Origin of the sequence: Enterobacter cloacae complex sp. 2024EL-00214, assembly GCF_043945575.1 — a bacterium.
GTDB lineage: Bacteria > Pseudomonadota > Gammaproteobacteria > Enterobacterales > Enterobacteriaceae > Enterobacter > Enterobacter cloacae_P.
This window is the reverse complement of the sequence record NZ_JBIMRC010000024.1, coordinates 1-87,834: the sequence shown is the minus strand read 5'-3', so window position 1 is coordinate 87,834 and position 87,834 is coordinate 1. Positions and strand designations below refer to the sequence as shown.

At 52.4% G+C, this 87,834-nt stretch carries 89 protein-coding genes, 2 tRNA genes and 1 other RNA gene; 34 read left to right on the top strand and 58 right to left on the bottom strand.

The features are described 5' to 3' along the window. The first annotated feature begins 1,012 nt into the window (after window positions 1–1,012). The gene (locus tag ACHHZ6_RS21490) at window positions 1,013–2,245 is read left to right on the top strand and encodes a tyrosine-type recombinase/integrase (RefSeq protein ID WP_395122988.1); all 1,233 of its coding nucleotides are present in this window, start codon (window positions 1,013–1,015) and stop codon (window positions 2,243–2,245) included. 191 nt (window positions 2,246–2,436) lie between these two features. Further along, a complete protein-coding gene (locus ACHHZ6_RS21485) occupies window positions 2,437–2,679 on the top strand; it encodes a hypothetical protein (RefSeq protein ID WP_395122987.1) in 243 nt (80 codons plus the stop codon). 18 nt (window positions 2,680–2,697) lie between these two features. Here the strand turns inward: ACHHZ6_RS21485 and ACHHZ6_RS21480 are convergent, their stop codons facing one another. From ACHHZ6_RS21480 to ACHHZ6_RS21425, 12 genes are all read right to left on the bottom strand, one after another. After that, window positions 2,698–3,180 (bottom strand): hypothetical protein, encoded by a 483-nt coding sequence (locus ACHHZ6_RS21480; protein ID WP_061707812.1) that lies wholly within the window; start codon window positions 3,178–3,180, stop codon window positions 2,698–2,700. Between the two features lie 105 nt (window positions 3,181–3,285). Next, entirely contained in the window at window positions 3,286–5,133 is a 1,848-nt protein-coding gene (locus ACHHZ6_RS21475) for a hypothetical protein (RefSeq protein ID WP_395122986.1), read from the bottom strand. Next, the gene (locus tag ACHHZ6_RS21470) at window positions 5,133–5,378 is read right to left on the bottom strand and encodes a hypothetical protein (RefSeq protein WP_395122985.1); all 246 of its coding nucleotides are present in this window, start codon (window positions 5,376–5,378) and stop codon (window positions 5,133–5,135) included. Before ACHHZ6_RS21470 ends, ACHHZ6_RS21475 begins: the two co-directional genes overlap by 1 nt. Before the next feature lie 85 nt (window positions 5,379–5,463). Further along, entirely contained in the window at window positions 5,464–6,501 is a 1,038-nt protein-coding gene (locus ACHHZ6_RS21465; RefSeq protein WP_395122984.1) for a major capsid protein E, read from the bottom strand. A 21-nt stretch (window positions 6,502–6,522) separates the two neighbouring features. After that, window positions 6,523–6,900, bottom strand: a complete 378-nt coding sequence (locus ACHHZ6_RS21460) for a hypothetical protein (RefSeq protein WP_143345492.1) — start codon at window positions 6,898–6,900, stop codon at window positions 6,523–6,525. Between the two features lie 3 nt (window positions 6,901–6,903). Further along, complete coding sequence (locus ACHHZ6_RS21455; protein ID WP_143345494.1) at window positions 6,904–7,146, bottom strand: hypothetical protein; 243 nt, start codon at window positions 7,144–7,146, stop codon at window positions 6,904–6,906. A 707-nt stretch (window positions 7,147–7,853) separates the two neighbouring features. Further along, a complete protein-coding gene (locus tag ACHHZ6_RS21450) occupies window positions 7,854–8,192 on the bottom strand; it encodes a hypothetical protein (RefSeq protein WP_395122983.1) in 339 nt (112 codons plus the stop codon). Continuing rightward, entirely contained in the window at window positions 8,185–8,571 is a 387-nt protein-coding gene (locus ACHHZ6_RS21445) for a hypothetical protein (RefSeq protein WP_395122982.1), read from the bottom strand. The genes ACHHZ6_RS21450 and ACHHZ6_RS21445 overlap by 8 nt, the downstream gene beginning before the upstream one ends. Window positions 8,572–8,679: 108 nt before the next feature. Continuing rightward, the gene (locus ACHHZ6_RS21440) at window positions 8,680–8,961 is read right to left on the bottom strand and encodes a hypothetical protein (RefSeq protein WP_395122981.1); all 282 of its coding nucleotides are present in this window, start codon (window positions 8,959–8,961) and stop codon (window positions 8,680–8,682) included. Between the two features lie 12 nt (window positions 8,962–8,973). Next, complete coding sequence (locus tag ACHHZ6_RS21435) at window positions 8,974–9,741, bottom strand: hypothetical protein (protein WP_335257657.1); 768 nt, start codon at window positions 9,739–9,741, stop codon at window positions 8,974–8,976. 101 nt (window positions 9,742–9,842) lie between these two features. Next, the gene (locus tag ACHHZ6_RS21430) at window positions 9,843–10,010 is read right to left on the bottom strand and encodes a hypothetical protein (RefSeq protein ID WP_335257656.1); all 168 of its coding nucleotides are present in this window, start codon (window positions 10,008–10,010) and stop codon (window positions 9,843–9,845) included. Between the two features lie 18 nt (window positions 10,011–10,028). Next, window positions 10,029–10,214, bottom strand: a complete 186-nt coding sequence (locus tag ACHHZ6_RS21425) for a hypothetical protein (RefSeq protein WP_025203984.1) — start codon at window positions 10,212–10,214, stop codon at window positions 10,029–10,031. 1,842 nt (window positions 10,215–12,056) lie between these two features. Between ACHHZ6_RS21425 and ACHHZ6_RS21420 the strand changes: the two genes are divergently transcribed. Further along, window positions 12,057–12,671 (top strand): tyrosine-type recombinase/integrase, encoded by a 615-nt coding sequence (locus ACHHZ6_RS21420; protein ID WP_395122980.1) that lies wholly within the window; start codon window positions 12,057–12,059, stop codon window positions 12,669–12,671. Between the two features lie 27 nt (window positions 12,672–12,698). On the opposite strand, the gene ACHHZ6_RS21415 is transcribed toward ACHHZ6_RS21420, so the two are convergent. The 4 genes from ACHHZ6_RS21415 to actS all read right to left on the bottom strand — a co-directional run bounded on the left by ACHHZ6_RS21415 (window position 12,699) and on the right by actS (window position 15,412). Beyond that, entirely contained in the window at window positions 12,699–13,124 is a 426-nt protein-coding gene (locus tag ACHHZ6_RS21415) for a hypothetical protein (protein WP_395122979.1), read from the bottom strand. Between the two features lie 124 nt (window positions 13,125–13,248). After that, window positions 13,249–13,974 carry an HNH endonuclease gene (locus ACHHZ6_RS21410; protein WP_395122978.1) on the bottom strand — a complete coding sequence of 242 codons (726 nt, stop codon included), beginning with the start codon at window positions 13,972–13,974 and terminating at the stop codon, window positions 13,249–13,251. 534 nt (window positions 13,975–14,508) lie between these two features. Next, a tRNA-Gly gene (locus ACHHZ6_RS21405) sits at window positions 14,509–14,582 on the bottom strand. 80 nt (window positions 14,583–14,662) lie between these two features. After that, complete coding sequence (gene actS / locus ACHHZ6_RS21400) at window positions 14,663–15,412, bottom strand: amidase activator ActS (protein ID WP_196390446.1); 750 nt, start codon at window positions 15,410–15,412, stop codon at window positions 14,663–14,665. A gap of 184 nt (window positions 15,413–15,596) precedes the next feature. Between actS and idi the strand changes: the two genes are divergently transcribed. Next, on the top strand, window positions 15,597–16,139 hold the full coding sequence (idi, locus tag ACHHZ6_RS21395) for an isopentenyl-diphosphate Delta-isomerase (protein ID WP_182272548.1): 543 nt from the start codon (window positions 15,597–15,599) through the stop codon (window positions 16,137–16,139). A 38-nt stretch (window positions 16,140–16,177) separates the two neighbouring features. Here the strand turns inward: idi and lysS are convergent, their stop codons facing one another. The 5 genes from lysS to xerD form a co-directional block, all read right to left on the bottom strand. Next, complete coding sequence (gene lysS, locus ACHHZ6_RS21390; protein ID WP_182272549.1) at window positions 16,178–17,695, bottom strand: lysine--tRNA ligase; 1,518 nt, start codon at window positions 17,693–17,695, stop codon at window positions 16,178–16,180. 9 nt (window positions 17,696–17,704) lie between these two features. Continuing rightward, window positions 17,705–18,803, bottom strand: a protein-coding gene (prfB, locus tag ACHHZ6_RS21385; RefSeq protein ID WP_182272550.1) for a peptide chain release factor 2 whose coding sequence is annotated in 2 segments (ribosomal slippage) — window positions 17,705–18,727 and window positions 18,729–18,803 — 1,098 coding nt in all. Because the reading frame shifts where the segments join, the coding sequence is not laid out codon by codon here. A gap of 89 nt (window positions 18,804–18,892) precedes the next feature. Continuing rightward, window positions 18,893–20,626, bottom strand: coding sequence for a single-stranded-DNA-specific exonuclease RecJ (recJ, locus tag ACHHZ6_RS21380; protein WP_182272551.1), 1,734 nt, complete (start codon window positions 20,624–20,626; stop codon window positions 18,893–18,895). A 5-nt stretch (window positions 20,627–20,631) separates the two neighbouring features. Further along, entirely contained in the window at window positions 20,632–21,345 is a 714-nt protein-coding gene (gene dsbC, locus ACHHZ6_RS21375) for a bifunctional protein-disulfide isomerase/oxidoreductase DsbC (protein WP_182272552.1), read from the bottom strand. A 28-nt stretch (window positions 21,346–21,373) separates the two neighbouring features. Further along, the gene (xerD, locus tag ACHHZ6_RS21370; protein ID WP_182272553.1) at window positions 21,374–22,270 is read right to left on the bottom strand and encodes a site-specific tyrosine recombinase XerD; all 897 of its coding nucleotides are present in this window, start codon (window positions 22,268–22,270) and stop codon (window positions 21,374–21,376) included. A gap of 101 nt (window positions 22,271–22,371) precedes the next feature. Here xerD and fldB point away from each other — a divergent pair, with 101 nt between their 5' ends. Continuing rightward, complete coding sequence (fldB, locus tag ACHHZ6_RS21365; RefSeq protein ID WP_182918906.1) at window positions 22,372–22,893, top strand: flavodoxin FldB; 522 nt, start codon at window positions 22,372–22,374, stop codon at window positions 22,891–22,893. A 7-nt stretch (window positions 22,894–22,900) separates the two neighbouring features. Here the strand turns inward: fldB and ACHHZ6_RS21360 are convergent, their stop codons facing one another. Next, entirely contained in the window at window positions 22,901–23,311 is a 411-nt protein-coding gene (locus ACHHZ6_RS21360; protein WP_182272555.1) for a protein YgfX, read from the bottom strand. Then, window positions 23,292–23,558 carry an FAD assembly factor SdhE gene (gene sdhE / locus ACHHZ6_RS21355; protein ID WP_182272556.1) on the bottom strand — a complete coding sequence of 89 codons (267 nt, stop codon included), beginning with the start codon at window positions 23,556–23,558 and terminating at the stop codon, window positions 23,292–23,294. The genes ACHHZ6_RS21360 and sdhE overlap by 20 nt, the downstream gene beginning before the upstream one ends. A 295-nt stretch (window positions 23,559–23,853) precedes the next feature. Here sdhE and ygfZ point away from each other — a divergent pair, with 295 nt between their 5' ends. After that, entirely contained in the window at window positions 23,854–24,834 is a 981-nt protein-coding gene (gene ygfZ / locus ACHHZ6_RS21350; RefSeq protein ID WP_182272557.1) for a tRNA-modifying protein YgfZ, read from the top strand. 107 nt (window positions 24,835–24,941) lie between these two features. On the opposite strand, the gene ACHHZ6_RS21345 is transcribed toward ygfZ, so the two are convergent. Beyond that, complete coding sequence (locus ACHHZ6_RS21345) at window positions 24,942–25,601, bottom strand: hemolysin III family protein (RefSeq protein ID WP_182272558.1); 660 nt, start codon at window positions 25,599–25,601, stop codon at window positions 24,942–24,944. A gap of 165 nt (window positions 25,602–25,766) precedes the next feature. Beyond that, on the bottom strand, window positions 25,767–26,078 hold the full coding sequence (gene yqfB, locus ACHHZ6_RS21340; protein ID WP_182272559.1) for a N(4)-acetylcytidine aminohydrolase: 312 nt from the start codon (window positions 26,076–26,078) through the stop codon (window positions 25,767–25,769). A 51-nt stretch (window positions 26,079–26,129) separates the two neighbouring features. Between yqfB and ACHHZ6_RS21335 the strand changes: the two genes are divergently transcribed. Then, window positions 26,130–26,861 (top strand): MurR/RpiR family transcriptional regulator, encoded by a 732-nt coding sequence (locus ACHHZ6_RS21335; protein ID WP_182274570.1) that lies wholly within the window; start codon window positions 26,130–26,132, stop codon window positions 26,859–26,861. A gap of 116 nt (window positions 26,862–26,977) precedes the next feature. After that, window positions 26,978–28,411 carry a 6-phospho-beta-glucosidase gene (locus ACHHZ6_RS21330; RefSeq protein WP_182272560.1) on the top strand — a complete coding sequence of 478 codons (1,434 nt, stop codon included), beginning with the start codon at window positions 26,978–26,980 and terminating at the stop codon, window positions 28,409–28,411. Between the two features lie 34 nt (window positions 28,412–28,445). Here the strand turns inward: ACHHZ6_RS21330 and ACHHZ6_RS21325 are convergent, their stop codons facing one another. The 8 genes from ACHHZ6_RS21325 to ACHHZ6_RS21290 form a co-directional block, all read right to left on the bottom strand. Next, window positions 28,446–29,189, bottom strand: coding sequence for an SDR family oxidoreductase (locus tag ACHHZ6_RS21325; RefSeq protein ID WP_182918907.1), 744 nt, complete (start codon window positions 29,187–29,189; stop codon window positions 28,446–28,448). Between the two features lie 69 nt (window positions 29,190–29,258). Beyond that, entirely contained in the window at window positions 29,259–32,132 is a 2,874-nt protein-coding gene (gene gcvP / locus ACHHZ6_RS21320) for an aminomethyl-transferring glycine dehydrogenase (RefSeq protein ID WP_395122977.1), read from the bottom strand. 126 nt (window positions 32,133–32,258) lie between these two features. Further along, a complete protein-coding gene (gcvH, locus tag ACHHZ6_RS21315; protein WP_182272563.1) occupies window positions 32,259–32,648 on the bottom strand; it encodes a glycine cleavage system protein GcvH in 390 nt (129 codons plus the stop codon). Between the two features lie 23 nt (window positions 32,649–32,671). Then, window positions 32,672–33,766 carry a glycine cleavage system aminomethyltransferase GcvT gene (gene gcvT / locus ACHHZ6_RS21310; protein ID WP_182272564.1) on the bottom strand — a complete coding sequence of 365 codons (1,095 nt, stop codon included), beginning with the start codon at window positions 33,764–33,766 and terminating at the stop codon, window positions 32,672–32,674. Between the two features lie 436 nt (window positions 33,767–34,202). Further along, on the bottom strand, window positions 34,203–35,405 hold the full coding sequence (gene ubiI / locus ACHHZ6_RS21305) for an FAD-dependent 2-octaprenylphenol hydroxylase (protein ID WP_196390452.1): 1,203 nt from the start codon (window positions 35,403–35,405) through the stop codon (window positions 34,203–34,205). 12 nt (window positions 35,406–35,417) lie between these two features. Then, window positions 35,418–36,596, bottom strand: coding sequence for a 2-octaprenyl-6-methoxyphenyl hydroxylase (gene ubiH / locus ACHHZ6_RS21300; RefSeq protein ID WP_182918910.1), 1,179 nt, complete (start codon window positions 36,594–36,596; stop codon window positions 35,418–35,420). Continuing rightward, window positions 36,593–37,906, bottom strand: coding sequence for a Xaa-Pro aminopeptidase (pepP, locus tag ACHHZ6_RS21295; protein ID WP_182920064.1), 1,314 nt, complete (start codon window positions 37,904–37,906; stop codon window positions 36,593–36,595). The genes ubiH and pepP overlap by 4 nt, the downstream gene beginning before the upstream one ends. A gap of 31 nt (window positions 37,907–37,937) precedes the next feature. Next, window positions 37,938–38,516: a YecA family protein gene (locus ACHHZ6_RS21290; RefSeq protein WP_028016963.1), complete on the bottom strand. Its 579-nt coding sequence runs from the start codon at window positions 38,514–38,516 to the stop codon at window positions 37,938–37,940. Between the two features lie 168 nt (window positions 38,517–38,684). Here ACHHZ6_RS21290 and zapA point away from each other — a divergent pair, with 168 nt between their 5' ends. The 3 genes from zapA (at window position 38,685) to ACHHZ6_RS21275 (ending at window position 39,863) form a co-directional block, all read left to right on the top strand. Next, window positions 38,685–39,014 (top strand): cell division protein ZapA, encoded by a 330-nt coding sequence (gene zapA / locus ACHHZ6_RS21285; protein ID WP_006811891.1) that lies wholly within the window; start codon window positions 38,685–38,687, stop codon window positions 39,012–39,014. Window positions 39,015–39,055: 41 nt separating this feature from the next. Beyond that, window positions 39,056–39,239: non-coding RNA, 6S RNA (gene ssrS, locus ACHHZ6_RS21280), on the top strand. A gap of 24 nt (window positions 39,240–39,263) precedes the next feature. Next, on the top strand, window positions 39,264–39,863 hold the full coding sequence (locus ACHHZ6_RS21275; RefSeq protein WP_182918911.1) for a 5-formyltetrahydrofolate cyclo-ligase: 600 nt from the start codon (window positions 39,264–39,266) through the stop codon (window positions 39,861–39,863). Between the two features lie 82 nt (window positions 39,864–39,945). Here the strand turns inward: ACHHZ6_RS21275 and serA are convergent, their stop codons facing one another. Next, on the bottom strand, window positions 39,946–41,178 hold the full coding sequence (serA, locus tag ACHHZ6_RS21270) for a phosphoglycerate dehydrogenase (RefSeq protein WP_182272568.1): 1,233 nt from the start codon (window positions 41,176–41,178) through the stop codon (window positions 39,946–39,948). A gap of 265 nt (window positions 41,179–41,443) precedes the next feature. Next, entirely contained in the window at window positions 41,444–42,103 is a 660-nt protein-coding gene (rpiA, locus tag ACHHZ6_RS21265) for a ribose-5-phosphate isomerase RpiA (RefSeq protein WP_047347933.1), read from the bottom strand. 126 nt (window positions 42,104–42,229) lie between these two features. Here rpiA and argP point away from each other — a divergent pair, with 126 nt between their 5' ends. Further along, entirely contained in the window at window positions 42,230–43,123 is an 894-nt protein-coding gene (gene argP, locus ACHHZ6_RS21260) for a DNA-binding transcriptional regulator ArgP (protein ID WP_008499727.1), read from the top strand. Window positions 43,124–43,165: 42 nt separating this feature from the next. Here the strand turns inward: argP and ACHHZ6_RS21255 are convergent, their stop codons facing one another. The 7 genes from ACHHZ6_RS21255 to tkt form a co-directional block, all read right to left on the bottom strand. Further along, window positions 43,166–43,897 (bottom strand): oxidative stress defense protein, encoded by a 732-nt coding sequence (locus ACHHZ6_RS21255; protein WP_182272570.1) that lies wholly within the window; start codon window positions 43,895–43,897, stop codon window positions 43,166–43,168. 92 nt (window positions 43,898–43,989) lie between these two features. Further along, window positions 43,990–44,625 (bottom strand): arginine exporter ArgO, encoded by a 636-nt coding sequence (gene argO / locus ACHHZ6_RS21250; RefSeq protein WP_395122976.1) that lies wholly within the window; start codon window positions 44,623–44,625, stop codon window positions 43,990–43,992. A 146-nt stretch (window positions 44,626–44,771) separates the two neighbouring features. Continuing rightward, the gene (gene mscS / locus ACHHZ6_RS21245) at window positions 44,772–45,626 is read right to left on the bottom strand and encodes a small-conductance mechanosensitive channel MscS (protein ID WP_196390453.1); all 855 of its coding nucleotides are present in this window, start codon (window positions 45,624–45,626) and stop codon (window positions 44,772–44,774) included. A gap of 186 nt (window positions 45,627–45,812) precedes the next feature. Next, complete coding sequence (gene fbaA / locus ACHHZ6_RS21240; RefSeq protein WP_182272573.1) at window positions 45,813–46,892, bottom strand: class II fructose-bisphosphate aldolase; 1,080 nt, start codon at window positions 46,890–46,892, stop codon at window positions 45,813–45,815. A gap of 92 nt (window positions 46,893–46,984) precedes the next feature. After that, window positions 46,985–48,148 carry a phosphoglycerate kinase gene (gene pgk / locus ACHHZ6_RS21235; protein ID WP_134348805.1) on the bottom strand — a complete coding sequence of 388 codons (1,164 nt, stop codon included), beginning with the start codon at window positions 48,146–48,148 and terminating at the stop codon, window positions 46,985–46,987. Window positions 48,149–48,197: 49 nt separating this feature from the next. Beyond that, window positions 48,198–49,217, bottom strand: a complete 1,020-nt coding sequence (gene epd, locus ACHHZ6_RS21230; protein WP_395122975.1) for an erythrose-4-phosphate dehydrogenase — start codon at window positions 49,215–49,217, stop codon at window positions 48,198–48,200. 387 nt (window positions 49,218–49,604) lie between these two features. Further along, entirely contained in the window at window positions 49,605–51,596 is a 1,992-nt protein-coding gene (tkt, locus tag ACHHZ6_RS21225; protein ID WP_182272575.1) for a transketolase, read from the bottom strand. Between the two features lie 272 nt (window positions 51,597–51,868). On the opposite strand from tkt, the gene ACHHZ6_RS21220 reads away from it, so the two are divergent. Next, window positions 51,869–52,627, top strand: coding sequence for a M48 family metallopeptidase (locus ACHHZ6_RS21220; protein WP_182918916.1), 759 nt, complete (start codon window positions 51,869–51,871; stop codon window positions 52,625–52,627). Window positions 52,628–52,703: 76 nt separating this feature from the next. Here ACHHZ6_RS21220 and speB read toward each other — a convergent pair whose 3' ends face one another. The 3 genes from speB to yqgB all read right to left on the bottom strand — a co-directional run bounded on the left by speB (window position 52,704) and on the right by yqgB (window position 55,953). After that, complete coding sequence (gene speB, locus ACHHZ6_RS21215; protein WP_104950152.1) at window positions 52,704–53,624, bottom strand: agmatinase; 921 nt, start codon at window positions 53,622–53,624, stop codon at window positions 52,704–52,706. 212 nt (window positions 53,625–53,836) lie between these two features. Further along, the gene (speA, locus tag ACHHZ6_RS21210; protein ID WP_182272577.1) at window positions 53,837–55,813 is read right to left on the bottom strand and encodes a biosynthetic arginine decarboxylase; all 1,977 of its coding nucleotides are present in this window, start codon (window positions 55,811–55,813) and stop codon (window positions 53,837–53,839) included. 8 nt (window positions 55,814–55,821) lie between these two features. Continuing rightward, entirely contained in the window at window positions 55,822–55,953 is a 132-nt protein-coding gene (gene yqgB / locus ACHHZ6_RS21205) for an acid stress response protein YqgB (protein WP_182272578.1), read from the bottom strand. A gap of 662 nt (window positions 55,954–56,615) precedes the next feature. Here yqgB and metK point away from each other — a divergent pair. From metK to ruvX, 8 genes are all read left to right on the top strand, one after another. Beyond that, window positions 56,616–57,770 (top strand): methionine adenosyltransferase, encoded by a 1,155-nt coding sequence (metK, locus tag ACHHZ6_RS21200; protein ID WP_182272580.1) that lies wholly within the window; start codon window positions 56,616–56,618, stop codon window positions 57,768–57,770. Window positions 57,771–58,205: 435 nt separating this feature from the next. Beyond that, the gene (galP, locus tag ACHHZ6_RS21195; protein ID WP_182272581.1) at window positions 58,206–59,603 is read left to right on the top strand and encodes a galactose/proton symporter; all 1,398 of its coding nucleotides are present in this window, start codon (window positions 58,206–58,208) and stop codon (window positions 59,601–59,603) included. Window positions 59,604–59,661: 58 nt separating this feature from the next. Beyond that, complete coding sequence (locus ACHHZ6_RS21190; protein ID WP_182272582.1) at window positions 59,662–60,159, top strand: SprT family zinc-dependent metalloprotease; 498 nt, start codon at window positions 59,662–59,664, stop codon at window positions 60,157–60,159. Window positions 60,160–60,253: 94 nt separating this feature from the next. Further along, window positions 60,254–60,961 (top strand): deoxyribonuclease I, encoded by a 708-nt coding sequence (endA, locus tag ACHHZ6_RS21185; RefSeq protein ID WP_182918920.1) that lies wholly within the window; start codon window positions 60,254–60,256, stop codon window positions 60,959–60,961. A gap of 52 nt (window positions 60,962–61,013) precedes the next feature. Then, a complete protein-coding gene (rsmE, locus tag ACHHZ6_RS21180) occupies window positions 61,014–61,745 on the top strand; it encodes a 16S rRNA (uracil(1498)-N(3))-methyltransferase (protein WP_182272584.1) in 732 nt (243 codons plus the stop codon). A 31-nt stretch (window positions 61,746–61,776) separates the two neighbouring features. Continuing rightward, window positions 61,777–62,724, top strand: a complete 948-nt coding sequence (gene gshB, locus ACHHZ6_RS21175) for a glutathione synthase (protein ID WP_182272585.1) — start codon at window positions 61,777–61,779, stop codon at window positions 62,722–62,724. Between the two features lie 82 nt (window positions 62,725–62,806). Continuing rightward, entirely contained in the window at window positions 62,807–63,367 is a 561-nt protein-coding gene (locus ACHHZ6_RS21170; protein WP_182272586.1) for a YqgE/AlgH family protein, read from the top strand. Next, window positions 63,367–63,783, top strand: coding sequence for a Holliday junction resolvase RuvX (gene ruvX, locus ACHHZ6_RS21165; protein ID WP_182272587.1), 417 nt, complete (start codon window positions 63,367–63,369; stop codon window positions 63,781–63,783). The genes ACHHZ6_RS21170 and ruvX overlap by 1 nt, the downstream gene beginning before the upstream one ends. 55 nt (window positions 63,784–63,838) lie before the next feature. Here ruvX and ACHHZ6_RS21160 read toward each other — a convergent pair whose 3' ends face one another. Then, complete coding sequence (locus tag ACHHZ6_RS21160; protein ID WP_182918922.1) at window positions 63,839–64,822, bottom strand: type IV pilus twitching motility protein PilT; 984 nt, start codon at window positions 64,820–64,822, stop codon at window positions 63,839–63,841. A 17-nt stretch (window positions 64,823–64,839) separates the two neighbouring features. Between ACHHZ6_RS21160 and ACHHZ6_RS21155 the strand changes: the two genes are divergently transcribed. The 6 genes from ACHHZ6_RS21155 to ACHHZ6_RS21130 all read left to right on the top strand — a co-directional run bounded on the left by ACHHZ6_RS21155 (window position 64,840) and on the right by ACHHZ6_RS21130 (window position 68,557). After that, on the top strand, window positions 64,840–65,541 hold the full coding sequence (locus ACHHZ6_RS21155; RefSeq protein ID WP_395122974.1) for a YggS family pyridoxal phosphate-dependent enzyme: 702 nt from the start codon (window positions 64,840–64,842) through the stop codon (window positions 65,539–65,541). Window positions 65,542–65,562: 21 nt separating this feature from the next. Further along, window positions 65,563–66,129 (top strand): YggT family protein, encoded by a 567-nt coding sequence (locus tag ACHHZ6_RS21150; RefSeq protein ID WP_395122973.1) that lies wholly within the window; start codon window positions 65,563–65,565, stop codon window positions 66,127–66,129. Further along, window positions 66,126–66,422 carry a DUF167 family protein YggU gene (gene yggU / locus ACHHZ6_RS21145; RefSeq protein ID WP_014885193.1) on the top strand — a complete coding sequence of 99 codons (297 nt, stop codon included), beginning with the start codon at window positions 66,126–66,128 and terminating at the stop codon, window positions 66,420–66,422. The genes ACHHZ6_RS21150 and yggU overlap by 4 nt, the downstream gene beginning before the upstream one ends. A gap of 4 nt (window positions 66,423–66,426) precedes the next feature. Beyond that, the gene (locus tag ACHHZ6_RS21140) at window positions 66,427–67,020 is read left to right on the top strand and encodes an XTP/dITP diphosphatase (protein ID WP_182272590.1); all 594 of its coding nucleotides are present in this window, start codon (window positions 66,427–66,429) and stop codon (window positions 67,018–67,020) included. Beyond that, entirely contained in the window at window positions 67,013–68,155 is a 1,143-nt protein-coding gene (gene hemW / locus ACHHZ6_RS21135) for a radical SAM family heme chaperone HemW (RefSeq protein WP_182272591.1), read from the top strand. The genes ACHHZ6_RS21140 and hemW overlap by 8 nt, the downstream gene beginning before the upstream one ends. Before the next feature lie 63 nt (window positions 68,156–68,218). After that, a complete protein-coding gene (locus ACHHZ6_RS21130; RefSeq protein WP_395122972.1) occupies window positions 68,219–68,557 on the top strand; it encodes an endonuclease domain-containing protein in 339 nt (112 codons plus the stop codon). Between the two features lie 68 nt (window positions 68,558–68,625). Here the strand turns inward: ACHHZ6_RS21130 and ACHHZ6_RS21125 are convergent, their stop codons facing one another. From ACHHZ6_RS21125 to trmB, 3 genes are read right to left on the bottom strand one after another with little or no spacing between them, the layout of a single operon-like run. Further along, entirely contained in the window at window positions 68,626–69,345 is a 720-nt protein-coding gene (locus ACHHZ6_RS21125) for a DUF2884 domain-containing protein (RefSeq protein WP_182918924.1), read from the bottom strand. Between the two features lie 53 nt (window positions 69,346–69,398). Further along, the gene (locus ACHHZ6_RS21120; RefSeq protein WP_182272594.1) at window positions 69,399–69,725 is read right to left on the bottom strand and encodes a YggL family protein; all 327 of its coding nucleotides are present in this window, start codon (window positions 69,723–69,725) and stop codon (window positions 69,399–69,401) included. After that, on the bottom strand, window positions 69,725–70,444 hold the full coding sequence (trmB, locus tag ACHHZ6_RS21115) for a tRNA (guanosine(46)-N7)-methyltransferase TrmB (RefSeq protein WP_182272595.1): 720 nt from the start codon (window positions 70,442–70,444) through the stop codon (window positions 69,725–69,727). The genes ACHHZ6_RS21120 and trmB overlap by 1 nt, the downstream gene beginning before the upstream one ends. 138 nt (window positions 70,445–70,582) lie before the next feature. Here trmB and mutY point away from each other — a divergent pair, with 138 nt between their 5' ends. From mutY to ACHHZ6_RS21095, 4 genes are all read left to right on the top strand, one after another. Beyond that, window positions 70,583–71,641 carry an A/G-specific adenine glycosylase gene (gene mutY / locus ACHHZ6_RS21110; protein ID WP_196390458.1) on the top strand — a complete coding sequence of 353 codons (1,059 nt, stop codon included), beginning with the start codon at window positions 70,583–70,585 and terminating at the stop codon, window positions 71,639–71,641. 26 nt (window positions 71,642–71,667) lie between these two features. Further along, window positions 71,668–71,940, top strand: coding sequence for an oxidative damage protection protein (locus tag ACHHZ6_RS21105; protein ID WP_182918927.1), 273 nt, complete (start codon window positions 71,668–71,670; stop codon window positions 71,938–71,940). 56 nt (window positions 71,941–71,996) lie between these two features. Continuing rightward, window positions 71,997–73,073 carry a membrane-bound lytic murein transglycosylase MltC gene (mltC, locus tag ACHHZ6_RS21100; protein WP_182274572.1) on the top strand — a complete coding sequence of 359 codons (1,077 nt, stop codon included), beginning with the start codon at window positions 71,997–71,999 and terminating at the stop codon, window positions 73,071–73,073. A gap of 667 nt (window positions 73,074–73,740) precedes the next feature. Further along, window positions 73,741–74,997, top strand: a complete 1,257-nt coding sequence (locus tag ACHHZ6_RS21095) for a nucleoside permease (RefSeq protein WP_182272598.1) — start codon at window positions 73,741–73,743, stop codon at window positions 74,995–74,997. 75 nt (window positions 74,998–75,072) lie between these two features. On the opposite strand, the gene citG is transcribed toward ACHHZ6_RS21095, so the two are convergent. Genes citG through ACHHZ6_RS21055 form a run of 8 tightly spaced genes read right to left on the bottom strand, consistent with a single transcriptional unit; the run spans window position 75,073 to window position 82,396 of the window. Continuing rightward, window positions 75,073–75,888 (bottom strand): triphosphoribosyl-dephospho-CoA synthase CitG, encoded by an 816-nt coding sequence (gene citG / locus ACHHZ6_RS21090; protein ID WP_182272599.1) that lies wholly within the window; start codon window positions 75,886–75,888, stop codon window positions 75,073–75,075. Next, a complete protein-coding gene (gene citX / locus ACHHZ6_RS21085; RefSeq protein WP_196390459.1) occupies window positions 75,866–76,405 on the bottom strand; it encodes a citrate lyase holo-[acyl-carrier protein] synthase in 540 nt (179 codons plus the stop codon). Before citX ends, citG begins: the two co-directional genes overlap by 23 nt. Window positions 76,406–76,407: 2 nt before the next feature. Continuing rightward, window positions 76,408–77,925, bottom strand: coding sequence for a citrate lyase subunit alpha (citF, locus tag ACHHZ6_RS21080; protein WP_182272601.1), 1,518 nt, complete (start codon window positions 77,923–77,925; stop codon window positions 76,408–76,410). 10 nt (window positions 77,926–77,935) lie between these two features. Then, window positions 77,936–78,811 (bottom strand): citrate (pro-3S)-lyase subunit beta, encoded by an 876-nt coding sequence (gene citE, locus ACHHZ6_RS21075; RefSeq protein WP_182272602.1) that lies wholly within the window; start codon window positions 78,809–78,811, stop codon window positions 77,936–77,938. Next, window positions 78,808–79,101, bottom strand: a complete 294-nt coding sequence (gene citD, locus ACHHZ6_RS21070) for a citrate lyase acyl carrier protein (protein ID WP_182272603.1) — start codon at window positions 79,099–79,101, stop codon at window positions 78,808–78,810. Before citD ends, citE begins: the two co-directional genes overlap by 4 nt. 16 nt (window positions 79,102–79,117) lie before the next feature. After that, window positions 79,118–80,140 carry a [citrate (pro-3S)-lyase] ligase gene (gene citC, locus ACHHZ6_RS21065; protein ID WP_395122971.1) on the bottom strand — a complete coding sequence of 341 codons (1,023 nt, stop codon included), beginning with the start codon at window positions 80,138–80,140 and terminating at the stop codon, window positions 79,118–79,120. A 13-nt stretch (window positions 80,141–80,153) separates the two neighbouring features. After that, entirely contained in the window at window positions 80,154–81,017 is an 864-nt protein-coding gene (locus tag ACHHZ6_RS21060; RefSeq protein ID WP_182272605.1) for a fumarylacetoacetate hydrolase family protein, read from the bottom strand. 17 nt (window positions 81,018–81,034) lie between these two features. Next, window positions 81,035–82,396: a 2-hydroxycarboxylate transporter family protein gene (locus ACHHZ6_RS21055; protein WP_015571852.1), complete on the bottom strand. Its 1,362-nt coding sequence runs from the start codon at window positions 82,394–82,396 to the stop codon at window positions 81,035–81,037. A gap of 336 nt (window positions 82,397–82,732) precedes the next feature. Here ACHHZ6_RS21055 and ACHHZ6_RS21050 point away from each other — a divergent pair, with 336 nt between their 5' ends. Both ACHHZ6_RS21050 and ACHHZ6_RS21045 read left to right on the top strand, forming a co-directional pair. Beyond that, on the top strand, window positions 82,733–84,370 hold the full coding sequence (locus tag ACHHZ6_RS21050) for an ATP-binding protein (protein WP_395122970.1): 1,638 nt from the start codon (window positions 82,733–82,735) through the stop codon (window positions 84,368–84,370). After that, entirely contained in the window at window positions 84,360–85,052 is a 693-nt protein-coding gene (locus tag ACHHZ6_RS21045) for a response regulator (RefSeq protein ID WP_182272607.1), read from the top strand. The genes ACHHZ6_RS21050 and ACHHZ6_RS21045 overlap by 11 nt, the downstream gene beginning before the upstream one ends. 54 nt (window positions 85,053–85,106) lie before the next feature. Here the strand turns inward: ACHHZ6_RS21045 and ACHHZ6_RS21040 are convergent, their stop codons facing one another. After that, window positions 85,107–87,242 (bottom strand): ornithine decarboxylase, encoded by a 2,136-nt coding sequence (locus tag ACHHZ6_RS21040; protein ID WP_182272608.1) that lies wholly within the window; start codon window positions 87,240–87,242, stop codon window positions 85,107–85,109. A 470-nt stretch (window positions 87,243–87,712) separates the two neighbouring features. Here ACHHZ6_RS21040 and ACHHZ6_RS21035 point away from each other — a divergent pair. Beyond that, window positions 87,713–87,788, top strand: a tRNA-Phe gene (locus ACHHZ6_RS21035). The last annotated feature ends 46 nt before the right edge of the window (window positions 87,789–87,834 follow it).

The following is an 87,834-nucleotide window of genomic DNA, read 5'->3' as shown; positions in this document are numbered from 1 at the left end:
GGTCTGACGGCGCTTAGTGCTGAATTCACTATCGGCGAAGGTGAGTTGATGGCTCATGATGTCCCTCTGGGATGCGCTCCGGATGAATATGATGATCTCATATCAGGAACTTGTTCGCACCTTCCTTTGAAAAGGTCTACCTTTGCCGAGTAGTTCATACTACCTATAACAATAATACCTAATTGATCAGAGCGGTCACTGAAACTTTCGTAGATTATGCTATCCAAGTCCTTTTCCAATGTATTGAAATACATCACAATCTGACCAATCAAGGGGAAGGCCGCCTCTAGATATGCCTCCTCCAAATCCCCATTTAACTCTTCTATGTCGTGCATTAAGAATTGCTCAAAGGGCTTTCGCTTAATTTTCATACACTCATTCCATAGTCGCTTTTGTCTGATAACACCATCTTTCAAGCAATAATACCCATTTAGCGCCGTGTTGGGCATACCAACATTCAGCGCCGAAGGCGTATCATCATTTTCTTGTCAGTTAACCGATCTCTTATCGAGTACCGATCATTTATGGCTCGGTGAACACCACGGCAGAGCCAGCCCCTTTCCCGGACTGGTTAGGCTTCCCAACATTCGCTCGTTTATCCGTGGCGTGTCATCACGACAGGCTGTTACGGGACACCGCGCTAAGTGTGGAACGGTTAAAGTTTCAGGAATGGTTTACAGCCCTAGTGAAAGGCTTTGTTTTCTTGTTGGACTATCGCGGTAAGACACTGGAACGACCGCCAGCGTTTTGATAAGCTTCCTGATCACTACTCACCAAATCGCGGTAGTTACCAAGGTAGAACGTCAAGAGGGTTCTCGACAGCGCTTACAGAGCGCCTCCCTCTAAGCACCGGAAACGTAACGATTTTTTAGCTGATTTTGAGCGTAAAAAATCGCTGGAGCGGGCGAAGGGAATCGAACAAAAATCCATTCCACTTCTGTAACCTACTGACAGATAACGATATTGCGATCAGCATAGGTAACTGATTACGTGATAATAGAGGATCATTATCGTGTCAATCAAGGGCCAGGCTTACCTTTACAAGCGAAAAGATGGAATCTGGATGTTTCAGATCTTCGTCCCGAAGTACCTCAGATTTTTATATCCGTGCCGGATGTGGCGCAAAACCACTTCAACTCGCGATCTCAATGAGGCTCGACGGTTTAGAAACCACCTCTTATTAGAATGGGAAGAGCTTAAGCGGAAGTACAATCCGAGCAACCCCGATCAGTGGTTGCAGCAGTCAATAGCCGCCTTGCATACCGAAGGGAAGAAGAACAAGAGCCGCCCTCAACCTGTAACGCGATCCTGTTCGATTCCCACTCTGTGCCTATTACGGGACGAATACGCCGAAAGCTATAAAGACCGCCGCTCTTATTCAACGTTAAGCAAATCAGCGCGAGCCGTTGAGCTATTCCTTGAAAGTGCCAAACAACCGGACATTGCCTTAGAAAGGATAGGTCGCCGCCTGGTGACTGAGTTCCTCGATACGCAAAAGGAGAAAGGAGCCGCCGATCAATCTCGTCAAAACTGGCTAACGTGTTTAGGGAGTCTCTACGAGTTTGCAAAGCGCCGCTACGATGGCATACCAGACCGCAACCCATTTCACGGTCATAACCTCGAAGCACGGCGCACGATAGAGAGTTATCAACCGTTTGAGCCTGACCAGATGCAAATGCTACTTGATGCAGCAGAGCCGGAGATCAGGAACATCATAATCATGGGGCTGTTTTCAGGATGCCGCCTTGATGAACTGGCAAGCCTCAAGAAATCCGAGATCCAGACGGTGGAATGTGTACGCTGTTTCTACATTTCGAAATCAAAGACTAAGGCGGGGGTACGGTACGTCCCTATTCATTCCCGGCTATCTGCGATTGTCGATGAATACCTGAACCACAGTTACGGCGAATACCTGTTCCCACAAGCTAACAAGATTAACAGGAAAGATGGTAAGAAAGGGCCGTACTACTCTCAAAACTTCACCAGGTTGCGTGACAAGATTTTGCCTACCGCTACAGATCGTCAATGCTTCCACAGCTTGCGCGGGATGTTCATCACATGCTTAGACCGTGCCGGAGTGCAGGAAACAAGAATAGGCAGTATCACCGGACACACTGAACAGAAAGCCAAAACGGAAGCGTTCCGCACCTATTCCCAAGGAGCAAGCATGGAAGAGTTAGCAGCGTATGTGGAGATGGTGGATTATGAACAAATAACGATCAATAAAACCAGTTTTATCACCTGAAACAATGTGAATACAGCTCATCATGCAGCATAAAACACCGCACGTTTTGTGATCTGTGAATTTATCCAGTAAAGTGATTATTCATCATTGCAAAGCGAAGCGGTGAGGATTATCTTTAACACTATATGTGGTGGTTTAAAATCAACACAAACACCACATATAACCATCACAACCATCAAAGGGCTGATAGCATGGCAAAGAATCCTAAGCAAACATCAAGTAAAATCGCTTCTGTTGCTGGTCAAACCTTAAACGATCCAAACGCCTCGAAACTACAAAAGCGCCTGGCAGCATCTGCGCTTGCTCAACGTGTCGCCTCCAGCCATACCAGCCAAACAATGGAAACGGTTGCAGCTAAGGCTCTCGATAACCCGCGCTCAAGCGAAAAAACCAAACAGCTTGCAGCAACGGTGTTAGCTCAGTCAACAAAATAAACTACGAAAAAAGGGGCCTTAGGCCCCTTTATTTTCATAGTCATCTTCATCAGGAGAGCTAATAAGATGTATTGCTTTCCAACAAAGAAATATAGTGGCTATTCGTGCAGCTTCACCAACTCCCTGCTTACATGCGACCGCAAATGCCTGATTTTGAATATCGGCCCAATCAAACTTGAATGCATTCAAATCAGAAAATGAAACTTTGTAGTCATGCTTATGAGCATAGTTATTTCTAACTTTGTTTATCGCCTTAAAAGCTGAATAATAATGCTCATCAATCAACCCCATCGATAAGGCAAGATCTACCTTTAAATCAAATGACCGATTTCCTTTAAAAAAGGCTTTAGGTTCAACAAGGTTTCTGGATATAAGGGTTTCAAGCACTTTTTCAATAAATATATGACCTTTAAGAATCGGTGAAAGCTCTTCCTCATCAAACACAAGGCGTTCCATCGCGTGGTGATCAAGCTCACGATAAGATAAGTCGTCAAAGTTCATTTTTTCCCTTATGCATTTGGTTCAAATACATTATTTTACCATAGCAACGTTTAGATTATTTACATTGAAATGGAAATAATAAAGGAGTTTTACACACACTTTATTTTAGCCACCTGTTGATGACTGTCCACTACTCATTTGTAGCGTTAAGCTCTGCATAAAGCTTGCCTGACTTGCTTTAGCCTGGAAATCAACATAATCAGCAAGGCGTGAGGTGTCACTTTGGATAGTTAGAGGTACGGTAGGCTCAACTGTTAGATTGAATATTGGACTCAGATTGTAAGCTGGCACATTGGCACTATTGAGCGACAATGCACTATTGCGTAATGCCTCACCATTCAGGCCGTAACCACTTGCCGCTGTTCCTGCTTGCTGATCACCTATGCCTAACCACGATTTAATAGCCGGAGCCACAGAACGAGTATCAAAACCAGTCTTATCCTGAATCCAATCCGCTGTAGCATTCGCAGAGCCACCCACAGCACCATCATAAAGATTTTGAACAGCAGGTTGCTTAGTATCGCTAAACCATTCAGGGTGTTCCTGGCGGAGAGCACTATTAAGATCAGACACTACACCGGAGATTTCAGAAACAAATCCTGTCATCTGAGATGCCAGATTACCTAATCCTTCACCTAATAGCCCTGCACTCTGATTGATTGCCTGTGTATTTTTCACCAGCTCATCGCCACTATCAGCGAAGCCTTTCATAAAGCCTGTAAACATGCTGTTATCAACGCCATTAATGAGATTACCCATCGCTACACTCAGATCACCATATGCAAGAGTTTGCCTTATTTGCTCATCGTTAAGAGTTTGACCACTTTCGACAAGTTTCTTAAGAGTGCTTGTAAACTGTTCGCCGTTATTCATGAACATATCGGTGTAGTGCATCAGGTCATCACCTAAACTCTCGATCAGATTACCGATCTGCGCCTGGCTCATCCCTCTACGCTGCCCCTCGTTAACAGTAGACTGAATAAAATCAATAGGGTTATCCTGGTATTTGCTAATGTCAGCTTTATTCCATCCAAACTGATTCATAATAGTGTTAACACCACCATCACCACCTCTCCATTTACCACTTTTAGGATCTAAGGATGCGTTTGTAACAGTATTAGCTAAACGTTCACGCACATCCTTCATATTGTCTGTGGCCTTATCCACGTTAGCAGAGTCAACACCGTTTTGTTGCCCCCATGCCACCATAGCTTTGATTGCATTCGGATTGGTTCTAACACGTTCACTCATTCTCACCAGTTCGAGGTTTTCATTACCTTTATCAATAATGCGTTGACCAACACCCATCGAACCAGCGGCTAATACTGCACTCCCTAACATACCTCCTATCATTGGAGAATGGGTTGCTTTAGGAGATTTGAGCTTCTCCGCTGTCGCTGCATACTGTGTACGCTGTGCCTGTGTCACCTTCGCTTGTTGTGCGGCTTCTCTGCGTAATAGGGTTACACGCTCACGAATAGAGGCGTTCATTCGCTGGCTTGTGATGTTACCTTGAGCAAAAGCTTCTGTTTGCTTCTGGATGAAATGCAAGGCCTCATACTGTTGCTTAGCATCAAGCCCGTATTTCCCTTTAATCCCAGAGATTTGCAGCCCTGCATGACGAAGTTTAAGCTCAGCGGTTTCCTGGCGTTTCTGAATCTGCTGCTGCGCTCTCAGGTTGGCCCTTTCATCTCTCGCTTTCTGCTTCTCTGCTGCTCGCTGGGCTTTCATTTCCTTCGTATCACGAGGTTTATCATTAAAACGTGCATCATCGGCTTGTTCCCTGGCTTTAGTTCTACGTTGCTTTTGAGCCTGGAAGCGAATCTTGGGAGCGGCTATTTTCTGAAAGTGCTTTTGAAGGTTATCCGCTGCGGCCTTGGCCTCTGCAATACTTTGCTTGTCCACAACGAAGGTGACCGTATTTTTCAGAGTGCTAACATTCAGATCAAGCATTACTCACCGCCTTGTTTGTCTAAGAAATAGTGAATAGCTTGCTCAATCGTATCTCCTCGAAAAATACGTTGCCTAACACCTGTATATGAAATATCTAATAGCGCACAAAGTTGACTTACTTTAAGTAAATCTGATGCACTATCACCTTGAATATCAATATGAACGCCCTTTGCACTCTTGAGTATTAACTGCATATTATCTGTTCTCTTTTTTTGGAAATAAAAAAGGGGCAAGGGCTGGCGCATTTGCTTTGCGTGTTCCAGTTCCCTACGCCCCTGATTAAAGCTCTTCTGTTATTTCCAGACGTGAAGAGCTAACGTCTATCGCTCATTATTCTGAGACAGTACCAAAGATGATCGCTTGTGGAATCGCCACGATTGGGAGATAACTACACTCTGTCGCTACAGAGGGGTAGCCCCAGCGCTGGTCTACAGTGACATACTGATGCATTAGAGAGGCTTCTTTACCCTGTGTTGCATGGCGTACACCAACACCAGAATGAAGTACATAGGCGTTAGATTCAGGAGCCATTACAGGAATACTAACGAAGCCATCAACCCCGATTTTGTCAGTGATCAGAGAGTAGCCCGTCACATCGATCACTGTGACGCCGTTTAGCGTCCAGGTTTCGAAAGCAGGGTTTGCCCCTTTAGTGCGAGTGTAGAAGTTATCGCCTTGCTCAAGCGGCAGCGTATACATCATGAAATCTTTAACGGATGGGTGATAGCGTAGCGCTACGGCAGCTTTACCGGAGGCTAAGATCACGACGCCCTGTTTAGCCTGTGCCAACCCTGAACCAAGTTTCACATTCTGAATGCGCCCGATCTCGCTTAGTTGCTGGAACACGTTAGCACCTGCGCTGATGTCCATTGCGTACTCACTACGCGCACCACCTGCAAGGAAATCTAAATCACCTTGACCTGCAAACTGTGATTGCACGCGCAGCCCTAATAGAGCTTCAACCAAGTCAGCTTCAACTGTATTACTGACCTGAGCGTATTGTGCGTCACTGAAATCACTAATAGCCAGGGTGATTTGATCTGATATATCTACAGTTCCACGAGCTTTATATTGTTCAAGATCACGACTTGAAACGGTATTCAGAGAGTTAGTATATTTAAGCTGGTAAAGGGCTGAGGTGTATTCAGGACGCTCTGCACTATTCCAGTCAGATTGCGCATGTGGCATTTTTTCAGGAGCAACAAGATTCTTAACATCTGTTATTTTTTCCAGGGCGATGCTATTAACATCATGGTACTCTTCACGGAAAATGCCTAAGTTCTGAATAATGCGATTTAGCTGAGTAGAGAATGTAAACGGGCTGGCAAAGTCATACATGTTGCCAGAAAATAAATCTGAATAAGACATTATTATTTTTATTCCTTGTTATTAAGTGGTGCGTAGTGCTACTTCTGCATAATCGGAGAAGGTGAAGCCTTTATCAGCAAGAGCCATTACAGCCATAGATTCATCCATATTTCCAAACTCCACGCCAGCGCGGGAAAGAATAACATGATGTGGATCTGCCACTACGATTGATTTAGCACCTGCTTGTGCTGGTTCTACAACGACATAAGCAATATTGCCAGGAGCGATAGCTTTAGCGCCTGTAGTGTCTACAAGGTCGCCAACAATCAAATCGGCAGGGATTGCCGTTGTTACGTCTACACGCTTATCTTGTAGCAGTGCATCTGAATGATAAGCCACAACTTTATATCGAGCGTGACTATTATTACCGTTATACGGTGTAAATGTTCCGTAATGCATTGGTTATTTTCCTTTTGTTAATAGTTTTAATCGTTCTTGTAACCCTTTCGATGATCTTACATTTTGAATGTCATCTTGAGAGGAGTTTGATTTAGTAATCTGGGACACAGGCCACCATTGCTCTGTTAGTTTTTGAATCTCTTCAATACTCACACCGAAAATATCAGCAGCTTTTTTCATGAGAGAAACAGACAAAGTAATAGAAGCGCCTTTATGCTTGATTACACGATCATAGTTTAGAAACATATTATTGTCCCTTTCATCTGAGTTATAACGAAAGTGTTACACTCATTGTAAAATAAAGGGGCGATTAAGCCCCTGGAGAGTATGCCCTTGTTAGAAAGCATTTTTAATGTCATTCGATTAGCAGTAAAAATGAAGTTAAGAATACTCTCTAATAAAAAGAACCCCCGTTTTATTATCTTAGGAGATTTAAAAAGATCGGGGGTACTTTGCATCTGCTACACGTGAAGCCCTTCACGCTGGCCGTAACAGATATTCATTACATTATCTATTTAGTTGCACGTTCGTGGGTGCATTAATAGAATACCAGCTAAACCATCCAAAGAATCTCTTTAAATATGTTCAGTCTGACACTACCTATGTTCTAATAGATAGCTGGAAGCTTAAAAAGCTCCTTCTGAAAACGTCTATTCCATATTAAATGGAGATGCGCGGGTGATTGCATGTAATGCCAACACAACGAGACATTACATCCCACGCATTCCTTCGGAACTAAACAAAGAAGAAAACAACCAGAAGTTTTCAGGGGAAGCTCTAAAGAGCTAATAGATAAGAAAGCACCATCTATGGGAATGATGCTCTCGGAGTGCTCACACTATGGGATAATGTTTGCAAGTCGCATTTTCAAACGAGGGGGAAGTGATTCGAATACTTACCCTATAACTCATTATGACACATATAGCACATATTGTCAAGACATTTCGTAACTTTTATGTTATGGCGCATTCTTCCGCGATCTGGATGGCAAGCTCTCCGAGTTCAACAGTGATGTATTGCAGAGAGCAAGCCAGCTCCTCAAGGTCATTAGCTACACGCCAGGCTTCTTCTGGTGTGATAGTGCTGTCCCCACGCTTCACCAGACGCTCTACAACCTCTTGGAGATACATCAGCGCTTCAATCCCCTGCTCCGCCTGTTTAGCCGCGCTTAAAAGCGCCTCTGGCGTTCTGTCACGCCATGCATGATTAACCAGTTCAAGAATAGGTAGATGCCAAGTGTTATGGAAAGAATCGAGCAAGGTACTTACTGTGTTCATAGTTTTATTATTCATTGTTGTTGTTTTCCTTGTCGTCAAATAAAAAGTCAAAGTCTTGTATATGGTGGGATAAGCCGTTAGTGTGGATATATTCCCGCCAGTCAATATAGTTTTCTGCGTATAACTGCCACTTCTTAAGGTTCGATGAATCAACACGGTATTCACGGCGGCGGCGTGGTTTATAGAAGACGTTATCCGAAGAGGCTAAAACATCCTGCAATAGTTCAAACTCTGATCCGGTTGGCACCGTTGCAGGGTATTCTATTATTTCGGTGATCCACTCCCCAGGGATGGATTCAGTTGCATGTTCTTTCAACTGACGGCTGTATTTACGTTTGCTGGCTCGTGCTGCTTTCTCAATACGCACTAAGTTGTTTCTTTGTCTTGTACTCATTTATCCTCGTAGAGGGAAACTTCCGTATTTTCTCGTTAATGTCCATACTGCGTTAAAAGCAAACAGCCAATAGATAGCGATGATCATAAAAGTTTCCCGTATTGTTTCTTAGTTGGTTGTCGTAATGAAGCTCACCGCTTCGTTTACGGTAATGTCGTAATACTTGCCGTGGCGTTCCATTGTAATAACCGCTGCATCATTCATTATTAATAACCAATACCGCGCCCCGCTCTCACTTATTCCTACACCATCAGCAATATGTTTCACCGTGGAACGGATCTTTCCGTGTTCACGTATTAGAGATGAAAGGTGTTGATAAAGACGTTGGCAAATGGTGTTACATTCGATTTGATGATGTGTAGATTCGTTCAGTAGGTATAGCTTGTTCAATGTGTCTCCTGGTTAAAATGGTATTCCAAATCTTGAGTAAAAGTGAGGGAATCTACTTTCAAAACTCTCCTCTAACTTTTCCTCTAATCTGGAAGGTAATCTCTTATTGTTAAAGTTCAAAACGCGACGAGCGTAGTTTATAAATGTGTCCCCCCTGCTTTGTTGCCGTAAACTCTCCGTTTTTGATAGCAGATCGCACACTGCATCTATTTTCATTTCATCGGTAATCGTCTCAGGCAGTCCTAAAGGCTCAGGCTTTGCCGTCGCATAATCTGTTGGTGCTGATTCATCCCAGTTCGGCGCATCATCCGGCTTTTCCTCTGCGGTGTCTGGCTCAGGCACTACGTCAGAAATGATAATGGGGGCTGCTGGTAGTTGATCTGGTGGGATAACATGAGCATCAGTAAGTGGTAATGCAGTATAAAGCAGTGATGAAATATTGGGATCCGGGTGTTCGTTCGTTATAACCAGCCCTAACTTTCTTAGGTCTTCAATACGTCTTTTTACCGTTGAAGATGATGTTTTATGTTTTCTCGCTAACGTAGCGTGACTCTCGTAGCAATGACTACCGTTCGCTTGATAGCTCATAAAGCGGCAATACAAACCAACGTGATGGCTGTCGATTTTTATCCCATCGGGGCAATCTTTTGAATAAAGGTATTCAATGTCTTCGAAGAAGGTGAAGTCCTTTATGAAGGTTTGCGATGTTACAGTTTTTCCGTCTTCATCTTGATATGTGTGCTCGTGTTTTGCCTGAATCTGGGCGAGGGTTTTTGCCATTGTTGTTTGCTCCTGTGTATGCTCAGTAAGTTACGAATGCTCTTCATTTGGTTTTCTCCGCTTCTCATTCGTGGATTGTTGTTAATGCTGTCTCGTGGATATTACGCGTCAGCTTTCGAATATTTAACCGCCAGGTTTTGACATTCTTCAAGAAGGAGTGCGCTTACGCTCATTTTTCGGCGCTTCGCTTCTTTGAACAGAATCTGAAATGTCGCATCAGGGATCATTAATGATGTGGACGGTGGTAATTTGGTTTTCTTATCGATCATATGGTTTCTCCTTCTGGTTTATTCGTTGGTTTCTTTTGTTGCGTTTCTGATTAAATCGAAGCGGCGTAGTACTTCCGTGAAAAACTCGGCGCGTTCTGAATAGCCCTGCTTACGATTGGAGTTACGTAGTGATTTAATCTGGTGGCGTGTCACTTCCCCTTTAATGAGGGATAGCACAGTAGTATCAATATCGAAGTATTTCATTAATGTCCTTTTCAAATATAAAATAAAACACCTCGCAAACCTGACGGTTTCGAAGTGCATTGTGATTTGGATTGTAGGTGGGAATGTTTTCTTTACCCTATATAACTCATATTACACTATAAGGCGACACTTGTCAAGATATTTTTAATATATCCTCCCATCACAAACAATACCACACACCGCCGTTTGAAGTCAACGCTCATGATTAATATCAGAGACACCGCTTAAACATCCTATATCGCGTTCTGAGGGCTTGTGTTACATCAGTAGCGGCCTTTCTCCCTACCCTCTTAAAATCGCTTACAGCGCATCTGAGGCGCTCTGTTTGCATTGCTGACGCCCTCTGGCACTTACTCCCGAAACCAATAGCACAACTACTGAGGGATAACGTTAGTTATCAGGATAGTAGTTAGTGGTCTTGGATTGAGGCTTAGTGAACTTGCACGAGTTACGAGGGTAAGTGAGCTTTAGCCATATTGCTCTACCTTCGAGGATTAGCACAACTACATACGAAAGGATGTAGGAAGGGTAATAGGAGGTAGGTAGAGTTAGCATGTGGTCAATCATCGTCAGATGGTTGGGTACATGGTTACATACCGCGCACAGCGCAAAGGAGATTTACGCCGTGGCGTAATATCGCTTGTGCAACCTGTTCCAGGTGGCAAAGCCATTGCACAATCCAGAATGTACAGATAACGCTTTGCTGCGTCGAGAGCGGAACGAGGCCAGCCAACGTAGCCCGAAAGGTAGCGGAGTAAGGCTGCTTGCCAGGAGTGACGGGAACACCCGCCAGCAAAGATCTTTGCGACAAGCGCAAAAACACTGATCTAATAACTGATCTTATTATTAATATTATAGTTAATCTTATTGTGTGTCACCGTGACCTACCCCCCAGGTCAGCCTGACCCCCCCCCTGTATCACTCAGACCTACCCCCTGTGTCACCGTGAGCTACCCTACCGATAAGAGAGCGAAAAACGTCACTTCATGCAACGGTAGACCGTCGCCCATGCATCATTTTGATGTATATCGTCGCCCTGCTCACCACGAATCGCACATGCAACAATCCTAAGAACAGCCAGAGGCAATTCTTAGGTTATATCTATCGAAATCATACATTAATAACGTCAAAACCTATATTAAATGGCAGGTAAATAATCGGTGTAGATGTAAGCCAAAGTGGATTGTTCACTTTCATTGTCAGAATGATCAGTTTAGCTAAACCGTTGTGTAGTGCGGGATACAGCGCTGTTTGCCATGAAAACCACTTTGCACCCGTGCCGGATTCGTTGAACGAGTATTCTCGAAAGATTACTCCGCTGATTTTCCATGCCAAAACCCGCTAATTGGTTAGCATTCTAATCATTCCATTATGAAATCAACTCAAATGGTAATCAATCTCATCTGCGGTGCAATATATCACTTCGATAGGACATTCAGGTCATCTGTCCTATTAATCATGCAATGGAAACAACTACTTATGTTTTAACTCGATTTATTGGCCTATTTTCGGCTATTCCTGGTGCAAAATCAGATACCAAAAATAAATGTCTTGACAAAACACCCATTCCACAAAAGTAGATTTAACTTTTATTTTTACTTTCAAATCAACGAGTTAGATATTTGAAGAGTCTGATAGGTGCAAATGGGGTTGGCTCTTCAAGGTCGTTCAGCACCTCAAGCAACCGCGCCCATTAAATCGGCTTTAATCGCGTTTAATGCCCCTTAATACCCTTGAAAACCTTCTAATAAGACATTTTTGTTAATATGCAAAATTGATCTTGCTATCTATCTGTTTTTGATCAATATTTACACCATCAAGACAGATTGAGGAGGTAGAGAAATGGCAATCAGTAGGGGTGCAAAACGCACAGACGGACTTGAGAGCGCCGATCAGGTGGCTCTGGTAGTGGAAGAAATCGCGAAGAAGAGCCAGACAGTGGCGGATCTCTTCCTTATCGGTGTAGAGACACAGCTTCGTGGCGTAGATATGCGTTCCTGGCGTTGGGATGAGCTGGATATTGGTAGCAAGGTGCTACGTATCACCCAAGACAAGACAAAAGAAGCTGTAGAGGTGGAACTCACGGAGACAGCAAGGGAGGTTCTCAAGGCTCGTTATAACGAGCGCGGGGATAACGTGTATGTATTCCAGAATGACAGCAACCGGAGCAAGGGTAAGCCGATTAGCCGTTCTAAAATCCATGCAGAGATTCAGTATGCAGTGGACAAGCTCAAAATGCGGGGCTTGCTTCCACAGGATGCAGTGATCGCCATGCACAGCGCACGCAAGACCGTAGCGGCTATCGCTCACGCTCACGGCGAGGATCTGGAGGTGATTAGTAAGATGTTGGGGCATCGCTCCACCGAACACACCCGCGCCTACCTGGGGATCACACAGGCCAAAGTAGACGCATTGAGAACGAAGTATTCAACGGGGCTCAGGGTAGGCAACAGGTAGAAAAAACCATTTATGCTTGAATCTCTATTATAGGTAATAGCTTACTTTACAGCTTCTGCAATACCATTGTTCACGGGTCCCATAAGCTGTGTTAGCCCTAATAAAGTGTAAATGAAGAGCTAATGAGTCTTTCTCGTAGCATTTAGTGCAATATGGAGTTTCATCCCCTTCCAACCAATATAGTTTGCCGTCAAACTGAAGCTTATTTTTCCCATCAAGTTGGGCTTTGAGAGATTGTATCTCTTCTTCTTTACTCAGCAAAACAGCTTTGAGGCTGACGAACTCACTTTTTACTTCAACCAAATCATCAAGCAAATCAATCAACGTATTACGCATTTCTGCGGCATTAAGTTCGTCATCCCCTTTCTTACGAAGATTACGCACTAAGTCAACGGATTTGTTAACAAGTTCAAGAGTGCCTGAGATAGCAGCAATAGAAGCTGGATCAGCCATAGAAAAATCCCTTATGAAAAATCAAAGTGATCAGATTATAACCTTACCCTTAGACGCAAAAAACGACTATCAAAGATAGATTCCACTTTAACTCGTAAACAATAAGTCGTCATAAGATTTAGTTTTATTTGTTAACTGGTGCTAACTCCAAGACGCCGAAATGCGCCTGTCTGTGACAGTTCGGGCACAATGCAATCGCATTTTCAACGGAATCCTCCCCACCATTCGAAAGCCACTCAATGTGATGAACCTCAAGAAATGGTGTGCCGTCTACTTTGAGAAAAGGAGCGTCACTCTTACAGCTTTGACACTTTCCCTTAGCCCTTGAAAGAACCTCGGCTACTACATACGGGCTTCGCTTATAAACTCGTGTTGTAACCTCGATTAGCTCAGGAGTTTTATTCTCAGCGTCTAAAATCTCTTTGCGTTCTGACGGGGGCAGTTCTGACGCATCATCAACAGCCTTTTCAAACTCAGATTTCACCTTACGGTGACACCATTTACCTTGCTGATCCTGATACAACTCCCAAATACCATGAATAGAGGGTTGATAGATTTCAAAGATCTTCCCTCGCTTGAACAATCGGTCATACTCATGATGCCGATGGGTTACATCATCAGTTCGCCTGGCTGTTTTGTTGAAACTCCAGTAGCTACGATTGCAGTTGACTGAGTTGACAATGAGATTCAAGTGGGTGTCGTCTTTATAATGCGGAAATCGCTCTTTCAGATAAGCATCCACTTGCTTCGCCGTTGCCGCCCCTCCGAACTGTTCCTCAACCACTTGAACAGTAGTGATTCTTATCGGTTGGTCGCCATACTTGTATGTTCGATTTGATTTTGAAGACATCAAGAGACCTCTTGCAATCTAAGATTTATCTCAGATTAACTATCGAGCATAACTTGTGCAACTCTCTGATTTTGGACAATAGAAGCCATAAAGCCCCGTTGGTGATATAGCAACAAGCGGAGCGTAGCGACTTCCTCAGATTGTCAGAGGGATCACACCTTATCAGGATAACCGTGTACCCTTGCGGGAGCGTGGCTGAAGCGCTGATAGAGCCTACATATCGTTTGTAGGTACGTTATCACCATAAACCTGTTTACGTGGCTCACAGAGCCGCACATCGGGCTTTAATGTGTGTGTTCAATCTGTCGATGACATAACGATGCCTGGATGGGCTTTTTCTTCACGTTTTGCTATCGCGGTGTGAGGATGCAACTGCCGCCAACGCTGAGTTATACTGTCATCTCACCATGTAACTTAGCGTGACAGTTACCAAGGGCGGATCACAATGGTAGAACCCATAGGCGACTAAAATAGGTAACTATTTAAGTTGCTGATAGAGAAGGCTTTTAAGGCTTCTCCACAAGGGGAGAGATCTGGAGCGGGCGAAGGGAATCGAACCCTCGTATAGAGCTTGGGAAGCTCTCGTTCTACCATTGAACTACGCCCGCTTTGAGGTGCGTAAAGCATTATAGACCTTACGCGTCTTCAGACAAGCCTCTGCATAACTAAGTGGCGATTAAATAATCACTTAGCACTTCGGTTTACTGCCGGGCGCAGGAAGATAACGCTGTGGATCGATGGCCGTCGCCTTATAGCGAATCTGGAAGTGCAGCTTCACCGAGTCTGTACCGGTATTCCCCATTGTCGCAATCTTCTGCCCTGCCTTCACGTTCTGCCCATTATTGACCAGCATCGTATCGTTGTGGGCATAAGCAGTGATGTAATCTTCACCATGTTTAATCATGATCAGATTACCGTACCCGCGCAGCTGGTTACCAACGTAGACCACCTTTCCCGCGCCGGATGCATAGACCGGCGTGCCGCGCGCTGCCGCGATATCAATACCTTTGTTACCACCTTCAGACAATGAGTATGGCACCACCACTTTGCCACTGGCAGGCCAGATCCAGCAGCGCTGCCCGACCGGTGGCCAGGAGGACTGCGGTACCGCATAGGATGGCGTGACTTTGGCGGTCTTACCTTTTGAGGTGGTTGATTTTTTGGCTGAAGAGGAAGAACTACCGTTAACCCTGAGCTGTTGCCCCACTTCGAGGGTGTACGGTGCCGGGATATTGTTCATCCGCGCAATATCTTTCACGCTGGTGCCCGTCATACGCGAAATACGGTACAGCGTATCACCACGCTTCACGGTATACACCGCTCCGGAATAGCTGCCCATATCCGAAGATTTACTTCCCGAGCATCCCGCCAGAAGTAGCGCCAGCGTCAGGCAGAAAACGGCAGTGATGGGGTTTCGAGTCAGGCTTCCTGCAAACAAAACAGATCCTCGGTCAGCGTGAATGGCGCACTATGATAGCAGCCGAAACTGATATGGGTCATTCCCTTTTCCGCTCTGCGGGTCAAAGTGTTCGTATTAAGAATGCAGTATAATAATGCCGCTGATGGTAGTGCGGGTCTGAATAAGTGCAGCACTACCCGGCGGTCCTTGTACTGGAGCAAGAATGAGTATTCAAGAACACGTTATTTTGGTAGATGACCAGGGACTGGTGCTTGGCACTCAGGAAAAATACGCCGCACACACCTCGCATACCCCGCTGCATCTGGCTTTCTCCTCCTGGCTGTTTAATGCCAAAGGTGAATGTCTGATCACCCGCCGCGCATTAAGCAAGAAAGCCTGGCCGGGCGTCTGGACAAACTCCGTCTGTGGTCACCCGCAGTCCGGCGAAGAAACAACACAGGCGGTTATCCGTCGCTGCCGCTTTGAAGTGGGCGCAGAAATCACAGATATCACCCCCGTCGCACCGGAGTTTCGTTATCGGGAATCTGATCCATCCGGGATCGTTGAAAACGAGATTTGCCCGGTATTCGCAGCCCGCATCACGAACAATGTGACAATAAATCGCGATGAGGTGATGGAATATCAGTGGGTTGAGCTGGAAGCGTTGTTCCGCGCGCTGGATGCCACTCCGTGGGCCTTTAGCCCGTGGATGGTCATGGAAGCCACAACCGCCCGCGAGGCGCTCAGAGCCTTCGCGGCGCAATAAAAAAGCCCCTTTCGGGGCTTTTTTGACATCTTAACGACTTATTTCACCGGACGCATCGCCGGGAACAGGATCACATCACGAATGGTATGGCTGTTGGTGAACAGCATAACCATACGGTCGATACCAATACCCAGACCTGCTGTTGGCGGCAGACCGTGCTCCAGCGCGGTCACGTAATCTTCGTCGAAGAACATCGCTTCGTCGTCCCCTGCCGCTTTCGCATCAACCTGGTCCTGGAAACGCTGCGCCTGATCTTCTGCATCGTTCAGCTCGCTAAAGCCGTTGCCGATTTCGCGGCCACCGATGAAGAATTCAAAGCGATCGGTAATTTCCGGGTTCACGTCATTACGACGCGCCAGCGGAGAGACTTCAGCCGGGTATTCGGTGATGAAGGTTGGCTGAATCAGGTGTGCTTCTGCCACTTCTTCGAAGATCTCGGTCACGATACGGCCCAGACCCCAGCTCTTCTCAACTTTGATACCGATGCTTTCGGCGATCGCTTTCGCAGAACCGAAGTTATCCAGGTCAGCCATGTCGGTTTCTGGACGGTATTTCTTGATCGCTTCGCGCATGGTCAGTTTGACGAACGGCTTACCGAAATCGAAGACCTCTTCACCGTAAGGCACTTCAGTGGTACCCAGAACGTCCTGCGCCAGGGTACGGAACAGGGATTCGGTCAGCTCGATCAGATCTTTGTAATCTGCATACGCCATATAGAGTTCCATCATGGTGAACTCTGGGTTATGGCGAACGGAGATGCCTTCGTTACGGAAGTTACGGTTGATTTCAAATACGCGGTCGAAACCACCCACAACCAGACGCTTCAGGTACAGTTCCGGCGCGATACGCAGGTACATGTCCAGGTCCAGGGCGTTGTGATGGGTGATAAACGGACGCGCAGACGCGCCGCCAGGGATCACCTGCATCATCGGGGTTTCTACTTCCATAAAATCGCGGTTAACCATGAACTGACGGATACCCGCCATAATCTGGGAGCGAATTTTGAAGGTCTTGCGGGATTCATCGTTAGAGATGAGATCCAGGTAACGCTGACGGTAGCGTGCTTCCTGATCCTGCAGACCGTGGAATTTGTCCGGCAGCGGGCGCAGCGCTTTGGTCAGCAAACGCAGCTCGGTGCAGTGGATAGACAGTTCACCGGTCTTGGTTTTGAACAGCTTACCTTTCGCACCCAGGATATCGCCCAGGTCCCATTTCTTGAACTGCTCGTTGTAGACGCCTTCCGGCAGGTCGTCACGGGACACGTACAGCTGAATACGGCCACCCACGTCCTGCAGCGTGACGAAAGAGGCTTTACCCATGATACGACGGGTCATCATACGGCCAGCCACGGACACTTCAACGTTCAGTGCTTCCAGCTCTTCGTTCTCTTTACTGCCGAAATCTGCGTGCAATTGGTCTGAGGTGTGGTCACGACGAAAATCGTTCGGGAACGGCACGCCCTGCTCACGCAGTGCAGCCAGCTTCTCGCGGCGGGTTTTCAGTTCGTTGTTAAGATCAACTACTACGTCAGCGCCCTGTGCTTGTTGTTCAGACATTTTGGTTCCTCATAACCCTGCTTTCAAACTTGCTTCGATAAATTGGTCCAGGCTGCCGTCCAGCACCGCCTGCGTGTTGCGGGTTTCAACCCCGGTACGCAGGTCTTTGATGCGGGAGTCATCGAGGACGTAAGAACGGATCTGGCTGCCCCAGCCAATGTCAGACTTGTTATCTTCCATCGCCTGTTTCTCAGCATTTTTCTTCTGCATTTCCAGCTCATAAAGCTTCGCTTTCATCTGCTTCATGGCCTGGTCTTTGTTCTTATGCTGGGAACGGTCGTTCTGGCATTGCGTTACCAGCCCGGTTGGAATGTGGGTAATACGCACCGCAGATTCCGTACGGTTAACGTGCTGACCACCCGCACCAGATGCGCGATAAACGTCAATACGCAGATCGGCCGGGTTGATGTCGATATCGATATCGTCTTCCACTTCCGGGTAGACAAACGCGGAGCTGAAGGAGGTATGGCGACGACCGCCGGAGTCGAACGGGCTCTTACGCACCAGGCGGTGAACGCCGGTTTCAGTACGCAACCAGCCGTAGGCGTAATCGCCGATAATCTTGATGGTGACGGATTTCAGACCCGCGACTTCACCTTCAGACTCTTCGATGATTTCGGTTTTGAAGCCGCGCGCTTCTGCCCAACGCAGATACATACGCGTCAGCATGCTTGCCCAGTCCTGCGCTTCAGTACCGCCAGAACCGGCCTGGATATCCAGATAGCAGTCAGCGCTGTCATACTCGCCAGAGAACATGCGACGGAATTCAAGCTGTGCCAGCTTCTCTTCCAGACCGTCGAGTTCTGCCACGGCTTCGTTAAAGGTTTCTTCGTCGTCGGCTTCTACAGCCAGCTCCAGCAGACCGGAAACATCTTCCAGCCCCTGAGACATTTGGTCGAGGGTATCAACGATAGCTTCGAGAGAGGAACGCTCTTTACCCAGCGCCTGAGCGCGTTCAGGTTCGTTCCAGACGTCCGGCTGTTCCAGCTCGGCATTTACTTCTTCAAGGCGCTCTTTCTTGGCATCGTAGTCAAAGATACCCCCTAAGAACGTCAGAGCGCTCCGTGAGGTCCTGAATACGGTTTTTTACCGGATTAATTTCAAACATGGTCTGTTTTCTTTTATGGACTTGTCAAAATGCGGTGATAAGAGCGGGATTGTACCGAATCCACGCCCTTTTTTGTAGCTTTACTGACGCTAAATTGGCCAGATATTGTCGATGATGATCTGAAGGGAGCGGTTACCGCGAAACTCGTTAATATCAAGCTTGTAGGCCAGTTCCACCTCGCGCACGCCGTTGTCCGGCCAGATGGCGGTATCGATGTTAAAAGCAATGCCATCCAGCAGTGGGCCTCCGCCAACCGGTTCAACCATCACTTTCAAATGGCGTTCGCCCACAATGCGCTGTTGCAACAGACGGAAACGGCCATCGAACAACGGTTCAGGGAACATCTGCCCCCATGGGCCTGCATCGCGCAGCATCTGTGCCACGTCCATCGTCATTTCTGCCGCTGACAGTGCGCCGTCGGAAACCACTTCGCCCTGCAGCAGAGCCGGGTCAATCCAGTCGGTCACCAGCTCACCGAACAGGCGCTGGAACTCATCAAACTTCGCTTCCTCCAGCGACAAACCGGCTGCCATCGCGTGGCCGCCGAACTTGATCATCAGGCCAGGATAAAGCGTATCCAGACGCTCCAGCGCATCACGCATGTGCAGCCCCTGAATTGAGCGACCAGAACCTTTCAGCGTGCCGTCGCCCGCCGGGGCAAAAGCAATCACCGGGCGGTGGAAACGCTCTTTAATGCGCGACGCCAGAATGCCCACCACACCCTGATGCCACTCGGGATGATACATTGCCAGGCCGCCCGGCAGCGTATCACCGCTGCGCTCCAGCTTTTCGCACAGGGTCAGCGCTTCAGCCTGCATTCCCTGCTCAATCTCTTTGCGGGTTTGATTCAGCGCATCCAGTTCGTTAGCCAGCACGCGCGCTTCACCAATGTTGTCGCACAGCAGCAACGCAACGCCAACGGACATATCGTCCAGCCTTCCGGCAGCGTTCAGACGCGGCCCGAGGGCAAAGCCTAAATCACTTGCCGCCAGCCTGAGCGGGTCACGGTTGGAAATCTCCAGCAGCGCTTTAATTCCCGGACGGCACTTGCCCGCCCGAATACGGCTTAAGCCCTGCCAGGTCAAAATGCGGTTGTTGGTATCCAGCGGCACCACGTCTGCCACGGTACCAAGCGCCACCAAATCGAGGTACTCGGCCAGGTTCGGCACGGCGATCCCACGGGATTCAAACCAGCCCTTATCACGCAGCAGCGTGCGTAGCGCCAGCATCAGATAAAACGCTACCCCTACTCCCGCCAGCGATTTCGACGGGAAATCGCAGTCGCGCAGGTTCGGGTTAATAATGGCTTCGGCGGCAGGGAGAGTCTCTCCCGGCAGGTGATGATCGGTCACGAGCACCGGGATCCCCAACTGGTGCGAACGCTCAACGCCCGCATGAGAGGAAATACCGTTATCCACGGTCATGATCATCTGTGCACCGCGCGCGTGTGCCTGCTCGACCACTTCCGGGCTAAGACCGTAGCCATCTTCAAACCGGTTTGGCACCAGATAGGTGACGTTATCGCAGCCCAGTGCGCGCAGGCTGAGCACACTCAGCGCAGTGCTGGTTGCACCATCGGCATCGAAATCCCCCACCACCACAATCCGCGTCCCATCACGGAACGCGTTGTAGAGCATTTCAGTGGCTTTTTCGACACCGTTAAGCTGCTGCCAGGGCAGCATCCCTTTGACGCCACGTTCAAGATCTTCCGCCGTACGCACACCACGGCTCGCGTAGAGCCGCTTTAACAGCGGAGAAAGATCGGCGGGTAAATCAGCCGTTTCAACCGCTTCACGGCGGCGCAGTTTTATCGGGGCTTTCACGCGGATTATTTACCACCAAACTGTTTCTGGTGCGCGTCGAGGAACTCTTTCATCTCTTTTGGTCCCTGATAACCCGGTACAACATAGCCATTGCTCAGCACAATCGCGGGTGTACCGTTCACACCAAACTGCACGCCCAGCGCATAGTGGTTGGCAATATTGATATCACAGGAAGCTGGCTGTACGCCTTTGCCGTTCATCGCGTCATCAAAGGCTTTGTTACGGTCTTTCGCACACCAGATAGCTTTCATATCCTGCTCAGGCTGGCTCTGTACGCCCGCTCGCGGGAAGGCCAGGTAACGCACTGTGATCCCCAGCGCGTTGTAGTCTTTCATCTCTTCATGCAGCTTGTGGCAATAGCCGCAGGTGATGTCGGTGAAGACGGTAATGACGTGTTTTTCCTGCGCCGCTTTATAGACGATCATCTCTTTGTCGAGCGCGTTCAGTTTTTTCATCAGCAGCTGATTAGTCACGTTCACGGGCTGCGCGCCGCTCACATCGTACATTGGCCCCTGAATAATGTGCTTCCCGTCTTCGGTCACGTACAGCACGCCGTTGTCAGTTAATACGGTTTTCATACCTGCAACTGGCGCAGCCTGAACATCGCTGCTGGTGACACCCAGTTTCGTCAGAGACTGTTTAATGGCGGCGTCATCCGCATGGGCAAAACCGGTAAATGAAGCTGCCAGCAGGGTGAACAGCGCAAAAGACTTTTTCATAGTTGATCCTGTTACAATTCGTCGGCACTCACGCACGTGGGTGGTGCTGTTGGTGTAGCTGCCGCAGGCGTTCCGTCGCGACATGGGTGTAAATCTGCGTCGTTGAAAGATCGCTGTGTCCCAGCAACATCTGTACCACGCGTAAATCAGCGCCGTGGTTTAACAGATGCGTCGCAAAAGCATGACGCAGAACGTGCGGTGACAGTTTTTCACTGTCGATGCCAGCCAGTGTGGCGTAATGCTTGATGCGATGCCAGAACGTTTGCCGCGTCATCTGCTGCGCACGCTGGCTGGGGAACAAGACATCAATCGAAACGCCATTAAGCAGCCACGGACGACCGTGCTCCAGATACGTCTCCAGCCAGTAGACTGCCTCTTCGCCCAGCGGTACCAGCCGTTCCTTGTTCCCTTTACCTATCACGCGAACCACGCCCTGACGCAGGCTGATGTCGCTCATCGTTAGCCCTACTAACTCAGAAACACGCAGGCCGGTAGCATACAATAGTTCAAGCATGGCTTTATCGCGTAACTCCAGCGGCAGGTCAACTGCAGGCGACTGTAATAATCTCTCAACTTGTGCTTCGCTGAGATCTTTCGGCAACCGCTGGGGGAGTTTAGGTGAGGCCAGAAGTGCGCTGGGGTCGTCCGCGCGAACTTTCTCACGGTAAAGGTGCTGAAACAGCCGACGCATAGCGCTTAGCAGGCGTGCGGAGCTGGTTGCTTTGTAGCCCCCGTCCATACGCTCGCCGAGTAATGTCTGCAGATCGTCATGTTGTACGCTCTCAAGCGACAGTTCCCTGTGTGCCAGCCATTCCACCAGCATGGTGAGATCGCGCCGGTAGGCACTGAGCGTATTCTCGGCCAGGTTTTTCTCCAGCCAAAGCGCATCGAGAAACTGTTCGATGAGTGCGAGATCCTTTTCCACAGCGGCCCCTTTAATTCAGCAATACGGGCATTATGCCTGATTGTTACCGGTTTCTGGTACACTACGCGCAAAGTCAACGCAAGAATTGAGATAGTTACGCGATGAATATTGGTCTGTTCTATGGTTCCAGCACCTGCTACACCGAAATGGCGGCAGAAAAAATTCGCGACATCATTGGCCCGGAACTGGTGACGTTGCATAACCTGAAAGATGACGCACTCACGCTGATGGAACAGTACGACGTGCTGATCCTCGGTATCCCAACCTGGGACTTCGGCGAAATACAAGAAGACTGGGAAGCCATCTGGGAACAGCTCGATACGCTCAACCTCGACGGCAAAATCATTGCCATGTACGGCATGGGCGATCAGTTGGGTTACGGTGAGTGGTTCCTGGATGCGCTCGGCATGCTGCACGACAAACTGGCACCGAAAGGCGTTACGTTTATCGGCTACTGGCCAACCGAAGGGTACGAGTTCACCAGCAAAAAGCCGATTATCGCAGACGGTCAGCTGTTTGTCGGGCTCGCGCTGGATGAAACCAACCAGTACGATCTCAGCGACGAACGCCTGCAAAACTGGTGCGAACAGATTCTGGGTGAGATGGCAGAAAAGTTTAGCTGACGTGCATTTATTCCTGCGTCGGCTGCTGCAATATCATCCGGCGCAGATCTCGCCACTCTGCAGTGTCCATGCTGTCTGCTGACAACCACAGATGTTGGCGACGCCCGCCATCTACCTTGCGCAACCGTAGCATCATGCCGGAATTGAGCATCCAGGGCATACCAATAATATCCCAGTCTTTACCCTGCCAGCGCAGGCGAGAGTCCATCAGTAATTTGATTTCACCCTGACAGGCGTTAATTCGGCGTTGGCTGCGCACGCTGTCAAAAACCACAAATGACAGCAACAGCAGCCACAAAGGTGTATAGCTAAGCGGCCACGGCATCAGTAAAATAAATGCCGCAACCAGGCCGTGGAGTAATAACGACATCCACTGTGAGCGCCACGAGACGCGAAGATCAGATTGCCACAGGACCACGTTCCCGATTCCGTGTTTGAATTAATTCCACCATCCGTTGCAACCCGGTGTCGGCGGGTTGACCGTGATTCATCAGCCAGTTGAATAAATCAGGATCGTCAGACTCAAGCAGGCGTACAAACAGACGCTTATCGTCATCGCTCAGGCTGTCATACTCATACTCGAAGAAAGGCATGATAGAAATATCAAGTTCACGCATACCACGTCGACACGCCCAGTGAATACGGGCCTTGTTGTTAATATCCATGTTCTGTTTCCTGCATTACGTTTGGCACAGTTGGCACCCCGTCCAGTGTTCTTTATTTCTCTGCGGGGACACAAACTAGTGTAACGTGTTTTCGACCGTTTCTTTACTGGAATATTACGAACCTGAAGCAGGATTCCAGAAAAAAACCCTACCAGGATAGTGGATTACTCTGTTTTGCGTGGCGCTACGCATATCTGCGTTATGGCACGAATGGCCTGCTGAAAGCGCTTGCAATGATTACAGTCTCTTTTACCATTAGGCATTATCAAAGCGTTAAGCAATTCAGGATATCACTATGGCTTTTATTCCATTCTCTCCTCGCCAGCCCGCCGCCTCTGCGCGTTTGCCGCTGACGCTTATTTCTCTTGATGACTGGGCGCTGGCGACACTCACCGGTGCCGACAGCGAAAAGTATCTGCAGGGCCAGGTGACCGCTGACGTCAGCCTGATGAACGAACACCAGCATCTGCTGGCCGCGCACTGTGATCCAAAAGGCAAAATGTGGAGCAACCTGCGTCTGTTCCGTCGTCAGGACGGGTTTGCCTTTATTGAGCGCCGCAGCCTGCGCGATGCCCAACTGACCGAACTGAAAAAATACGCAGTCTTTTCCAAAGTCACTATTGCACCGGACGATGAGCATGTCCTGCTCGGTGTGGCAGGCTTCCAGGCACGCGCGGCGCTGAAAAATCTGTTCAGCGAGCTGCCGGATGCGGAAAAACAGCTGGTCAGCGAGGGCGCAACATCCATCCTGTGGTTTGAACACCCGGCAGAGCGTTTCCTGCTGGTGACGGATGCCGCCACTGCCGAACGCGTCACCGAGGCGCTTCGCGGTGAAGCACAGTTCAACAACAGCCAGCAGTGGCTGGCGCTGAACATTGAAGCAGGATTACCGGTGATTGACGCAGCGAACAGCGCGCAGTTTATTCCGCAAGCAACCAACCTGCAGGCGCTGGGAGGCATCAGCTTTAAGAAAGGCTGCTATACCGGTCAGGAGATGGTGGCGCGTGCGAAATTCCGCGGAGCAAACAAGCGTGCATTATGGACGCTGGCGGGCCACGCCAGTCGCGTCCCGGAAGCGGGCGAAGATTTAGAGCTGAAGATGGGTGACAACTGGCGTCGTACCGGCACCGTTTTAGCCGCCGTGCAGTTGGATGATGGCCGTCTTCTGGTTCAGGCCGTGATGAATAACGATATGGAAGCCGACAGCGTGTTCCGCGTGCGTGACGATGCCAATACCCTGAGCATCGAGCCACTGCCATATTCACTGGAAGAGTGATGCGGTATCGCCCGGTGGTGAGATAAAAATAAAACGGTAACCAAAAGGTTACCGTTTTTTATTTTTGCACCCTCTTCCCGTGGGAAAGGGTATCAGGCCGCATTAAACTACACCTGCCCTACGTACAAATAAATCGCCAGGAAGTGGCACACGCTGCCGCCCAGCACAAAGCCGTGCCAGATGGCGTGGTTGTACGGAATACGCTTGCAGACGTAGAAAATTACGCCCAGCGAATAAACCACCCCCCCCACCGCCAGAAGCGTCACGCCCCCTACCGCCAGCTTAATCGCCAGCTGATAAACCACAATCAGCGACAACCACCCCATCGTCAGATAGGTCACCAGCGACAGCACCTTAAACCGGTGTGCAATAGTTAACTTAAACAGGATCCCCAGCAGGGCCAGGCTCCAGATTACAATCATCAGGCCACGCGACAGCGGCGAGTTTAACCCCACCAGCAGGAAAGGCGTGTAAGTGCCTGCAATAAGAAGATAGATAGCGCAGTGGTCGAATTTCTTGAGCCAGATCTTAGCCCGTTGATGCGGAATAGCGTGGTACAGCGTCGACGCCAGAAACAGCAGGATCATACTCCCGCCATACAGGCTGTAACTGGTGATCGCCATCGCGCTGGCGTTGGTATCCACAGCCTGTACCAGTAGTAACACTAAACCGACAATCCCAAAAACCAGGCCAATGCCGTGGCTAATGCTGTTGGCTATTTCCTCAGCCAGCGAATATCCCTGTGCGATTAATGGCTTGCTCACCATAAGTAACTCCGGGAAAACTAAAGATGATTATTCATCGCCTGACTATGCTAACTGAGAATGATTCCAGTGAACACCTGTTAGCTAAAATAAAGTTAAAAGTAACATTTCCAATTTACAATCATATGATTACATTTTCATTTCAGCTAACACATGTTCCACATTACATTAAACGCATTTAAAATCAATCACATAAAACTGAGTCTGATCTGGATAGATTTCAACTATCACACTCCTGAGTGTCTCAAGGGGCATGTTCTCCTGCTGAGCGTGTTTTTCCGTGAGTGTATCCAGCGTGACGGTGGAGACTGCTCTCACTTCAATGGTGCAAAAATAACCGTCATCCTCATAACGCCCGACGCGCAAAACATCACCTTTTTTGAAATGTGATTCGCTTGCGTCCCGAATGGTAATAGTTTTACGCCCGGCCAGAATGTCATCCTGAAAACGCTGAAAAAAAGTGATGTCGTTTGACTGCATGTTATTATTCCCTGAAGAAAAGTCTGATGAGTGAGTGTAGCCATTGTGAGCATGTTCTCCCATTCCGCCGTTGCCAGTCTCAATAACCTGGAGATGATGGTCTACAACTATGTCATTAAAAATCGTGACAAAGTGACGTACATGACCATCCGCGAGCTGGCGGATGCGGCTGGCGTCTCAACCACCACGATCTTACGCTTTTGCCGCAAGCTCAACTGTGAAGGTTACTCTGAATTCCGCGTACGCTTTAAACTCTATTTAGAGCAGAACGAACCCCAGCAGGCGAATTTCGGTGCCAGTGAAATTATCAGCTTCTTTAAAAGTGTTAACAATGAAGAGTTCGATGCGTTACTGGATGACGCGGTAGATATTATTTTATCATCTGAACGAATTATATTTGTCGGCGCAGGTACGTCTGGTTCACTGGCAAAATATGGCGCACGCTTCTTTTCAAATATTGGTAAATTCAGCAATCATATCGATGACCCGTATTTCCCGGTCACTAATGATATGGCTAAAAATGCGCTGGCGATTGTACTGTCTGTCTCCGGTGAAACGGAAGAGATCCTGCGTTTCGCCAGCCAGTTCAGCCTGCACCACTGTAAGGTACTCTCCATTACCAGCCACGAACACTCCCGTCTGGCAAAACTGGCGGACTTTAACCTCTCCTGGCATGTTCCACAAATGCGTATTGCGGGTGTTTACGATATTACCACCCAGATCCCCGTCATCTATATTCTGGAGTCGCTGGGGCGTAAGCTGGCGAAGAAATTAACGGAATAAAACACCCTGTTTTTTCGATGTGACAAATCACATTTCCCGTAAATTGTTATATCGTGACATTTAATTTCGCTTTGCTAGACTCGATACCAATAAGCCATTTATTGGGAATAGCAATAATGAAAAAACTCACCTTACCAAAAGACTTTTTATGGGGTGGCGCGGTTGCCGCTCACCAGGTTGAAGGCGGCTGGAACAAAGGCGGCAAAGGGCCGAGCATTTGTGACGTGTTGACCGGTGGAGCCCACGGCGTACCACGCGAAATCACGCAGGAAGTGGTGCCGGGTAAATACTATCCGAACCATGAAGCCATCGACTTCCACGGCCATTACAAAGAAGACATTAAGCTGTTTGCTGAGATGGGCTTCAAATGTTTTCGCACCTCTATCGCCTGGACCCGCATCTTCCCGAAAGGCGATGAAACCCAGCCAAATGAAGAAGGGCTGAAGTTCTACGACGACATGTTCGATGAACTGCTGAAGTACAACATCGAGCCAGTGATCACCCTCTCTCACTTCGAAATGCCGCTGCACCTGGTGCAGGAATACGGCGGCTGGACCAACCGCAAAGTGGTTGATTTCTTTGTACACTTCTCAGAGGTGGTCTTCGAGCGCTACAAGAGCAAGGTCAAATACTGGATGACCTTCAACGAAATCAACAACCAGCGTAACTGGCGTGCGCCACTGTTTGGCTACTGCTGCTCCGGCGTGGTTTATACCGGGCATGACAACCCGGAAGAGACCATGTATCAGGTGCTACACCACCAGTTCGTGGCCAGCGCACTGGCGGTGAAAGCGGCACGCCGTATTAACCCGGACATGAAAGTCGGCTGCATGCTGGCGATGGTTGCGCTATACCCATTCTCCTGCAAACCAGAAGACGTAATGTTCGCTCAGGAATCCATGCGCGAGCGCTATGTGTTTACCGACGTTCAGCTGCGGGGTTACTACCCAACGTATGTGCTGAACGAGTGGGAACGCCGTGGTTTCTCCATCAAAATGGAGGCCGGTGACGAGCAAATCCTGCGCGAAGGCACCTGCGATTATTTAGGCTTCAGCTACTACATGACCAACGCGGTAAAAGCGGAAGGCGGTACCGGCGATGCCATTTCTGGCTTTGAAGGCAGCGTACCAAACCCACACGTGAAAGCATCCGACTGGGGCTGGCAGATTGACCCGGTGGGTCTGCGTTATTCTCTGTGTGAGCTATACGAACGTTATCAGAAGCCGCTGTTCATCGTGGAAAACGGTTTTGGCGCTTACGATAAAGTGGAAGCCGACGGCAGTATCAATGATGACTACCGCATCGACTACCTGCGCGCCCACGTGGAAGAGATGATGAAAGCAGTCACCTATGACGGCGTGGATCTGATGGGTTACACACCGTGGGGCTGTATCGACTGCGTCTCTTTCACTACCGGCCAGTACAGCAAGCGCTACGGTTTTATCTACGTGAACAAACACGACGACGGCACCGGTGACATGTCCCGTTCCCGTAAGAAGAGCTTCGAGTGGTATAAAGGTGTGATTGCCAGCAACGGCGAGACGCTGTGATTTTTTGCCCGGTGGCGCTGTGCTTACCGGGCGTTTACTTCCCGCCCGCTAACTCAAGAAAACTCCCCGTCACATATGAGGCTTTCTCACTCAGTAGCCAGGCAATCGCCTGGGCCACCTCTTCCGGCTGGCCACCGCGCTGCATCGGCAATATTGATTTAACCCTATCGACACGACCCGGTTCACCACCAGACGCATGCATATCGGTATAGATAAAGCCAGGACGCACGCCATTTACCCGAATACCCTGTGCCGCGACTTCCAGAGAAAGTCCGGTGGTCAACGTATCCACAGCCCCTTTCGATGCCGCGTAATCAACGTATTCACCAGGTGAGCCAAGGCGTGCCGCTGCAGATGAAACATTCACAATCGCCCCACCCTTACCCCCGTGTTTAAACGACATCCGTTTAACCGCTTCACGACAGCAGAGGAAATACCCCGTCACGTTGGTGGACAACACACGATTGATCCGCTCGGCTGACAGGCTTTCAATGGTGGATTGTTCGAACAAAATCCCGGCGTTATTCACCAGCGCGGTGAGTGGCTCACCTTCGCGGTCAATGCTGTCGAACATCGCCAGTACCTGCGCTTCATCGCTGATATCCGCGCGCACGGCAAACGCTTTACCACCTGCGTCAACGATCTGATTAATCACGTCCGTTGCCGCCTTAATGTTGTGGTGATAGTTCACCGCCACAGTGTAACCTTCCCGGGCCAGTTGCAGTGCGGTAGCTTTACCAATACCGCGGCTGGCACCCGTCACAAGAGCAATTGCCATCGTATTCTCCCAATAAAAAAGCCGGGTGGCGCTAACGCCTACCCGGCCTACATTACTACAGCGGAATATTTACTGGTATTCGCTCATCGGTACACAGGAGCAGAACAGGTTACGGTCACCGTAAACGTCATCAAGACGCTTCACCGTCGGCCAGTATTTGTTTGCCACACCGGCCGGGAAGACAGCCAGTTCACGGGAGTAACCGTGAGTCCACTCTGCCACCAGCTCGTTCTGCGTGTGTGGCGCATTGACCAGTGGGTTATCTTCCAGCGTCCACTCGCCGTCCTGCACGCGATCGATCTCCATACGAATGGCCAGCATCGCGTCGATAAAGCGGTCCAGCTCGGCTTTACTCTCAGATTCCGTTGGCTCCACCATCAACGTACCCGCGACCGGGAATGACATGGTTGGCGCGTGGAAACCGTAGTCGATCAGGCGCTTGGCAATATCCAGTTCACTGATACCAGTTTGCTCTTTCAGCGGACGAATATCGAGGATGCACTCGTGCGCCACGCGACCATCGCGGCCAGTATAGAGCACCGGGAAGGCAGACTTCAGGCGGGTAGCAATGTAGTTGGCGTTCAGGATCGCCACCTGGCTTGCCTGCTTCAGCCCTTCCGCACCCATCATGCGGATATACATCCAGCTGATTGGCAGGATAGAAGCACTACCAAACGGTGCCGCAGAAACCGCACCCTGACGGGTCAGCATCCCTTCAATCTGCACCACGCTGTGACCCGGAACAAACGGTGCCAGGTGTGCTTTCACGCCGATTGGCCCCATACCCGGGCCGCCACCGCCGTGCGGAATGCAGAAGGTTTTGTGCAGGTTCAGGTGCGAAACGTCCGCGCCAATAAAGCCCGGAGAGGTGATCCCCACCTGAGCATTCATGTTTGCGCCATCAAGATACACCTGGCCGCCAAACTGATGCACCACTTCACACACTTCACGGATCGTCTCTTCGTACACACCGTGGGTGGACGGGTAGGTCACCATGATGCAGGAGAGCTTATCGCCCGCCTGTTCGGCTTTGGCACGCAGATCGGCCAGATCGATGTTTCCGTTCTTATCGCAGGCAACCACCACCACTTCCATCCCCGCCATCTGTGCAGAGGCCGGGTTGGTGCCGTGCGCGGAGCTTGGGATCAGGCAGATATCACGATGCCCTTCATTGCGGCTTTCGTGATAATGGCGGATCGCCAGCAGGCCCGCGTATTCACCCTGCGCGCCGGAGTTTGGCTGCATGCAGAGCGCGTCATAGCCGGTCAGTTTCACCAGCCAGTCGGAGAGCTGGTTAATCATCAGGTGATAACCTTCCGCCTGCTCAGCCGGGCAGAACGGGTGCAGTTCAGAAAACTCAGGCCAAGTGATTGGGATCATCTCTGCCGCGGCGTTCAGCTTCATGGTGCAGGAGCCAAGCGGGATCATCGCCTGGTTCAGCGCCAAATCTTTACGTTCCAGAGAGTGCATATAACGCATCATCTCGGTTTCGCTGTGATAGCGGTTGAAGACCGGGTGCGTCAGAATCGCGTCGTCACGCAGCATGCTTGCCTGAATGGAGCGGCTGTCGAGCGCGACTTCTTTGTCGAGCGTATCAATGCCCAGGCCATGTGCATCGCCCAGCAACACGTTAAACAGGTGCAGGATGTCTTCACGGGTGGTGCTTTCATCCAGCGTAATGCCCACTGCATTGTGGATATCGCTACGCAGGTTGATTTCTGCCGCATCGGCGCGAGCCAGAACAGCCGCTTTATCAGCCACTTCCACACACAGGGTATCGAAGTAGTGCGCGTGACGCAGCTTAAGACCTTTCTGTTGCAGACCGCAGGCCAGAATATCGGTCAGGCGGTGAATGCGGCTGGCAATGCGTTTCAGGCCGACCGGGCCGTGGAATACGGCATACAGGCTGGCGATGTTCGCCAGCAGTACCTGTGAGGTACAGATGTTGGAGTTCGCTTTCTCGCGGCGGATATGCTGCTCACGAGTCTGCATCGCCATGCGCAGCGCGGTGTTACCGGCGGCATCTTTTGAGACACCGATAATACGGCCTGGCATAGAGCGTTTGAATTCATCTTTTGCAGCGAAAAACGCAGCGTGTGGGCCGCCGTAACCCATTGGCACGCCGAAGCGTTGTGCAGAGCCGAAGACGATATCCGCACCCTGTTTACCTGGTGCGGTCAACAGTACCAGCGCCATAAAATCAGCGGCTACGCTCACAACCACTTTGCGGGATTTAAGTTCGGTAATCAGTGCGCTGTAGTCGTGTACTTCACCGGTAGTGCCCACCTGCTGCAGCAGCACACCAAAGACATCCTGGTGATCCAGCACTTTATCGGCATCATCAACAATCACCTCAAAACCGAAGGTTTCTGCACGGGTGCGAACCACATCCAGCGTCTGCGGGTGTACATCTGCCGCCACGAAGAAACGGTTAGCATTTTTCAGCTTGCTCACGCGCTTCGCCATTGCCATCGCTTCGGCAGCAGCAGTCGCTTCATCTAACAGGGAGGCGGAAGCAATGTCCATGCTGGTCAGATCCAGCGTCACCTGCTGGAAGTTCAGCAGCGCTTCCAGACGGCCCTGAGATACTTCCGGCTGATATGGGGTATACGCGGTGTACCAGCCTGGGTTTTCCAGCATATTGCGCAGGATCACCGGCGGTAACTGCACGTTGGTGTAACCCATGCCAATGTAAGACTTATAGCGCTTGTTGAGGCTGGCAATCGCCTTCAGCTCCGCGAGTGCGGCGAATTCAGTGGTCGCGTCACCAACCTGAGGTGGCGTTGCAAGCTGGATGTCTTTTGGCACGATCTGGCCAATCAGTGCATTGAGTGAATCCGCGCCAACTGTATTCAGCATCTCCTGCTGTTGCTGAGCATCCGGCCCAATGTGACGTTCAATGAAAGCGCCACGGTTTTCAAGCTGGCTTAAAGTCTGTGTCATGAGCGATGGTTCCTGAAACGTGCAGTGAATGTGTTTTCTCCCTCTCCCTTAGGGAGAGGGCTGGGGTGAGGGTGTCGTCTGTTCCCCTCACCCTACCCTCTCCCCAAAGGGGAGAGGGATAATGGCTTACTCGTCTTCTAACAGGGCTTCGTACGCGGTTGCATCCAGTAATGCGGCAACCTGCGATTCGTCGCTGGCTTTGATCTTGAAGATCCAGCCACCTTCATATGGCTCGCTGTTCACCAGCTCCGGAGAGTCGCTCAGCGCGTCATTCACGGCAACAACTTCACCGCTAATCGGGGCATAGATGTCAGAGGCCGCTTTTACGGACTCCGCCACAGCACAGTCATCACCGGCGCTTACGGTTGTGCCCACTTCAGGCAGGTCAACAAACACCATGTCGCCGAGCAGCTCTTGCGCATGCTCGGTGATCCCTACGGTGTAAGTGCCGTCCGCCTCTTTGCGCAGCCACTCGTGTTCTTTGCTGTATTTCAGTTCTGCTGGCACATTGCTCATTGAAGTTCTCCTGATAAAAATGATTAGGCGACCGGCTTACCGGCGCGAACAAAAATAGGTTTGGTCACGTTGACCGGCATTTCACGATTGCGGATTTGCACCACTGCCGTTTCGCCAATACCTGCCGGAACACGTGCCAGTGCAATACTGTAACCCAGCGTCGGGGAGAAGGTACCGCTGGTGATCACGCCTTCGAGGTGGTTACCGTCGGTATCCGTAAAACGCACCGGCAGCTCACCGCGCAGCACGCCTTTCTCGGTCATCACCAGGCCAACCAGCTGTTCCGTACCTTTTTCACGCTGCATTTCCAGCGCTTCACGACCAATAAATTTACGGTCAACAGGTTCCCACGCGATGGTCCAGCCCATGTTGGCCGCCAGCGGAGAAACGCTTTCATCCATCTCCTGACCGTAGAGGTTCATGCCTGCTTCCAGACGCAGCGTATCGCGTGCGCCCAGACCGGCTGGCTTAACGCCCGCTTCCACCAGCGCACGCCAGAAATCAGCCGCCTTCTCATTCGGCATGGCAATTTCATATCCCGCTTCACCGGTATAACCCGTGGTCGCGATAAACAGATCGCCTGCCTGTACGCCAAAGAACGGCTTCATCCCGGCAGTGGCTTTACGCTGTTCATCGCTGAACAGAGAGGCCGCTTTCGCCTGCGCGTTCGGCCCCTGTACGGCGATCAACGACAGATCGTCACGGACAGTGATATCGACAGAGAACGGTTCGGCGTGTTGGGAAATCCAGGAGAGGTCTTTTTCGCGGGTGGCGGAGTTTACAACGAGGCGGAAGAAATCTTCAGTGAAGTAATAGACGATAAGGTCATCAATCACGCCAGCGGAGGCATTTAGCATGCCGGTGTAGAGCGCTTTACCTGGCACTTTCAGCTTTGCGACGTCGTTTGCCAGCAGATAACGCAGAAACTCCCGGGTGCGGCTACCGCGCAGATCGACAATGGTCATGTGGGACACGTCGAACATACCGGCATCGGTGCGCACCGCGTGGTGCTCATCAATTTGTGAGCCGTAGTGCAGCGGCATCATCCAGCCGTGGAAGTCCACCATGCGTGCGCCGCATAACACGTGTTGTTCGTACAAAGGAGTCTGTTGAGCCATCTTTTCCTCGTTGAATAAGCAGGGCTATCTTGCATTTCGCACGCATAAAAACTGCCGCGAAACCCGGCGTCGACCTCGCTTGTGAGCATCGACGCAAACGTTCTCTTTTACCTGAACTTACCACCGAAACCGGCGATTAACCATAAGGTAAAACAGGTCATCACATTAGCTTATGACCAAAAAACGCTGAAAAGCCTACAGAGTTATTCACTGTGAAAATGCGATTAAACACGCATAAAATTAACATTGCCCTAACAGGATTTAGCACATGGTGATATTTCATGCGGAAAAACGGACAAAATTTCCGTATCAGAAAAATAGCCAGATTAGATAATCTAATGCGAAAAATGACGTAAAATTAGAATATTTCAAACGAGCGAATTTCCCCGGCACAGAGGCCGGGAAAATAAAGTGTGATGGGGGTCAATATTAGCGTTTAACGTAACCAGTCAGGAAGATCGTTAAGACCCATCGCCTGACGAAGGAGTTGAGGTTTGACGCCAGGGAGGGTGTCGGCGAGTTTCAGACCGATATCGCGCAGCAGTTTTTTCGCCGGGTTAGCCCCGGCAAACAGCTCGCGGAAACCCTGCATGCCCGCCAGCATCATCGCCGCACTGTGCTTACGGCTACGCTCGTAGCGACGCAGATAGAGATGCTGACCAATGTCTTTGCCTTCACGATGCAGACGACGCAGCTCTTCAACCAGTTCAGCCGCATCCATAAAGCCGAGATTAACACCCTGTCCGGCCAGCGGATGAATGGTATGCGCCGCATCCCCCACCAGCGCCAGACGGTGCGCCGCGAACTGACGCGCGTAACGACCGGTTAGCGGAAATACCTGGCGCTCGCTCTCAAGCGAACACAGACCCAGACGATTATCAAACGCCATGCACAGCGCCTGGTTAAATACCTCCGGTGTGGCTTCCTGCATGAGCTGCGCTTTTTCAGGCACTAAAGACCAGACAATGGAGCACAGATGCGGATCGCTCAACGGCAGGAACGCCAGAATACCGTCGTTGTGGAAAATCTGACGTGCGACACCGCCGTGCGGTTCTTCAGTGCGGATCGTCGCCACCAGCGCATGGTGGCGGTAATCCCAGAAAGTCAGCGGAATGTCTGCCTTGTTACGCAGCCAGGAGTTAGCGCCATCAGCACCCACCACCAGACGCGCGGTCAACATGTCGCCACTTTGCAGGGTGATAAACGCCTCGTTTTCACCCCACGCCACCTGCTGGATTTGCGCGGGTGCCATCAGCGTAACATCGCTGCAGGACTGTGCTTTTTGCCACAATGCATGGTGGATCACGGCATTTTCGATGATATGGCCCAGATGGCTATAGCCCATGCTTTCGTCATCAAACGCAATATGACCAAAACTGTCTTTGTCCCACACTTCCATACCGTGATAGCAGCTGGCACGCTGCGCGACGATACCTGACCAGACGCCAATGCGCGTCAGGAGCTTTTCGCTGGCAGCATTGATTGCCGACACGCGGAGTTCCGGCGGCGCATCAGGTGCTACGGGCTGCGGCTGCTTTTGTTCCAGCACGGCCACACGCAGGCCGCTTCCCTGTAACCCACAGGCCAGCGCCAGTCCTACCATTCCGCCGCCAACAATGGCGACATCAACATTTTGCACGGTGATAACTCCTTAACGCGCGACCCAACCAAGAGTCCGCTGCGCCAGCACGTCACGTGCCGGAATGAATAATTCCATCGCCATCAGCCCAAGGTTGCGACCCGCAACCAACGGAGCCCAGCGATTGGCAAACAGATGCACCAGACCATCGGTGACACCGATAGTCGCCTCTTTATCAGCCTGGCGTCGTTTCTGGTAATGGCTTAGCACCGAATACGCACCACAATCTTTTTGCTCGTCCCACGCCTGAGAAAGCGTTTCCGCCAGGCTCATGACATCGCGCAGCCCAAGATTAAACCCCTGCCCCGCAATGGGGTGTAGCGTCTGCGCGGCGTTGCCCACCAGCGCCACGCGATGAGAGATGGACTGAGATGCCGTCGTCAGTGACAGCGGGTAAACCGTCCGTTTTCCCGCATGGGTAATTCGCCCCAGCCGCCAGCCGAAGGCTTTTTGCAGCTCGGTACAAAAACGTTCGTCGGACCAGGAGAGCACGTCGTCCGCCTTCTCCTGTGGATGGCACCACACCAGCGAGCAACGCCCGTTCGACATCGGTAACATCGCCAGCGGGCCATACTGCGTAAACCGCTCAAATGCCCGGCCATTGTGTGGGCCTGCCGTTGAGACATTCGCAATGACCGCCACCTGACCATAAGACTGTTGCCGCCACTCCACGCCACACTGAGTACCCAGTGCAGAGCGCGAACCATCCGCCGCGACCAGAAGCTGGCCGTCAAGAGTTGTGCCATTTTCCAGCGTGACGCGAACCGCATCTTCACTGCGACTAAAGCTGGCAACACGCGCCGGACAGTGCAACGTCACGCCCGGGGCATCCTGTAACAACCGGAACAGACGTAACCCAACATCGTGCAATTCAACTACATGACCCAGGGCATCAATACGGTAATCATGCGCGTCCAGGGTCACAAAACCAGCATGGCCGCGATCGCTAACATGAACAGTGTTAATCGCCGTCGCACAGTCTGCAATCGCCTGCCAGATGCCAATACGCGAGAGCTGCTGACATGTTCCCTGCGCCAGCGCAATGGCGCGGGCATCAAAACCGGGGTGATCTGATGCCTGTGCTGCAACGGCCTCCACCAGATGCACCGGAAGTTGCCCTTGTGTCAGATGCGAGATTGCCAGCGCCAGAGTGGCCCCGGTCATACCACCGCCAACGATGATCACGCTCATACGCGTGCCGCTGCCATCAGCGCCTCAATGTCGTCAGCTTTTTTCACGACGCCCGCGGTCAGGTTTTCGTTACCGGTTTCAGTGATGACGATGTCGTCTTCAATACGAATGCCAATCCCGCGGTATGCTTCTGGCACGTCAGCATCCGGTGCGATGTACAGCCCCGGTTCGACGGTCAGAACCATACCCGGCTCCAGCACACGTGAGCGTTCAGGGCCATAAGCCCCCACATCATGCACATCCAGCCCCAGCCAGTGGCTCAGGCCGTGCATAAAGTACGGGCGATGGGCATTCTCCGTAATCAGGGTATCCACATCGCCTTTCAGAATGCCAAGTTTAACCAGACCGGTAATCATGATGCGCACGACTTCACCGGTGACTTCCTGAATGGAGATCCCCGGACGATACAGGGTCAGCGCCGTTTCCAGGGATTCGAGCACAATGTCATAGACCGCGCGCTGAGCCGGGGAGAATTTACCGTTCACCGGGAACGTACGGGTAATGTCACCCGCGTAGCCCTGATATTCACAACCCGCGTCAATCAGTACCAGATCGCCATCGCGCAGTTCACTTTCGTTTTCGGTGTAATGCAGGATACAGCCATTTTCCCCACCGCCCACAATGGTGTTATAGGAAGGAAAACGCGCGCCGTGGCGATTAAATTCATGCTGAATTTCGCCTTCAAGTTGATATTCGAAGATACCGGGACGGCATTTTTCCATCGCACGGGTATGCGCCAGTGCGCTGATTTCACCCGCGCGACGCATCGTGTTAAGTTCTTCTTCGGACTTGAACAGACGCATTTCGTGTACCACCGGACGCCAGTCCGTCAGCGTAGCGGGGGCAGACAGGTTCTGACGCGAGCCTTTACGCAGCTTATCCAGCGCGGTAAAGACAATCTCATCAGCATACGCATATTCGCCCTGCGCGTGATAAAGCACATCAAGGCCGTTGAGCAGTTGATAGAGCTGCTGATTGATTTCGCTAAACGCCAGCGCACGGTCAACACCCAGTTTCGCCGGTGCGGCCTCTTGCCCCAGACGGCGGCCAAACCAGATTTCGGCAGCCAGATCGCGTACGCGGTTGAAAATCACGCTGTGGTTGTGGGTGTCATTGCTCTTGATCAGTACCAGTACCGCTTCCGGCTCGTTAAACCCGGTGAAATACCAGAAATCGCTGCTCTGACGATAGGGGTATTCACTGTCGGCACTGCGCGTCACCTCAGGGGCGGCAAAAATCAGCGCGGCGCTTCCCGGCTGCATTTTGGCCAGCAGCGCCTGACGACGGCGAGAATACTCTTGATTCGAGATAACCATGACACCCTCCTGTGCGTTGTTTTTCTTAATGTAAGGTTGGCTTGCGTACTTCCGGCGCGGTTGGCTGCGAGCGCGTAAAGTTGTCGTGGCACAGCAGTGCGGCAACGCGGACGTACTCGATGATCTCTTCGAGGGACATTTCCAGCTCTTCCTGATCTTCATCTTCGTCGTAGCCGAGCTGCGCAATGTTACGCAGATCGTCGATTGCTTCACCCGCTTCGCCGGTCACTTTATCGAGCTTAGGCTGAGTCACGCCCAGCCCCAGCAGGTAGTGGTTTACCCAACCTGCGAGCGCATCGGCGCGATCGAACACGCTGACGTCGTCCCCTTCAGGCAGATAAAGCTGAAAAAGGAAGCCATCATCTTCCAGCGAATCGCTGATTGCCGCGTGCATTTTACGCAGCGCTTCCGCCAGTTCGTGACCAAACGCCAGCCCCTCGTTCGTCAGGTCGTGGATCAGCGGCTGCCAGGAGCTGTCGCTGTTTCCGCCGCACAGCATGCCACTGATCAGACCGTGCATTTCGGCAGGGGTTAAACCCACTCCCTGCTGGTTCAGTAACTGGTTTAAATCGTTGTAACCAGGCATTTCGTTCTGTATAGACATACGCATTCGTCATCAAAGGGAGGAATATTCATGATATGCTACCACTTTGGACCCTGGTGATACCAGAAAAGGGCTTGTATCTTCACATCAGGGTAGCTATAGTGTCGCCCCTTCGCAGCCCCCGGGGCAGTAAGCGAAGGCAGCGCAGTCAATCAGCAGGAAGGTGGCATGTCTGCACAACCCGTCGATCTCCAGATTTTTGGCCGTTCACTGCGAGTGAATTGTCCACCTGAACAAAGGGATGCTTTGAATCAGGCTGCGGACGATTTGAATCAGCGGTTGCAAGATCTTAAAGAACGCACTAGAGTCACAAATACTGAGCAGCTGGTCTTTATTGCCGCGTTGAACATCAGCTATGAGCTGACTCAGGAAAAGGCGAAAACCCGCGACTACGCGGCAAGCATGGAGCAGCGCATTAAGATGCTTCAGCAGACCATTGAACAGGCATTGCTTGATCAAGGTCGCAATCCCGAAAGACCGGGACCCAAGTTTGAATAACACTTTGCAGTTGACTATGGTAGAGTAACTGTGAAGACAAAATTTCTCTGAGATGTTCGCAAGCGGGCCAGTCCCCTGAGCCGATATTTCATACCACAAGAATGTGGCGCTCCGTGGTTGGTGAGCATGCTCGGTTCGTCCGAGAAGCCTTAAAACTATGACGACACATTCACCTTGAACCAAGGGTTCAAGGGTTACAGCCTGCGGCGGCATCTCGGAGATTCCCTCTTTCTTCTTCTACCAACTACCATGACTCTACTTTCTGAAGTTTCTGCCTCACGCCAGGACATCCGTCAGTTAATCCGTAAACGTCGTCGCGCGTTAACCCCCGAACAGCAAGTGCATTTTGCGCAGCATGCCGCCGCCCGAATGATGGCGTATCCGCCTGTAGTGATGGCGCACACGGTCGCCCTGTTTCTCTCGTTTGATGGCGAGCTGGATACTCAGCCGCTCATCGAACAGCTCTGGCGCGCCGGGAAGAAAGTTTACCTGCCAGTGTTACATCCGTTTAGCGAAGGAAACCTGTTGTTTCTGCACTACCATCCGCACAGCGAGCTGGTGGTGAATCGACTGAAAATCACCGAACCCAAACTCGACGTCCGGGACGTACTGCCGCTTGCCGCGCTGGATGTGTTGATCACGCCGCTCGTGGCGTTTGACCAGCAAGGTCAGCGCTTAGGAATGGGGGGCGGTTTTTACGACAGAACGCTGCAAAACTGGCGGCAGCACAGGCTACAACCGGTAGGATACGCGCATGACTGTCAGGGCGTAGAAGCGCTGCCGGTGGAGAAATGGGATATTCCACTGCCTGCGGTGGTGACGCCATCGAAACTGTGGGAGTGGAGATAAAAGCAAAAACGGTAACAGCCGTTACCGTTTGTAGTGCTTGCCCCCTCACCGACAGGGGAGAGGGCATCAGGCGGCAATCATCTCAATAAAGCAGACGCGCGCGAATCGTCCCCGGAAGCGCCTTCATACTCAGCAGCGCTTTCTCGGCAACGTCGTCATCCGCTTCAATATCAATAACCACGTACCCCATCTGAGAGTTCGTTTGCAGGTACTGCGCGGCAATGTTCACGCCCTGCTCAGCAAAGATTTTGTTGATGGCGGTCAGCACGCCCGGGCGGTTTTCGTGAATATGCAACAGACGACGACCACCGTGCAGCGGCAGAGACACTTCCGGGAAGTTCACCGCAGAAAGTGTAGAACCGTTGTCGGAATATTTGCTCAGTTTACCCGCAACTTCCAGACCGATGTTCTCCTGCGCTTCCTGCGTTGAACCACCGATGTGTGGCGTCAGGATCACGTTGTCAAACTCGCACAGCGGAGAGTTAAACGGATCGCTGTTGGTTGCCGGCTCAGTCGGGAATACGTCAATGGCCGCACCTGCCAGATGTTTACGCTTCAGCGCATCACACAGCGCCGGGATGTCAACAACCGTACCGCGTGCCGCGTTGATCAGCAGTGAACCCGGCTTCATCAGCGCCAGCTCTCCCGCTCCCATCATGTTTTTGGTGGACGCATTTTCCGGAACGTGCAGGCTGACAACGTCACTCATGTTCAGCAGGTCGGACAAATGTTGAACCTGAGTCGCGTTACCCAGCGGTAGCTTGCTTTCAATGTCGTAGAAGAAAACATGCATACCCAGCGATTCAGCCAGAATACCCAGCTGTGTACCAATGTGGCCGTAACCGATGATACCCAGTTTTTTGCCACGCGCTTCAAAGGAACCTGAAGCCAGTTTGTTCCACACACCGCGGTGCGCTTTGGCGTTCGCCTCGGGAATACCGCGCAGCAGCAGCAGCAGTTCGCCAATCACTAACTCCGCCACGGAACGGGTGTTGGAGAACGGGGCGTTAAAGACAGGAATACCGCGTTTTGCCGCTGCACTCAGGTCTACCTGGTTGGTGCCGATGCAGAAACAGCCAATAGCAACCAACTTTTCCGCCGCAGCAATAACATCTTCAGTCAGGTGAGTACGGGATCGCAGGCCAATGAAGTGGGCATCACGGATGGACGCTTTCAGCTCTTCTGTGTCCAGCGCGCCTTTGTGAAATTCGATGTTGGTGTAACCTGCCGCACGAAGGTTATCGAGTGCTTTCTGATGCACGCCTTCTACAAGCAGGAATTTAATCTTGTCTTTCTCCAGTGATACCTTTGCCATTTACCCGACCCTGTTTTTGTCTGAACTGATGTTGTGCTGGATTTAAATCCGCTGTAGTCAACATATCAAAAAAAACTATTGCAGCAATATGAACGTTTGCGTCGGCTCCCTGAAGAAAAGTCATACAGAGCAAAATGACAGAGGAAAATGCTACGGAATTTTACGAATACGGCAGGATCGGCAAAAGAGGCACAAAAATGTGACACAAGTCACCGAATTTAGCTTTTCAAAAATTTTTTAGCGGGGGGAGTCTCCCCCCGTCAGATCATTTTACGATGGTTTTCACGCCGTCAGCCGTGCCGATCAGCGCCACATCCGCGCCACGGTTGGCAAATAGCCCTACGGTCACTACGCCCGGAATGCCGTTGATGGCATTTTCCAGCGCGATAGCGTCCAGAATTTCCAGACCGTGAACGTCGAGGATCACGTTACCATTGTCGGTCACAACACCCTGGCGGTATTCCGGACGACCACCCAGTTTCACCAGTTCACGTGCGACGGCACTACGTGCCATTGGGATCACTTCGACCGGCAGCGGGAAGTTACCCAGAATATCCACCTGCTTGGACGCATCGGCAATACAGATAAATTTGTCTGCAACGGAGGCGATGATCTTTTCACGCGTCAGCGCTGCGCCACCGCCCTTGATCATCTGCATATGGCCGTTGATTTCATCCGCACCATCAACGTAAATCCCCAGACGGTCCACTTCGTTCAGGTCGAAAACGGTAATGCCGAGGCTTTTCAGCTTTTCCGTGGACGCATCAGAGCTGGAAACCGCGCCCTCGATTTGCCCCTTCATCGTGCCCAGCGCATCGATAAAGTGTGCCGCCGTCGATCCGGTGCCAACACCGACAATGGTACCGGGTTGCACGTACTGGAGAGCGGCCCATCCTACTGCTTTTTTCAGTTCATCCTGCGTCATGATCGTTTGCCTGTGGTATGAAAACTTAGGGCGCATTATAGAACACGTCAGGTGGAATTCGTCTGCCACAAAAGGAAAATTGTGTCATAGTGCAGAATAAGCAAAATTCAGGAGCCAGCTATAGCAATGAAACGTCCGGACTACAGAACACTACAGGCACTTGATGCTGTTATTCGTGAACGCGGTTTTGAGCGCGCAGCGCAGAAGTTGTGCATTACTCAGTCCGCCGTGTCACAGCGTATCAAGCAGCTTGAAAACATGTTCGGGCAACCACTGCTGGTGCGTACCGTGCCACCACGTCCCACAGAGCAAGGACAAAAACTGCTTGCCCTGCTGCGTCAGGTTGAACTGCTGGAAGACGAGTGGCTGGGTGATGAACAGACAGGTTCCACGCCGCTGTTGCTGTCGCTGGCGGTGAACGCCGACAGTCTGGCAACCTGGCTGCTACCCGCGCTTGCGCCGGTGCTTGCCGACTCCCCTATCCGCCTGAATCTGCAGGTTGAAGATGAAACGCGTACCCAGGAGCGCCTGCGTCGTGGTGAAGTAGTCGGGGCGGTGAGTATCCAGCCTCAGGCACTGCCAAGTTGCCTGGTGGATCAGCTGGGCGCGCTGGATTATCTGTTTGTCGGTTCAAAAGCCTTTGCTGAGCGTTATTTCCCGAATGGCGTTACCCGCGCCGCGCTGCTTAAGGCCCCAGCCGTCGCATTCGACCATCTGGATGATATGCATCAGGCTTTCCTGCAGCAAAACTTCGACCTGCCGCCAGGCAGCGTACCGTGTCATATCGTGAACTCATCCGAAGCCTTTGTGCAGCTTGCCCGTCAGGGAACCACCTGCTGCATGATCCCGCATCTGCAGATTGAAAAAGAGTTGAAAAGCGGTGAGCTGATTGACCTGACGCCGGGATTATATCAGCGCCGGATGCTCTACTGGCACCGTTTTGCACCGGAAAGCCGTATGATGCGCAACGTCACCGACGCACTGCTGGCTTACGGGCATAAGGTGTTGAGACAGGATTAAAAAATAAGCCGGGTGAAGGCAACGCCTTACCCGGCCTACAGGTTACTGAGCGGGTTTCTGCTCTGCTGCAGCAGGCTCCAGCTGGAACACGACATCAACCTGATCGTCAAACTGGATCGTCGGCTGCTCATAGGTTTCCTGAGCGGAAACTGGCGCAGCATCGGCCTTCATCATACGAACCATCGGGCCTGGCTGATAATTGGAGACGTGATAGCGCACGCTATACACCGGGCCAAGCTTACTGTTAAAGCCGGAAGCCAGTTGCTGCGCCTGATGGACTGCATCATTAATCGCCGCTTTACGTGCTTCGTCTTTGTATTTCTCCGGTTGCGCAACGCCCAGTGAAACGGAACGAATTTCGTTCAGTCCCGCTTTCAGCGCGCCATCCAGCAGCGAATTCAGCTTATCAAGCTGGCGCACAGTCACTTCGACGGTACGCACGGCACGGTAACCTTTCAGGATACTTTTGCCGTTCTGGTAGTCATAATCCGGCTGGGTACGCAGGTTGGCAGAATTGATATCTTTTTTAACGACACCATTCTGTTCCAGGAAAGAGAGATATTGCGCAACACGATCGTCAGCCTGCTTCTTGGCTGAAGCAGCATCTTTTGCAGACACATTCACTTCAATTGCCAGGGTCGCGACATCCGGTACCGCATCCACGCTCGCCGTGCCTGAAGTGACAATGTGCGGACCGGCAGGCAACTCATTCGCCTGTACCGACACCGCACCTAAACTCACTAATGCCGCCAGGGCCATCACTTTAAACTTCACTGTCATTCCTCCATGTTGCGAAGAGTGCCCCATAAACAGAGCACATGCCAGCAAGCTTAGCGGGTCTTGCTCAGTTGTCCATAAGACAACACTTAGTTGAGTAATCCCTGAACGTGATGAACGCCCTCTTTCGCCAGTTGAAAAGCGATAAACCACATCACTATTCCCACCAGCGTATTGATGATGCGTTGTGCTTTGGCGGTGCGCAAACGCGGTGCCAGCCACGCCGCCAGCATGGCAAGACCAAAGAACCAAAGGAATGACGCGCTAACCGTACCCAGCGCGAACCAGCGCTTCGGTTCAACATCCAGTTGTCCACCCAGGCTACCCAGCACCACAAAAGTATCGAGATAAACATGCGGATTAAGCCAGGTAACCGCCAGCATGGTGACGATAATCTTCCAGCGCCCCTGCTTCATCACTTCCGCACTTGCCAGTTCAAGATTGCTGCTCAGTGCCGTTTTCAATGCGCCAAAGCCGTACCACAACAGGAATGCCACCCCACCCCAGGTGACCAGCGTCAGTAGCCACGGAGACTGCATCAGTAAAGCACTGCCGCCAAATATCCCGGCGCAAATCAGAAGCAAATCACTGACCGCGCACAGTAGCGCAATCATCAGGTGATACTGGCGGCGAATACCCTGGTTCATCACAAACGCATTCTGCGGGCCGAGGGGCAGGATCATGGCCGCGCCTAACGCAAGACCTTGAAAATAATAAGATAACATGACGAGATTCTCACAGAGTTGTCCTGGGAGCTGACTATACTGCGAGAGTGACATTAGAGGAAATTGATAATATTAATCGGGGATTAGTCACGCTAATAAAAAAGCCCGGTGGCGTTAGCGCTTACCGGGCCTACGGCGAAAGAGGATTACTCGGTCTCTTTCACCTTTTTGACGTTCACATCCATCTGTGGATACGGGAAGCTGATGCCGTTAGCATCGAACTCACGTTTGATGCGTTCCAGCACGTCCCAGTAAACGTTTTGCAGATCGCTGCTTTTGCTCCAGATACGCACCACAAAGTTAATGGATGACGCGCCCAGTTCGTTCAGACGGACGATCTGCTCTTTATCTTTCAGAATGCGATCGTCAGAAGCGATGATACCCGCGATAAGCGATTTTACCTGATCGATGTCGGAGTCGTATGCCACGCTGATAATCAGCTCATTACGGCGCGCTGGCTCGCGGGAAAAATTGATAATGTTACCCGCGATAATTTTCCCGTTCGGCACTACCACAATACGGCCATCGACAGTACGCAAGGTCGTTGAGAAAATCTGCACCTGCAGTACAGTTCCGGCAATGCCCCCCAGATCAACATACTCACCTGAGCGGAACGGACGGAAGGTGACCAGCAGCACACCTGCCGCCAGGTTCGAGAGCGAACCCTGCAGCGCCAGACCAATAGCCAGACCGGCTGCACCGAGCACCGCGATCACCGATGCGGTCTGTACACCTACACGTCCCAGTGCGGCAATCAAGGTAAAGGCGACGATGCCATAGCGCACCAGCGCAGAAAGGAAGTCCGCAACCGTGGCATCGATATGACGTGCCAGCATCACCCGGTTAACGGTATTCGATATGATTCGCGCCGCGATCATCCCGATAATGATGATGGCAATAGCCGCAACGATGTTTACGGCATAACTCAGCAATAATTCCTGGTTGCGCTCAAGCCAGGTACCGGCGTTATTGATGCTGTCAACGACATCAAACTGTTCCATTTACTCTTCCTTTTGATAAACCCAAACACAAAAATCCATCCCCCGTGGAAACAGGCAGATCCGTAAAGGGTAAACAAAAAGCGCAGATATTGCCAAACAGATCACAAAACGGTGATGGGCAGGCTGTTGAAAAGCCAAAAAAAAAGGCCCGCATTTGCGGGCCTCCGATGCTGTTAGCAGCTCAAATTACAGAACGTCGATCGCGTTCAGTTCTTTGAATGCCTGCTCCAGACGCGTCACCATAGAGGTCTGTGCTGCACGCAGCCATACGCGTGGATCGTAGTATTTCTTGTTCGGCTGGTCTTCGCCTTTCGGGTTGCCCAGCTGACCCTGCAGGTAAGCTTCGTTGGTTTTGTAGTATTGCAGGATACCGTCCCAGGTTGCCCATTGGGTGTCGGTATCGATGTTCATTTTCACTACGCCGTAGCTTACGGAGTCTTTGATTTCCTGAGCAGAAGAACCGGAACCGCCGTGGAAGACGAAGTTCAGGCTATTGTGCGGCAGGTTGTGTTTCTTAGAAACATATTCCTGAGAATCACGCAGGATGGTTGGGGTCAGAACAACGTTACCTGGTTTGTAAACGCCGTGTACGTTACCGAAGGACGCTGCAATGGTGAAGCGTGGGCTGATTTTGCTCAGCTCGGTGAACGCGTAATCAACGTCTTCTGGCTGGGTGTACAGTGCAGAAGCGTCCATGTGGCTGTTGTCCACGCCGTCTTCTTCACCACCGGTGCAACCCAGTTCGATTTCCAGGGTCATGTCCATTTTGGACATACGCGCCAGGTATTTGGAGCAGATTTCGATGTTTTCGTGCAGAGACTCTTCAGACAGGTCGATCATGTGAGAAGAGAACAGTGGCTTACCGGTAGCCGCGAAGTGTTTTTCACCTGCGTCCAGCAGACCGTCGATCCACGGCAGCAGTTTCTTCGCGCAGTGGTCAGTGTGCAGAATGACAGGAACACCGTAGTGTTCAGCCATCTGGTGTACATGGTGCGCACCAGAGATAGCACCCAGGATTGCAGCACCCTGAGGAACGTCAGTTTTCACGCCTTTACCTGCGATGAACGCAGCGCCGCCGTTAGAGAACTGTACGATAACCGGCGCTTTAACTTTTGCAGCGGTTTCCAGTACGGCGTTAATGGAGTCAGTACCCACGCAGTTAACTGCTGGCAGAGCAAAGTTGTTTTCTTTAGCTACCTGGAACACTTTCTGTACGTCATCACCAGTGATCACGCCAGGTTTTACGAAATCAAAAATTTTAGACATGTTGCTTAGTCCTGTATCTTCGGCCGTTAGAAAAGGTGCGAGCTCTTAAAAGCGCGCTGAAAATTGGGCAGGTTTCCCTGCCCTTGAATGGCTTACTTCTTAGCGCGCTCTTCGAGCATTGCTACTGCTGGCAGCACTTTGCCTTCCACGAATTCGAGGAACGCGCCACCACCAGTGGAGATGTAGGAAATCTTGTCAGCGATACCGAACAGGTCGATAGCTGCCAGAGTGTCGCCGCCACCTGCGATAGAGAACGCTTCGCTGTCTGCGATAGCGTTAGCAACGATTTCAGTACCTTTGCGGAAGTTCGGGAATTCGAACACGCCAACAGGGCCGTTCCACAGGATAGTTTTTGCGTTTTTCAGGATTTCAGCCAGTTTCTGTGCAGAAACGTCGCCCAGGTCCAGGATCTGCTCTTCATCTTTGATGTCGTTTACAGATTTCAGGGTCGCGGTCGCCGTTTCGGAGAACTCAGTTGCTACGCGAACGTCAGTTGGAACCGGGATATCGCAGGTCGTCAGCAGACGTTTAGCTTCGTCAACCAGGTCTGCTTCGTACAGAGATTTACCCACGTTGTGGCCTTGAGCAGCAACGAAGGTGTTCGCAATACCACCGCCAACGATCAGCTGGTCAGCGATTTTGGACAGGGAATCCAGAACAGTCAGTTTGGTAGACACTTTAGAACCGCCAACGATAGCAACCATTGGACGAGCAGGTTCTTTCAGTGCTTTACCCAGCGCTTCCAGTTCGTCAGCCAGCAGAGGACCAGCACACGCTACGTCTGCGAATTTACCGATACCGTGGGTAGATGCCTGCGCACGGTGAGCAGTACCGAATGCATCCATTACGAATACGTCGCACAGTGCAGCATATTTTTTGGACAGCGCTTCGTCGTCTTTCTTTTCGCCTTTGTTAAAGCGAACGTTTTCCAGAACAACCAGTTCACCGGCAGCAACTTCAACGCCGTCCAGGTAATCTTTAACCAGACGAACCGGGTTGGACAGTTTGTCTTTCAGGTAATTAACAACTGGCAGCAGAGAGAACTCTTCGTTGTACTCGCCTTCAGTTGGACGACCCAGGTGGGAGGTTACCATCACTTTTGCACCCTGCTTCAGGGCCAGCTCGATGGTTGGCAGAGATGCACGAATACGCGCGTCGCTGGTCACTTTGCCATCTTTAACCGGTACGTTCAGGTCGGCACGGATGAAAACGCGTTTACCTGCCAGATCCAGATCGGTCATCTTAATTACAGACATGGTGAATCCTCTCGTTGATTCTTAAAGTTTTGCAGACGCACGATGCGTCTTACCTGAAACCTTGAGCGGCCATTGCTAACGTGGTGTCGAGCATTCGGTTAGCAAAGCCCCATTCGTTATCGCACCAGACCAGCGTCTTGATAAGGTGTGAACCACTGACGCGCGTTTGTGTACCATCAACGATGGCACTGTGCGGGTCGTGGTTAAAATCTACTGAGACCAACGGTAATTCCGTATAGTCAACTATACCATGAAATGTACCCTGTGCCGCTTTTTGCAGCAACAGGTTGACTTCACAGGCTTTTACCGGTTTTTTCACCGTGACGCTGAGGTCGATTGCCGTAACGTTGATAGTCGGTACACGTACAGCAATCGCTTCAAAACGGTCGTTAAACTGCGGGAAAATACGGGTGATCCCTGCAGCAAGCTTTGTATCAACCGGAATGATTGACTGACTCGCCGCACGCGTGCGGCGTAGATCCGGATGATAGGCATCGATCACCTGCTGATCGTGCATGGCTGAGTGGATCGTGGTCACGGTGCCGGATTCAATGCCATACGCATCGTCTAACAGTTTAATGACCGGAATAATGCAGTTGGTGGTGCAGGAAGCATTGGAAACAATGCGATGTTCGGCTTTCAGCTCATGCTGGTTCACGCCAAAGACGACGGTGGCGTCGAGGTCGTTACTGCCGGGATGGGAGAACAGGATTTTTTTCGCACCTGCCGCCAGATGCGCTTCACCGTGTTCGCGGCTGCCGTACACACCGGTACAGTCAAGCACCACATCCACCCCCAGTTCACGCCACGGCAACCCGGCAATGCTTCTCTCGTGCAGCACGCGAATGGCATCATCACCGACAAACAGCTGATCCCCTTCCTGGCGAACATCCCAGGCAAAGCGCCCGTGGCTGGTGTCATATTTCAACAAATGCGCCATGCCCTCAGCATCAGCCAGTTCATTGATTGCCACCACGGTCATTTCCGCACGACGCCCGGATTCATATAAAGCACGAACCACGTTACGCCCGATGCGACCGAAGCCATTAATCGCTACGCGTACGGTCATAGATCTCCTGCAAAGCTATCCCTGAATTTGAGGTGGCTGAAAGAGTAATCCAGCTACGCCCGAAGGGGAATCCTTGCCTGTCACAAACTGCGACTGATTGGTCAATTGTCGAACATTTAATCGACTGAAACGCTTCAGCTAGAATAAGCGAATCAGGGAATAAAAGGAATGTCTGTCCAGAGCAATAAGACAGCTATATGACTTGCGTCACATTTTCAATGGAATAATTTACAGCGGCGTTACAAGGATCAGGAATAGCAGATACAAAAAAACCGGGTGGCGTGGTGAAAGCAAAACGGTAACCCCAGGGTTACCGTTTTTAGTGTTAGCACCCTCTCCCGTGGGAGAGGGCCGGGGTGAGGGCACCAGCCCGCACCCAACTAGCAATTACAGCAGTTCTTTCGCTTTCGCGACAACGTTCTCAACGGTGAAGCCGAACTCTTCGAACAGCAGTTCTGCCGGAGCAGATTCACCGAAGGTGGTCATACCGACGATAGCGCCGTTCAGACCTACGTATTTGAACCAGTAGTCTGCAATACCTGCTTCCACTGCAACGCGTGCAGAGACAGCTTTCGGCAGTACGGATTCACGGTATGCTGCATCCTGCTTGTCGAATGCATCGGTAGACGGCATGGAAACCACGCGCGCTTTAACGCCTTCGGCAGACAGTTTGTCCCATGCCGCAACAGCCAGCTCAACCTCAGAACCGGTTGCAATGAAGATAAGCTCAGGCTGACCCGCGCAATCTTTCAGTACGTAACCACCGCGAGCGATGTTCGCCAGCTGCTCTGCAGTACGCTCCTGCTGTGCCAGGTTCTGACGGGAGAGGATCAGCGCGGTCGGGCCGTCCTGACGCTCAACACCGTATTTCCACGCTACCGCGGATTCAACCTGGTCACATGGACGCCATGTGCTCATGTTCGGGGTCACACGCAGAGATGCGACCTGCTCTACCGGCTGGTGAGTTGGGCCATCTTCACCCAGACCGATAGAGTCGTGGGTGTAGACCATCACCTGACGCTGTTTCATCAGCGCAGCCATACGCACGGCGTTACGTGCATACTCGACGAACATCAGGAAGGTAGAGGTGTACGGCAGGAAACCACCGTGCAGGGAGATACCGTTCGCGATAGCAGTCATACCGAATTCACGTACACCGTAATGGATGTAGTTACCGGCGGTATCTTCGTTGATCGCTTTAGAACCAGACCACAGGGTCAGGTTGGATGGTGCGAGGTCCGCAGAGCCACCCAGGAATTCTGGAAGCAGTGGACCGAACGCTTCGATAGCGTTCTGAGATGCTTTACGGCTGGCAATTTTAGATGGGTTCGCCTGCAGTTTAGCGATGAATTCGTTCGCTTTCGCGTCGAAATCAGATGGCATATCACCTTTCATACGACGGGTGAATTCAGCTGCTTCCTGTGGGAAGGCTTTCGCATAGGCAGCGAACTTCTCGTTCCAGGCCGCTTCTTTAACCTGACCTGCTTCTTTTGCATCCCACTGCGCGTAGATGTCAGATGGGATTTCGAACGCAGGGTGTTTCCAGCCCAGTGCTTCACGAGTCAGTGCAATTTCCGCGTCACCCAGTGGTGCACCGTGGGAATCGTGCGTACCCGCTTTGTTCGGAGAACCGAAGCCGATGATGGTTTTGCACATCAGCAGGGACGGTTTGTCCGTCACGGCGCGTGCTTCTTCTACTGCGCGTTTAATCGAGTCAGCATCGTGGCCATCAACACCACGCACAACGTGCCAGCCGTAGGCTTCGAAACGTTTAGCGGTGTCATCAGTGAACCAACCTTCAACATGACCGTCGATGGAGATACCGTTATCGTCATAGAACGCAACCAGTTTACCCAGCTTCAGGGTACCTGCCAGGGAGCACACTTCGTGAGAAATGCCTTCCATCATGCAGCCGTCGCCCATGAACGCGTAAGTGAAGTGGTCAACAATATCGTGGCCAGGACGGTTGAACTGCGCCGCCATGGTCTTCTCGGCAATCGCCATACCCACTGCGTTAGCAATACCCTGACCCAGTGGGCCGGTGGTCGTTTCTACGCCAGCGGTGTAACCCACTTCCGGGTGACCTGGAGTTTTGGAGTGCAGCTGACGGAAGTTTTTCAGCTCTTCAATTGGCAGATCATAGCCAGTGAGGTGCAACAGGCTGTAGATCAGCATAGAGCCGTGGCCGTTAGACAGGACGAAACGGTCGCGGTCAGCCCATGCCGGGTTCTGCGGGTTGTGGTTCAGGAAATCACGCCACAAGACTTCGGCAATATCAGCCATACCCATAGGGGCTCCCGGGTGGCCGGATTTGGCTTTCTGTACTGCGTCCATGCTCAGCGCACGAATAGCATTAGCAAGCTCTTTACGTGAGGACATTTTAACTCCAGATCGGACTGTTAAAGGCCATGCCCTTGACGACAGCGCGTTTTGGGCTACGCCGGAAAAAAGTGCCAACAATGTAACCCAAGCAGCAAGGCATGTACATGGAGCATTCTTTTGCAGCTTAAGAAATCTCTGGATCATGCTCGCATGTTGCGCAATCTGCTCGCCCGGCCATGTTGATATTCCTTATACTTAGCCAGCCCCCGGCTTCGCTGGCGGTATACTTTTAAGATTTTATTCAGATTAACGAGTACGGAAGCAACATCATGAAAATGCGTGCAATAGTGCTGGCCCTGGGTACAACGCTCCTGCTGAGCGGCTGTCAGAATATGGACTCTAACGGTCTGATGACCTCAGGCGCAGAAGCTTTTCAGGCGTATTCCCTGAGCGACGCACAGGTTAAAGCGCTGAGCGACCAGTCCTGTAAAGATATGGATGGAAAAGCCACCATTGCCCCGGACAATAGTACCTACACGCAGCGTCTGAATAAGATTGCGTCCGCTCTGGGCGATAACATCAACGGACAGCCGGTAAACTATAAGGTCTACATGGCGAAGGATGTGAACGCCTTCGCGATGGCAAACGGCTGCATCCGTGTGTATAGCGGGCTGATGGACATGATGAACGACAACGAAGTCGAAGCGGTGATCGGCCATGAAATGGGCCACGTTGCACTGGGCCACGTGAAGAAAGGAATGCAGGTTGCGCTGGGCACTAACGCGATCCGCGCGGCGGCCGCCTCTGCTGGTGGGATCGTAGGCAGCCTTTCCCAGTCTCAGCTTGGCGACGTCGGTGAAAAACTGGTCAACTCCCAGTTCTCCCAACGCCAGGAATCTGAAGCGGATGACTACTCTTACGATTTGTTGCGCAAACGCGGGATTAACCCATCAGGTTTAGCCACCAGCTTCGAGAAACTGGCAAAGCAGGAAGCAGGACGCCAAAGCTCCATGTTTGACGACCACCCAGCCTCAGAAGAGCGTGCGCAACATATTCGCGATCGCATGGCCGCTGACGGAATCAAATAATGTAAAAGGAGGCATATTTGCCTCCTTTTTTATAGACGAAAGTCGGGTGGCGGCTTCGCCCTACCCGGCTGACAACTTACTCGCCTTTTTTCGCGGCCTGGAGGTAAAGCATTTCCAGCCCCAGAGTAGCCGCTGCCAGCGCCGTGATCTCTGACTGATCATAAGCCGGAGCCACTTCCACCACATCCATACCAACGATGTTCAGATCTTTCAGACCACGAACCAGTTTGATGGCGCGATCGGACGTCAGGCCGCCGATCACAGGAGTTCCGGTACCCGGTGCAAACGCCGGATCCAGGCAGTCAATGTCGAAGGTCAGGTACACAGGCATATCACCGACGATCTGCTTAACCTGAGCCAGAATATCGTCCACGCCGCGATCGTTCACCTGGCCTGCATCCAGTACGGTAAAACCGTTGTCTTTGTCGAATTCTGTACGGATACCAATCTGTACTGAATGGTTTGGATCGATCAGGCCTTCGTTCGGTGCGGTAAAGAACATCGTACCGTGGTCAAATTCACAGCCGTTCGCGTAAGTGTCGGTATGCGCATCAAAGTGTACCAACGCCATTTTACCGAAGTGTTTGGCGTGGGCGCGCAACAGCGGCAGAGTGACAAAGTGGTCACCACCGAAAGAGAGCATACGCTTACCTGCTGCCAGCAGTTTCTCGGCATGGGCCTGCAGTTTTTCGCTCATGTCACGCGCATCACCAAACGCGTAAACCAGGTCACCACAGTCCACTACGTTCAGACGTTCACGCATGTCGAAGTTCCACGGGAAGCGGTTATGCTCCCAGGCCAGGTTAGTCGACACCTGGCGGATCGCTGCCGGGCCATGACGGCCACCGGCACGGCCGGAGGTTGCCATGTCAAACGGAACACCAGTGATCACCCAGTCAGCATTGCTGTCGTATGGCTGGAAGTTCATCGGGAGACGTAAAAAACCAAACGCGTTAGATACCAGAGAGTTATCGTACTGATGACCTAAAGTGCTCATGTCCTGACCTCTTTTAAAGTCGATACATTAAAAACAGATGAAAAAAAATCCCCTCCGCGTCGTTAAACCCGACGAGGAAGGGATTGATTCGTAAATCGCTAATTGGGACGAATTATCGCCGTTAATTCATACGGGTTCAAGTGAGTATAGGGGATTGTGCGGTCTTTGCCCCTCACCCTAACCCTCTCCCCAGAGGGGAGAGGGAAAAGGAATTACTCATCTTCCAGGTAGGTGTAACCGTACAGACCCGCTTCAAACTCTTCCAGGAACTGCTGCTGCAGGGCATCGTCCAGACCGGTGTTTTTCACCTGGTCGCGGAACTGGGTCAGAAGAGTTTTCGGATCCAGCTGCACGTATTCCAGCATGTCTGCCACGGTGTCCCCTTCGTCGGACAACTCCACTTCCACGCTGCCGTCAGGGAAGACAAACACATCAACCGCTTCGGTATCCCCGAACAGGTTGTGCATGTTACCGAGGATCTCCTGGTACGCGCCGACCATAAAGAAGCCCAACATTGGCGGGTTCTCCGGGTCATATTCCGGCATTGGCATGGTCGTTGCGATGCCGTCACCATCAACGTAGTGGTCGATAGCACCGTCGGAGTCACAGGTGATGTCCAGCAACACCGCACGACGTTCCGGAGCATGGTTCAACCCTTCCAGCGGCAGTACCGGGAACAGCTGGTCGATACCCCAGGCATCCGGCATCGACTGGAACAGCGAGAAGTTGACGTAAATCTTATCCGCCATACGTTCCTGCAGCTCGTCGATAATCGGACGGTGTGCCCGGTTGCTCGGGTCGAGCTGCTTCTGCACTTCATGGCACATGTTCAGATAAAGCTGCTCTGCCCACGCGCGCTCCTGCAGGCTGAAGGTACCTGAGGAATAACCGACGTGAATGTCATGCAGATCCATCTGGCTGTCATGCAGCCATTCGCGCAGAGAACGACGCGTACCCGGCTCGTGCATCTCCTGCCAGGTTTCCCACATGCTTTGCAGCGCGCGCGGGGCATCGTCTGCCGGAGGTGTGGCTGCGGTATTTTCGCTACGCTCAACGCCGATGATGTTAGAAACCAGCACGGTATGGTGCGCGGTCACCGCGCGACCGGATTCAGTGATCACCGTTGGGTGCGGCAGGCCGTTTTCTTCACAGGCATCACCAATCGCCCAGATGATGTTATTGGCATACTCGTTCAGGCCGTAGTTGACGGAGCAGTCAGACTGCGAGCGCGTGCCTTCATAGTCCACGCCCAGGCCACCGCCCACGTCGAAGCACTGAATGTTGACACCCAGCTTGTGCAGCTCAACGTAGAAACGGGCCGACTCACGCACGCCAGTAGCGATATCGCGAATATTGGCCATCTGTGAACCGAGGTGGAAGTGCAGCAACTGAATGCTGTCCAGACGACCACGCTCACGCAGAATTTCTACCAGTTGCAGCACCTGGTTTGCCGCGAGGCCGAATTTAGATTTTTCGCCACCGGAGGACTGCCATTTACCGGAACCCTGCGACGCCAGACGCGCACGCACACCGAGGCGCGGTACCACGTTCAGACGCTCGGCCTCTTCCAGCACGATAGCAATCTCGGTCATCTTCTCGATAACCAGATAGACCTTGTGGCCCATCTTCTCGCCAATCAGCGCCAGACGAATGTATTCACGGTCTTTATAACCGTTACAGACGATCACTGACCGGGTCATGCCCGCGTGCGCCAGAACGGCCATCAGTTCCGCTTTCGAACCTGCTTCCAGGCCCAGCGGTTCGCCGGAGTGGATCAGGGATTCAATCACGCGGCGGTGCTGGTTCACCTTGATAGGGTAAACCAGGAAATAGTCACCTTTATAACCGTAAGATTCACGTGCGCGTTTGAACGCGGCGTTAATCGAACGCAGGCGGTGTTGCAGGATCTGCGGGAAGCAGAAAAGTGCAGGTAAACGCTGGCCCTGCGCTTCGCGTGCTTTCACCAGCCTGGCGAGATCCACGCGCGCTTCAGGAACGTCTGGATCCGGGCAAACACTGATGTGGCCCAGTTCGTTGACGTCGTAGTAGTTATTGCCCCACCAGGCAATATTGTAAGTGCGCAGCATCTTGCTGGCTTCCTGGGAGTTCATCGCAACCTCCTGCATAGAACGTAGTACACCCTGTTCGCCTGCTGACGAAGGCGAAACCGAAGACATGTCGTCAGACATAGCGAACCTCAACTCTTTGTATTAAGTGTAAAACAGTTGACTACTATCGCAGCGTTACACGGCGATAACAACCCATAAACGGCCCTGTCTCCCAGCAGAGTATGCTGAAATTCAGACCGTGCGACCGGTTTCTTATTCATATCATTGTAAAACACGTATCCGAACTCTGTATGACAAGGTTCGGCGAAACCACGAGAAAACTCTTGTATTAACAAGAGCGCCCTTGTTCAGTTTTCACAAGGCGTGACCAGCCCTGGGATCCTGAGAAGCGCCGAGATGGGTATAACATCGGCAGGTTTGCAGACTAGATTTGCGGGTTGCGGGAATCAAATACGCGCCAGAACGGCTGCGCTGAATTAGCGGAAAACGATGGTTCATTATCTCGTATCACCTCCACGGCCGCTCCTGCTGAAACGGACCACAAGCCAAAGCTAATAGTTCACTGCTTAACCCGGCTGGAAGTGGCGACACGATGAGTTCATCGAGCGCTTTTTTATATGAGCCGCGCGCCGCGTTTTATACCGAGAAGGTAGCCAAAATGCAAAAGATAAATGCGCGCGTTGCCAGCGCCGTCAGGAAAAATTTCCACCAGAGAATTCAACGCAGTGAGAGGTTAGTCAAAAAAAACTGGAAATAGGGCGAAGAAGTGACCTAAAATAGCCATCCAGATGTTAATCCATCCATACCGATTAACACTCAGACTGCCAGTGTCAAAAAGCAACCGGCCTTGGTAGAATACTCTCCTTTGGCTATTCCACACAGCAGTTCGAGCTAACCAAATTCTCCTTAGGTGAAATAAAACATGGCAAAACACCTGTTTACGTCCGAGTCCGTATCAGAAGGACATCCTGATAAAATTGCTGACCAAATCTCCGATGCGGTGCTGGATGCGATCCTGACCCAGGATCCAAAAGCGCGCGTAGCGTGTGAAACCTATGTCAAAACCGGCATGGTTCTGGTTGGCGGTGAAATCACCACCAGCGCATGGGTTGATATCGAAGAGATCACCCGTAACACGGTTCGTGAGATCGGTTATGTACATTCTGATATGGGCTTTGATGCCAACTCTTGCGCCGTACTGAGCGCAATTGGCAAACAGTCTCCGGACATCAACCAGGGCGTTGACCGTGCCGATCCACTGGAACAGGGTGCGGGCGACCAGGGCCTGATGTTCGGCTATGCAACCAATGAAACCGACGTGCTGATGCCAGCACCTGTCACCTACGCGCACCGTCTGATGCAGCGTCAGGCCGAAGTACGTAAAAATGGCACCCTGCCGTGGCTGCGTCCGGATGCCAAAAGCCAGGTGACCTTCCAGTACGACGAAGGCAAAATCGCCGGCATTGATGCCGTGGTTCTGTCCACTCAGCATTCTGAAGAGATTGATCAGAAATCCCTGCAGGAAGCCGTGATGGAAGAGATCATCAAACCGGTTCTGCCAGCAGAGTGGCTGAGTGCGTCCACCAAATACTTCATCAACCCAACCGGACGCTTTGTTATCGGCGGGCCAATGGGTGACTGCGGTCTGACCGGTCGTAAAATCATCGTTGATACCTACGGCGGCATGGCACGTCACGGTGGTGGTGCATTCTCCGGTAAAGATCCGTCTAAAGTTGACCGTTCTGCTGCGTATGCTGCACGCTATGTTGCGAAAAACATCGTTGCTGCGGGTCTGGCTGACCGTTGTGAGATCCAGGTTTCTTACGCCATCGGCGTGGCTGAACCGACTTCCATCATGGTTGAAACTTTCGGTACTGAAAAAGTGCCTTCCGAGCAGCTGACTCTGCTGGTACGTGAGTTCTTCGACCTGCGCCCATATGGCCTGATTCAGATGCTGGATCTGCTGCACCCAATCTACAAAGAAACCGCTGCATACGGTCACTTTGGTCGTGAACATTTCCCGTGGGAAAAAACCGACAAAGCCGCTCAGTTGCGTGAAGCTGCCGGTCTGAAATAACCGACTGCCATCTGCATTTGAAAAGGCCAGCCTTAGCGCTGGCCTTTTGCATTTTTGCGCGCAGCGCTGCTTCGCTTGCGCAAACCTGCGGGTTCTGCCGTTTTGTAGGCCTGGTCAGGTGTAGCCGCCACCCGGCAAAATGCATGACCTCAATTGAAACCGATTACACCATAATAAATAAGCATCTACTTCATCTCCTCCCCCTTCAGCAACGCCATCTCACCCATCGTTACATTTAATTTGAGTTAAGTCTGAAATAAGCTCAAGAGGGATGCGTGTAAGCTTTTTTATCTCTATATTTTCAATATGTTAATTTCATTTACATCAACACATCAATGTAACCGATTACACTAATGTGATTTGCATCTCATATTTTTACGGTTCACTCACCTACCCTTTGCATTGATAAAACTGATAACCCAACTGGAGGGCATAATGCCTGACAATAAAAAACAGGGGCGTACATCCAACAAGGCGATGACATTCTTCGTCTGCTTCCTCGCCGCCCTGGCTGGATTACTCTTTGGTCTGGATATCGGCGTGATTGCCGGTGCATTACCTTTCATCGCCGATGAGTTTCAGATAAGCGCACACACTCAGGAATGGGTGGTGAGCTCCATGATGTTCGGTGCGGCGGTCGGTGCTATCGGCAGTGGCTGGCTCTCCTTCAAACTGGGCCGCAAAAAGAGCCTGATGATTGGTGCCATTCTGTTCGTTGCCGGTTCACTGTTCTCTGCTGCGGCACCCAACGTTGAAGTACTGCTGGTGTCTCGCGTATTACTCGGTCTGGCCGTCGGTGTTGCGTCTTATACCGCTCCGCTTTACCTCTCCGAAATCGCGCCGGAGAAAATCCGCGGCAGTATGATTTCGATGTATCAACTGATGATCACCATCGGGATCCTGGGGGCTTATCTTTCCGATACCGCTTTCAGCTACAGCGGCGCATGGCGCTGGATGCTCGGCGTCATCATCATCCCTGCTATTCTGCTGTTGATTGGCGTGTTCTTCCTGCCAGACAGTCCGCGCTGGTTTGCCGCGAAGCGTCGCTTCGTGGATGCCGAACGCGTGCTGCTGCGCCTGCGTGATACCCGTGCAGAAGCAAAAAACGAGCTGGAAGAGATCCGCGAAAGCCTGAAGGTCAAACAGTCTGGCTGGGCACTGTTCAAAGAGAACAGCAACTTCCGCCGTGCGGTGTTCCTGGGCGTGTTGCTGCAGGTGATGCAGCAGTTCACCGGGATGAACGTCATCATGTACTACGCACCAAAAATCTTTGAACTGGCCGGTTACACCAACACCACAGAGCAGATGTGGGGCACCGTCATTGTGGGACTGACCAACGTACTGGCGACCTTTATCGCCATCGGGCTGGTAGACCGCTGGGGCCGTAAACCGACACTCACGCTGGGCTTCCTGGTCATGGCCGTTGGTATGGGCGTACTCGGCACCATGATGCATGTAGGCATTCACTCACCAGGCGCACAGTACTTTGCCGTGGCCATGCTGCTGATCTTTATCGTTGGTTTTGCGATGAGCGCCGGCCCACTGATTTGGGTGTTGTGCTCTGAGATCCAGCCGCTGAAAGGGCGTGATTTCGGTATCACCTGCTCTACCGCAACCAACTGGATTGCCAACATGATTGTCGGCGCAACATTCCTGACCATGCTCAACAGCCTGGGTAATGCCAACACCTTCTGGGTTTACTCCGGTCTGAACCTGTTCTTTATTATTCTGACCGTCTGGCTGGTTCCAGAAACCAAACACGTGTCGCTGGAACACATTGAACGTAACCTGATGAAAGGTCGTCCGCTGCGCGAGATTGGCGCGCACGACTAATCCTCTGACGGGAGGTGCCCCTTGCACCTCCCCGCTTCGCGTTTTATGCTCTGCCCTTATGAAAGCTCCCCGTCTCCCTATCGCCATTCAACAAGCCGTTATGCGCAGCCTGCGGGAAAAACTCGCCCAGGCAAACCTGAAGCTTGGCCGAACTTATCCAGAACCTAAACTGGTCTATCAGCAGCGCGGCACAGCTGCCGGTACGGCCTGGCTGGAATCCTATGAAATCCGCCTGAACCCGGTATTGATGCTGGAAAACCAACAGGCGTTTATCGACGAGGTTGTTCCACACGAACTGGCACATCTGTTGGTATGGAAACACTTTGGCCGCGTGGCACCGCACGGTAAAGAGTGGAAGTGGATGATGGAGGCGGTGCTCGGCGTTCCGGCGAGCAGAACCCATCAGTTCGAGCTGGAATCGGTGCGCCGCAATACCTTCCCCTACCGCTGCCAGTGCCAGCAACATCAGCTGACCGTTCGCCGTCATAACCGGGTGGTGCGCGGCGAGGCGACCTACCGCTGTGTTAAATGCGGAGAACCGCTGGTTGCGGAATAATCAACTGAACTATCAAGAACTTTCCTGACCAGACTGATTGCATACGGGAACAACATTCGTTACGTTGCGGGCTCGTTTTGACACGGAGTGTAAGATGTCCCGTAATTTCTCTTTCGCGGTCGCCTTTCTGACGACGGCATTCTCCGGCCATGCTCTGGCCGACGGTATCAACAGTTTCTCTCAGGCCAAAACCGCAGGCGTTAAGGTTAACGCTGACGTGCCGGGCGATTTCTACTGCGGCTGTAAAATTAACTGGCAGGGCAAAAAAGGGGTCGTTGATCTCGAGTCCTGCGGTTATAAAGTTCGCAAAAATGAGAACCGCGCCAGCCGAATCGAATGGGAACACGTGGTTCCGGCATGGCAGTTTGGTCACCAGCGTCAGTGCTGGCAGGACGGTGGCCGTAAAAACTGTGCCAAAGATCCAGTATACCGCCAGATGGAAAGCGATATGCACAACCTGCAACCGGCGGTTGGCGAAGTAAATGGCGATCGCGGCAATTTTATGTACAGCCAGTGGAACGGGGGCGAAGGACAGTATGGTCAGTGTACCATGAAGGTGGATTTCAAAGAGAAAATCGCCGAACCGCCAGCCCGCGCACGGGGCAGCATTGCCCGCACCTATTTCTATATGCGCGACCGTTACGAGCTCACTATTTCCCGCCAGCAAACGCAGCTATTTAATGCCTGGGACAAGCAGTATCCGGTGACGGAGTGGGAATGCCAGCGCGACGAACGCATCGCCAAAGTACAGGGGAATCATAACCCTTATGTCCAGCGGGCTTGCCAGGCGCAAAAGAGCTAACCTACACTAGCGGCAATTCGCTTACATCGTATTACACACGGAATTTCTGACTATGCGCATTCCTCGCATCTACCACCCTGAACTGATTACCGCAGGCCGCGAAATCGCCCTGTCTGATGAAGCCGCTAACCATGTAGGCCGCGTTCTGCGTATGGGTGCAGGCCAGGCGATTCAGCTGTTTGATGGCTCCAATCAGGTTTTCGACGCTGAAATTACGCGTGCCGATAAAAAAAGCGTGCACGTGAACATACTGCGTGGCGAAGTCGATGATCGTGAATCCCCCCTTCACATTCATCTGGGCCAGGTGATGTCGCGCGGTGAGAAGATGGAATTCACGATTCAGAAATCCATTGAACTGGGTGTAAGCCTCATTACGCCACTTTTTTCTGAACGTTGTGGCGTTAAACTGGATGCGGAACGTCTGAACAAAAAGATCCAGCAGTGGCAGAAAATTGCCATTGCGGCCTGTGAGCAGAGCGGCCGCAACCGTATTCCGGAGATCCGCCCGGCGATGGATCTGGAGGACTGGTGTGCTGAAGAGGAACCCGGGCTGAAGCTCAATCTTCACCCGCGCGCCAGTGCCAGCATCAATACGCTACCGTTGCCCGTTGAACGTGTACGCCTGCTGATTGGCCCGGAAGGTGGTCTGTCAGCTGACGAAATTGCCATGACGGCACGTTATGCGTTTACTGATATTCTGTTGGGACCTCGCGTTCTGCGCACTGAGACAACGGCACTCACCGCCATTACCGCGCTACAGGTACGGTTTGGCGATCTGGGTTGAAGCAAAGCCTGACCCATTAACGGAGAAGAACATGATCAAGCTCGGCATCGTGATGGATCCCATCGCAAACATTAACATCAAGAAAGATTCCAGCTTCGCTATGCTGCTGGAAGCGCAGCGTCGCGGCTATGAACTTCACTATATGGAGATGAACGATCTCTACCTGATCAACGGTGAAGCCCGCGCACGCACTCGCATCGTTAACGTCGAGCAGAACTACGACAAATGGTATGAATTTGGTACCGAGCAGGATATCGCGCTTGCCGACCTCAATGTTGTCCTGATGCGTAAAGATCCGCCGTTCGACACCGAATACATCTACTGCACCTATATCCTTGAACGTGCAGAAGAGAAAGGAACGTTGATCGTTAACAAACCGCAAAGCCTGCGCGACTGTAACGAGAAGCTCTACACCGCATGGTTCTCTGACCTGACGCCTGAAACGCTGGTGACTCGCAACAAGGCACAGCTGAAAGCATTCTGGCAGAAGCACGGCGATATCATTATGAAACCGCTGGACGGTATGGGTGGCGCGTCTATTTTCCGCGTGAAAGAGAGCGATCCGAACATCGGGGTGATTGCCGAAACGCTGACCGGGCTGGGTACACGTTATTGCATGGCACAAAACTATCTGCCAGCCATTAAAGACGGTGACAAACGCGTTCTGGTCGTGGATGGCGAGCCGGTACCTTATTGTCTGGCGCGTATCCCTCAGGGTGGCGAAACCCGTGGTAACCTGGCGGCCGGTGGCCGTGGCGAACCGCGTCCATTAACCGAAAGCGACTGGGAAATTGCCCGCCGCGTGGGCCCTACCCTGAAAGCCAAAGGCTTGATCTTTGTCGGCCTGGATATCATCGGCGATCGTCTGACTGAAGTGAACGTCACCAGTCCAACCTGTATTCGTGAAATCGAAGCGGAGTTCCCGGTCTCGATCACCGGAATGCTGATGGACGCCATCGAAAAACGTTTACAGAATTAACTTCCCAATGAGTGACAGCGTTATCGTTTCTACGCATACTGGACGCTGTCGCTTTTTAAACCAGGAAACAGAACCTCTGACAATGAATTTACAGCATCACTTTCTTATTGCCATGCCTGCTCTCCAGGATCCCATTTTCCGTCGCTCCGTAGTTTATATCTGTGAATACAATGAAGACGGCGCGATGGGTATTATCATCAACAAGCCTCTGGAAAACCTGCAGGTTGAAGGGATTCTGGAAAAGCTGAAAATCGAAGCTGAAGAGCGTTTACCGGAAATCCGTCTTGATAAACCGGTGATGCTGGGCGGGCCACTCGCAGAGGATCGTGGTTTTATCCTGCATACGCCTCCGGCGTTCTCTTCCAGTATTCGTATCTCTGATAACACCGTTATCACGACGTCTCGCGACGTACTCGAAACACTGGGCACCGCGAATCAGCCTTCTGAAGTGCTGGTTGCCCTGGGCTATTCCTCATGGGAAAAAGGCCAGCTCGAACAAGAGATCCTGGATAATGCCTGGCTCACGGCCCCTGCCGATATGAACATCCTGTTTAAAACACCTATCGCCGAACGCTGGCGCGAGGCAGCGAAACTGATTGGCATTGATATTCTGACCATGCCTGGCGTAGCGGGGCACGCATAATGAGCGGAACACTGCTTGCCTTTGATTTTGGCACGAAGAGTATCGGCGTCGCCGTTGGTCAACGCATCACCGGCACCGCCCGCCCACTCACGGCACTAAAAGCCAACGACGGCACACCAGACTGGACGCTGATAGAGCGCCTGCTCAAAGAGTGGCAGCCGGACGACGTAATCGTTGGATTACCGCTGAATATGGATGGCACCGAACAGCCGCTCACCGCCCGTGCGCGAAAGTTTGCCAATAAAATCCACGGCCGCTTTGGCGTGTCAGTTAAACTGCACGACGAACGACTGAGCACTGTAGAAGCACGCGCAGGCCTGTTTGAACACGGTGGTTTCAGAGCGCTTAATAAAGGCAGCATTGACTCGGCCTCCGCCGTTATTATCCTCGAAAGCTATTTCGAACAGGGTTACTGACCCTCTTCAGACGGATACCGGACGGTAGCCCATTGGCGGCTACCCGACTTCGGCGTCATAACAACCGCCCCTGCGCCCGCCGCTCGGCCAGGCTCTGCTCAAAATTCTGCATACCTGCCTGTTGACCGGTTTGAATGATGCCGGGCAATTGCCACGTTTTCCCTTCGCGGATGAGATTTGCCGCCGCCGATGTGTTCACCAGCAACTCATAAAGTGCCACACGCCCGCCCTGCACATCCTGACGGAGTTTTTGCGCCAGTACAGCCCGCAGGCTGCCTGCCAGCTGATTGCGTACTGGCTCTTTCTCCCGGGCCGGGAAGGTATCCACCAGCCGCTCGATGGCCTGCGATGCACCACGCGTATGCAGCGTTGCCAGCACCAGATGTCCGGTCTCTGCCGCCGTCAGCGCCAGACGGATCGTTTCGCTGTCACGCAATTCACCCAACAGGATCACATCCGGATCTTCACGTAATGCACTGCGTAGTGCTTCGGCAAATGACGGACTGTGTTGACCTATCTCCCGTTGATGGATCAGACAGCGCTCGCTTTGGTAGATAAGCTCCACCGGATCTTCGAGTGTCAGAATGTGCCCGTCAGTATGATGATTGAGAAAATCCACCATCGCTGCGAGGGTGGTAGATTTTCCGCTTCCGGTCGCGCCCGTCACCAGAATCAACCCATTGTCATTGGACAACAGTTCCGGGATCGCTCTCGGCGCGCCCAGTGAGGCAAGTTGCGGACAGGCAAGCGGCAGCAACCGCAGCGTTAGCGAGATACCTTTCATGTGGGTAAATGCGCTCCCGCGCAGACGCTGATTTCCCGCAAGCGTGACGGCAAAATCCACCTGTCCGTTCGCCCACCACACCCCCTGCAGCTCATCGCTAAGCCAGGTTTTTAATAAGGCTTCAACGTCAGGAGAAGAAAATGGTGCGGGTTCAAGGTAACCTAACCTGCGCCAGCGCGGTGGCGAATCACTGCACAGGTGTAGATCGGAGACATTATGCTTTACACTAAGGGCCACGATTTCTTCCAATACCATACAACTCTCCTCGGAAAATGAACGACATTGCGCATAACCTGGCACAGGTCCGGGACAAAATCTCAGCCGCTGCAACACGTTGCGGCCGTGCTTCAGAAGAAATTACGTTACTTGCAGTCAGCAAAACTAAGCCTGCGAGCGCCATCGCAGAAGCCATTGCCGCTGGCCATCGTGCGTTTGGTGAAAACTACGTGCAGGAAGGCGTGGATAAAATTCGCCACTTCCAGGAGCAGGGAAATACCGGTCTGCAATGGCACTTTATTGGCCCATTGCAGTCGAACAAAAGCCGTCTGGTAGCAGAGCACTTCGACTGGTGCCATACCATTGACCGTCTGCGTATTGCCACACGGCTGAACGAACAGCGTCCAGCGGAATTATCTGCTCTAAACGTGCTGATTCAGGTCAACATCAGTGACGAAAACAGCAAGTCCGGTATTGCGCTGAGCAAACTGGATGCGCTGGCGGCAGACGTGGCGGCGCTGCCACGTTTAACCCTGCGTGGTTTAATGGCAATTCCGGCACCTGAGTCAAGTTATGAAAGGCAGTTTGCCGTGGCACAGCAAATGGCTGTAGCATTTGAGGCGCTTAAAGCGCGCTATGCGACGGTAGACACACTGTCTCTGGGCATGTCGGATGATATGGAAGCCGCAATCGCGGCAGGCAGCACGATGGTGCGCATCGGCACGGCAATTTTCGGTGCGCGCGACTACACCAAATAATAAGGAAACCTGAGGAACGCCATGAAGACGTTGACATTCCTGCTCTCAACGGTCCTTGAGCTGTATACGATGGCGCTTTTGCTGCGCGTCTGGATGCAGTGGGCTCGTTGTGATTTTTACAATCCGTTCTCACAGTTTGTCGTGAAAATCACGCAATCTGTTGTAGGACCACTGCGTCGCATTATTCCGGCAATGGGTCCTGTTGATAGCTCGTCTCTGTTGGTGGCGTTTATTCTGAGCGTTATCAAAGCGATCGTGCTGTTTATGGTCATCACCTTCCAGCCGATTATCTGGATCGCCGCCGTCCTGATTCTGGTTAAAACCGTCGGGTCGCTGATTTTCTGGGTGCTGCTGGTCATGGCGCTGATGAGCTGGGTTAGCCAGGGTCGTAGCCCGGTGGAATACGCGCTGATCCAGTTAGCTGAACCACTGCTGCGCCCGATTCGTAGCCTGCTCCCGTCAATGGGCGGTATCGACTTCTCGCCGATGATCCTCGTACTGCTGTTGTACGTCGTCAATATGGGGATCGCTGAGCTGTTACAGTCCACTGGCGATATGTTACTGCCGGGGCTGTGGATGGCGTTATGAGTGCAGTAAGCACCTGCGCCGACGGGCTGGTTTTACGGCTGTATATTCAGCCGAAAGCCAGCCGCGACAGTATTGTTGGATTGCATGGCGACGAATTAAAAGTCGCCATCACTGCCCCACCGGTTGATGGCCAGGCGAATGCACATCTGACCAAATATCTGGCAAAACAGTTTCGCGTCGCCAAAAGCCAGGTCATCATTGAAAAAGGTGAACTTGGGCGGCATAAACAGGTAAAAATCCTCAACCCGCAATCCATCCCGACGGAAGTCGCGGCTCTGACAGAACAGGACTAAACCCATGCAGAAAGTTGTTCTCGCGACCGGTAACGCCGGTAAAGTGCGCGAGCTGGCCTCGTTATTAAATGATTTTGGGCTGGATGTGGTTGCCCAGACCGATCTTGGCGTGGATCCAGCCGAAGAGACAGGGCTGACGTTTATCGAAAACGCGATCCTGAAAGCGCGCCATGCCGCGCAGATCACGGGTCTGCCCGCGATAGCCGATGACTCCGGCCTGGCCGTGGATTTTCTTGGTGGTGCGCCGGGGATCTACTCCGCACGCTATTCCGGCGTAGACGCCACCGACCAGCAGAATCTGGAAAAGCTGCTTGTCGCGTTGGAAGATGCCCCCGACGACCAGCGCACCGCACAGTTCCACTGCGTGCTGGTCTATCTGCGTCATGCAGAAGACCCAACGCCAGTCGTCTGCCACGGTAGCTGGCCGGGTGTGATTGCCCGTGAGGCAGCAGGCAACGGCGGCTTTGGCTACGACCCTATTTTCTTTGTCCCGTCTGAGGGCAAAACTGCTGCGGAACTCACCCGCGAAGAGAAAAGCGCGATTTCCCACCGTGGACGTGCGCTGAAACTGTTACTGGAAGCATTACGTAATGGCTAATTTGCCACCTCTGAGTCTTTATATTCACATCCCGTGGTGCGTGCAGAAATGCCCGTACTGCGATTTCAACTCGCACGCGCTGAAAGGTGAAGTGCCGCACGATGATTACGTTGCGCATCTGCTGGCCGACCTGGATGTTGATGTACCTTACGCACAGGGACGTGAAGTTAAGACCATTTTTATTGGTGGCGGTACGCCGAGCCTGCTCTCAGGCCCGGCGATGCAAACGCTGCTGGATGGTGTGCGGGCGCGCCTTACTCTTGCAGCAGATGCAGAAATTACAATGGAAGCCAACCCTGGCACCGTTGAGGCTGACCGTTTCGTCGAGTATCAGCGTGCGGGGGTGAACCGTATCTCCATCGGCGTGCAAAGCTTTAGCGAGCCGAAGTTAAAACGTCTGGGCCGTATTCACGGCCCGGAAGAGGCAAAGCGCGCAGCGAACCTGGCTACGGGGCTTGGCCTGCGTAGCTTTAACCTCGATTTGATGCACGGCCTGCCGGATCAGTCACTGGAAGAGGCGCTGGACGACCTGCGCCAGGCGATTGAGCTAAACCCGCCGCATCTCTCCTGGTACCAACTGACCATTGAGCCTAACACGCTGTTTGGTTCTCGCCCTCCGGTACTGCCGGACGACGACGCGCTGTGGGATATTTTTGAGCAAGGTCACCAGCTGTTGACCGCCGCAGGCTATCTGCAGTACGAAACGTCCGCCTATGCAAAGCCGGGGTACCAGTGTCAGCACAACCTGAACTACTGGCGCTTTGGTGATTATCTGGGAATTGGCTGCGGCGCACACGGCAAAGTAACGTTCCCGGACGGGCGCATTCTGCGCACCGCCAGAACTCGCCACCCGCGTGGGTACATGGAAGGCCGCTACCTTGAACGTCAGCATGATGTCGAGGAGGTGGATAAGCCGTTTGAGTTCTTTATGAACCGTTTTCGTTTGCTTGAAGCCGCACCGCGTGCGGAGTTTTCGCGGTATACCGGGCTGCCGGAGTCAGTGATTCGCCCACAGATTGACGACGCGCTGGCGAAGGGATATCTCACCGAGTGTGATGAATACTGGCAGATCACCGAGCACGGCAAACTGTTCTTAAACTCCCTTCTTGAGCTGTTCCTCGCCGAAGATCTCTGAAGGCGGCTTCAGGATTTTGCATCCCGTTCTGCCGGCTGAGGGAAAGGCTGGCAGAGTGTGGGGATGGACAAATCAAAACAACTCCGCAAAGAAATGACACCCGAAGAATTACGTCTGTGGTATTTGCTCAGAGGTCGCCGCTTCTTTGGATATAAGTTTCGCCGCCAGATGCCAGTTGGGGCATATATCGTGGATTTTGCCTGTTTTAAGGCGAAGCTAATCATTGAGCTGGACGGTGGACAACATCAGGACAAACAGGCCTATGATTCCCATCGTTCTGAATTTCTGAAAGTGAATGGCTGGGAAGTTATGCGGTTCTGGGATAATGAATTCAGGACCAATGAAGAGAACGTGCTGATGGCTATTTTGCAACGACTGCGATGCCTGATGCCCTCACCCTAACCCTCTCCCACGGGAGAGGGGACGCTTACTCCCTCTCCCGTGGGAGAGGGTCCCAGCGAGCGGAGATCTTACTTAAGCGTCCCCACCAGTGCCTTACGGCTGTCTTCCAGCGTCACCACGCGTTTACACACGTCTTTACCGAACTGCTGGAAATCATCTTCCTGATTCTTCCACTCGTTCTGAATCGAGGTCTGCAGCCCGCCCAGGCTACCTAATATCCCCTGCAGTGGGTTACCGCCGCCTTTCAGCACGGCTTTAGCCCCCATCTCGTTGATGCTGTCCTGCAGGATGCCGCCCATCGCCTGGTTCACCAGCTGTTGGCCGTCGGCCCGCACCTGATCGATAGCCTTGTAATGGAACGTCAGGCCGTCGGTGCGATGCTCAATAATACGGTTCATCTGCTCTTTCAGCTGTTTATCCAGCTTAGTCAGGCGGGTACGCATATTGCTGCTCTCACCCACCTCTTTGGTGATGATCTTGTCCAGCGCCACACGCCCCTTCTCGACGCGGGTTAGCGCACCTTCATCAATCCACGGCAGCGAGGCACGCAAATCGGCCTGGTAATCCTTCGCTTGTTCACGCTGCGCGGCAGTCAGGTTTTGCGGTTTACCGTTAAACGTGACGTTACCTTCTGGCGTAATCACCAGATTGCCGTTCTCGCCTTTGACCTGCACAGTTTGCGGGTTTAACACCACATCGTCACGCGGGGTGACACTACATTGATAGTCCGCATGGGCGGTGAATCCGGTTGCCATTAGTGCAACAGCCAGCAACGTTTTGCGCATCATAAACATTCCCTCAGACAAAATGGGCCAGCTAATGCTGGCCCATGACTTCTTTATTAGTCCCACCAAACATCAAAAAGTTCGCTGATGCGGACATCTTCCAGTTTGTGGTCTTCAAGCCATTTGCGCACAAGAGCCTGATGTTCTTCGGTGCATTTACCGACTTCCTGCGTGCAGATCAGACCTTCCCACGCCAGATATCCACTGCCGTCAAAGGCCAGTTTGTTTGGCTCGATAACGTCGTTGATGAACGCATCAACCTCCTGGTCGATCTGTTCTACACTGGTACCTTCCGGAAAACGCCATGCAACGGAGAAACCCACTTCCTGGAATTCTTCAATATGCATTTTTTTACGCAGACGACGGCTACGATTCTTTGCCATTATTTCACCCTCTCGAACATTAAGTCCCATACACCGTGGCCAAGACGATGACCACGCTGTTCAAATTTCGTTAACGGACGTGAATCCGGACGCGGTACATAGTCGTTGCTTGCAGACTGGTTTTTATAACCATCCAGAGACGACATCACTTCCAGCATATGTTCCGCATAAGGTTCCCAGTCAGTCGCCATGTGGAAGACACCGCCCAGTTTTAACTTACTTTTCAGCAACTCTGCAAATGGAGCCTGAACGATACGGCGTTTATTATGACGTGCTTTATGCCACGGGTCAGGGAAAAAGAGCTGAACCATGTTCAAAGAATTGTCAGGAATCATTTTGTGCAGCACTTCTACCGCGTCGTGACACATCACGCGCAGGTTCTCAACGCCCTCTTCATGGGCCGTTGCCAGGCAGGCACCTACGCCTGGTGAGTGTACTTCAATGCCGAGAAAATTTTGTTCCGGGCGGGCTTTCGCCATCGTGACCAGTGACGACCCCATACCAAAGCCGATCTCCAGCGTAACAGGCGCATCGCGGCCAAACAGCTCGGTGAAGTCAACAGGCTGTTCAGTAAACTCAACGCCCATCACCGGCCAGTAGTTATCCAGCGCGTGTTGCTGCCCTTTTGTCAGGCGGCCCTGACGGCGGACGAAGCTGCGAATACGGCGCAGCGGGCGACCGTTTTCATCAAATTCCGGTGAAATGACGTCGTTTTTCATAAAAGAGTTGTCTGCTTGTGAGAATGTTCGGGAAACGGGCATTATCCAAAGTTAAGGCTTCTATGCAAGCATGGGAAAGATCCGGTTTACAGCAGATTGACGCTGTGCTGCAATCTGCGTCCCTGATTATACGAATCGATGACCATGCAAGCCTCTCAATTTTCAGCCCAGGTGCTGGACTGGTACGACAAATACGGGCGTAAAACCCTACCCTGGCAAATTGAAAAAACGCCTTACAAAGTATGGCTCTCTGAAGTGATGTTGCAACAAACACAGGTTGCCACGGTCATTCCTTACTTTGAGCGTTTTATGGCGCGCTTCCCGACGGTGACCGATCTGGCTAATGCACCGCTGGACGAAGTATTACACCTGTGGACGGGCCTGGGTTATTACGCCCGCGCGCGTAATCTGCACAAAGCGGCACAGCACGTTGCCACCCGCCACAACGGCACATTCCCGGAAACCTTCGACGAAGTGGCGGATTTACCCGGCGTCGGGCGCTCAACCGCAGGCGCTATCCTCTCTCTGTCGTTAGGCAAGCATTACCCGATCCTCGACGGCAACGTGAAGCGCGTGCTTGCCCGTTGCTATGCAGTTGACGGCTGGCCCGGGAAAAAAGAGGTTGAAAAGCGCCTGTGGGAAATCAGTGAAGACGTTACGCCCGCCAACGGTGTTGAGCGTTTTAATCAGGCAATGATGGATCTCGGTGCGATGGTGTGTACGCGCTCAAAACCGAAATGCGAACTTTGCCCGGTGAATAATCTCTGCGTGGCGTATGCCAACCACTCGTGGGCGCAGTACCCAGGCAAAAAGCCGAAGCAGACGCTGCCAGAGCGCACCGGATATATGCTGCTGATGCAGCACGGCGATGAGGTTTTCCTGGCTCAGCGCCCACCAAGCGGTCTGTGGGGTGGGCTATACTGCTTCCCACAGTTTGAAGATGAAACCACGCTTCGGGAATGGCTTAAACAGCGCGGAATTGCTGCCGATAACCTTACGCAACAGACGGCGTTTCGTCATACTTTCAGCCATTTCCATCTGGATATTGTGCCAATGTGGCTTCCCGTGTCCTCATTCACCTCCTGCATGGATGAAGGAACCGCTCTCTGGTATAACTTAGCGCAACCGCCATCAGTCGGGCTGGCAGCTCCAGTGGAGCGCCTGTTACAGCAATTACGTGCCGGTGCAATGGTTTAGCATCGGCCTGAAAAAGAGGAATGAGTATGGCCAGAACTATTTTTTGTACTTACCTGCAGCGCGATGCTGAAGGCCAGGACTTCCAGCTCTACCCAGGTGACCTGGGTAAGCGTATCTATAACGAGATCTCCAAAGAAGCCTGGGCGCAGTGGCAGCACAAGCAAACCATGCTGATTAACGAGAAAAAACTCAGCATGATGAACCCGGAACACCGCAAACTGCTGGAGCAGGAGATGGTGAATTTCCTGTTCGAAGGCAAAGACGTACACATCGAAGGCTATACGCCACCGGAAAAATAACAGCGTGCGGGGGCAACTCCGCCGTTAAAGCAAACACAACACGCACTCCCGGAATGATGAAAAAATTTTTAGCGCTCGCGCTTGTTGCACCGCTGCTTGTGTCTTGTTCTTCAAAAAAAGGCGATGAGTACAACGAAGCCTGGGTCAAGGACACCAACGGTTTTGACATTTTGATGGGGCAGTTTGCCCATAACATCGAAAATATTTGGGGATTTAACGAAGTTCTTATTGCTGGCCCTAAGGACTACGTTAAGTACACCGACGCCTATCAGACCCGTAGCCACATCAACTTTGATGACGGTACGATCACCGTTGAAACCATCGCAGGTACCGAACCTGCTGCACGCTTACGTCAGGCGATCGTGAAAACCCTGCTGATGGGTGACGATCCGGGTTCTATTGATCTCTATTCCGATGCCGACGACATCACTATCTCCAAAGAGCCGTTCCTGTACGGTCAGGTGGTCGATCAGACCGGCCAGGCGATCCGCTGGGAAGGTCGCGCCACTAAATTTGCCGACTACCTGCTGCAAACCCGGTTGAAGAGCCGCAGCAACGGGTTGCGCATTATCTACAGCGTCACCATCAACCTGGTGCCAAACCACCTCGACAAACGTGCGCATAAGTACGTGGGCATGGTGCGTCAGGCTTCGCGTAAATATGGCGTAGATGAGTCACTGATCCTGGCGATTATGCAGACCGAATCCTCCTTTAACCCTTACGCGGTGAGCCGTTCTGACGCGCTGGGGCTGATGCAGGTTGTCCAGCACAGCGCCGGGAAAGACGTGTTCCGCGCGCAGGGTAAATCCGGTACGCCGAGCCGAAACTATCTGTTCGACCCGCAGAGTAATATTGATACCGGCACTGCGTATCTGGCGATGCTGAATAACGTCTATCTGAGCGGAATTGATAACCCAACGTCGCGCCGCTATGCCGTTATCACTGCGTACAACGGTGGGGCTGGCAGCGTGCTGCGCGTCTTCTCAAATGACAAAGTGCAGGCAGCCAGTATCATCAACAGCATGGCACCAGGGGATGTGTATTCAACCCTGACGACCCGCCACCCGTCTGCAGAATCCCGTCGTTATCTTTACAAGGTAAATACGGCACAGAAAGGGTATCGCCGTCGTTAGCCCCTGCCCCTCCCTTCTCCCCAAAGGTTGAGGGATCCCCACAAATTACAGGTTGGCACAGAATACCCCCTCTCCCTTGAGGGAGAGGGCTGGGGTGAGGGGGAACATAAAGCAGTAGTGGTTATTCCGTTCACTTTATGTTGATTGCTACTCTGTAACGACAATACAGGTGAACGTGCCAGGGCGGTTCACCGCCACCGCCCTGGCTACCCGGGCTCCCGGCAGGAAAATCGCCGCTGCGCGGTACCCTCAGCTTATTCCTTCAGGCTTCGGGTCGGGCATTAGCCTGCATCCCTGCAGGCAATGCCCTCTCGGCGCATCCCTGCGCCTCGCTCCGGCCTTACGGAAACGCTTCGGCGATTTTCAGCCGGACCATGGAGTCGCTATAAGTCTTATATTTCAATGAAATAGTTTAATTGCTTAAGAAGAACAAAATTACTGGGGAACCCTCAGCCCCAAAGGAGAAGGTTAGGGGAGTAGACCTCACAGACCCTTCCCATACGAAAATGTTATTTGCATCACAATCTAAACTGCAAATTAATGTGGATTGCATTTTTTTGCGGGAGGTAACAAAACATAACATCGTCTGCTGATAGAATTGCATCAAATAACAACCCTGAATGTTCCTATAACAACATATCTCCCGCTCACTTGTGAGGAAAGTAACATGAACCTTAAGCTGCAGCTTAAAATATTGTCGTTTCTGCAGTTCTGCCTGTGGGGTAGCTGGCTGACTACTCTCGGTTCCTATATGTTTGTGACGCTCAAGTTCGATGGTGCGTCTATTGGTGCCGTATACAGCTCGCTCGGTATTGCGGCTGTCTTTATGCCAACGCTGCTGGGTATCGTGGCGGATAAATGGCTCAGCGCAAAATGGCTGTACATGCTTTGCCATCTGGTGGGGGCGGGGACGCTGTTTATGGCGGCCCAGGTGACCACGCCTGGGGCGATGTTTATGGTGATCCTGTTTAACTCGCTGGCCTATATGCCAACGCTTGGTCTGGTCAACACCATCTCTTACTACCGCCTGAAATCAGCCGGTATGGAGATCATCACCGACTTCCCGCCAATCCGTATCTGGGGCACCATCGGCTTTATCATGGCCATGTGGGGCGTGAGCTTCGCAGGCTTCGAACTGAGCCATATGCAGCTTTACATCGGGGCGACACTCTCTGTCGTACTGGCGCTGTTCACCCTGACGCTGCCGCATATTCCTGTTTCTAACCAGCAAAAAAACCAGAGCTGGAGCACCATGCTCGGCCTGGATGCGTTCGCGCTGTTTAAAAACAAACGCATGGCGATCTTCTTCATCTTCTCCATGCTGCTGGGTGCAGAGCTGCAGATCACTAACATGTTCGGCAACACCTTCCTGCACAGCTTCGATAACAACCCACTGTTCTCCGGTAGCTTTATCGTTGAGCACGCGTCGGTGATGATGTCCATCTCTCAGATCTCTGAGACACTGTTCATCCTGACCATCCCGTTCTTCCTGAGCCGCTACGGCATCAAGAACGTCATGCTGATCAGTATCGCGGCGTGGATGCTGCGCTTCGGCTTGTTCGCCTACGGTGATCCAAGCGCGTTCGGCACCGTGCTGCTGGTTCTGTCGATGATTGTTTACGGCTGCGCCTTCGACTTCTTCAACATCTCCGGTTCGGTGTTTGTGGAAAAAGAAGTGAAGCCTGAAATCCGCGCCAGTGCGCAGGGTATGTTCCTGATGATGACCAACGGCTTCGGCTGTATTCTGGGCGGCGTAGTGAGCGGTAAAGTGGTCGAGATATACACCACCAACGGCATCACCAACTGGCATCCCGTGTGGCTCATCTTCGCCGCTTACTCGCTGGTACTGTTCTTCGCGTTCATCGCGCTGTTCAAGTACAAGCACGTTCGCGAAACGCATGGTACACAGCCAATCGCGCATTAATACCTGATGCCTTTTCGCCCGGTAGCGCTGCGCTTACCGGGCCGACATAAGCGGATGTTGTTGTGCCGGGTAGCGCTAACGCTTACCCGGCCTACATTTCGAAATGACCCATCCTACCGACAATAAATCCGCACTGCCTCCGGGGCTTAAGTTACGTTCAGTCAACGCGGTATCCATCTTAAGTAACGCATCACGATCCCAACCGCTGGCCAACATTTCCCGCGCATACCCCTGTACGTAACGCAGCCCTTCCATACCGCCGCGCGACACCAGATTGCTGTCCTGATTCACCGCCATCAGGCGTAACAGCAGACCGTGAAGCGAATGTCCACTCCACTGCTCCAGCACCTTACGCACGGTGCTAAAACCACTTTCTGCCTCGCCGCGCGCGCCGGTTAAACCATACTGCTGATACTGCCGCTCGCCCGCGGTTGCCTGCCCGCTGCGCCCGGCCAGTTCACGCGCCACCATCCCACGACAGATGTTACTTACTTCACAACAGAGGCTATCTGCGGACACATTGTTCACACGCCCGGAGGCGAAACAGAGCAAACCGAGGGCAAAAATCCCCCCTTTATGGGTGTTCACCCCGTTCGTCGCGGCATACATTGCCTGCTCGCAGGCAATGCCCATTGGGCGGATGAGGCGCAGTTGCTCAGCCACCGGTTTACCCGCATGTTCTGACCCCAGCTCGGCAAAGCGGGAAAACCACGGTGTAACCGCCCTGATGCTGCGAACAAACAGGGTGTGATCCATATCGCGATGCGCGCCGTTGTTAAGCTTATCCACCAGCCCCGGTTTTGGCGTCAGTTCCAGTTCATGCCATAACGCCTCTTCGGCAAGCCCGGGGACATCCGCCGGACGCGGTTTAGTCGCGAGCAAACCAGTCATCAATCATCTTCTCCACCCGGGCCACCACCTGCTCAACGGGATGATTTCGCGAACGGGAACAGGCGTGAGCAGGTTCGTCACAAATCAGGCAGCGACGCAGATGCGAACCCAGAGACTGACGCCCCACATGACCATTTTCAGGGCAGATCACGTCCAGATCCCACAACCGGCCAAGCGGATGCGTCTGCTCCAGCGCCGCACAGTGCGCTTTCATTTCCGCAGCCTGATGCGCTACACACCACAGCGCTTCTGGCCCGGTGGGCAGCCACAGCACCTGCCTGTCCAGCACCTGCCAGCGGTTTTCCCACAGCAGTTGATCACACATCTGTAATGCCACGCCCATCGTGTTGCGATAGCGCAGGCTGTCCTTAATTTCCCCTGGCGTCACCAGGGTGAGAGAAATCACTGGTTGTTGATAGTGCGTAAGCCAGTCAGTCTGGCGTGCTGCGCGGCGCTCTTTCGCCGCCAGCAGTTCATCCAGGCTGACACCCGCCCGCACGGGTGTCGCTATAGTCATCGTTACTCCTTCACCTGTCGCACGGTGTCTATCACGCTGCCGTCACGGTAGCGGATAACACCAACGATTTTGTCGGTAAATTCAATGGGTTTTGGTACACCAGTCAGTGAAATTGCACGCTCAAAGAGCGCGTAGATATCCACAATGCGGAGGCCCGCAGCAAGCAGGCGCTCGCGGATCTCCGGACGTGCCGGGTTGACCGCGATGCCGTGATCGGTCACCAGCACATCGATGCTCTCCCCCGGCGTCAGGCGTGTGGTCACGCGTTTCACCACCGTGGGAATGCGGCTACGCAACAGCGGCGCAACCACAATGGTCAGATTGGCAGCCGCTGCCACATCACAGTGACCGCCGGATGCACCGCGCATCACGCCATCAGATCCAGTGATGACGTTGACATTGAAATCGACGTCGATTTCCAGGGCGCTGAGGATCACCACATCGAGCTGGTCGCAGCATGCCGCCTTGCTGCCAGGGTTGGCGTAGACGTTAGTAGAGATCTCCACATGGTTCGGGTTACGCGCCAGTGAGGCTGCCGCCTGGCCGTCAAAGCACTGGGTATCGAGCAGTTTTTCGATCAGCCCTTTTTCGTGCAGATCCACCAGACTGCCGGTGATCCCCCCAAGCGCAAATCGCGCCTTCACGCCGCTGCGCTCCATCTTCTCTTCCATAAAGCGGGTACAGGCGGTGGACGCTGCACCGGAGCCGGTCTGCATAGAGAAGCCAGGTTTGAAATAACCTGAGTGTTCAATCACGTCTGCCGCATAGCGGGCAATCATCAGCTCGCGCGGGTTACTGGTCACGCGTGCCGCGCCAACGCTGATTTTCGCCGGATCGCCGACGCTTTCCACCTGCACGATGTAATCCACCTGATCCTGCACCAGGCTGGCAGGCATATTCGGGAACGGCACCAGCGCTTCGGTCAGCAGCACCACCTTACGGGCAAAGTGGGCATCCACCATCGCGTAGCCCAGCGAGCCGCAGCTTGATTTGCCGTGCGTGCCGTTGGCATTGCCAAACTCGTCACTGCACGGTACACCGAGAAACGCCACGTCGATATTCAGCTCACCGTCCTGCAACAGCTTAACGCGCCCACCGTGGGAGTGAATTTGCACTGGCTCGTCCATCAGCCCGTGAGAGATGGCATCCGCCAGCCTGCCGCGCATGCCCGAGGTGTAAATCCGGGTGATAACGCCGCTCTCAATATGTTCGATCAGCGCGTCGTTGCAGGTCATCAGTGAGCTGGAGGCCAGCGTCAGGTTTTTGAAACCCATCTTCGCCAACAGCGCCACAACGTTATTGATCACCCGGTCGCCTTCGCGAAACGCATGGTGAAACGAAATGGTCATCCCGTCCTGCAGGCCGCTACGTAACACGGCCTCTTCAACGGACTCGCACAGCTTGCGGGTATGTTTTTCGTCAGGGCTATTCAGCCACGGCGTTGCGCTATGGGCGGTATCAAACGGTTTTAAATCCCGCAGATGGGGAAAATTCACATGGAGAAGTTCTGTCTGGTTCATTGTGTAATCCTTAACGACGCACGCCGGAAGCTGCCGCGCGTTCCAGCACCATCTGCGCGTGGTTAATAATCGGGGCGTCGACCATTTTGCCGTTGAGCGACACGACGCCCAGGCCGTTACGTTCGCCCTCTTCTGCCGCTTCAATCACCCGTTTCGCGTGATCCACTTCCTGCTGGGTTGGCGCATAGGCGTTATGCAGCAGATCAATCTGGCGCGGGTTAATCAGCGATTTGCCGTTAAAGCCCATCTTGCGGATCAAGTCGACCTCGCGCAGGAACCCGGCCTCATCGTTAACGTCTGACCACACCACGTCGAAGGCATCAATGCCTGCGGCGCGGGCGGCGTGCAGCACCGCACAGCGGGCATAGAACAGCTCGGTGCCATCACCACGCTCGGTCTGCATGTCCATTACGTAGTCAAAAGCCGCCAGCGCGATGCCGATTAAACGCGGGGAGCTGCGGGCAATCGCCACGGCGTTGATCACGCCAATCGCCGATTCAATCGCTGCCATTACGCGGGTTGAGCCTGGCTCGCGTCCGCATTCACGCTCGATGCGTTCCAGATGGCCTTCCAGCTCATAGATGTCATCCGGCGTGTCGGTTTTCGGCAGGCGGATCACATCCACACCGGCCCGCACGGCAGCTTCCAGATCCAGCAAGCCAAACGGCGTGCTCAGCGGGTTAATGCGCACCACGGTTTCGATATCCTGATACATCGGGTGCTGCAGCGCGTGGAACACCAGCATGCGCGCGGTATCTTTCTCACGCAGGGCAACCGCATCTTCAAGGTCGAACATGATGGAGTCAGGACGGTAGATAAACGCCGTTGAGAGCATGGCGGCATTCGCGCCCGGCAGGAACAACATACTGCGGCGGAGTTTGCTCATTTCAGCGCCCCCCAGTTAATGGCCTGTTCATCAGCGGCACGCAGAAGCGCGCTTTGCAGGCGGGCGCGGATCACACAGTCCAGCGCACCTTTGTCTTCAATAATGATTAATCCCTGGTGCACGTTCATGGCGCGCAATGTGTCATTCACGACCTGGCGGATTTGCTCGCCAAACTGCTTAATCACTTCACTGTGGATGACAATCTCCAGCTCGTCGTGAGCGGGGGCGATTTTCACCATCAGGTCGCTGGACTCCTGCGTACCGGCCAGCGCCTCCCTTACAATTTTCATGATAAATTCCTGATAGTTATGCGACTTCCGCACTCGCGCGGTAATGCGTTTCGAGATGCGCGAAGGTGGAGTCCGGGACAATCTCCCGGATCCGGGAAAACTGCTGTGTCTTGAGTAAACGGCGCACTTCCGATGCCGAAATAGCGTTACCGGTGGCCTTAATGCGCGGCATTTCCACCACCTCAATATGTGAGGTAAGCAGGGCATGCAGCGTCTGGTTGTACTGGCGGGTGATGTCGCAAAATGGCTCCGAGCCGATAAAGCGATGGGTGATCCCCAGCGCCGGGGCGATGTAATCGCGGAAGATCAGCACGTCGATCTCACTCCACGCCTGCTGCACTTTGCCGCTCTCCTTCAGGAAATAGGCCGGAAACGTGGCGCGGGAAATGATGTACTGCGATCCTTCATGTACGGTCACGTTCGCCAGATGCGCCACACCCGCGCGCACCATCTCCAGGCGTGCGCTGAACGGGAAGAACGAGGCGTCTTCACGCACCACAAACAGGTGCAGCGCATCGCACTGTTGTGCCGCCTGCTCCACCAGATGCCGGTGGCCGAGGGTGAACGGGTTGGCGTTCATCACAATCGCGCCAATCTTCTCCCCACGCTTGCGCATCGTGCTGAGTGAGCGGCAGTAACGTTCAATTCCCTGCGGGGTGTTCTCCATTAACACCGCGTTATCACCGCTCTGGGCGATTGGCCAGAAACCGCTGCGACCAAAACGTACCTTGTTGCAAGGCCGGGTGCAGAGGAAGAGGTGAAAATGGCCGCGCTCCAGCGCCGCATTCTCCACCTCTGCCAGCAAACGTGCGCTCAGGTTTTCCCCGCGCAGTTGCTCGTTTACCGCCACACATTTGATGACGTTGGCGGCAAGCCCGGCACAACCCACCAGCTGTGTGCCAGCCCAGGCTTCGACAAACAGCGTGATGTCGTTGTCCAGGCCAAGACCGCTGTCTGCCAGCAGGTAACGGATCTGGCTTAAGCGTTCCGGGTGTTTCGCCACAAGGGTGTGAAGAAAATCAATGGGTTGTGATTGCATGCTGCCGCCTTACTCAGTGTGCTGCCGCAAGCCCGGCGGCTGGCGCTTCCATGATCACATTGCTCAGATGACCGATATGCTCGATCTCCACCTCAATACGATCGCCCTCTTTCATAAACAGTGGCGGGTTACGTTTTTTACCCACACCGCCAGGGGATCCGGTGATGATCACATCCCCCGGGCTGAGGCGCGTAAAGGTGCTGATGTATTCGATCAGCTCCGCCACCTTGTGGATCATGCTGCTGGTGTTGTCTTCCTGTACCATGCGGCCATTCAGCCAGGTGCGGATAGCCAGCTGGTGCGGGTCCGGGATCTCATCTGCCGTCGCCATCCACGGGCCAAACGCCCCGGTCTGACGCCAGTTTTTCCCTGCCGTGAACCAGGTGTGCTGCCAGTCGCGGGCGGAACCATCCATGTAGCAGCTGTAGCCCGCCACGTGATGCAACGCATCGTCGCGGCTGATGTTCTCCCCGCCTTTGCCGATGATCACCGCCAGCTCGCCCTCATAGTCGAACTCGCTGGAATGACGCGGCTTAAGCACCGGTTCGTTGTGGCCGGTCTGCGAATCCGGAAAGCGGACAAACAGCGTCGGTGCCGGGTTGTGCTGGTCAAACTCCTTGCGCTTGTCGGCGTAATTCATGCCCACGCAGAGGATTTTTTCCGGCTGCTCAATCACCGGTAAGAAGGTGATGGCGCTCATTGGCACATCTACTGCATCGTTCAGATAACGGGTGGCCTGCACCAGCCCGTTGCCCTGCAACAGCGCTTTCAGGTCGCTGTAGCGGTCGCCCAGACGGCGACCTAAATCAATCACGCCGTCGGCCTGCACGATGCCGTAGCTGCGTTTACCCTGGTATAAAAAGCTTGCGAGTTTCATTGTTCTTTCCTGAAAACTTAAACGAGGAAGTTGCCCAGTATCAGCAGTGAGACGGAGACGTTAATCGCGCCGCCAATACGGGTCGCTATCTGGGCGAAGGGCATCAGGCTCATGCGGTTGCCTGCGGTCAGGATCGCCACGTCACCGGTACCGCCCTGGCCGCTCTGGCAGCAGGAAACGATGGCGACATCAATCGGGTGCATACCAATCTTTTTACCCACGAAGAACCCGGTTGCCACCAGTGCGGAAACGGTGCTGACGATAACCAGCAGGTTGCTGACGGTGAATGCAGCGACCAGTTCGTGCCACGGGGTGATCGCCACGCCGACGGCGAAGAGGATTGGGTAGGTCACAGAGGTCTGGAAGAATTTGTAGACCACCTGAGAACCTTCAAGCAGACGCGGAGAAGCACCGTTGCACAGCTTCACCAGCACCGCCATAAACAGCATGCCAACCGGTGCAGGCAGGCCAATCAGCTTGTGGCCGAGCATACCCAGCATGTAGAGCAGTACCGCCAGCAGTGCGCCAGAGGCGATAGTAGTAACGTCCGCTTTACCGGAAAACGCAGGTTGAGAGACGGTGGCATCGGCATTAGCGCGGTTTGGCATCAGCTGGCCTTCACCGGTCAGGTGCGGATAACGTTTACCGAGCTGGTTCAGACAGCCGGAGATAATGATCGCCGTCAGACCACCCAGCATCACCATCGGCAACACGCGACCGAGCGCCACACCCTGGTCCATATGCAACAATGTTGCATAACCGATGGAGAGCGGGATCGCCCCTTCGCCCACGCCGCCGGCCATAATTGGCAGAATAATAAAGAAGAAGATCTGGAACGGTTCAAGACCCAGCGCCAGGCCCACGCCCATCCCGACAATCATGCCGACGATTTCACCACACAGCATCGGGAAGAAGATGCGCAGGAAGCCCTGGATCAGCACGGTGCGGTTCATACTCATAATGCTGCCGACAATAATGCAGCAGATGTAGAGATAAAGAATGTTGGTGGATTTGTAGAATTTGGTGGTGGATTCAACCACCACGTCCGGCAGCAGGCCATAATAGACCAGCGCGGAGGGAATAAAGGTGGCGCAAATCGCCGCCGCGCCGAGCTTGCCGACAATCGGCAGACGTTTACCGAATTCACCGCAGGCAAAACCGAAAAATGCCAGCGTCGCTACCATCACCACGATGTCGCTCGGCAGCTTTCCGCCCAGGCAATCAATGGCAATCAGCGCGCCTGCCAGCACGAACAGCGGCAGTGGAATAATCCCAATTTTCCAGGTATCCATAATATGCCACCAGCGCTCTTTGAGTGATGGCCGTTGAATATCAATCGGGTCGTGGGTAACAGAGAATGAATCGTCAGTTGTGCTCATAATAAGCCCCTTAGTTATTTTGTGCGTTCAGCTTAGAGTCACAAAGGCTTACTTTATGTGAGGAATGACATATTAAAAGCGAAGTTTTAATGGCCACTATGGTTTTAATGGTTTCTTTTATTTAATGTGATTTACGCCTTATTTATTGCCGTGGTTTTTATGGTTTCTTTTCTTAACCGAACAAACAAATAACATTTCTGAACTGAGCCTGTTCCTTTCAGATAAATCTTTTACAGACCGTGCTGTGCAAGGGATCACAAGTTTTCGGCAAAGCAGACGTCAGTACAAAAAAAGATGATATATTGGCGTCCTTCCTTGATACCTCGCGTGATAGTGATGAAAGTATCGTTTCAGATCAAACTGTTTGTTTCGCTGGTCGCCTTTTTCTCAGTGCTGTTTGCATTACTGGGCGGATATTATTATGTCGATGTCGGCAGGCAGCTTTATCAGGAGATGAGCACACGCGCAAAAATACAGGCGGAAGAAATTGCAATTATTCCGACTTTACGTAATGAAGTCGAACAAAAAGATATCAAAGCAATCCATTCCTTTATGCAAAAAATAGCTACCCACAGCGATGCCAGTTTTATTGTGATTGGCGATAATCAGGGGCTGCATCTGTTTCATTCCGTGTTTGCTGACAAAGTGGGTACAACGCTGGTCGGTGGGGACAACGAAGAGGTCTTACACGGCAAAAGCACCACCACCATCCGCAAAGGGGGCCTGGGTATTTCGCTGCGCAGCAAAGCGCCCATCTTTAACGATGCCGGGCAGGTGGTGGGGATTGTCTCGGTGGGGTATCTCACCAGCTATCTTGACACCATCACCGTCAATAAAGTGGTCAACATTCTGATTGCTGCCGTGCTGCTGCTGTTCGCCCTGTTCATCTTCTCGTGGTTTTTCACCCGCAGTATTAAAAAGCAGATCTTCTCTCTGGAGCCACGTGAAATCGGCCTGCTGGTGCGCCAGCAAAAGGCGATGATGGAGTCTATTTATGAAGGGGTGATTGCCATTGATGATGAACTGCGCATTGAGGTCATCAACCAGGCTGCCAGAAAATTACTGGGGTTAAGCCAGCCAGCGCGGGAGCTGCGAGGGCAACTGATTAGCCAGGTTATCGACCCCGTCCCGTTTTTCAATACACCGGCTATGCTGGCGAAAGATACCCATGATGAGATTTGCCGGTTTAACGATCTCACGGTCATTGCCAGCCGGGTGCGGATTATGCTGGAAGATTCACTTCAGGGCTGGGTCATCACCTTCCGCGACCGCAATGAAATCGACACTCTCAGCACACAGCTCAGCCAGGTTAAACGCTACGTCGACAACCTGCGCATTATGCGCCATGAACAGCTCAACCGTATGACGACCCTGTCCGGTCTGCTGCATATGGGGCGTTATGAAGAGGCAATAGGTTACATTCAGGCGCAATCGGAACACGCACAGGAGCTGCTGGACTTTATCTCATCGCGCTTTAGCTCCCCGACGCTGTGCGGCCTGCTGTTGGGCAAAGCGGCGCGTGCCCGCGAAAAAGGGGTTGAGCTGAATTTCGACCCGGCCTGCCGGATGGATAAACCCTTCCAGCCTCTGCTCGAATCGGAACTGATTTCAATTATTGGCAACCTGCTGGATAACGCCATCGAAGCGACGCAGCGAGCACCGCTTCCGCACGAGCCGGTCAATGTGCTAATAAAACTGAACGAACAGGAACTCATCATTGAAGTGGCCGACCAGGGCGTTGGCATCAAACCGGAGATCCGTGAAAGGATATTTGAGCGCGGCATCACCACCAAAACACGCGGCGATCATGGCATTGGCCTGTATCTGATCGAAAGCTATGTCACGCAGGCTGGCGGAGCAATAGAAATTGCCGATAACACGCCCCGCGGTGCCATTTTCTCACTGTTTATTCCCGCGACGGGAGCCGCGCGACGTCCCGCACAGGAACTGGAAGATACCGATTATGCAACATGAACTTATCGACGTACTGATCGTTGAAGACGAGAACGAACTGGCGCAACTTCACGCGGAGCTTATCAGTAAACATCCCAGACTACGGCTGGTGGGGGTGGCCTCATCGCTGGCTGACGCACAGGCACAGCTTGAAAGCAAACAACCGCAGCTCATGCTGCTGGACAACTACCTGCCGGATGGCAAGGGGATCACCCTGATCAGTAACCCGATGCTGGCCCGCGCCAACTGTTCGGTGATTTTCATCACTGCCGCCAGCGACATGGATACCTGCAGCCAGGCCATTCGCAACGGCGCATTTGATTACATTCTGAAGCCAGTCTCCTGGAAGCGGCTCAGCCAGTCGCTTGAACGCTTTGTGCAGTTCGCCGAACAGCAACGCGTCTGGAAGATTGTCGACCAGCAGAACGTGGATTCGCTGTATCAACTGCAGGCGAAAAACTACCGCCAGGATAACGGCAGCAAAGGCATTGAGGAAAACACGCTGGCGCGGGTGCAGATGCTGTTTAATGACAACGCGACGCACTGCTTCTCGGTGGATGAAGTGGTGAGCGAAACAGGCTTAAGTAAAACCACTACCCGACGCTATCTGGAGCACTGCGTAGAGGTGGGGTTTCTGAGCGTGGAGATGCTGTACGGGAAGATTGGGCATCCACGGAGGATGTATAAGCGTAGTGTGGTTTGATGAAACGTTCCCTCTCCCTGTGGGAGAGGGTTAGGGTGAAGGCAACAGCCCGCACTATCTTAAAACATACCCATACAATCGCTTAATCCCGTCCGCATCCTTCTCGCTGTAAACCCCCTGCAACTCTGGCGAGAAGCCCGGCAGCAGGTTGATACCCTCCTCCAGCGCAAGGAAGTAACGTTGCACCGCCCCACCCCAGATTTCACCCGGCACCACGCACAGCACTCCTGGCGGATACGGCAGCGCGCCCTCAGCGGCAATGCGACCTTCCGCGTCGCGTATGCGCACTAATTCCACGTTCCCGCGAATATACTCCTGGTTCGCATCCTGCGGGTTCATTACCACCGCTGGCAGGCTCTCCTGGCGGAACATCGCCTTCTGCAGATCTTTAACGTTAAAGCTGACGTAAAGATCGTGCATCTCCTGGCACAGCTGACGGAGGGTGTAATCGCGGTAGCGCACCGGATATTTCTGGTAGATGGTCGGCAGCACGTCTGCAAGCGGCGTGTCGTCTTCAATATGCTGTTCAAACTGACCCAGCATCGCCACCAGTTGCGCCAGCTTCTCGTGGCTTTCGGCTGGTGTCAGCAGGAACAGGATCGAGTTGAGATCGCACTTCTCCGGCACGATGCCATTTTCACGCAGGTAGTGCGCGAGAATGGTCGCCGGTATACCAAACTCAGTGTAGTTACCGGTTTGTGCATCAATACCCGGCGTGGTCAGCAGCAATTTGCACGGATCGACAAAATACTGCTCGTGGGCATAGCCCTCAAAACCGTGCCATTTTGCGCCCGGCTCAAAGCTGAAGAAACGAAGTTCGCTGGCGATGGCGTGCGTTGGGTGATCCTGCCACGGCCTCCCCGCCACCACCGGTGGAATAAACGGTTTGATCATATGGCAGTTGGCAATGATCGCCTTGCGCGCCTCTATGCCCAGCTCCACGCATTCCGCCCACAGCCTGCGCCCGCTTTCCCCTTCGTGGATTTTGGCGTTCACATCCAGCGCCGCGAACAGCGGATAAAACGGGCTGGTCGAGGCATGCAGCATAAATGCATTGTTGAGCCGCTTGTGCGGGCAGAAGCGCGCCTGACCACGAATGTGGTCATCCTTTTTATGGATCTGCGAGGTTTGCGAGAACCCGGCCTGTTGCTTATGCACCGACTGGGTCACGAAAATGCCCGGATCGTTCCCGGTCAGTTCCAGCAACAGCGGGGACGTTTCCGCCATCATCGGGATAAATTGTTCGTAGCCCACCCACGCAGAATCAAACAGAATGTAGTCGCAAAGATGGCCGATCTTGTCGATCACCTGACGGGCGTTGTAGATCGTGCCATCGTAGGTGCCAAGCTGGATAACCGCCAGACGGAACGGGCGCGCTTCATCGGCTTTTTCCGGTGCAACGTCGCGGATCAGACTTCTGAGGTACGCATCATCAAAACAGTGCGCATCAATTCCACCAATAAAACCAAACGGGTTGCGCGCCGCTTCAAGGTAGACCGGCGTTGCCCCCGCCTGGATTAACGCCCCGTGGTGGTTGGACTTATGGTTGTTACGGTCAAACAGCACCAGATCGCCACGGGTCAGCAGCGCGTTGGTGACGACCTTATTGGCAGCGGAAGTGCCGTTCAGCACGAAGTAGGTTTTATCTGCGTTAAACACTTTTGCAGCAAATTTTTGCGCATGCTTGGCTGAGCCTTCGTGGATCAGCAGATCCCCCAGCTTCACATCGGCGTTGCACATATCGGCGCGAAAAACATTCTCACCAAAGAAATCAAAGAACTGCCGCCCCGCAGGGTGTTTTTTGAAAAATGCGCCGTGCTGGTGCCCCGGGCAGGCAAAGGTGCTATTGCCCATCGCCACATACTGACTCAGGGTGTCAAAAAATGGCGGTAACAGGTTCTCTTCGTAACGGCTGGCGGCAGACTCCAGTTCCAGGAACTCTTGTGCTTTACCAGTAATCGTGGCGGTGGCACCTTCAGGAACATCCATCGGCTCTTGCGAGAATATAAACACCGGTAACTGAAAGCCTGTACGTTTCAGCAACGCAAGGATGCCGCTACAGCTTTCAGCGACCGTAATGACGACAGCCGCCACATCGGTAAAATCGGTATTGTCCAGCGTCACCTTTTCCCGGTGCGTGGACACAGCAGAGACCAGCTCGCGGCTGACGGCGATTTTCATGGTTTTCATAAGCGCAGTTACCCTCACCGAACGGTGAGACAGGAGTAGTTTACGTTGATACGGGTGAGCGTTCGCGCAGCGACAGACATCATCATCATTGGCGGCTCCGTACACTGAAAGGAGAAAATTCGCGCAATCATGTCATCTTTTATTTTAGGGTGCAAGAAGGAATCAGTATGCACTAAACAACCCCAGACTTAGCACCAGCCTGAAGCGAAACTTAATAATAATGCATTCTCAGTGAGTAAATAACAGGGTATTTCTTTGGCTATTAATGACTGGACTGCAGTCTGATGCTGGTAACAGAGCTGAAATCTACGGGATTAAGCGGTTTGCCGTGGTCACCATACCGCTGTCTGCACTCTGGACGCACTTTTCGCTTAAGATTACGGCGAACTGGTGAGAGAGTGTGCAGTCTGTAACGAAAACAACAAATTTCGTTGACGGCGGTGGGTGAATCGGGTTTAATGCGCCCCGTTGCCCGGATAGCTCAGTCGGTAGAGCAGGGGATTGAAAATCCCCGTGTCCTTGGTTCGATTCCGAGTCCGGGCACCACTCATTTATAACCCTCGCTTCGGCGGGGGTTTTGCTTTTTGAGTCA

Excerpts from the sequence above, each read along its gene's own strand:
- ACHHZ6_RS21485 (WP_395122987.1), top strand. The coding sequence starts at position 2,437 with ATGGCAAAGAATCCTAAGCAAACATCAAGTAAAATCGCTTCTGTTGCT.
- ACHHZ6_RS21480 (WP_061707812.1), bottom strand. The coding sequence starts at position 3,180 with ATGAACTTTGACGACTTATCTTATCGTGAGCTTGATCACCACGCGATG.
- ACHHZ6_RS21475 (WP_395122986.1), bottom strand. The coding sequence starts at position 5,133 with ATGCTTGATCTGAATGTTAGCACTCTGAAAAATACGGTCACCTTCGTT.
- ACHHZ6_RS21470 (WP_395122985.1), bottom strand. The coding sequence starts at position 5,378 with ATGCGCCAGCCCTTGCCCCTTTTTTATTTCCAAAAAAAGAGAACAGAT.
- ACHHZ6_RS21465 (WP_395122984.1), bottom strand. The coding sequence starts at position 6,501 with ATGTCTTATTCAGATTTATTTTCTGGCAACATGTATGACTTTGCCAGC.
- ACHHZ6_RS21460 (WP_143345492.1), bottom strand. The coding sequence starts at position 6,900 with ATGCATTACGGAACATTTACACCGTATAACGGTAATAATAGTCACGCT.
- ACHHZ6_RS21455 (WP_143345494.1), bottom strand. The coding sequence starts at position 7,146 with ATGTTTCTAAACTATGATCGTGTAATCAAGCATAAAGGCGCTTCTATT.
- ACHHZ6_RS21450 (WP_395122983.1), bottom strand. The coding sequence starts at position 8,192 with ATGAATAATAAAACTATGAACACAGTAAGTACCTTGCTCGATTCTTTC.
- ACHHZ6_RS21445 (WP_395122982.1), bottom strand. The coding sequence starts at position 8,571 with ATGAGTACAAGACAAAGAAACAACTTAGTGCGTATTGAGAAAGCAGCA.
- ACHHZ6_RS21435 (WP_335257657.1), bottom strand. The coding sequence starts at position 9,741 with ATGGCAAAAACCCTCGCCCAGATTCAGGCAAAACACGAGCACACATAT.
- ACHHZ6_RS21430 (WP_335257656.1), bottom strand. The coding sequence starts at position 10,010 with ATGATCGATAAGAAAACCAAATTACCACCGTCCACATCATTAATGATC.
- ACHHZ6_RS21425 (WP_025203984.1), bottom strand. The coding sequence starts at position 10,214 with ATGAAATACTTCGATATTGATACTACTGTGCTATCCCTCATTAAAGGG.
- ACHHZ6_RS21420 (WP_395122980.1), top strand. The coding sequence starts at position 12,057 with ATGGCAATCAGTAGGGGTGCAAAACGCACAGACGGACTTGAGAGCGCC.
- ACHHZ6_RS21415 (WP_395122979.1), bottom strand. The coding sequence starts at position 13,124 with ATGGCTGATCCAGCTTCTATTGCTGCTATCTCAGGCACTCTTGAACTT.
- ACHHZ6_RS21410 (WP_395122978.1), bottom strand. The coding sequence starts at position 13,974 with ATGTCTTCAAAATCAAATCGAACATACAAGTATGGCGACCAACCGATA.
- idi (WP_182272548.1), top strand. The coding sequence starts at position 15,597 with ATGAGTATTCAAGAACACGTTATTTTGGTAGATGACCAGGGACTGGTG.
- lysS (WP_182272549.1), bottom strand. The coding sequence starts at position 17,695 with ATGTCTGAACAACAAGCACAGGGCGCTGACGTAGTAGTTGATCTTAAC.
- dsbC (WP_182272552.1), bottom strand. The coding sequence starts at position 21,345 with ATGAAAAAGTCTTTTGCGCTGTTCACCCTGCTGGCAGCTTCATTTACC.
- fldB (WP_182918906.1), top strand. The coding sequence starts at position 22,372 with ATGAATATTGGTCTGTTCTATGGTTCCAGCACCTGCTACACCGAAATG.
- sdhE (WP_182272556.1), bottom strand. The coding sequence starts at position 23,558 with ATGGATATTAACAACAAGGCCCGTATTCACTGGGCGTGTCGACGTGGT.
- ygfZ (WP_182272557.1), top strand. The coding sequence starts at position 23,854 with ATGGCTTTTATTCCATTCTCTCCTCGCCAGCCCGCCGCCTCTGCGCGT.
- ACHHZ6_RS21345 (WP_182272558.1), bottom strand. The coding sequence starts at position 25,601 with ATGGTGAGCAAGCCATTAATCGCACAGGGATATTCGCTGGCTGAGGAA.
- yqfB (WP_182272559.1), bottom strand. The coding sequence starts at position 26,078 with ATGCAGTCAAACGACATCACTTTTTTTCAGCGTTTTCAGGATGACATT.
- ACHHZ6_RS21335 (WP_182274570.1), top strand. The coding sequence starts at position 26,130 with ATGTTCTCCCATTCCGCCGTTGCCAGTCTCAATAACCTGGAGATGATG.
- ACHHZ6_RS21330 (WP_182272560.1), top strand. The coding sequence starts at position 26,978 with ATGAAAAAACTCACCTTACCAAAAGACTTTTTATGGGGTGGCGCGGTT.
- ACHHZ6_RS21325 (WP_182918907.1), bottom strand. The coding sequence starts at position 29,189 with ATGGCAATTGCTCTTGTGACGGGTGCCAGCCGCGGTATTGGTAAAGCT.
- gcvP (WP_395122977.1), bottom strand. The coding sequence starts at position 32,132 with ATGACACAGACTTTAAGCCAGCTTGAAAACCGTGGCGCTTTCATTGAA.
- gcvH (WP_182272563.1), bottom strand. The coding sequence starts at position 32,648 with ATGAGCAATGTGCCAGCAGAACTGAAATACAGCAAAGAACACGAGTGG.
- gcvT (WP_182272564.1), bottom strand. The coding sequence starts at position 33,766 with ATGGCTCAACAGACTCCTTTGTACGAACAACACGTGTTATGCGGCGCA.
- ubiH (WP_182918910.1), bottom strand. The coding sequence starts at position 36,596 with ATGAGCGTGATCATCGTTGGCGGTGGTATGACCGGGGCCACTCTGGCG.
- ACHHZ6_RS21290 (WP_028016963.1), bottom strand. The coding sequence starts at position 38,516 with ATGTCTATACAGAACGAAATGCCTGGTTACAACGATTTAAACCAGTTA.
- zapA (WP_006811891.1), top strand. The coding sequence starts at position 38,685 with ATGTCTGCACAACCCGTCGATCTCCAGATTTTTGGCCGTTCACTGCGA.
- ACHHZ6_RS21275 (WP_182918911.1), top strand. The coding sequence starts at position 39,264 with ATGACTCTACTTTCTGAAGTTTCTGCCTCACGCCAGGACATCCGTCAG.
- serA (WP_182272568.1), bottom strand. The coding sequence starts at position 41,178 with ATGGCAAAGGTATCACTGGAGAAAGACAAGATTAAATTCCTGCTTGTA.
- rpiA (WP_047347933.1), bottom strand. The coding sequence starts at position 42,103 with ATGACGCAGGATGAACTGAAAAAAGCAGTAGGATGGGCCGCTCTCCAG.
- argP (WP_008499727.1), top strand. The coding sequence starts at position 42,230 with ATGAAACGTCCGGACTACAGAACACTACAGGCACTTGATGCTGTTATT.
- argO (WP_395122976.1), bottom strand. The coding sequence starts at position 44,625 with ATGTTATCTTATTATTTTCAAGGTCTTGCGTTAGGCGCGGCCATGATC.
- mscS (WP_196390453.1), bottom strand. The coding sequence starts at position 45,626 with ATGGAACAGTTTGATGTCGTTGACAGCATCAATAACGCCGGTACCTGG.
- fbaA (WP_182272573.1), bottom strand. The coding sequence starts at position 46,892 with ATGTCTAAAATTTTTGATTTCGTAAAACCTGGCGTGATCACTGGTGAT.
- pgk (WP_134348805.1), bottom strand. The coding sequence starts at position 48,148 with ATGTCTGTAATTAAGATGACCGATCTGGATCTGGCAGGTAAACGCGTT.
- epd (WP_395122975.1), bottom strand. The coding sequence starts at position 49,217 with ATGACCGTACGCGTAGCGATTAATGGCTTCGGTCGCATCGGGCGTAAC.
- tkt (WP_182272575.1), bottom strand. The coding sequence starts at position 51,596 with ATGTCCTCACGTAAAGAGCTTGCTAATGCTATTCGTGCGCTGAGCATG.
- ACHHZ6_RS21220 (WP_182918916.1), top strand. The coding sequence starts at position 51,869 with ATGAAAATGCGTGCAATAGTGCTGGCCCTGGGTACAACGCTCCTGCTG.
- speB (WP_104950152.1), bottom strand. The coding sequence starts at position 53,624 with ATGAGCACTTTAGGTCATCAGTACGATAACTCTCTGGTATCTAACGCG.
- speA (WP_182272577.1), bottom strand. The coding sequence starts at position 55,813 with ATGTCTGACGACATGTCTTCGGTTTCGCCTTCGTCAGCAGGCGAACAG.
- yqgB (WP_182272578.1), bottom strand. The coding sequence starts at position 55,953 with ATGAATAAGAAACCGGTCGCACGGTCTGAATTTCAGCATACTCTGCTG.
- metK (WP_182272580.1), top strand. The coding sequence starts at position 56,616 with ATGGCAAAACACCTGTTTACGTCCGAGTCCGTATCAGAAGGACATCCT.
- galP (WP_182272581.1), top strand. The coding sequence starts at position 58,206 with ATGCCTGACAATAAAAAACAGGGGCGTACATCCAACAAGGCGATGACA.
- ACHHZ6_RS21190 (WP_182272582.1), top strand. The coding sequence starts at position 59,662 with ATGAAAGCTCCCCGTCTCCCTATCGCCATTCAACAAGCCGTTATGCGC.
- endA (WP_182918920.1), top strand. The coding sequence starts at position 60,254 with ATGTCCCGTAATTTCTCTTTCGCGGTCGCCTTTCTGACGACGGCATTC.
- rsmE (WP_182272584.1), top strand. The coding sequence starts at position 61,014 with ATGCGCATTCCTCGCATCTACCACCCTGAACTGATTACCGCAGGCCGC.
- gshB (WP_182272585.1), top strand. The coding sequence starts at position 61,777 with ATGATCAAGCTCGGCATCGTGATGGATCCCATCGCAAACATTAACATC.
- ACHHZ6_RS21170 (WP_182272586.1), top strand. The coding sequence starts at position 62,807 with ATGAATTTACAGCATCACTTTCTTATTGCCATGCCTGCTCTCCAGGAT.
- ruvX (WP_182272587.1), top strand. The coding sequence starts at position 63,367 with ATGAGCGGAACACTGCTTGCCTTTGATTTTGGCACGAAGAGTATCGGC.
- ACHHZ6_RS21160 (WP_182918922.1), bottom strand. The coding sequence starts at position 64,822 with ATGGTATTGGAAGAAATCGTGGCCCTTAGTGTAAAGCATAATGTCTCC.
- ACHHZ6_RS21155 (WP_395122974.1), top strand. The coding sequence starts at position 64,840 with ATGAACGACATTGCGCATAACCTGGCACAGGTCCGGGACAAAATCTCA.
- ACHHZ6_RS21150 (WP_395122973.1), top strand. The coding sequence starts at position 65,563 with ATGAAGACGTTGACATTCCTGCTCTCAACGGTCCTTGAGCTGTATACG.
- yggU (WP_014885193.1), top strand. The coding sequence starts at position 66,126 with ATGAGTGCAGTAAGCACCTGCGCCGACGGGCTGGTTTTACGGCTGTAT.
- ACHHZ6_RS21140 (WP_182272590.1), top strand. The coding sequence starts at position 66,427 with ATGCAGAAAGTTGTTCTCGCGACCGGTAACGCCGGTAAAGTGCGCGAG.
- hemW (WP_182272591.1), top strand. The coding sequence starts at position 67,013 with ATGGCTAATTTGCCACCTCTGAGTCTTTATATTCACATCCCGTGGTGC.
- ACHHZ6_RS21130 (WP_395122972.1), top strand. The coding sequence starts at position 68,219 with ATGGACAAATCAAAACAACTCCGCAAAGAAATGACACCCGAAGAATTA.
- ACHHZ6_RS21125 (WP_182918924.1), bottom strand. The coding sequence starts at position 69,345 with ATGATGCGCAAAACGTTGCTGGCTGTTGCACTAATGGCAACCGGATTC.
- ACHHZ6_RS21120 (WP_182272594.1), bottom strand. The coding sequence starts at position 69,725 with ATGGCAAAGAATCGTAGCCGTCGTCTGCGTAAAAAAATGCATATTGAA.
- trmB (WP_182272595.1), bottom strand. The coding sequence starts at position 70,444 with ATGAAAAACGACGTCATTTCACCGGAATTTGATGAAAACGGTCGCCCG.
- mutY (WP_196390458.1), top strand. The coding sequence starts at position 70,583 with ATGACCATGCAAGCCTCTCAATTTTCAGCCCAGGTGCTGGACTGGTAC.
- ACHHZ6_RS21105 (WP_182918927.1), top strand. The coding sequence starts at position 71,668 with ATGGCCAGAACTATTTTTTGTACTTACCTGCAGCGCGATGCTGAAGGC.
- mltC (WP_182274572.1), top strand. The coding sequence starts at position 71,997 with ATGAAAAAATTTTTAGCGCTCGCGCTTGTTGCACCGCTGCTTGTGTCT.
- ACHHZ6_RS21095 (WP_182272598.1), top strand. The coding sequence starts at position 73,741 with ATGAACCTTAAGCTGCAGCTTAAAATATTGTCGTTTCTGCAGTTCTGC.
- citG (WP_182272599.1), bottom strand. The coding sequence starts at position 75,888 with ATGACTGGTTTGCTCGCGACTAAACCGCGTCCGGCGGATGTCCCCGGG.
- citX (WP_196390459.1), bottom strand. The coding sequence starts at position 76,405 with ATGACTATAGCGACACCCGTGCGGGCGGGTGTCAGCCTGGATGAACTG.
- citF (WP_182272601.1), bottom strand. The coding sequence starts at position 77,925 with ATGAACCAGACAGAACTTCTCCATGTGAATTTTCCCCATCTGCGGGAT.
- citE (WP_182272602.1), bottom strand. The coding sequence starts at position 78,811 with ATGAGCAAACTCCGCCGCAGTATGTTGTTCCTGCCGGGCGCGAATGCC.
- citD (WP_182272603.1), bottom strand. The coding sequence starts at position 79,101 with ATGAAAATTGTAAGGGAGGCGCTGGCCGGTACGCAGGAGTCCAGCGAC.
- citC (WP_395122971.1), bottom strand. The coding sequence starts at position 80,140 with ATGCAATCACAACCCATTGATTTTCTTCACACCCTTGTGGCGAAACAC.
- ACHHZ6_RS21060 (WP_182272605.1), bottom strand. The coding sequence starts at position 81,017 with ATGAAACTCGCAAGCTTTTTATACCAGGGTAAACGCAGCTACGGCATC.
- ACHHZ6_RS21055 (WP_015571852.1), bottom strand. The coding sequence starts at position 82,396 with ATGAGCACAACTGACGATTCATTCTCTGTTACCCACGACCCGATTGAT.
- ACHHZ6_RS21050 (WP_395122970.1), top strand. The coding sequence starts at position 82,733 with ATGAAAGTATCGTTTCAGATCAAACTGTTTGTTTCGCTGGTCGCCTTT.
- ACHHZ6_RS21045 (WP_182272607.1), top strand. The coding sequence starts at position 84,360 with ATGCAACATGAACTTATCGACGTACTGATCGTTGAAGACGAGAACGAA.
- ACHHZ6_RS21040 (WP_182272608.1), bottom strand. The coding sequence starts at position 87,242 with ATGAAAACCATGAAAATCGCCGTCAGCCGCGAGCTGGTCTCTGCTGTG.